The 115,343-nt window shown below is 40.7% G+C and carries 91 protein-coding genes, 2 tRNA genes, 3 rRNA genes and 1 pseudogene (2 of these 97 cut by a window edge); 81 read left to right on the forward strand and 16 right to left on the reverse strand.

What is annotated here, in order from left to right; translation table 11 throughout:
• The 17 genes from ABJL82_RS00420 to ABJL82_RS00500 all read left to right on the forward strand — a co-directional run.
• Nucleotides 1-519, forward strand: partial view of a diguanylate cyclase gene (locus ABJL82_RS00420; protein WP_347272712.1) — the 3' end only. It extends 1,596 nt beyond the left edge of the window; the window shows 519 of its 2,115 coding nt (coding positions 1,597-2,115); its start codon lies beyond the left edge, outside the window; its stop codon occupies nt 517-519.
• Nucleotides 506-3,805, forward strand: coding sequence for a PD-(D/E)XK nuclease family protein (locus tag ABJL82_RS00425; protein ID WP_347272713.1), 3,300 nt, complete (start codon nt 506-508; stop codon nt 3,803-3,805). Before ABJL82_RS00420 ends, ABJL82_RS00425 begins: the two co-directional genes overlap by 14 nt.
• Before the next feature lie 745 nt (nt 3,806-4,550).
• Nucleotides 4,551-6,139: ribosomal RNA gene (locus tag ABJL82_RS00430) — 16S ribosomal RNA — on the forward strand.
• 110 nt (nt 6,140-6,249) lie between these two features.
• Nucleotides 6,250-6,327: transfer RNA gene (locus ABJL82_RS00435), tRNA-Ile, on the forward strand.
• A gap of 26 nt (nt 6,328-6,353) precedes the next feature.
• Nucleotides 6,354-6,429 (forward strand) — tRNA-Ala (locus tag ABJL82_RS00440).
• A 258-nt stretch (nt 6,430-6,687) separates the two neighbouring features.
• Nucleotides 6,688-9,688, forward strand: a 23S ribosomal RNA gene (locus ABJL82_RS00445).
• A 165-nt stretch (nt 9,689-9,853) separates the two neighbouring features.
• Nucleotides 9,854-9,963 (forward strand): 5S ribosomal RNA (gene rrf, locus ABJL82_RS00450).
• The 16S, 23S and 5S rRNA genes sit together here with 2 tRNA genes alongside, the layout of an rRNA operon.
• A gap of 264 nt (nt 9,964-10,227) precedes the next feature.
• Complete coding sequence (locus ABJL82_RS00455) at nt 10,228-10,662, forward strand: Fur family transcriptional regulator (protein WP_347272714.1); 435 nt, start codon at nt 10,228-10,230, stop codon at nt 10,660-10,662.
• 46 nt (nt 10,663-10,708) lie between these two features.
• Complete coding sequence (gene rpmB / locus ABJL82_RS00460; protein WP_347272715.1) at nt 10,709-10,942, forward strand: 50S ribosomal protein L28; 234 nt, start codon at nt 10,709-10,711, stop codon at nt 10,940-10,942.
• A 30-nt stretch (nt 10,943-10,972) separates the two neighbouring features.
• On the forward strand, nt 10,973-11,260 hold the full coding sequence (gene gatC / locus ABJL82_RS00465) for an Asp-tRNA(Asn)/Glu-tRNA(Gln) amidotransferase subunit GatC (protein ID WP_347272716.1): 288 nt from the start codon (nt 10,973-10,975) through the stop codon (nt 11,258-11,260).
• Nucleotides 11,261-11,285: 25 nt separating this feature from the next.
• Nucleotides 11,286-12,746: an Asp-tRNA(Asn)/Glu-tRNA(Gln) amidotransferase subunit GatA gene (gatA, locus tag ABJL82_RS00470; RefSeq protein ID WP_347272717.1), complete on the forward strand. Its 1,461-nt coding sequence runs from the start codon at nt 11,286-11,288 to the stop codon at nt 12,744-12,746.
• Between the two features lie 31 nt (nt 12,747-12,777).
• Complete coding sequence (gatB, locus tag ABJL82_RS00475; protein ID WP_347272718.1) at nt 12,778-14,220, forward strand: Asp-tRNA(Asn)/Glu-tRNA(Gln) amidotransferase subunit GatB; 1,443 nt, start codon at nt 12,778-12,780, stop codon at nt 14,218-14,220.
• Between the two features lie 240 nt (nt 14,221-14,460).
• Nucleotides 14,461-14,727 carry a hypothetical protein gene (locus ABJL82_RS00480; RefSeq protein ID WP_347272719.1) on the forward strand — a complete coding sequence of 89 codons (267 nt, stop codon included), beginning with the start codon at nt 14,461-14,463 and terminating at the stop codon, nt 14,725-14,727.
• 376 nt (nt 14,728-15,103) lie between these two features.
• Nucleotides 15,104-15,877: a hypothetical protein gene (locus ABJL82_RS00485; RefSeq protein WP_347272720.1), complete on the forward strand. Its 774-nt coding sequence runs from the start codon at nt 15,104-15,106 to the stop codon at nt 15,875-15,877.
• Between the two features lie 280 nt (nt 15,878-16,157).
• The gene (gene purE / locus ABJL82_RS00490) at nt 16,158-16,661 is read left to right on the forward strand and encodes a 5-(carboxyamino)imidazole ribonucleotide mutase (protein ID WP_347272926.1); all 504 of its coding nucleotides are present in this window, start codon (nt 16,158-16,160) and stop codon (nt 16,659-16,661) included.
• Nucleotides 16,662-16,795: 134 nt separating this feature from the next.
• On the forward strand, nt 16,796-17,845 hold the full coding sequence (mtnA, locus tag ABJL82_RS00495; RefSeq protein WP_347272721.1) for an S-methyl-5-thioribose-1-phosphate isomerase: 1,050 nt from the start codon (nt 16,796-16,798) through the stop codon (nt 17,843-17,845).
• Nucleotides 17,846-17,954: 109 nt separating this feature from the next.
• Nucleotides 17,955-18,245, forward strand: a complete 291-nt coding sequence (locus ABJL82_RS00500; RefSeq protein ID WP_347272722.1) for a hypothetical protein — start codon at nt 17,955-17,957, stop codon at nt 18,243-18,245.
• Nucleotides 18,246-18,515: 270 nt separating this feature from the next.
• On the opposite strand, the gene ABJL82_RS00505 is transcribed toward ABJL82_RS00500, so the two are convergent.
• The 3 genes from ABJL82_RS00505 to ABJL82_RS00515 form a co-directional block, all read right to left on the reverse strand.
• A complete protein-coding gene (locus tag ABJL82_RS00505; RefSeq protein ID WP_347272723.1) occupies nt 18,516-19,640 on the reverse strand; it encodes a hypothetical protein in 1,125 nt (374 codons plus the stop codon).
• 328 nt (nt 19,641-19,968) lie between these two features.
• Nucleotides 19,969-21,777 (reverse strand): glutamate mutase L, encoded by a 1,809-nt coding sequence (locus tag ABJL82_RS00510; RefSeq protein ID WP_347272724.1) that lies wholly within the window; start codon nt 21,775-21,777, stop codon nt 19,969-19,971.
• Nucleotides 21,778-21,805: 28 nt separating this feature from the next.
• On the reverse strand, nt 21,806-22,189 hold the full coding sequence (locus ABJL82_RS00515) for a hypothetical protein (RefSeq protein ID WP_347272725.1): 384 nt from the start codon (nt 22,187-22,189) through the stop codon (nt 21,806-21,808).
• 358 nt (nt 22,190-22,547) lie between these two features.
• Here ABJL82_RS00515 and thrC point away from each other — a divergent pair, with 358 nt between their 5' ends.
• The 6 genes from thrC (at nt 22,548) to ABJL82_RS00545 (ending at nt 31,214) form a co-directional block, all read left to right on the forward strand.
• A complete protein-coding gene (gene thrC / locus ABJL82_RS00520; RefSeq protein ID WP_347272726.1) occupies nt 22,548-23,885 on the forward strand; it encodes a threonine synthase in 1,338 nt (445 codons plus the stop codon).
• 112 nt (nt 23,886-23,997) lie between these two features.
• Entirely contained in the window at nt 23,998-25,047 is a 1,050-nt protein-coding gene (locus ABJL82_RS00525; protein WP_347272727.1) for a hemolysin family protein, read from the forward strand.
• Nucleotides 25,048-25,334: 287 nt separating this feature from the next.
• Complete coding sequence (locus ABJL82_RS00530; RefSeq protein WP_347272728.1) at nt 25,335-26,099, forward strand: MBL fold metallo-hydrolase; 765 nt, start codon at nt 25,335-25,337, stop codon at nt 26,097-26,099.
• A 323-nt stretch (nt 26,100-26,422) separates the two neighbouring features.
• Nucleotides 26,423-27,280 (forward strand): serine protease, encoded by an 858-nt coding sequence (locus tag ABJL82_RS00535; protein WP_347272729.1) that lies wholly within the window; start codon nt 26,423-26,425, stop codon nt 27,278-27,280.
• Nucleotides 27,281-28,105: 825 nt separating this feature from the next.
• Nucleotides 28,106-29,281 carry an FprA family A-type flavoprotein gene (locus ABJL82_RS00540; protein ID WP_347272730.1) on the forward strand — a complete coding sequence of 392 codons (1,176 nt, stop codon included), beginning with the start codon at nt 28,106-28,108 and terminating at the stop codon, nt 29,279-29,281.
• 163 nt (nt 29,282-29,444) lie between these two features.
• Nucleotides 29,445-31,214, forward strand: a complete 1,770-nt coding sequence (locus ABJL82_RS00545) for a menaquinone biosynthesis decarboxylase (protein ID WP_347272731.1) — start codon at nt 29,445-29,447, stop codon at nt 31,212-31,214.
• A 4-nt stretch (nt 31,215-31,218) separates the two neighbouring features.
• Here ABJL82_RS00545 and ABJL82_RS00550 read toward each other — a convergent pair whose 3' ends face one another.
• Both ABJL82_RS00550 and ABJL82_RS00555 read right to left on the reverse strand, forming a co-directional pair.
• Nucleotides 31,219-31,959 carry a polyprenol monophosphomannose synthase gene (locus tag ABJL82_RS00550; protein WP_347272732.1) on the reverse strand — a complete coding sequence of 247 codons (741 nt, stop codon included), beginning with the start codon at nt 31,957-31,959 and terminating at the stop codon, nt 31,219-31,221.
• A gap of 76 nt (nt 31,960-32,035) precedes the next feature.
• Nucleotides 32,036-33,226 (reverse strand): ArgE/DapE family deacylase, encoded by a 1,191-nt coding sequence (locus ABJL82_RS00555; protein WP_347272733.1) that lies wholly within the window; start codon nt 33,224-33,226, stop codon nt 32,036-32,038.
• A gap of 369 nt (nt 33,227-33,595) precedes the next feature.
• Between ABJL82_RS00555 and ftsH the strand changes: the two genes are divergently transcribed.
• The 7 genes from ftsH (at nt 33,596) to ABJL82_RS00590 (ending at nt 43,844) form a co-directional block, all read left to right on the forward strand.
• The gene (gene ftsH / locus ABJL82_RS00560; protein WP_347272734.1) at nt 33,596-35,473 is read left to right on the forward strand and encodes an ATP-dependent zinc metalloprotease FtsH; all 1,878 of its coding nucleotides are present in this window, start codon (nt 33,596-33,598) and stop codon (nt 35,471-35,473) included.
• Between the two features lie 286 nt (nt 35,474-35,759).
• Nucleotides 35,760-36,257, forward strand: coding sequence for a CBS domain-containing protein (locus tag ABJL82_RS00565; RefSeq protein ID WP_347272735.1), 498 nt, complete (start codon nt 35,760-35,762; stop codon nt 36,255-36,257).
• A 380-nt stretch (nt 36,258-36,637) separates the two neighbouring features.
• A complete protein-coding gene (locus tag ABJL82_RS00570) occupies nt 36,638-36,853 on the forward strand; it encodes a hypothetical protein (RefSeq protein WP_347272736.1) in 216 nt (71 codons plus the stop codon).
• On the forward strand, nt 36,846-37,892 hold the full coding sequence (locus tag ABJL82_RS00575; protein ID WP_347272737.1) for a DUF3326 domain-containing protein: 1,047 nt from the start codon (nt 36,846-36,848) through the stop codon (nt 37,890-37,892). Before ABJL82_RS00570 ends, ABJL82_RS00575 begins: the two co-directional genes overlap by 8 nt.
• Nucleotides 37,893-38,014: 122 nt before the next feature.
• A complete protein-coding gene (locus ABJL82_RS00580; RefSeq protein ID WP_347272738.1) occupies nt 38,015-40,345 on the forward strand; it encodes a hypothetical protein in 2,331 nt (776 codons plus the stop codon).
• Nucleotides 40,346-40,485: 140 nt separating this feature from the next.
• Nucleotides 40,486-42,606: an acetate--CoA ligase alpha subunit gene (acs, locus tag ABJL82_RS00585; protein ID WP_347272739.1), complete on the forward strand. Its 2,121-nt coding sequence runs from the start codon at nt 40,486-40,488 to the stop codon at nt 42,604-42,606.
• A 167-nt stretch (nt 42,607-42,773) separates the two neighbouring features.
• The gene (locus ABJL82_RS00590; protein ID WP_347272740.1) at nt 42,774-43,844 is read left to right on the forward strand and encodes a phosphotransacetylase family protein; all 1,071 of its coding nucleotides are present in this window, start codon (nt 42,774-42,776) and stop codon (nt 43,842-43,844) included.
• Nucleotides 43,845-44,134: 290 nt separating this feature from the next.
• Here the strand turns inward: ABJL82_RS00590 and thiC are convergent, their stop codons facing one another.
• The 5 genes from thiC to truA all read right to left on the reverse strand — a co-directional run bounded on the left by thiC (nt 44,135) and on the right by truA (nt 49,249).
• Nucleotides 44,135-45,406 carry a phosphomethylpyrimidine synthase ThiC gene (gene thiC, locus ABJL82_RS00595; RefSeq protein WP_347272741.1) on the reverse strand — a complete coding sequence of 424 codons (1,272 nt, stop codon included), beginning with the start codon at nt 45,404-45,406 and terminating at the stop codon, nt 44,135-44,137.
• On the reverse strand, nt 45,375-46,157 hold the full coding sequence (locus tag ABJL82_RS00600; RefSeq protein WP_347272742.1) for a pseudouridine synthase: 783 nt from the start codon (nt 46,155-46,157) through the stop codon (nt 45,375-45,377). Before ABJL82_RS00600 ends, thiC begins: the two co-directional genes overlap by 32 nt.
• 34 nt (nt 46,158-46,191) lie before the next feature.
• Nucleotides 46,192-47,919, reverse strand: coding sequence for a DNA repair protein RecN (gene recN, locus ABJL82_RS00605; protein WP_347272743.1), 1,728 nt, complete (start codon nt 47,917-47,919; stop codon nt 46,192-46,194).
• Nucleotides 47,920-47,973: 54 nt separating this feature from the next.
• On the reverse strand, nt 47,974-48,300 hold the full coding sequence (gene metG, locus ABJL82_RS00610) for a methionine--tRNA ligase subunit beta (RefSeq protein ID WP_347272744.1): 327 nt from the start codon (nt 48,298-48,300) through the stop codon (nt 47,974-47,976).
• A 193-nt stretch (nt 48,301-48,493) separates the two neighbouring features.
• Complete coding sequence (gene truA / locus ABJL82_RS00615) at nt 48,494-49,249, reverse strand: tRNA pseudouridine(38-40) synthase TruA (protein ID WP_347272745.1); 756 nt, start codon at nt 49,247-49,249, stop codon at nt 48,494-48,496.
• A 333-nt stretch (nt 49,250-49,582) separates the two neighbouring features.
• Here truA and ABJL82_RS00620 point away from each other — a divergent pair, with 333 nt between their 5' ends.
• From ABJL82_RS00620 to ABJL82_RS00635, 4 genes are all read left to right on the forward strand, one after another.
• Complete coding sequence (locus tag ABJL82_RS00620) at nt 49,583-49,966, forward strand: RidA family protein (protein ID WP_347272746.1); 384 nt, start codon at nt 49,583-49,585, stop codon at nt 49,964-49,966.
• A 112-nt stretch (nt 49,967-50,078) separates the two neighbouring features.
• Nucleotides 50,079-51,824, forward strand: a complete 1,746-nt coding sequence (locus ABJL82_RS00625; RefSeq protein WP_347272747.1) for a dynamin family protein — start codon at nt 50,079-50,081, stop codon at nt 51,822-51,824.
• 32 nt (nt 51,825-51,856) lie between these two features.
• Nucleotides 51,857-52,333 (forward strand): 2-C-methyl-D-erythritol 2,4-cyclodiphosphate synthase, encoded by a 477-nt coding sequence (ispF, locus tag ABJL82_RS00630; protein WP_347272748.1) that lies wholly within the window; start codon nt 51,857-51,859, stop codon nt 52,331-52,333.
• A gap of 23 nt (nt 52,334-52,356) precedes the next feature.
• Nucleotides 52,357-53,049, forward strand: a complete 693-nt coding sequence (locus tag ABJL82_RS00635) for a hypothetical protein (protein ID WP_347272749.1) — start codon at nt 52,357-52,359, stop codon at nt 53,047-53,049.
• Nucleotides 53,050-53,351: 302 nt separating this feature from the next.
• Here ABJL82_RS00635 and serS read toward each other — a convergent pair whose 3' ends face one another.
• Nucleotides 53,352-54,671 carry a serine--tRNA ligase gene (gene serS, locus ABJL82_RS00640; RefSeq protein WP_347272750.1) on the reverse strand — a complete coding sequence of 440 codons (1,320 nt, stop codon included), beginning with the start codon at nt 54,669-54,671 and terminating at the stop codon, nt 53,352-53,354.
• Between the two features lie 500 nt (nt 54,672-55,171).
• Between serS and ABJL82_RS00645 the strand changes: the two genes are divergently transcribed.
• From ABJL82_RS00645 to ABJL82_RS00660, 4 genes are all read left to right on the forward strand, one after another.
• Nucleotides 55,172-58,003 carry a nucleoside-diphosphate sugar epimerase/dehydratase gene (locus tag ABJL82_RS00645; protein WP_347272751.1) on the forward strand — a complete coding sequence of 944 codons (2,832 nt, stop codon included), beginning with the start codon at nt 55,172-55,174 and terminating at the stop codon, nt 58,001-58,003.
• 32 nt (nt 58,004-58,035) lie between these two features.
• The gene (locus ABJL82_RS00650) at nt 58,036-58,338 is read left to right on the forward strand and encodes a PqqD family protein (RefSeq protein WP_347272752.1); all 303 of its coding nucleotides are present in this window, start codon (nt 58,036-58,038) and stop codon (nt 58,336-58,338) included.
• Nucleotides 58,339-58,540: 202 nt separating this feature from the next.
• Entirely contained in the window at nt 58,541-60,367 is a 1,827-nt protein-coding gene (gene glmS, locus ABJL82_RS00655) for a glutamine--fructose-6-phosphate transaminase (isomerizing) (protein WP_347272753.1), read from the forward strand.
• A 200-nt stretch (nt 60,368-60,567) separates the two neighbouring features.
• Nucleotides 60,568-61,137, forward strand: a complete 570-nt coding sequence (locus tag ABJL82_RS00660; protein ID WP_347272754.1) for a polysaccharide biosynthesis/export family protein — start codon at nt 60,568-60,570, stop codon at nt 61,135-61,137.
• Nucleotides 61,138-61,197: 60 nt separating this feature from the next.
• Here the strand turns inward: ABJL82_RS00660 and ABJL82_RS00665 are convergent, their stop codons facing one another.
• Complete coding sequence (locus ABJL82_RS00665; protein WP_347272755.1) at nt 61,198-61,392, reverse strand: hypothetical protein; 195 nt, start codon at nt 61,390-61,392, stop codon at nt 61,198-61,200.
• Nucleotides 61,393-61,830: 438 nt separating this feature from the next.
• Here ABJL82_RS00665 and ABJL82_RS00670 point away from each other — a divergent pair, with 438 nt between their 5' ends.
• The 38 genes and pseudogenes from ABJL82_RS00670 to ABJL82_RS00855 all read left to right on the forward strand — a co-directional run.
• Nucleotides 61,831-64,392, forward strand: coding sequence for a DUF4388 domain-containing protein (locus ABJL82_RS00670; protein ID WP_347272756.1), 2,562 nt, complete (start codon nt 61,831-61,833; stop codon nt 64,390-64,392).
• A 2,629-nt stretch (nt 64,393-67,021) separates the two neighbouring features.
• Nucleotides 67,022-68,326, forward strand: coding sequence for a nucleotide sugar dehydrogenase (locus ABJL82_RS00675; protein WP_347272757.1), 1,305 nt, complete (start codon nt 67,022-67,024; stop codon nt 68,324-68,326).
• Between the two features lie 306 nt (nt 68,327-68,632).
• Nucleotides 68,633-69,775, forward strand: coding sequence for a GDP-mannose 4,6-dehydratase (gene gmd / locus ABJL82_RS00680; protein WP_347272758.1), 1,143 nt, complete (start codon nt 68,633-68,635; stop codon nt 69,773-69,775).
• Nucleotides 69,776-69,937: 162 nt separating this feature from the next.
• On the forward strand, nt 69,938-70,777 hold the full coding sequence (locus ABJL82_RS00685; protein ID WP_347272759.1) for an ABC transporter permease: 840 nt from the start codon (nt 69,938-69,940) through the stop codon (nt 70,775-70,777).
• Nucleotides 70,778-70,870: 93 nt separating this feature from the next.
• A complete protein-coding gene (locus tag ABJL82_RS00690; protein WP_347272760.1) occupies nt 70,871-72,292 on the forward strand; it encodes a mannose-1-phosphate guanylyltransferase/mannose-6-phosphate isomerase in 1,422 nt (473 codons plus the stop codon).
• 68 nt (nt 72,293-72,360) lie between these two features.
• A complete protein-coding gene (locus ABJL82_RS00695) occupies nt 72,361-72,717 on the forward strand; it encodes a four helix bundle protein (RefSeq protein WP_347272761.1) in 357 nt (118 codons plus the stop codon).
• On the forward strand, nt 72,714-72,869 hold the full coding sequence (locus ABJL82_RS00700) for a YgiT-type zinc finger protein (RefSeq protein ID WP_347272927.1): 156 nt from the start codon (nt 72,714-72,716) through the stop codon (nt 72,867-72,869). Before ABJL82_RS00695 ends, ABJL82_RS00700 begins: the two co-directional genes overlap by 4 nt.
• A gap of 114 nt (nt 72,870-72,983) precedes the next feature.
• The gene (locus ABJL82_RS00705) at nt 72,984-74,282 is read left to right on the forward strand and encodes an ABC transporter ATP-binding protein (RefSeq protein WP_347272762.1); all 1,299 of its coding nucleotides are present in this window, start codon (nt 72,984-72,986) and stop codon (nt 74,280-74,282) included.
• Nucleotides 74,282-74,731, forward strand: coding sequence for a hypothetical protein (locus ABJL82_RS00710; protein ID WP_347272763.1), 450 nt, complete (start codon nt 74,282-74,284; stop codon nt 74,729-74,731). Before ABJL82_RS00705 ends, ABJL82_RS00710 begins: the two co-directional genes overlap by 1 nt.
• Before the next feature lie 20 nt (nt 74,732-74,751).
• Nucleotides 74,752-76,023 carry a class I SAM-dependent methyltransferase gene (locus ABJL82_RS00715; RefSeq protein WP_347272764.1) on the forward strand — a complete coding sequence of 424 codons (1,272 nt, stop codon included), beginning with the start codon at nt 74,752-74,754 and terminating at the stop codon, nt 76,021-76,023.
• A 2-nt stretch (nt 76,024-76,025) separates the two neighbouring features.
• Nucleotides 76,026-77,555 (forward strand): class I SAM-dependent methyltransferase, encoded by a 1,530-nt coding sequence (locus tag ABJL82_RS00720; protein ID WP_347272765.1) that lies wholly within the window; start codon nt 76,026-76,028, stop codon nt 77,553-77,555.
• Nucleotides 77,556-77,602: 47 nt separating this feature from the next.
• Nucleotides 77,603-78,475: a GDP-mannose 4,6-dehydratase gene (locus ABJL82_RS00725; protein WP_347272766.1), complete on the forward strand. Its 873-nt coding sequence runs from the start codon at nt 77,603-77,605 to the stop codon at nt 78,473-78,475.
• Between the two features lie 227 nt (nt 78,476-78,702).
• Entirely contained in the window at nt 78,703-79,812 is a 1,110-nt protein-coding gene (locus ABJL82_RS00730; protein WP_347272767.1) for a hypothetical protein, read from the forward strand.
• A gap of 5 nt (nt 79,813-79,817) precedes the next feature.
• Nucleotides 79,818-80,807 (forward strand): glycosyltransferase, encoded by a 990-nt coding sequence (locus ABJL82_RS00735; RefSeq protein WP_347272768.1) that lies wholly within the window; start codon nt 79,818-79,820, stop codon nt 80,805-80,807.
• The gene (locus ABJL82_RS00740; protein WP_347272769.1) at nt 80,788-81,663 is read left to right on the forward strand and encodes a glycosyltransferase family 2 protein; all 876 of its coding nucleotides are present in this window, start codon (nt 80,788-80,790) and stop codon (nt 81,661-81,663) included. Before ABJL82_RS00735 ends, ABJL82_RS00740 begins: the two co-directional genes overlap by 20 nt.
• A 222-nt stretch (nt 81,664-81,885) precedes the next feature.
• Entirely contained in the window at nt 81,886-82,554 is a 669-nt protein-coding gene (locus tag ABJL82_RS00745; RefSeq protein ID WP_347272770.1) for a class I SAM-dependent methyltransferase, read from the forward strand.
• 74 nt (nt 82,555-82,628) lie between these two features.
• Nucleotides 82,629-83,519, forward strand: a complete 891-nt coding sequence (locus ABJL82_RS00750) for a glycosyltransferase family 2 protein (protein WP_347272771.1) — start codon at nt 82,629-82,631, stop codon at nt 83,517-83,519.
• A complete protein-coding gene (gene asnB / locus ABJL82_RS00755) occupies nt 83,468-85,474 on the forward strand; it encodes an asparagine synthase (glutamine-hydrolyzing) (protein WP_347272772.1) in 2,007 nt (668 codons plus the stop codon). Before ABJL82_RS00750 ends, asnB begins: the two co-directional genes overlap by 52 nt.
• A gap of 251 nt (nt 85,475-85,725) precedes the next feature.
• Nucleotides 85,726-86,424 carry a methyltransferase domain-containing protein gene (locus ABJL82_RS00760; RefSeq protein WP_347272773.1) on the forward strand — a complete coding sequence of 233 codons (699 nt, stop codon included), beginning with the start codon at nt 85,726-85,728 and terminating at the stop codon, nt 86,422-86,424.
• Nucleotides 86,425-86,442: 18 nt separating this feature from the next.
• The gene (locus ABJL82_RS00765; RefSeq protein ID WP_347272774.1) at nt 86,443-87,588 is read left to right on the forward strand and encodes a glycosyltransferase family 4 protein; all 1,146 of its coding nucleotides are present in this window, start codon (nt 86,443-86,445) and stop codon (nt 87,586-87,588) included.
• Between the two features lie 1,146 nt (nt 87,589-88,734).
• A complete protein-coding gene (locus tag ABJL82_RS00770; RefSeq protein WP_347272775.1) occupies nt 88,735-89,688 on the forward strand; it encodes an O-antigen ligase family protein in 954 nt (317 codons plus the stop codon).
• 35 nt (nt 89,689-89,723) lie between these two features.
• A complete protein-coding gene (locus ABJL82_RS00775; protein ID WP_347272777.1) occupies nt 89,724-90,518 on the forward strand; it encodes a class I SAM-dependent methyltransferase in 795 nt (264 codons plus the stop codon).
• A complete protein-coding gene (locus tag ABJL82_RS00780; protein ID WP_347272778.1) occupies nt 90,515-91,309 on the forward strand; it encodes a polysaccharide deacetylase family protein in 795 nt (264 codons plus the stop codon). The genes ABJL82_RS00775 and ABJL82_RS00780 overlap by 4 nt, the downstream gene beginning before the upstream one ends.
• A 208-nt stretch (nt 91,310-91,517) precedes the next feature.
• Nucleotides 91,518-92,693 (forward strand): glycosyltransferase, encoded by a 1,176-nt coding sequence (locus ABJL82_RS00785; RefSeq protein WP_347272779.1) that lies wholly within the window; start codon nt 91,518-91,520, stop codon nt 92,691-92,693.
• A gap of 84 nt (nt 92,694-92,777) precedes the next feature.
• On the forward strand, nt 92,778-93,443 hold the full coding sequence (locus ABJL82_RS00790) for a class I SAM-dependent methyltransferase (protein WP_347272780.1): 666 nt from the start codon (nt 92,778-92,780) through the stop codon (nt 93,441-93,443).
• Between the two features lie 1,022 nt (nt 93,444-94,465).
• Nucleotides 94,466-95,044, forward strand: a complete 579-nt coding sequence (locus ABJL82_RS00795; protein WP_347272781.1) for a hypothetical protein — start codon at nt 94,466-94,468, stop codon at nt 95,042-95,044.
• Between the two features lie 46 nt (nt 95,045-95,090).
• Nucleotides 95,091-96,035 (forward strand): glycosyltransferase family 2 protein, encoded by a 945-nt coding sequence (locus tag ABJL82_RS00800; protein ID WP_347272782.1) that lies wholly within the window; start codon nt 95,091-95,093, stop codon nt 96,033-96,035.
• 71 nt (nt 96,036-96,106) lie between these two features.
• A complete protein-coding gene (locus ABJL82_RS00805; protein ID WP_347272783.1) occupies nt 96,107-96,910 on the forward strand; it encodes a class I SAM-dependent methyltransferase in 804 nt (267 codons plus the stop codon).
• 119 nt (nt 96,911-97,029) lie between these two features.
• Nucleotides 97,030-98,151 carry a glycosyltransferase family 1 protein gene (locus tag ABJL82_RS00810; RefSeq protein ID WP_347272784.1) on the forward strand — a complete coding sequence of 374 codons (1,122 nt, stop codon included), beginning with the start codon at nt 97,030-97,032 and terminating at the stop codon, nt 98,149-98,151.
• Between the two features lie 54 nt (nt 98,152-98,205).
• Entirely contained in the window at nt 98,206-99,381 is a 1,176-nt protein-coding gene (locus ABJL82_RS00815) for a glycosyltransferase family 4 protein (protein WP_347272785.1), read from the forward strand.
• Between the two features lie 2 nt (nt 99,382-99,383).
• Complete coding sequence (locus ABJL82_RS00820) at nt 99,384-100,475, forward strand: glycosyltransferase family 2 protein (protein ID WP_347272786.1); 1,092 nt, start codon at nt 99,384-99,386, stop codon at nt 100,473-100,475.
• 33 nt (nt 100,476-100,508) lie between these two features.
• Nucleotides 100,509-100,898, forward strand: coding sequence for a four helix bundle protein (locus ABJL82_RS00825; protein WP_347272787.1), 390 nt, complete (start codon nt 100,509-100,511; stop codon nt 100,896-100,898).
• A gap of 150 nt (nt 100,899-101,048) precedes the next feature.
• A complete protein-coding gene (locus ABJL82_RS00830; RefSeq protein WP_347272788.1) occupies nt 101,049-103,871 on the forward strand; it encodes a hypothetical protein in 2,823 nt (940 codons plus the stop codon).
• A 243-nt stretch (nt 103,872-104,114) separates the two neighbouring features.
• A complete protein-coding gene (locus ABJL82_RS00835) occupies nt 104,115-104,597 on the forward strand; it encodes an aminotransferase class I/II-fold pyridoxal phosphate-dependent enzyme (RefSeq protein WP_347272789.1) in 483 nt (160 codons plus the stop codon).
• A gap of 138 nt (nt 104,598-104,735) precedes the next feature.
• Nucleotides 104,736-104,966 (forward strand): DUF2283 domain-containing protein, encoded by a 231-nt coding sequence (locus ABJL82_RS00840; RefSeq protein WP_347272790.1) that lies wholly within the window; start codon nt 104,736-104,738, stop codon nt 104,964-104,966.
• A 456-nt stretch (nt 104,967-105,422) separates the two neighbouring features.
• Nucleotides 105,423-106,586 carry a DegT/DnrJ/EryC1/StrS family aminotransferase gene (locus ABJL82_RS00845; RefSeq protein WP_347272791.1) on the forward strand — a complete coding sequence of 388 codons (1,164 nt, stop codon included), beginning with the start codon at nt 105,423-105,425 and terminating at the stop codon, nt 106,584-106,586.
• A 491-nt stretch (nt 106,587-107,077) separates the two neighbouring features.
• Entirely contained in the window at nt 107,078-107,668 is a 591-nt protein-coding gene (locus ABJL82_RS00850) for a sugar transferase (RefSeq protein ID WP_347272792.1), read from the forward strand.
• Nucleotides 107,669-107,771: 103 nt separating this feature from the next.
• Nucleotides 107,772-108,035: pseudogene (locus ABJL82_RS00855) on the forward strand (transposase); the annotation flags it as partial.
• 62 nt (nt 108,036-108,097) lie between these two features.
• Here the strand turns inward: ABJL82_RS00855 and ABJL82_RS00860 are convergent.
• Genes ABJL82_RS00860 through ABJL82_RS00870 form a run of 3 tightly spaced genes read right to left on the reverse strand, consistent with a single transcriptional unit; the run spans nt 108,098 to nt 109,393 of the window.
• A complete protein-coding gene (locus tag ABJL82_RS00860; protein ID WP_347272793.1) occupies nt 108,098-108,406 on the reverse strand; it encodes a CopG family antitoxin in 309 nt (102 codons plus the stop codon).
• Nucleotides 108,387-108,752 (reverse strand): hypothetical protein, encoded by a 366-nt coding sequence (locus tag ABJL82_RS00865; RefSeq protein ID WP_347272794.1) that lies wholly within the window; start codon nt 108,750-108,752, stop codon nt 108,387-108,389. The genes ABJL82_RS00860 and ABJL82_RS00865 overlap by 20 nt, the downstream gene beginning before the upstream one ends.
• Nucleotides 108,753-108,781: 29 nt before the next feature.
• Nucleotides 108,782-109,393, reverse strand: coding sequence for an HNH endonuclease signature motif containing protein (locus tag ABJL82_RS00870; RefSeq protein ID WP_347272928.1), 612 nt, complete (start codon nt 109,391-109,393; stop codon nt 108,782-108,784).
• 89 nt (nt 109,394-109,482) lie between these two features.
• Here ABJL82_RS00870 and ABJL82_RS00875 point away from each other — a divergent pair, with 89 nt between their 5' ends.
• The 3 genes from ABJL82_RS00875 to ABJL82_RS00885 are packed head-to-tail and all read left to right on the forward strand — an operon-like array spanning nt 109,483 to nt 110,794.
• The gene (locus ABJL82_RS00875) at nt 109,483-110,148 is read left to right on the forward strand and encodes a hypothetical protein (protein WP_347272795.1); all 666 of its coding nucleotides are present in this window, start codon (nt 109,483-109,485) and stop codon (nt 110,146-110,148) included.
• 2 nt (nt 110,149-110,150) lie between these two features.
• Nucleotides 110,151-110,471, forward strand: coding sequence for a type II toxin-antitoxin system RelE/ParE family toxin (locus ABJL82_RS00880; RefSeq protein ID WP_347272796.1), 321 nt, complete (start codon nt 110,151-110,153; stop codon nt 110,469-110,471).
• A 38-nt stretch (nt 110,472-110,509) separates the two neighbouring features.
• Nucleotides 110,510-110,794, forward strand: a complete 285-nt coding sequence (locus tag ABJL82_RS00885) for a helix-turn-helix transcriptional regulator (RefSeq protein WP_347272797.1) — start codon at nt 110,510-110,512, stop codon at nt 110,792-110,794.
• Between the two features lie 115 nt (nt 110,795-110,909).
• On the opposite strand, the gene cobT is transcribed toward ABJL82_RS00885, so the two are convergent.
• Nucleotides 110,910-111,968 (reverse strand): nicotinate-nucleotide--dimethylbenzimidazole phosphoribosyltransferase, encoded by a 1,059-nt coding sequence (gene cobT / locus ABJL82_RS00890; protein ID WP_347272798.1) that lies wholly within the window; start codon nt 111,966-111,968, stop codon nt 110,910-110,912.
• Nucleotides 111,969-112,391: 423 nt separating this feature from the next.
• Between cobT and ABJL82_RS00895 the strand changes: the two genes are divergently transcribed.
• Both ABJL82_RS00895 and ABJL82_RS00900 read left to right on the forward strand, forming a co-directional pair.
• Nucleotides 112,392-114,107 carry a GspE/PulE family protein gene (locus ABJL82_RS00895; RefSeq protein ID WP_347272799.1) on the forward strand — a complete coding sequence of 572 codons (1,716 nt, stop codon included), beginning with the start codon at nt 112,392-112,394 and terminating at the stop codon, nt 114,105-114,107.
• Between the two features lie 5 nt (nt 114,108-114,112).
• Nucleotides 114,113-115,343 carry the 5' portion of an ATPase, T2SS/T4P/T4SS family gene (locus tag ABJL82_RS00900; protein ID WP_347272929.1) on the forward strand. The gene runs 518 nt beyond the window's last position, so the window shows 1,231 of its 1,749 coding nt (coding positions 1-1,231); it begins with the start codon at nt 114,113-114,115; the stop codon falls past the right edge of the window.

Here is a 115,343-nt window from a genome sequence, read left to right on the forward strand (position 1 = left end):
ACCAAACATGCCGCAATAACAGACGCGCTAACCGGCGTATACAACAGGAGATTTTTTGAAGATATGTTTGAAAAACAACTTGCGTTGGCAAAGAGGAGCAATGAACCCCTGTGTCTCCTCATTGCAGACCTTGACCACTTTAAAAAACTGAATGATACTCATGGCCATATAACCGGAGATAAGGCGTTGCAGCAGGCGGCAAAAGCGATAAAAAAATGCCTGAGGTCGTCAGATATTCTGGCAAGGTACGGAGGAGAAGAATTTGTCATCATAATGCCCGCAACAAATATAACGAATGCCGTTGAAAAAGCAGAGATGTTCCGCCGGCAGATAAAGTCTCTACAAATTGATACAACTACATCAGAACATCCTGTTGCGATGACGATAAGCATCGGGGTTTCCTCTTTTCCGTCGCATGGAACTGAATGCAGTGCTTTGTTGCGATCCGCTGATAAGGCATTGTACAGGGCAAAAGAAAAAGGCAGAGATCGGGTTGAGGTATCGTATGTTATCGATTAAATTCGGACACTACCACTCATCGCTTGAGAACTCGTTTGTAGAAACTTTGCATACCATAAAAAGCGAAGATCCCTTATCTTCCATTGCCGTTATTGCTCCCACAAACTATATGCTTGAAAGGCTTCAGGAACGTTTGGTAAAGAAACATGACGTGTCGTTTCTTAACGTATTTTTTCTCAACTTCTATCTCCTGGCAAAAGAAATATGCAGGAATTCAAAAAATGATATCGGGCATATCCGGCAAGAACCTTTTATTTACGAAAGGATTATCACCAAACTTATCGAACAGGAGAGGTATCATACACCTTCCTTAAAAAATATAATATCGCCCACATCCATTGCCCGCTCAATGTTTCATTCTTTGCAAGACCTCACAGATGCCAATGTTAATGCAGAGGATTTAAGGGCAGTTATTAATGAACAACTTACCGGCGGCGCTGATATTCAAAAACTATCTGATATACCCCTGTTATTTACTCTTTTCCAAAACACGCTGAATTCATCCGGCATATCCCACGATTCAAACCTCTATCGTTCGGCGGCAAAATACGCTGCTGATTCTGAATATCTCGGAAAATTCAAATATATACTGGCATATGGTTTCTATGATTTAACCGGGGTGGAACAGGATTTTTTCTCTGAAATATTCAGATATTATCCGACAATATTGTTTTTGCCCTACAAGAAAAATCATGCCGCTTTTACCTACGTTAAACATTTCTACGAATCCTTTTTGTTGGGGATTGCACGGGACATTGAGGAGCTGCCTCCGGATGATCTACAGGGTTTTTCTTATTTAATGGACGCAGAATCGGGAAAAAAAACCTTTCTGCAGGGAGAATCCATGCATGACGTCCCTTCATTGGATAACCTTAGCATCATCAATGTATCCGGCAAACATGATGAAATATGGGTGATTGCAAAGGAAATACTCAAGCTTGCCAATAAAGGTTACGTAATCGGCGATATGGGCATTGTCGCAAGAGAGCTTGGGCCATATTTAAACATTATCCAGGAGGTTTTTCGGGAAAACGCAATCCCGTTTACCACACTTGACAAGGAACCGATAGAAAAATACCCTTTGTTTACCATTATAAAACAATTGCTCCTGCTGAATCGCGAAAATTTTTATCGTCCTATGGTTATCGATATTCTGGAATCACCCTATTTCAATATCCCTGTTCCTGAATTAAAAGACGTCCATACACGGCAGAATCTCTGGGATATTATCAGCAGGACAATTGGTATCCATAGCGGTATACGCTGCTGGTTGTCAAAACTTGAACAGTTAAAGAACGCAATGGCAGAGCCAGCGGAGGAAGATATTTTGCCTCGCAATATCAATATTCCCTGCGACCAAATTGAGTCGCTGAAAAATATAGTGCAGTTGTTGTCAAATGATTTGTTTTCCCTGCAGGAAAAGGCGACCTGGTCTCTAATGTGTAAAAAAACAAACCTCTTTCTTGATAAATATATACACATTCCTTCTGAAGGCACAGATCAGGAAATTGTAAAAAGGGACCTTTTTATTAAAGAAAGAATATTTTCCCTGTTAGACACATTGCCCATTCTCGATCGTATCGATAAAGAAATTACATACGATCAATTTGCAGATACCTTCATTAACGCCTGCAAACAGGAAGAGATCCTCGTCGGGACAGCTAATAATAAAGGCGTCAGGGTTATGAACGCCATGTCTGCCCGTGGTATACCATTCCGGATACTGTTTCTTGTCGGATTGAACGAAAAGGAGTTTCCACGCGCTATTTTTGAAGAACCCTTTTTGCCGGACCATACCCGAAGAATACTATCTGAAGCGCTTGGGAATCATATTCCTGAAAAACTAAGGGGTTTTGAGGAGGAACGTTTGTTATTTTATTTCCTGCTCAATGCCGCGCAGGAAAGGCTTTATCTTCTTTATGAACGTTCAGATGAGGCGGGAAAACCCAAAACCCCTTCCCACTACATAATGGACATCCTTCAAAATATAAAAGGAATACATTCCCGCAATGAGGATAAAGAAAACAAGTCTCCTGTAAAAATGAACGTTCCCCGCGGCATAAAAAACAAATTATGCAAAGAAGATGTATCACTGCTTACACCCAATGAGGCCGTGATTCGTATGGCGCTGGAGCATATAGACCCCTCACATTGCATTAATGCAATCGGTGGTAACCTGGCAGCCTATACACGTTCCAAATCAGCGCTGCAGGCGATAGAAGGTTTTAGTCCGTATCTCTCAGCATATGATGGTATTGTTTCCGATGGGGAACATTGGTACAAAAATCGTGTACAAAAAGGTTTTAACCCTACGATGCTTGAAACGTTTGGCGCATGCCCATTCCAATTTTTTATGAGAGAAATACTGCAACTGGAACCGTTGGAAGAGCCGGAAAAGAGTGAAACCATATCCTTGCCCAAACTGGGCAATATCTATCATGGCATATTAGATACATTATATTGCCATTTAAAAGAAAAGGGACATTTCAGGGGGAAAGCCGCCAATATAAACTCTGTTGAATACCTGCATAAAATTGCAAATGAATCATTCGTGAAAATGGAAAAACAAATGCCAATTCCCTATCCGCTCCTATGGGAACTCAAAAAGGATGAAATAGTCGCCGCTTTAATACATTTCCTGACATGGGATCTTAAACAAATTGAACACACGGGCTATAGTCCCGCTTTTTTGGAAGAAAGGCTGCGAATAGCATTGCCAAACGATAAATTTGAGGGACATCCGGCAATTTCTTTTAACGGAAAGATTGACAGAATAGATGTAAAGAAAAGCGGACAGGAAATATATTTCCGTCTGGTGGATTACAAAACCGGAAAGGCGGGCACTGAAAATTTGTTAAAAGCCGCCGTGTGCGGGCAAAAACTGCAACTGCCATTTTACATATCAATGGCAGAACAGTTCATGGTAAATACCTATAGAAAGGAGGTCTCCCTTCCCTCTGAAATAATATTCGACGAGGCATCATTCGTTTATATTGCACGCGGCATGAATGATGAAAATGGAGAAAGATGCCCGCAAAAAAATACCATAAATAACAATGACTGGACACAGCATAAAGAACTCTTCTGGACAACCGTCCATGAATTCATGACTATCATTCGCCAGGGATTGTTCCCCGCCACGGGAAAAGAAAAAAACTGTCAGTGGTGTAAATTCTCTACCCTATGCAGAAAAGGACACCAACCCTCCCGCTTCAGGCAGGAAAACGATGAAAGGTTGCTGAACTACAGAAATAATATTACGAATAAAATTACAAAAACCAGATAAATTTGAAGCGGCAAAAATTTCAAAACGCCTGATTCGGGGGCATTTGGCTTGATATCAAATATTATGCGAGTCTTTTTTAAAGCCTGAAATATTTCTTTTAATGGAGATTTGGAAACGCTGCGGGTTTCGCCGTATTCTTTTTGTGGCCTACTAAGCACAAATACATGCCTGAAACGGCTGGTTTCGTTGCTTTCAGGGACGCTACCCAATATTTTAGTTCAACTATTTGTCGCTTATTGTTGAGTTATTTCTTTCATTACAACCCTCTGAGATTATTAATCTTTCTTATGTCCAATCTTGGCAAGATATTACAGTCGTTTTGCTCTATGCAGCATCTGACGGCAAAAAATCACAATAGTGTAAAGATTCGAAGAATATTCTAAATAATATTAATGTATAAGCCTAAGTAGTATTGCATGTTATAAGAATATTTTCAAAATATTATCGAATTTAAAGATTGAAATAATAGTTTTTGATGGTATTATTTCCGAAGTTCAATTTTTCTTGTGAACGCTGCTCGTTGAATACTAATGTTATGTCAGGAAATATAAAACAAAAAATATTTTACTTTTTGCTTGATATCTTGATAATTAAATAGTATATTAAGGAAATGAGTGGTTTTGGTAGTTTTGTTCTTTTACAATTTAGAAGTCAATTGCGTGCGAGTGCAAAAGCCATAACAATTTCTTTTTTTTGAATAGATGTAAAATTAAATAGCCAGTTATTTTGGTTAGCCTTTTATTGTTTTATGAAGGGTATGATCTTGGCTCAGAACGAACGCTGGCGGCGTGGATTAGGCATGCAAGTCGAACGAGGAAGCGCTCCGTAAGGGGCGCAAGCCTAGTGGCGAAAGGGTGAGTAATGCATTGATAACCTGCCTTTGAGATGGGAATAACTGCGTTTCGAGCAATCGGAACTACCGAAAGGGCTGCTAATACCCAATAATACTATAGGTGCAAAAGTGCTTATGGTCAAATGCTAGGAATTCTGTTCCTTGTGCTTAAAGAGGGGTTAATGTCCTATCAGCTAGTTGGTGGGGTAATGGCCTACCAAGGCAAAGACGGGTAGCCGGCTTGAGAGGGTGGTCGGCCACACTGGGACTGAGACACTGCCCAGACTCCTACGGGAGGCTGCAGTCGAGAATCTTTCGCAATGCCCGAAAGGGTGACGAAGCGACGCCGCGTGTGGGAAGAAGGCCTTCGGGTTGTAAACCACTGTCGGGAGTTAGGAAATGCAGGAGCGTTAATAGCGCGCTTGCTTGACTAAGGCTCCAAAGGAAGCCACGGCTAACTCTGTGCCAGCAGCCGCGGTAATACAGAGGCGGCAAGCGTTGTTCGGAATTATTGGGCGTAAAGAGCACGTAGGCGGCCTTGCAAGTCAGTTGTGAAAGCCTTCCGCTTAACGGGAGAACGGCATCTGATACTACAGGGCTTGAGTACGGGAGGGGAGAGTGGAACTTCTGGTGGAGCGGTGAAATGCGTAGATATCAGAAGGAACGCCGGCGGCGAAAGCGACTCTCTGGCCCGAAACTGACGCTGAGTGTGCGAAAGCTAGGGGAGCAAACGGGATTAGATACCCCGGTAGTCCTAGCCGTAAACGATGGGCACTAAGTAGAGGGGTTTTGATTATCTCTCTGCCGGAGCTAACGCATTAAGTGCCCCGCCTGGGGAGTACGGCCGCAAGGCTAAAACTCAAAAGAATTGACGGGGGCTCGCACAAGCGGTGGAGCATGTGGCTTAATTCGATGCAACGCGAAGAACCTTACCGGGGCTTGACATGGTAGAAGTAGAATCCTGAAAGGGTGACGATCGGTATCCAGTCCGAAGCTATCACAGGTGTTGCATGGCTGTCGTCAGCTCGTGTCGTGAGACGTTGGGTTAAGTCCCCTAACGAGCGAAACCCTTGTCTTTAGTTGCTAACAGGTAATGCTGAGCACTTTAAAGAGACTGCCGTCGTTAAGACGGAGGAAGGTGGGGATGACGTCAAGTCATCATGGCCCTTATGTCCCGGGCTGCACACGTGCTACAATGGTCGGTACAAGGGGATGCTAAGTCGTGAGATGGTGCGAAACCTATAAAGCCGATCTCAGTTCAGATTGGAGGCTGAAACTCGCCTCCATGAAGTTGGAATCGCTAGTAATCGCGGATCAGCTACGCCGCGGTGAATATGTTCCCGAGCCTTGTACACACCGCCCGTCAAGCCACCCAAGCAAGATGCACCCAAAATCGCCTGCCTAACCCGCAAGGGAGGGAAGTGCCTAAGGTGTGTTTTGTGAGGAGGACTAAGTCGTAACAAGGTAGTCGTAGGAGAACCTGCGGCTGGATCACCTCCTTTCTAAGGATTGTTGTAACGGTTTTGTCTCGCGCGCAAAAGGCTTCTATTTTTTTTTGTAAGTTATATTGCCTTTGAAAACAGAGTGTGGCCCAAATGTTGCTCGATGGTTTGGGCCTATAGCTCAGTTGGTTTAGAGCATTCCCCTGATAAGGGAAAGGTCAGTGGTTCGAGTCCACTTAGGCCCACCATTTTCTTTTATACGTCCAGTCTGAGGGGGGATGTAGCTCAACTGGGAGAGCGCTGCCCTTGCAAGGCAGAGGTTAGCGGTTCGATCCCGCTCATCTCCACCAGTTTAATTTCTTTATGCAAGGTTTTCTGGTCTTGTTGCAACTGGCCGCCTGTTTTTGATAGCGAATCTTAAGCTTACGTAATTATATGCAGTTTGTTGTGATCATGGATTAGAGTATTTTATTTGATAAATAACAGCGTAGTATATACCTCGGTATTTGTCATCGCTAAAGATTGAAAATACTAAATTTCATGTCATAGTTTGTTCTTTGAAAAGTGAATACTTAACAGGTAGCAATTTGATTCTCGATTTATTAAGATATCAAGCCAATAAGGGTACATGGTGGATGTCTTGGCGCTGAGAGGCGATGAAGGACGTGGAAGACTGCGATAAGCTTCGGGGAGCTGCCAAACAAGCTTTGATCCGGAGATTTCCGAATGGGGCAACCTACTATAGGTTTATGCTATAGTATCTGCATCTGAATATATAGGGTGTAGAGGCGAACGGAGAGAATTGAAACATCTTAGTAACTCCAGGAAAAGAAAGAGAATTCGATTTCCTTAGTAGCGGCGAGCGAAAAGGAAAAAGCCTAAACCAACTATGTGTCAAGCCCTTGTGCGTTGCATAGTTGGGGTCGTGGGTGTTGCGGTGGCAGTACAAGGACTGCCTGTGAAGTTACAAATGTAATTTTTAGCTGAATAATACTGGAAAGAATAACCATAGAAGGTGATAGTCCTGTAAGTAAAAAGAATTACACTTCTAGCGCAACTACCCGAGTAACACCCGTCTCGTGGAAGCGGGTGTGAATTTAGGGAGTCCACTCTCTAAGGCTAAATACTACTCAGCGACCGATAGCGTACAAGTAGCGCGAGCGAAAGATGAAAAGAACCCCTGTTAGGGGAATGAAATAGAACCTGAAACCGTGTACTTACGAGCGGTGGGAGCACTATGATTCTTTAATTAGAATAATGTGTGACCGCGTGCCTTTTGCATAATGAACCGGCGACTTATTGTGTATTGCAGGTTAAGTCTTTATGGGACGAAGCCATAGCGAAAGCGAGTGTGAAAGCGCGAACTATATGTAGTACATAATAGACCCGAAACCATGTGATCTACCCTTGGTCAGGATGAAGCGAATGTAAAAATTCGTGGAGGTCCGAACGCACTTGCGTTGAAAAGCGAGGCGATGAACTGAGGGGAGGAGTAAAAGTCTAATCAAACTTGGTGATAGCTGGTTCTCTCCGAAATAGCTTTAGGGCTAGCCTTATGGTGTGAATATGATGGGGGTAGAGATACTGAATAGATTCTGGGGCCTACCAGGCTACCAAGTCCAATCAAACTCCGAATACCATTATATAAGTCATAGGAGACAGACATTGGGGGATAAGCTTCATTGTCAAAAGGGAAACAGCCCAGACCGACAGCTAAGGTCCCTAAAATAGACTAAGTGATAAAGGAAGTGAGAGTGCAGAGACAGTTAGGATGTTGGCTTAGAAGCAGCAATCATTTAAAAAGTGCGTAATAGCTTACTAACCGAGCATTCTTGCGCCGAAAATATTACGGGACTAAGTTTATTACCGAAGCTTCGGATTGTTTGAATTATTTATAATTTGAGCAGTGGTAGGAGAGCGTTCTATGTTAGGTTGAAGAGAGACTGTAAAGACTCTTGGACGATATAGAAGTGATTATGCCGGTATAAGTAGCGATAATATAAGTGAGAATCTTATTCGCCGTAAGCCTAAGGTTTCCTGGGGAAGGTAAATCCGCCCAGGGTTAGCCGGAGCCTAAGTCGAGGCTGAAAGGCGTAGACGATGGACAACAGGTTAATATTCCTGTGCTACCATAATAGCGTTGAACATGGGGGGACAGAGGTGCAAAGGTTAGCAAGCCTAATAGACACGGTTTGTTCAAGCCGGAGATGTTATTCCAGGAAAATCCGGAATGCTAAAACATCGATGGTGAGTACGTTGGCGTAAGCCTATAAGTAACCGGAGCATCTCTCAAGAAAAGCCTCGATTGTGAGTTATTGTGGTATCCGTACTAAAACTGACACAGGTAGGCAGGGAGAGAATCCTAAGGCGCTCGAGAGAACCCTCGTTAAGGAACTCGGCAAAATTACTCCGTAACTACGGGAGAAGGAGTGCCTCAAGTAAAATTGAGGCCACAGTAAAAAGACCCGGGCGACTGTTTACTAAAAACACAGGTCTCTGCTAAGATTTAAAATCAACGTATAGAGACCGACGCGTGCTCGATGCCAGAAAGTTAAGGGGATGGGTTAGTGTCTGAAAAGATGCGAAGCTCAGAACCGAAGCTCTGGTGAATGGCGGCTCTAACTATGAGAGTCCTAAGGTAGCGAAGTTCCTTGTCGGCTAACTTCCGACGTGCATGAATCGCGTAACGACTTGGGTACTGTCTCAACGAGGGACTCGGCGAAATTGTAGTCGTGGTGAAGATGCCACGTACCCGCGGCAAGACGGAAAGACCCCGTGAACCTTTACTGTAGCCTATTATTGGGTTTTGGTACAATTTGCGTAGGATAGGTGGGAGACTTTGAAGTCTCGGTTTTGGCCGGGATGGAGTCGCCGTTGAAATACCACCCTTGTTATGCTAAAATTCTAACCAAATGCCGTGAATCCGGGTTTGGGACAGTGGTAGGTGGGCAGTTTGACTGGGGCGGTCTCCTCCAAAAGAGTAACGGAGGAGTCCAAAGGCTTCCTCAGTGCGGTTGGCAATCGCACGTAGAGTGTAAGGGTAGAAGGAAGCTTAACTGCGAGACATATAAGTCGAGCAGGTGTGAAAGCAGGGCCTAGTGATCCGGTGGTTGTGTGTGGAAACGCCATCGCTCAACAGATAAAAGGTACTCCGGGGATAACAGGCTTATCGCCCCCGAGCGTCCATAGCGGCGGGGCGGTTTGGCACCTCGATGTCGGCTCGTCGCATCCTGGGGCTGGAGAAGGTCCCAAGGGTTCTGGAGTTCACAGATTAAAGCGGCACGCGAGCTGGGTTTAGACCGTCGTGAGACAGGTCGGTCCCTATCTGTCGTGGGTGTGTGATATTTGAGGAGATCTGTCCTTAGTACGAGAGGACCGGGATGGACGTACCACTGGTGTACCAGTTGTCGTGCTAACGGCATAGCTGGGTAGCTATGTACGGAAAGGATAAATGCTGAAAGCATATAAGCATGAAACCTACTCCAAAACTAGATATCATTTTCTTTTAGAAGAGAGACACCTTGTAGACTACGAGGTTGATAGGCCAGAGGTGTAAGTATAGTAATATATTTAGCTGACTGGTACTAATTTGTCGAAAAGCTTGAATTCTTTATTTAAATCGCGTTTCAATTTGTTACCGTTAAGTTATTCATTATTGTATATTAGTAATTTTCTTGATACGTTTTCAGAAAAAATATCAAACATTGGCAGTTTCGTTTTAAATGTTATTGTTTTGAAAAAGAGTAAAATTTTAAGTTGATTGATTTATAAATTTCCGGTGGGTATAGTAAGAATGAAACACCCGTTTCCATTCCGAACACGGTAGTTAAGCTTCTTACGCTGATGGTACTGGTGAAAGCTGGGAGAGTAAGTTACTGCCGGGAATAAATAATAAAACCCGTCCCGATACATCGGGATGGGTTTTATTATTTGTAGCTTAATTTTTTATAATTTAAATCAGCAGAAAATAATGAAATCTATAATAATGAAAGTGTTAAGCAATTTTTAATTAGTGTCTGAATGAACAATGTATAAATAATAATTCTATTGGTAGTTAAGGCTAATTATTGTAACAAAAAATTCTCTTTCAGGATTTAGGTTGTATTTTCAAGTTTTATAGGTGAAATTTAAATTAAAGGTAGTCCATCATGGATTCAGAGGAAGAGAAGTTCAAGGAATTTCTTTATTCTCGAGGTTTAAAGTATACAACAGAACGGAAGTCTGTTTTTAATCATGTGTTTGAAAGCCATAAACACTTTGAGGCAGATGAGTTGTTAGTGGATTTGAGGCTGAATGGTATTAAAGTGTCAAAAGCGACGATTTATCGTTCTCTTGCTCTGCTTGTCGAAAGTGGGTTGTTAAGAGAAGTTATATCTGGTGAAAGGCACACGCATTATGAACATGTTCATGGACAGGAACATCATGATCATTTAGTATGCGATAACTGCGGTAGAATTATCGAATTTTTTGAAAAAAAAATTGAAAATTTACAAATTGCGGTATGTAAAAAAAATAAATTCGTTCCAAAATCACATCGATTACAAATTCAAGGATTGTGTGAAGATTGTTTTAAAAAAACCTGACAAAAAATTATGTCATTAAGGGAATTTTTGTAGAAAGGGTATTTATATGTCTAGGGTTTGTGAGATATGCAAAAAAAAGACAGTAGCGGGCAATCAGATTGAAACGAGAGGTTTGGCAAAATGGAAAGGTGGCGTAGGGAAAAAAATTACAGGGAAGACAAAACGAAAGTTTAAGCCTAATATACAAAAAGTAAAAGCACTGATTGATAAAAAAACGGTGAAAAGAATAAAAGTTTGTACGAGGTGCATTAGTGCTGGAAAAGTAATAAAAGCATTATGACCTTATGAATTAAAGATAAGTTGAAAAATTATGAGTATTAGTAGTAAAGACATTGAATACGTTGCTTCATTATCAAAATTTGAGCTTAGTGACGAAGAAAAAAAAATATTCGCAAGTCAGTTGCGAGAGGTGCTGTTGTATATTGAAAAATTAAACATGCTTGATACCGAAAATATTGCGCCGTTAATTCATCCGTTCAATATTACCAATATATTTAGAGAAGATAAGTTGGAAGAATCAATCAGGCGGGAAAAAGCTCTCTCCTTGGCACCTGCTACTGAGGGTTTTTTTTTTAAAGTACCAAAAGTACTGGAATAAGTAATTTGTTATAAGAGAAGCGTCTTTGAAACTTTTAAGTTTTACCGCACTTCAAATAAAACGGAAAATATTATCTGGAGAAATTCGGGCAACGGACATAGTTAATATGTTGTTTGAACGGATTTTTAAGATCGATTCAAACATACAGTCATTTCTTACATTAGATGAAGAAAACGCATTTAAAAAGGCGAGGGAAATTGACAAGAAGGTCGCAAACCATGAGAGTGTAGGTTTGCTCGCGGGTATCCCCATTGCCGTTAAAGATAATATTTGTACAAAAGATTTAACTACTACGTGTGCCTCAAAGATTCTCAAAACTTTTATCCCACCGTACGATGCCTTTGTAGTTAAACGGTTAAAAGATGAAGATTCCATTATAATTGGCAAAACCAATTTGGATGAATTCGCAATGGGTTCTTCAACCGAAAACTCCAGCTATAAAATTACCCGCAATCCTTATAATCAAAATTTCGTGCCAGGCGGATCCAGCGGTGGTTCCTCAGCGGCAGTGTCTGCGGATCTTGCATTTATGGCATTGGGTTCTGAAACTGGTGGTTCAATAAGACAGCCTGCGGCTTTGTGTGGAGTAGTTGGATTAAAACCAACTTACGGAAGAGTATCTCGATTTGGTTTAGTTGCATTTAGTTCTTCTCTTGATCAAATTGGCCCTATCACGAAGGATGTAAGTGATGCGGCATTGCTTTTGAGGGTAATTGCAGGTAAAGATAAGAATGATACTACGTGTGCTGATATAAATGTCCCTGATTATCTTAATGGAATTGGTGGTGGTGTAAAAGGCATTAAAATTGGCATTCCGCTTGAATATTTTGCAGAGGGTTTGGATGCTGACGTTCGTACGGCAGTAGATAACTCTTTAAAAATTTACGAAAGACTTGGGGCTAAGCTAGTAGAGGTATCTTTGCCTCATACTGAATATGCTGTTGCCGTTTATTATATTGTGGCAAATGCGGAGGCAAGCTCTAACTTATCGCGATTTGACGGTGTAAGGTATGGCTTTCGTGCAAACAATATAAAAGGCATTGATGAAATGTATTGCCGGTCCCGTTCGGAAGGATTTGGCAATGAAGTGAAACGACGTGTCATGCTCGGCAATTATGCATTAAGTTCCGGTTATTATGAGGCTTATTATTTAAAAGCTTCAAAAGTGAGAAATTTAATAAAAAAAGATTTTGACACGGTCTTTGAAAAAGTTGATTGCATTGTTTGCCCCACCTCTCCTGTTCCTGCATTTAAGATCGCAGAACGTATTGACAATCCTTTAGAGATGTATCTTTCCGACATTTATACCATTCCCGCAAACTTGTCCGGCATTCCAAGCATTTCGATACCTTGTGGATTTTCTAGAGAAGGTTTGCCTATTGGTTTGCAGATACTCACCAATTACTTCGAAGAAGCTAAAATGTTACAAATTGCATATTCTTTTGAAAGAAATACTGACTTTCATTTGATAAAACCCAAATTGTAATTTTACTTTATTAAAGGCAAAAATATTCAAAATGGCTTACGAGGTTGTTATAGGACTAGAGACTCATGCTGAATTGTCTACAGTCACAAAATTATTTTGTGGTTGTAACACAAAATTTGGCGCTGAGCCTAATACACAAATATGTCCCATTTGTTTAGGAATGCCTGGTGTTTTGCCAGTAGTGAACAAAAAAGCCTTTGAGTATGCATTAAAGGCTGCTCTTGCGCTAAATTGTACTATTAACCGGTACACGAATTTTGACCGAAAGAGTTATTATTATCCGGACTTGCCCAAAAACTATCAGGTTTCACAAAATTATTATAATTTAGGAGTTGATGGATTTATCATTATTGAAGTGAACAATGCCATTCAGAAAATCAGGATACATAATGTTCATCTGGAAGAAGAAGCCGGTAAGCTTATACACCCTGAAGAAGCAGGTGCAGATTATAGCCTTATCGATTTTAACAGGGCGGGAGTCCCTTTGTTGGAAATTGTTTCATACCCGGACATGAGAAATATAGCTGAAGTAGAAAGCTATATGCAGACATTAAGAAAAATAATTTTTTATACAGGCATATCTGATTGTAAGATGCAGGAGGGATCACTTAGGTTTGAGGCAAGCATTTCATTGAGAAAAACCGGTAAAAAAAAACTGGGTAATAGGGTGGAAATTAAAAACCTAAACTCAATGAAATCTGTATTAAAGGCGATTGAATATGAAATATCAAGACAGAGCGAATTGCTGAATCGTGGTGAAATGATAGAGCGGGAAACGCGATTATGGGACGAAATACGCGGGAGAAGCGTAAGGATGCGTTCAAAAGAAGAAGCGCAGGATTACCGTTATTTTCCCGAGCCGGATTTATTACCGTTTGTGATTGATGAAAAATGGATGTGTTCGATAAAAGATACTATTCCAGAACTTCCTCTTGAAAGAAAACAGAGGTTTGTAGCGTCTTTTCAATTATCCGATTACGATGCTGATTTGTTGACTGAAGATAAAATGCTTTCGGATTTTTTCGAGGAATGTGTTAAAGTTGTAAATCTCCCTAAAGCATTATGTAATTGGATAATAAATGATTTGTTAAGGGAGGTAAAAGAGAAGCGGTTGGATATTGCTTCGCTGAAAATGAAACCGGAGCAATTAGCATCTCTCGTGGGAATGATTGATGATGGCACAATAAGCAATACAATTGCCAAAGAAGTGTTTTCTGAAATGATTGACACGGGAAAAGAACCAAAAACAATTATCGAAGAAAAAAAACTGTCGCAAATTAGTGATGAGTGGCAGATAATTGAAATAGTAGATAAGGTTATTGTTTCTCATCCAAATGCTATAGAAGACTATAAAAAGGGTAAAAAGAATGCCATTGCCTTTATCATTGGACAAGTTATGAAAGAATCAAAGGGAATGGCAAACCCGAAAATAGTAAATGAAATCTTGAAGAATAAATTGAAAGTTTTGGACTAAACGACGCTGTCATTAACCTCAAATTTTGCCCGTTTTTAAAAACAGTCATCATGTTACATCCATGGAACCATAAGAAACAATGAAGATCTACAATTATTCGAAGAAGTATTAATTGATTTTGAACTTTTGAGCCACTAAATTTGCAAAATAATAAATAGGCATAATTTTTATGTATGATTTGGCAAACCGATATAACACCTTAAAGACAAGAAGAATAAATCATAAAATAAGGGCTTGTTAATGAAAATAGGTGAATTTTTAGTCAAAAATAATTATATTTCACAGGAAACATTAAATGAAGCGCTCAGTTTACAAATGCATGATAAAAATCTGCGCATAGGTGAATTATTGGTAAAAATGGAGGCTATTACAAAAAAGGATTTACTTCAGTATATTAATGAATATATAAAAGTTGCTGCAGATATAGACATGGGAGAAGCAAAAGATTGGCTGAACCAGGATCAGGTAGATAATATGTTTTCGAAATATTTTAATTCTCATAAATAACTCTTCCTTATCTATCTGTTCGGCTCCTTTCAATGTCCTTTATATGTTTTTCCCCGCAACCGCTAAATATTTCCAGCACCTCTTTTCATTCCGCGTGTTGTTTGCTTATAGACGCATTGGTCCGAGATTTACTCCCATATTGACTCTGTTGATTAACTATCATTTTCGACAACATGCCTGATCAGTGTCCTTTGCAATATGATTTTAACGTTGTCGTGGGTTTCCATATCCCACCTTAGATTGTTGATGTAGAGACGCATTGCATGTGTCTCTCTGTTGTTTCAACTTTTTCACTACGTGCAGCAGTTTCCAGACGCATGCAATGCGTCTCTACAAAAATATTGAAATTCCTAAACGTTAAATTAGTGCAAGAACAATGATTGTAATATTTTTCGCTCTAAGCCAGGAAATTGTTTCTATAAAATCAAAAGTAAATATTTTGGGGAAAATACGTTTCGGACATATCATATTTTATCATGCCGAGCTGTACGGTTTTCCGGTAGCACTTATTCAGACTGGAATGGGGCAAAACGTTTCCTCTGTTCTCCAGCACTTATCTCAACAGTTCAGAATACAGTTAGTAATTTCTTCTGGTTTTGCAGGGGCATTGCGGCCGGAAATTGATGTGGGCGATTTGGTCATAGGGGAAAAAGTATTGTATGTAACAGATGAAACATTGGGAAAGGAAGCGCATAGCAGTCAGGCCCTTTCCTGTGAATCATCCATTTTGGATGTGGCGAGGGAATTGCCAGACAGCCACCGTTTTAAAGTACATTATGGAATAATTGCGACAACAAATAAAATAATCCACTTATCTTCAGACAAAAAATTACTTGGAAATACTACTTCTGCAATTGCCGTTGACATGGAATCTTTCCTGATTGTGGAACAAGCGCATATTTTAGGGATCCCATTTATTGTCGTGCGGGCAATTTCCGATAGGGTAGATGAAGATGTAGCTGTCTGCGAAAACCTTGTTAATGAAAAAGGGAATATAAATGTGCCTGCCGTATCATTGTACCTGCTTAAGAAACCGTACAGCATTCTTACCTTAAAAAATCTCCGTAAACAGGCAAAGTCCGCATCGCTCTCGTTATCTGAGTTCCTGCCGGATTTTATTACACAAATATATAACACTTTGTTAAAATGATGGCAATTGTTACCCCAGATGAAGCATTGTAGCGCCCCACCTCTCTTTCATTTTAGTTTGCAGAATGCGGAAATTCAAAATCCAAAATAGCATTGAGCAGGCAGAGGCGCAAGACCTCTACTCTCAATGAGCAAAAGGCTTGATTTACTGTTTCATATTTTCTTTATGAAAGAAGTGTATTCTTATTTTCCTTCTAAAAGAGGGGATAATGTGGGTTGCTATTATTCGTTTTTCTATTGGCGGTCTGAGTATAAATGAATATTTCCTTGTGGAGAATACTATGCATACGAAAATAGGGATTATCATGGGGAGCGAATCGGACTTCGAAACTATGAATGAGGCAGTAAAGGTGTTAAAGGACTTTGGCGTTGCTTTTAATGTAAACGTTATTTCAGCCCACCGCTCGCCTGATCTGGTACATGCATATGCGAGGGATGCCGAAAAAAAATATACGGCTATCATCGTCGGGGCAGGGGGAGCTGCACATTTGGCAGGGGTTGTTGCAAGCCTTACTCCTATTCCGGTTATTGGTGTGCCAATGGCTACGTCAGTATCGGGAGGCCTTGATTCGTTGCTTTCTACCGTACAAATGCCTTCCGGGGTGCCGGTGGCAACCATGGGCATCGGAAAAGCAGGAGCAAACAATGCGGCAATATTGGCTATTCAAATAGCCAGCATTGCAGACCAGGAATTAAGACAGAAAATCATGTTCCATAAAAAGCGGCTTCTTGATGAAGTTGCAAAAAAAGATGAAAATGTAAGGGCGAAATTAGGATTATTGTAACAAGAGTGACATGTTTTTTATAGCTGACATGCGGGGATCATTTTAATATTTGTTTACAAATGCAGGCATTATGACTCAAGCAATCCTGTGACCCGCATAAATAGATGGTATGTATTATTACATAAGGAGATGAAATGCCGTTACCAACCATAGAGTGGGAAGGGAATGTAGAAGGCCGTGTTCGATTGATCGACCAGACCCTGTTGCCTGCTGAACTAAAGTATATATATTGTGAAGACTTAAAGAGTATCTGGCACGCAATTAAAACGCTCACGGTACGAGGAGCGCCGGCAATTGGCATTGCAGCGGTTACCGGCGTGTTGTTGGGAATTAAAGATATTCGTACCGATGATACAGAGGCTTTTTTTAAAGAACTAAAAAATGTGACAAACTATCTTGGTTCCTCACGGCCTACGGCGGTAAATCTTTTCTGGGGGCTTTCCAGAATGGAACGCGTTGCATGGGAAAACCGCAATAAACCGGTTCATACAATCAAAGAGATCCTCTTGCAGGAAGCAATAAATGTTCAAAATGAAGACAAATCTATTTGCAGGCAAATAGGGGAAAACGGAGCGAAGTTTATTAAAGACGGTTACGGTGTTCTTACCCATTGCAATGCGGGAGGACTTGCCACGGCAGATTACGGCACTGCGCTGGCAGTTATGTTTAAGGCAAACGAAAACGGTAAAAAATTTAAGGTCTACGCCGACGAAACCCGCCCCCTTTTGCAAGGCGCACGACTGACGACATGGGAACTCATGCATGCCGGCATAGACGTTACTCTTATGTGCGACAACATGGCTGCTCATGTAATGAAATTAGGCAAGATTCAGTGTGTTATTGTAGGCGCAGACAGGATTGCGGCAAATGGCGACGCCGCAAATAAGATTGGCACATATGGCGTATCAATCCTGGCAAAAGAACATGGCATTCCTTTCTATGTCGCAGCTCCGGTATCTACATTTGACCTGAATACCACATCGGGCGATGAAATTCCCATTGAAGAACGGTCATCAGAGGAAGTTACCTGCGGGTTTGGCAAAAGAACGGCGCCGGAGGGAGTAAAGGTATTCAATCCCGCCTTTGATGTAACGCCGGCGAAAAACATTACCGCGATTATTACCGAGAAAGGCGTAATAGAAAAACCTTCCACGGAAAACGTGCAAAAAATTTTAGCCTTGTAGAGACAAGGCATTGCCTTGTCTCTACGCAAACGCAAACCGATATTGGTAAAAATCGATTTCAAAATCAGGGTTCAAAATCCATTTCATCAATTATCGGAAGGAATACTGCATGAAACTACAAAATTATCTCTTACAGACAATACCAATTCTTGTTATTTTGTTCGTTCTTCCAGGCTGCGGTGACGAAAGGGTATATATAAAATTTAAAACCTCAGAGCAATTTTTTATTGATGACTCGAAAACGGACGCGGATAAACTCAACCGGGAGCTTGAATATGACATAAGGCAGGCAGAAAAAAAACGGAAAGAAAAACAACAGAAAGAAGAAGCTGCTAAAGCCGAAGCCGCTAAGGCCGAAGCTGAAGCTGAAGCTGAAGCAGAAAGATTACCTGCCGAATAAAGCTGGTTAATGGATGCGGGGATGAAGGCTTTGCATCAATGCAAAATAATCTTCAACCAAAAAGAGTTTAACCACAAAGGGCACAAAGAATACAGAACGCAAAGGACACAAAGAAAAACTTATAAAAAAAGAAGTGTTTTGTAGGGTAATACTATAGAGCGCTATTTCCCAAATAAACTATGGGTTTATTTTGCAAACCTGAACCCGCCTGAATATATGGAGATGGAGGAAATTTGCTGCATGTGTATCTTGCGTCCCTAAAAGGCGTAATTAAGTTTCAATCATTTCCACGTTTGTCCGGGGAACAACCGCAGATGTACCGTCTGCAAATGCTACTTCAAGCACGCGTACGGTGGCTTCTGTTTCGATGAGTTGTGGGGAAAAGGGCAGTGCCTTGATGTTTCCGATCCTGCCAAAATAGGGCGCACGAATGACCCTCACCGGATCTCCGATTTCCATACCTCTGTCTGCCGTACCAGTATCTTTCTCTCCGGTTGTCTGAGTTGCAAGCGGTATTATAATTTCAGGACGCACCACCCCTGCACGTATCTGAGTCGCCCCGTTTATGGAAACCTTGGCGCCTGCGCGGGATTTGAGCAATTCGAACGTCCTTTGCGCCATTTGTATGCGCCCAAACCCTTCCGTAATGATAAGCGTTATGCCAATTTCTTCCGAGCCGGTAATCGCCACGCCTAAATCATATCCCAGTAGTTTCTTAAGGTCCTCATCATTAAAACCACCGACAATTATACCTTTAACGCCGATCTTTTTTGCCTTTTCAATAGTATCATATTCAACAAAAGCGCCGCCAACAATAACTTTGTCTTTGTATTCAGAATGGATTTTATCTGCGGTAATTATATCGTCAGGGCCGTCAACGGCGATTGCAAGTTCGCCAACCGTTTCCCCGCCAACACCAAAAATTCCCTGTATGAAGGCGCCAACCGTTTCTACCACCACCCCCTCTTTTTCCATTACTTCCGTAACGATACCATCAATGTGGGAATATACCTCAATCGGTCTTGGAGGTTCGCGCAGAAGAATTTGTCCCGTTACCGTAGAGATTGTTTCAATCGTACCGGTAATAGGCGATTGCAAAACAGACTTCATCATCTTAAGCCATGGCCTTGTCTCTGCAATGGGTTCATTTTTCTGAACGGAGTCCCCCTCTTTTTTCAACATGTAATCCTTAAGGTCTTTTGGTTGAATTCCCAGCCGGTTAACCGCATTCGTGACGTGCACTTTGCCGGGTAAATGGGTGACAGCGACAACGTCCTCAGCCTTCAACGTAGCGCCTTTTTTAACAAGAACGTCACCCAGCAAGGGCAAGGATCTTCGGCTTGCGATTTTTGTTTTTTCAGATATGCGTAAACCAGGTGTATATGCGTGTGTCATGTTTTATCACAAAATCCTGTTTTTAATGTAGAGACGCATTGCATGCGTCTGGAAAGGAAACTGCTGTACGTAAAGAAAATGTTGACATAACAGAGAGACGCATGCAATGAGTCTCTACAAAAATATTGAAATTCCTACGCTAACATAGTCAGAGCCAAACAAGTGCGAAAATAATCCCCAATCTCCAGTCCTCAATCCTCAGCCCTCAATCTGCAATTTGCCGATTGTATATTGCCGACTACAGAAGTGGCCATTAAATATTTTGCCAAAAAGTGCAAAGAAAGTAGTGATAAGGTACTAAGCATAATTTAACGTCCGGGTAAAACCTCTATTGCGGATACGCATCAAGGGCTTGCGTCCATTTCTTTAATTGCTCTACCCGCGAGGTTTTGTCTTTCGCCAAAACAACGGGCCTTCCGCGGGTATCGATCACAATGCCGACAATCCCGCCGTGAACATGTGCGGTGATAGCCTTTCCCTTTCCCTTGCCAACGTCATAATTCTTCGACGGGGATATCTCCATTTCCGCAGTTTCATTAATGTCCAGGGGTATCACTCGCAAATCTCCGAACGGCATCGATTCTTCCCTTGTTTTCCCCCCGGGCAGGGTTATTTTATATGACAGACATGCCTCCCCTGCCTTGCCGGTGCGGCTTTTTGCAAGAGAAACGCAGGTTCCTAGATGAATCAGGCAATCTTTCATAAATACCTCCGTCGCCGCCTTTTCATTTATTGAGGAAAGGACGCCGAGATGCGGCATCATGAAAATACTGTCCACGGCAATCCTCGTTATCCCTTCCGGCTGAAAAGCGTCTATCATCATAAGCATCGATTGCGCCCTTCGCGGCGCATGGGATAATACCCCTCCGCTGCCAACCAGAAGATCTAATTTTAGCAGGTCAACAATCGTTTCTGCCGAAACATCCTGTTGTAACGCTTCGGAAATATCCCTCTCCCTTTGCACACCTCTTAACCCGACTGCCAATGATTTATGCTGATCAAAGGAAAGCCTGAGCGCTTCGCGCGACAATGCCTGCTCTATTTTTAGTTCATCCAGCGTTTGCGGTATGGTCGTAGGGCGGATCATTTTATTCTTAATCCTGTTCCTTAAATCAGATTCCCCGATATCAAAAGGCATCCACCTCAAAATATTCTGAAGTCCCGCCTCTGCCAAAACATTTGACACGCTATAGCTCATTCCCAGATTTGCGCTAACCGTACGGTTGAAGACCTCTCCATAAACGGAAAAAACGTCCGTCGTTGCGCCACCAATATCAACCCCGACTACGTTAATATTGTCCCTCTTTGCTATCGTCTGCATAATGAGGCCGACTGCCGCCGGGGTAGGCATAATCGGAGCGCCTGTCCAGGTCATCAGTGTCTTGTAGCCCGGCGCCTGCGCCATGACATGTTCAAGAAAGAGTTTTTGAATCTCCTGGCGCGCAGGGAAAAGATTTTCCCGCTCCAGTGTCGGACGCAGGTTTTCCGTAATGTGCAACGAAGTTTTTTCCCCCAGTATTTCGATAATTTTTTGACGAACGTCCTTGTTGCCTGCGTACACAATGGGAAGTAGAAATGACATGCCTAGCCTTGGTTTTGGATTCGCTGCCGCGATATATTCTGCCAGTTCCACTACGTGGGTAACCGTCCCCCCGTCCGTACCTCCGGAAAGGAGTATCATATCGGGCCGCAGGTGTCTTATCCGGTCAATTTTTTCATGAGGGAGCCGTTTATCATTTGAGGCAATGACGTCCATGACGATTGCGCCTGCCCCCAATGCCGCTCTTTGGGCGCTTTCTGCTGTCATAGTCTTGACTGCCCCCGCAACCATCATTTGCAATCCCCCGCCTGCGCTGCTCGTGGAGACATAAATATCAACCCCCACATTGCCGCTGGCAGGAGTGATAATTTTTTCTCCGTCTAAAATCTTCCTGCCTGAAAGCTCCTCCACCTCCGCAAATGCGTTGAGTACTCCACGGGTAACGTCTTCAAAAGGGGCTTCCACGGTTGTTGGTGATTCTCCCCTGAATGTTTGCCGGTAGACGCCGTCTTTTTTCTCAATTAAAATGGCTTTTGTAGTGGTACTGCCGCAATCTGTGGCAATGATAACATTCAAATCAGTATATCTTTGTTCCATAATCTATGATCTATTTTAATGTGAGCTATTACAATTTTTCTTCGTTTTTCTTTTTATCTTCTTGCTGATGTGGCGCATTTTCTAATGCTTCAATTATCATCTTCATACCCTTTCTTCTTTCAAGAATGCCTTGGAGCATATCATATTCTTTGGGGAAAAAGAAAAAGGTTAAAAATGGCCTTAAGAATACCATTGCCTGACTTCCAATATAATTAAGCGGCTGCATACACTCCAGAAACATTGTTGCCGGTATGGTAAGCCTTCTTTTGTGAATTATTGCCGCTAATCGGGCAGCGAGGGCCTGTTCGTCTTCTTTAAATACCTCGTCTTCCTGCGCAGCGCCAACACTAAAGGCATGTTTCAGCCCACGTTTGAAAGTTTCTTTATCAAAATCTTTGAATAATGGTAACATTATAAACACTTTCAAAATTTTTATGGTGGTATGGCGTTATACAATAAACAGGCTTGCAGTCCACAGTCCACAGTCCACAATCTGCAATCTGCAATCTGCAATTTGCCGACTGCCGACTGTAGATTGCCGATTGCCGACTCGGATAAGGTACCAAACTGTTACCATCCATGCAATATCCTGTGAGAAGCTTATCAGAACAAGCGTATTTTTGTCAAAACGAAAATAACCGTTTTGCCCTGAAAATGCCTTTTTATTTTACTTGATAATCCAATGTATGTCTGCCTATAATGAGAAAAAAATTTCACTGAAGTAATTGTAGTAAATATTTATTTTACGAGGGAAAAGGGAGAACATCTTCATGCCATACAGGGCGTGGTTTCAATGTATTGCGGGCTGCGATGAAAAATACGAGCTAAACGAAATTATTTATCATTGCAAAAAATGCGGCAACCTTCTTGAAGTAGTGCATGACCTGGATGAATTGCGCAAGCACGATGCAAAACAATGGAAGGATTTGCTGGATACGCGCTATCTTCGCACCCAATGGCCATATGGCAGTTCTGTATGGGGAAAGAAGGAATTTGTATGTCCGCAGGTAGAAAATGAAAATGTAGTCTCCTTGTATGAAGGCGGCAGTAATCTTTTCTGGGCTGAAAGGCTGGGAAAAGAACTCGGCATTGAAAATATCTGGATCAAGCAATGCGGAAATTCCCACACGGGATCTTTTAAAGATCTGGGAATGACCGTACTGGTTTCCATGGTAAAGCAGATGATTTCAGAAGGGAAAAAAATTCCCGCGGTAGCCTGCGCCTCCACCGGGGATACATCTGCCGCCCTTGCCGCATACTGTGCAGCGGCCGGGATTCCTTCAATTGTATTTCTCCCAAAGGACAAGGTATCCAACGCACAGCTTATCCAGCCCATTGCAAATGGCGCCCTTACGTTATCCATCGATACGGATTTTGACGGCTGCATGAAACTGGTCAGGGAGGTATGTCTTAAAAACAATATCTATCTTGCCAATTCCATGAATTCTCTGCGCATTGAAGGACAGAAAACTATCAGCGTCGAAATTGTACAGCAGTTTGATTGGGAAGTCCCCGATGTAATCATCGTCCCCGGAGGGAATCTAGGCAACACCTCCGCCATAGGAAAGGGTTTTCTGATTATGGAAGCAATGGGTATCACAAACAAAAGGCCGCGTATTGTATGCGCTCAGGCAGCCAAGGCAAACCCTTTGTATCTTAGTTATTTGACAGGTTTTAAGGAATTTAAACCAATAAAAGCGCAAAAAACACTCGCCAGCGCCATTCAGATAGGGGATCCCGTCAGTTACCAAAAGGCGATCAATATATTGAAAAAGTTTGATGGGATTGTTGAACAGGCAACGGAAGACGAATTGGCAAATGCGTCGGCACAAGCGGACAAAACGGGACTGTTTAGCTGTCCCCATACAGGCGTTGCGCTTGCCGTCCTGAAAAAATTACTGGAAAAGAAACAGATTAAAGCGCATGAAAAAGTAGTGGTTATTTCAACCGCACACGGGTTGAAGTTTACCGAGTTTAAGATAAATTATCACGAAAATAAACTGAAAGAAGTTACCTCACGGTTTGCAAATCTACCGGTATCAGTCCCGCCATCATACGAAGCAGTTAAAACCGCAATTTTAGAAAAATTTGAGGGTTTTTCTTTATAAATGAATTTTACCCTTTCCCGTCACATTACCATCGTACCGTTAATGAACCACAAAACATATCAAAAGAGTTTTTAGAAGCAAACACCATTTAACCCATACATGAAGATACGTTATGGATTGGATTATAATAGCAATAATGCTTTTGTTTAATGGTTTGTTTTCATGCGTAGAAATGGCATTTGCATCCACCAACGTGCCGCTCATGCGAAGTATGGCGTCCAGGGGGAGTAGCGCAGCAAAGATTTTCCTGCACTTAAAAAGCAAGCCGGAAAGGACATTTGCCGTTATTCAGATAGGCATCACCCTGGTTGGCGTACTCTCTGCTGCAGTGGGTGGTGCGGAAGTCGAAGAAACGATACTTCCGTTTCTTCAAAAATTGCTTAATGTTTCGGATACAACCGCAAAAATTCTTGGCATTGCCCTCTTTGTTATTCCATTTACCTTTTTTTCCGTTGTTATTGGCGAATTGGTGCCAAAGGCAATTGCAATCCGTTACCCTGAAGAGGTGTCTTTAGTATCGGGACGTTTCCTGAGAATAATGATAAAGGTTGCCATGCCTGTTATTCATGCCCTCGAAAAATCGACGATAAAACTCTTATCGCTGTTTGGTATTCGCACAATGGTTTCCAATAAAACAGGAACTCCCGAACTCTCCCTGGAATCATTGCCTCCGTTTCACAAAGACTATATTTTAAACCTATTTGCCTTGAGATTTAAAAAGGCTTCTGAAATAATGCTTCCCATTTCCAAAGCAGTAACCATACCCGCATCAATGAATAAAGAAGAAATACTGAAGGTGGTAATTGCCTGCGGCCATACAAGGATTCCTGTTATTTCGGAAGAAGGAGAGTTAAAGGTTTTTGGCATTTTACACACGAAAGAGTTCATTGCAATGATGGATACAAAAACCCCTTTTTCATTATCAAGCCTGATCCGTGAGCCTTATTTTGTAGATGTAAATGACCACATTTTGAAGATATTAAAAAATCTTCAGACATATCACCTCCAAATGGCAATCGTTTGCAAAAATTTAAAACCCGTTGGAATCGTAACCATGGAGGATATTCTGGAAGAAATTTTGGGCGAAATTTATGATGAAGACGATGATGGGATAGTAAAAAGAATATGGAGCCAGCGTGTCGGCATGCGAAGGCACAAATAGCGTAACAATTTAGTATCTTATTAGTAATTTCATTGCATTTTTGGCAAAATATTTCATGGTGAAACCCGAAATGCTAAATACGAATCCTCCCCCTTACCCCCTCCAAAGGGGGAGAATGTCCCCCGCTGGCAGGGGTGCAGGGGGTGGATTTTGGAATTTGTTTCGGATTTCGTGCTTCGTATTTTTTATCAGGTTGTTCCTCCGGAGCTTATCGGTAATACGTTTTTCAAAAGACTAAGGCGTTACCAAATAATACTAATGTATTCATATCCTTTGAAAGGTTACAAATGATGGAAGTAATATTCCTGGGCACTGGAACATCGCACGGCGTACCGATGATTGCATGCAACTGCAAGGTGTGTACCTCCGATAATCCAAAGAACAAAAGGATGCGCACGTCAGTTCTTGTTTGTGAAAATGGCTGTGATATCCTTATTGACGCCACGCCGGAAATGAGGCTTCAATGTATTAAAAACAACGTTACCAGGCTGGATGCCGTCCTTATAACCCATATCCATGCAGACCATATTTTCGGGCTGGACGATCTCCGGCGGTTTAATATTGTACAGCGTAAAGACATCCCTATTTATGGCACACCGGCTACCCTTGAAGGCATAAAAAGAATTTTTGCCTACGCGTTTGATATTCGGGCAGAAAATGATGGCTATGTGCCCCGCTTTTCTCTTCATGCCATTGATGGCAATGTAAAGATCGGCGGTTTTTCCATTGTGCCGATTGACGCTATTCATGGGAATGGCCCCGTTACGGGCTATCGATTCGAAAGATTCGCCTATATAACAGATGTGAGTGAAATACCCGAGCACTCATTGGCAAAATTAATGAATCTCGACGTCCTTGTCCTGGGCGCACTCCGCTACACGCCTCATGCAAAGCATTTCAATATAGACCAGGCGCTGGATATTGTTTCTAAGGTCATGCCCAAAAAGACCTATTTTACCCACATATGCCATGATATAGAGCATGAGTCAACAAATAGCAGGCTTCCTGAAAACGTGGAACTCGCTTACGATGGATTGCGTATAAAATTGTAATCACAATTCAAGAGCTACCAGTAATAATGCCTCCCTGTTTCCCCCTTCTGAACTTCAGACGCTCATTTCCACTCGATAAGATGCGATAGTATGCCCCTTCAAATTCTATGCATCATTGTCGTGTCATGGCAAATAAAGTAGCAAAATGCCTTTTATTGTCAATAAATTAATCATTAATCAAGGGGGCCTATTTATGCTTGGAATTAAGGTAGTGCGAATTTTATATGTCAATATTTATGACAATTATTCATTGACTAATGCTATACTATTTGTCAAGTTAGAGAGAACTTGTGAATAATATTGTTGGAAGGAAAGGAGGCAAGATGAGATTTATTACAAAGAAGATATGGGTTGTATTTCTGTTGTGTCTGCCGATCGGCGCTTTCGCGGCGGAACTCAATACGATCATGATGGAGGCCACTTGCAAGATACAAGGACCAGGTTCAATGGGAACCGGGTTCATTATTGGGAAACCGGACACCAATAACACGGGCAAGGTGTTTTATACACTAGTCACTGCGGATCATGTCTTGAGTAAGATGCAGGGCGAAACGGCGGTCTTGGTTCTGCGACAGTATAGCGACACCAATGAATGGCGTCGCATTGAATTGCCAATTCGTATTCGCAACGGTGTGACCAATCTTTGGACGAAACATCCTGATGTAGATGTTGCTGGCATTTTCGTCCGCCTGCCGACTAACTCCGTGCGCACGTTACTCACTACTGCCGAGTTGATAAGCGATAAGCAGTTGATCGAGTACGACATTTATCCAGGCATGGAACTCATGTGCCTTGGTTACCCTTTCGGAGTAGAAGCGAATTCCTTGGGTTTCCCGATCTTGCGCAGTGGACGAATTGCCTCATACCCACTCACGCCCACAAAGACAACCAAGACATTCTTGTTTGATTTCACCGTGTTTCGGGGCAACAGCGGCGGTCCGGTCTATTTCATAGAGAAGAATCCTACTTACGGTGGCTGTGTGCACCTTGGAAATACCATTTATGGGATTGCCGGCCTCGTGGTGGAGGAGAGTAATATAACGGAAACAATTCAGGAGTTGTACGAGAAGAAGGAAAAGACAACGCCACTCCAACTTGGTACTGTGATTCATGCATCCTTCATCAAGGAACTTGTCGATTCAATGGGTTACCCAAAACAGGATCTCCCAACCAAACCCTGAACTGTACCGTTGACCCGTCACTGGTCAACGGTACAGTTCAGGGCGCACGTTAGACGTCAGAAAGGAAATGGGTTTTTAGGCAGGCTGCATGGAGGAAATAATTGACCATTACAGAAAAAATCCTTTTAAATGTGAAGGTACTGCCAGAATCTAAGCAAAATGGAAGTTCTTGATTTCGTAGAATACTTACGTTTAAAACCAGAAAAAGAAGAAATTATGAACTGGACAGATTTTTCCCTTTCATAAGCAATTCGTGGAATGGAAAATGAACAATCACATTATTCGCTGAATGGTCTTAAGGAAACTTTTTCATGATTTCTAAAGGTCAAATTGTTCTTTTCAGGTTTCCTTAGACTGATCAAAAAGACAGGAATGGTATTTTGCTGATTGTAGTACATACTTTCCATCAGTTGATGCCGACTATTGCAGAATTAGAATTATTTCTGCCCGCAAGGCCACCAGAAAAGAATCAAAACAGTATCAGGAGGAAAATAAATTAAAAAAGAGTATGATTTTCCCAAAGGTGAGAGAGGTAAGTTTTATCGTCCGGATGCAGAACTGTATCTACCTATTTATATTGAGCCTGACATGATGGAAGTGCTGAGAAAATTCTCAAAGAAAAAAAGGCGTAGAGGTTACAACGATAGTAAATGAATGGATAAAAAAAGACATTTCAATCACTTGATCATTTTACCATTTAACCATGTTGTATTCCGCATACATTTCAAACCGGCTGAAATGTTACTATGATTGCAACACACATACCCAACCGGAGCCGGGATTTGCATTATTCGTTATACTTTTAAACGTTTAGGAGGAATTCGCATGAAACCGATACCACTAAAAGAAGGGATTTATTGGGTTGGGGAAATTGACTGGGATTTAAGGAATTTCCATGGTTATTCGACCAACCGGGGGTCCACATACAATACCTATTTGGTAATAGATGAAAAAATAACTTTAATTGACGGCGTCAGGCCTTATCTCTTCGACAAAATGATGCAGCGCCTTTCCTCTCTTATCGATCCCGCAAGCATTCAGTATGTTATTGCAAACCACGTTGAAATGGACCATTCCGGCAGTTTGCCGCTTATTATGGATATTGCGAAAAATGCCACTATTGTAACCTCCCCTAACGGACAGAAAGGGCTGCTGGCGCATTATAAGAGGAACGACTGGAATATGAAGGTGGTGCAAACGGATGAAGAGGTCAATATTGGAAAAAGGACCTTCAAATTTTTTCTGACCCCAATGATTCATTGGCCGGATAACATGGTAAGTTATCTGGTTGAGGATAAAATCCTTTTTTCGAATGACGCCTTTGGACAACATATCGCTTCTCCCGAAAGATTTGATGATGAGCTTTACCTTGGAACCGTTATTGAAGAGGCGAAAAAATACTATGCGAATATCGTCCTGCCTTATTCCATGCAGGTGAAAAAAACCATTGAAAAACTTTCTTCGATCCCGATTGACATGATTGCCTCCAGCCATGGAATTGTATGGCGTTCACATATAAACAATATTATGGATGAGTACAATAAATGGGCGACCAACCAGACAAGGAATAAATGCCTTATCATTTATGATACTATGTGGAAATCCACCGAAAAAATTGCACATGCCTTACAAAATGCCTTCAACCACAGCGGTATTGGCACAAAGATGATTAATCTCCGGTATAATCACCTGTCAGATGTTGTTATGGACGTATTAGACGCAAGATTTATTTGTGTGGGGTCTCCCACATTAAACAGTAATTTGCTTCCTACCGTGTCGGCATTTCTCACTTATTTAAAAGGGCTTTCGCCGAAAGACAGGATTGGCCTGGCATTTGGTTCTTACGGATGGGGCGGGCAGTCGGTTCGCCACGTGGAAGACGCACTTAAGGAGTGTGGTTTTGATTTGCTGGAAAGCATAAAAATCCAATACATTCCCGACGAAACGCAGCTTCAGGAAATCTATGAAAAAATAAAACAGGAAATTGCAAAGAGGGGATAAATCAGGCCGGGTTTTAAAAGACAAATGCCACAACGATTTTTTACTCTTCCCTGCATGGTAAACCCTGACAGGGTTCCGAACCCTGTCAGGGTTATGCATCGAATTTCACTATTAAATATTTTGCCAGAAAATGCAAAATAAATTACTGATAAGGTACTAATACATGAAAATCTATTCATTACAGGACTTTCTTAAATACTTAGAAAAAAACGGCGAACTGATACGGATCAAAAAAGAGGTAGATGCAAAATTTGAAGCTGCCGAAATCTCTATTCGCGCCCTGCAGCAAGGGCTGCCCGCCTTACTCTTTGAAAACATAAAAGGTTCCCGGTTTCCCCTTGCAATGAACGTACTTGCAAGCGATAAACGGATAGAACTGGCATTGGGAAAACATCCCGATCAACTGGGCGAAGAACTCATCACATTCATGGAAGACGCAATGCCGCCTAAACCGAAAGTGTTTTTCAGGCATCCGGGGATTACAAAACGTCTTATCGGCGCCCTTCCCAAAACAACGTTTTGGCCAACATCGCAGGAGGTAATTCAGGGAACGGACCTTAATGGACTTCCCGTAATCACCTGTTGGCCGGAGGATGGCGGCCCGTTTATCACGCTGCCCCAGGTTTTCACCTACGACCCCCGCAACGGGAAACGGAATGTCGGCATGTATCGCATGCAGGTTTTCGATGGGAAAACAACGGGAATGCACTGGCAGATACAAAAAGGCGGTGGCTTTCATTATTTCCAATCCCAAAAAGCAGGGAAACCATTTGAAGTCGCCGTAGCATTGGGAACAGACCCTACCCTCCTGCTGGCAACGGTTGCAGCCCTGCCGGAGGGAATTGACGAGGTAATGTTCAGCGGTTTTTTACGCGGCAGAAGAACACGGATGGCAAAGGGAAAGACTATTTCAATACCTGTTCCCGCTGATGCAGAGTTTATTCTGGAAGGTACTGTCCATCTCACGGAATTGAGGATGGAAGGTCCCTTTGGCGACCATTTCGGGCATTATTCAAACGCCTCTGAATTTCCTGTTTTTCATATTAGCGCTATTACACACCGCAAAAACCCTGTTTATCCCGCAACCGTTGTCGGCAGGCCGCCAATGGAAGATAAATATCTGGGAAACGCAACGCAGCAAGTGCTTGGCCCCCTCATTCGCCTCATCCATCCTGAAATCAAAAACCTCTGGGCGTATTACGAAGCGGGATTTCATAATCTGCTGGTAGTGTCCGTTGAAGAACGCTACAGGAAAGAGGCAATGAAAACAGCGCTTTCCATCATGGGCGAGGGACAACTCTCTCTGACGAAATGTGTTGTAACTGTGTCCGAAGAAGTTAACCCTCGTGATTTCCATGCAGTCCTCAGGGCAATCCACGAACATTTTGACCCTGCGTATGATTTTATCATGATTCCAAAGGTTCCGCTGGATACCCTTGATTTCACCAGTTATAAAATGAACCTTGGCAGCAAAATGATTATCGATGCGACAAGGGATGACAATACAAAAAAACAGGAAGGCCGAAAAACAACCGGAAATTTCGAAACGCTGCTAAAAGATATTGACAACAGGATAATCCGTTGGAATCTACTGGGGGATGCGCTTCTCGTAGTTTCCGTAAAGGAGAACGGAAGAGACGTGGTGCGTAATCTTACAAAATCGGCTGAAATTACTGGACCTGATATTATCGCTGCGGTAAGCACTGACGTCGATATCTGCAATCTTGAACAAACGATCTGGGGTATATTTACCCGATTCGACGCCGAAAGGGATATTGTATTCACGGAAGAAAAACTGATGGGCATAAGCCCCGTTTTCAGGGGGAAAATGGGCATTGACGCCACATGGAAGACAGGCTACCCCTCACCGCTTGTTATGCCGGATGAGGTTATCGACCGGGTAAATAAAAATTGGGATGCTTACTGGAAATAATCGATTACGTCTCTATATTCCCGGATTTTTTCCCCGAAGCCTTAAACAACAACCCCTTTTTGTGAAGTTGTTTGAATTTCAAAACCATAAGCAATGTTTTCAATAGTACTTTATAATTCAGTTTCGTTTTACCGCGGACTCTGTCTTCAAATGCTATAGGTATTTCCCTTATGGAAAACCCTTTTACATGAGCTTTGTAGAATACTTCAGATACAATGGAAGGGCCTGTCGAAATCATGGAATCCAACTGAATATCCTCCAAGACCTTTCTCCTGAAACATCGATATCCGGAAGAAACATCGTTTATTTTTAGTCCCAGTAAAATCCTGACATAGACTCCAGCGAGGAATGTCACCAGCCTGCGAACAATCCCTCTGTTTACATCCTTGCCCCCGCGTACAAACCTTGACCCGATTACCATATCAGCATTCTGTATGGCATTAAGCATATCAGGAATATATCTCGGATGGTGTGAAAAATCAGCGTCCATTTCCACGACACACTCCGCCCCGTGATCCAGTGCATATTGAAAGCCGGCAACGCCCGCGGAACCTCTCCCCCTATCTGTAGTTCTCAGGAGCAATTCAACCTCCGGATGTATCGTTGCATATTTTTCCACTTTGCCGGAGGTGCCGTCAGGAGAGTTATCGTCAACCACTACAACATGCAAATCAGGAATCTTCAGATGCAATATTTCCTGAATTAATTTCCCGATGTTTTCTCTTTCATTATAAGTTGGTATCATTACGTATGTTTTCATGGTCGTATTATAAAAATATGATTGTAACTATTCAGTTGCCTGAACGGGCCGCGATTGTGCTTTACGTCAACATATCCCATGAAATAAGTGCCATAATCTTTGCGAAATCGATTAATTCCTGAATACTTATCGACTCATTCGCGGCATGGGCCTCGTCATGGTCACCAGGCCCGAACCCCACGGCAGTAATACCCTTCTGTATAAGCTGCTTCGTCACCGTAGAACCCGATTGCCCCATAGGCTTCGGTTTTGTCCCTAAGATTGCCTCGGTATGTTTTGTGATTATTTCTACAAGCGGGTTATCGACAGGAATGTTCGTAGAGGGTTGGTCAGATGTGATTTTTAATTCAAATCTTGCGGAATGCTGACCCTCTACCTCTTTCATAATACTCCTTATGTCATTGATAATATCAGTCGGCGAATCTCCCGGCAAATAGCGCAGGTCTATTTGCGCCTTGCAGATGGCAGGCACCGTATTTGCGACCGTTCCGCCATGGATCGATCCCAGATTCATTGTTGGAGGGGAATGCAATGGATGAAAGGCATGTCTGAATTTGTAATGCCTGATTTGGTTTAAGAAGGTTATCATATTCCACACAGCATTAACGCCTCTGTCCGGAGTGGAACCGTGCGCCTGCTTGCCAAAAGAAGTTATTTCCAGAAACAATGCCCCCTTCTCCGTCACGTCAATCATCTGCATATTATTTGCCACGTCGGGGATAATGGCATAATCGGCATGTATGCCGCATTCATCAAGCAAATACTCCATGCCTAATGCGGAACCCCTTTCCTCGTCTGCAACACCTGCCAGCAAAAAAAGGCCTTTTAGCCCGGATTCATTTTCCTTGAGATACTTTGCCACTGCCATCATAGAAGCCATTTGGCCTTTATTGTCAGAAGAACCCCTGCCAAAAATCCTCCCGTTTTCAACATGTGCGCAAAAGGGGTCGCTCTGCCAGCCATCGCCTGCAGGCACAACGTCCAAATGACATGCCACCAGCAATGAAGGGCGCTCCCTCGATCTTTCTCTTTTGCCAATATATCCAATAATATTCGTTCTGCTCTTTGTTTTTTCAAATATTTCGTAGGGAATCTTTAGCCGCTTGAAATACTCCTCCACTAACGAAACGGCCAAAATTTCATTGCCCGGCGGGTTTTCGGTTTTTGTATTTATTAGTTTACACGCAAAATTTATAATTTCATTTGCTTCGTTTTGCATGTATTTTTCAATGTCTCGTACCATATTGTTCATTTAAAATACTCCACGTATAACAAAAGCTGTTCAAATCCATCTCTTGTCAAAATGAGACGGCAAGATACCACCAGGTAAAAAAACACTTATTTCTGTATCAGTTTGGTATCTTGAAAAAGGAGAAATAATTACGGATTATATGCAAAAAACATATTAAAATTCAATGTAATTGCTGGTAAACTATAGCGAGATTATTTTGCGAAATATATAAAGACATCAGGTTCATTGTTAGATATTTGTTATTCATTACACGGTTAAATTAATTCGTAATTTTAACTTAGCGCTTATGTGTAAAATACCGTCGTTGGGTGAATAATTGCGAAAATTAAATGGTTGACAATATCACATATTCAGATAACATGTAGACTTATGAAAAAAGACCAGAAAGCGAAACCTTTTACGCCGTCTCCGCAATGGAAAGCACTCATCATCTTCGCGCTATTTTTTATCGCTATATATATGCTTCAGCGGTATTCCATTTCTACCTCAGTGCCTGTCCGTCATACCATTGCTTATAGTCAATTCCTCGAACAACTGGACGCGGGCAATATCTCTTCCGTTACCATAAAAAAATTACGCATTGCAGGTCAATTCTACAATGAAGCGCTCATTCCGCTGCACAAAAACCAGGAACCAACTTCCGTAAAAGACTTTCAAACGCAACTGCCCACTTTCCAGGGAGAGGGATTGATAGAAAAACTCAGCAGCAGGCGTGTGGAAATACGCGTCGAATCTTCCGAGGAAGGCTCATTTTTCTGGCAGTTTTTTATTGGCATTCTTCCGTGGGTAATCATCATAGGCGTTTGGATGCTTATAATGAGAAGCGCAAGGCAGGTGGGAGGCGGAGCGGGGGGACTCTTTACTTTTGGGCAGAGTAAGGCGACTCTTTTTGATGTAAAAAAGCCAAAGGTCACATACAGTGAAGTGGCCGGCATGGATAATGTGAAAAAGGAATTGACAGAGGTGATAGAATTCCTTAAAGATCCTGGCAAATTTGAAAAGATCGGGGCAAAAGTGCCAAAGGGCGTACTGCTTATAGGCCCGCCGGGAACGGGGAAAACACTCCTCGCCAGGGCAACCGCAGGAGAGGCAGGCGTGCCATTTTACAGCATCAGCGCCTCGGAATTTATCGAAATGTTTGTAGGCGTGGGGGCAGCGCGCGTCAGGGATATGTTTAAAAAGGCAAAAGACGCGCATCCGAGCATTATCTTTATCGACGAAATCGATGCTGTGGGAAGAACCAGGGGAGCAGGGTTTGGAGGTGGACACGACGAACGGGAACAGACATTAAACCAGCTTTTGTCCGAAATGGACGGCTTTGACCCTCACACGGAAGTCATTGTAATGGCTGCTACAAACCGGCCAGACGTGCTTGACCCGGCGCTTCTCAGGCCAGGCAGATTTGACAGGCAGTTGGTAATTGATAAGCCTGGATGGAAGGAACGTAGAAAAATCCTTGAAGTTCACGTCAGAAACAAGAAACTTGCCGATAAGGTTGATCTTGAGAAGATCGCTAGAGGAACCCCAGGAATGACGGGTGCAGACCTCGAAAACCTCGCAAACGAAGCCGCCCTTATCGCTGTGCGTAAAAAGAAAAAGACCATCAACATCGAAGACTTCGATGACGCGAGAGACAAGATACTTATGGGCACTGTCAGGGAAGAAATAATCAACGATTTGGAAAAGCGCATTACCGCGTATCATGAGGCAGGGCACACGCTTGTATCAACCAAACTTCCCGGAACAGATCCCATACACAAAGTAAGCATCGTCCCAAGGGGGTTGGCAATGGGGGTAACACAACTATTGCCGGAAGAAGACCGTCACTATTATCCGAAACAATACCTTGTAAACAAACTCACCGTTGCACTTGCCGGACGATGTGCGGAAAAGTTGATATTTAACGACGTAAGCACCGGCGCCCAAAACGATCTCAAAGAGGCTACCGCACTTGCCGAGAAAATGGTTGCGCAATGGGGCATGAGCGACAAAATAGGCCCCCTTAGCCTTGGGAGGGGAGAAGATCATCCATTTTTAGGAAGGGAACTCGCATTTCAAAAGCGTTACAGTGAGGATATGGCATGGCTTATGGATCAGGAAATACAAAAGATAATACTGGAAGCAGAGGCAAGTGCGTCGGAAATTCTAAAAAACAACCAATCCGCCCTTGAAAAACTGGCAGAAGCGCTCATTAAAGAAGAAACCCTTGAAAAAGAAGATGTGGAAAAAATACTTAATAATGCATAGCATGGCCACACACCGCATGAAAAACCCCGACTGATTTCAGGGGTAATTTAATACATGCATTCTATATTATTTGTAACAATTTAGTTTTTTGAAAAAGTAGGGGCGAAGCATTTGCTATAAATTGTCATAAATGCGTTCATACCCAAACGGGCAAATGCTTCGCCCCTACAATATGCGGCAAACACCGCTATTATTGGAATTTTTCAAAAAACTAAAGCGTTACTAGAGCAGGTGAAAAATAGTATTTTTATAAAACCTTATTTAATTTCGAAAGGAGACAACTATTATGACTACAAACGTTATTCTGGCAAAGGATGTTATGAGGAAAACGATCACTGCGGCTAAAAAAGAAACCATTGGAAGATCATTGGCAGAAAAGTTATTGACCGGCAATTATAGCGGAATGCCTGTTGTAAATAATAATAATGAGGTTATTGGAATAATAACTGAATTTGATCTTATAAGAGCAATGGATGCGGGAAAAAGTTTGGAACAGGTAACGGCAGAGGATATCATGACCAAAAAGCCTATTTGCGTAGAAGAAGATACTACAATTGAAAAGGTTATTCATATAATGGCAAAGGAAGCTATTATTCGTATTCCTGTTGTCAAAGATATGGTTCCGGTGGGAATAATATCAAGGAGCGACGTTTTAAGATGTGTTTACGGAGTACTCCGGCCTGAATTTGTCAGGATTAGCACCGAACATGGCAAAATGGAGGTTGTCGCAGAATTCAAACAAACGCAATATAAAAGCGAAGACATCATCCATTCAGAGTCGTAGGGAATTTCACCGGTAATTTTCATTTCGTACAAAACGATGTTTTTAACATGGTGTATGGGCGAAACGTTTGAATTAGGCTAACTTTGGCAGCGACTTCATTCTGTAGTTGATGTTAATGTAGAGACGCATTGCATGCGTCTCTGTTATGTCAACATTTTCTTTATGCGCGGCAGTTTCCAGACGCATGCAATGCGTCTCTACAAAAATATTGAAATTCCTAAACGTTTGAAATAACGAAGGTACGTCAAATGCTTCGCCCCTATGCTTTCAAAAAACGACAGAGCACTTCTATCTCCTGAAAAACAACCCCTTTACTCTTTTTACCATAGACTACAGACTACTTTTGTTTTTACAAGGCTTCATTGAAGGATGATATATGTATGGTCGTTTCAAAGAGAATAAAAATCCCCAGGGACGGCGTTGACAGCACGCAACTGCTTGAACACCTTCTGGAGTATTTCAGTAATACACTAACAGGTGAAGTACTGAGATTTGCCATTGTAGAGGTAATCGGGGAAGACCTGATAGTTGACGCCTCAATTATGGTGAAAGATGCACGTACGAAAATAAAAACCGGCGGAGGTATACATGGCTAACCAGTTTGTTGTGGCGCACATTATTCCTACAGGCGTGGGGGCGGATATTGGCGGATACGTCGGAGACGCCACTCCCGCAACCAACATGATTGCATCGATTGCCGATAAGGTGATTTCTCACCCGAATGTCGTCAACGGAGTTGCGCTTAACCTTGCAGGAAGAAACGTTCTCTACGTTGAAGGCTATTCTCTGGATAGATTTTTCAAGGGTGAAGCGGAACTGAAGGAGGTGGAAAAGAATAAGATCGGGGTTGTGTTAGACAAGGGAATAGAGACAGAGGGATATGATCTGGCGGTAAATACAATCAACGCATTGAGGACTGTCGGTGGAGTGGAAATAGTCTGCGTGCTTAAAACAAAAGAAGAGACGATGACGCAGGCGGTAAAAACAAAAAGCAATTCTTTCGTAGGAGAAATTGAACACGAACAGACGCTTATTGAGGCTTGCAGGGAAGCAATAAAGCAGGGCGCTCAGGCGCTGGCGATTTCGCTCAACATTAAAATTGATATGAAGGATTTAAAGGCGTACTTTGATGGAAAAGGGGCAAACCCCTATGGAGGGGCAGAAGCCGTGGTTTCTCATCTGGTCTCCGCCACGTTTGGGTTGCCCGCAGCGCACGCCCCGCTATTGAGCAAATATGAAATTTACCGGGAAACGCATAGCGGAACGGTTGATCCAAGGGCAGCGGCAGAAGCAATAGGCCCTGCATATCTTGGAAGCGTTTTGCGCGGACTGGACAGGGCGCCCAGACTCGTTACGCAGGGCGGAGATGTGAGAGTTGACGACGTCGATGCAATTATTCTTCCCTATACCTGCATGGGCGGTATTCCTGCCCTTGCTGCACAAAAATGGGGGATACCTATAATTGCGGTAAAGGAAAACACGACGGTGATGAAAGCCACTCCGGATATTTTACGAATGAAGAATGTAGTAGTTGCAGAAAATTACTGGGAAACAGGCGGTATCCTCGCTGCAATGAAGGAGGGCATTGACCCACTGGAGTTAAGAAGACCCGTGAAAAAACTTACTATCGCATAACTTGTGCAACCGGCAGTCGGCAAATTGCAGATTGCCGACTGTGGATTGTGGACTGTGGACTGTAGGCTGTAGAAAAACTTATTGCGCATCACATATGTCTATGTGAATAACACATCGCTTTTATGAAAAAAATAGTATTTATCATATTTGTTTGCTTTTCGTTAATCATTGCAGGCGCCGGCATTACCGGATATATTTTCATTAGCAAACTAACCTCGGACGAGGCAATAAAAAGCAGGATATTAGAAGCCTTTCAAAATCTCGGCGATATACATATTGAAAGGGCGCACTTTGATTTTGCAGAAGGCATTCTCATCGAAAATATCTCCCTCTCCGGCAAATCCGGAATAATGCAGAACAAGTTTTTTAAATGCCAGAAGGTCATAATCGAATATGACCTGAAACGTTTGCTTAAGAAAGAATTCAATGTTATTAAAATTACTGCTATCAACCCGGAATTAACTGTAGAAAAACCCACCCGCATATGGAAACTTTTGGATGGTATAAAAGAAGGTTTTGAAAATGCGAATCTGCCCCTTTTTGCTGATGTATTACACAAGGGAATTGAAGCCCGCGGTTTAAAAGTCCACATCAAGGAACACCCTGAATTCCACAACCCGGAAATCAAACTTTCCGGAATCAATATTTCGTTTATGCCGTTTGCCGGTTCCTTCGGAAATATCACCGCAAGAGGAACCATCGCCGATGAACATATGGGGAATTATTCTTTCTCAATGAAAATACGCCCAGACATACCAGACCTGAGCATTACTTTAGACGCGCATAATATGACCCTGAACGAAGAATTTCTCTGCCTGTTCCCTTTTTATGGAAAACATATATGGGATGAGTATCAACCGGAGGGAAAGGCTAATTTCTCCTGCATTGCCAGCTTTAACAATAAAAATAATCAGGAGAAAATTGACTATGACGTTACGATTCATCTCAACTCGCTGGAGGCAATATACAAAGATTTGTCTCTCCCCGCTTCTAATGTGAACGGCGTCCTGAAGATTAACAACAATACACTGCACATTAGTAATATCACCGCACACATCAAAAACGGCGACTATACATCACAGGTTGATCTTAAAGGAACAGTCAATCTTTCCGGTAAAGAAAAAATAATTGTGGCAAATGTTCCCAATCTTTTCATAAATAAACATTTTCTTGAAAATATCCCTCGTTTTGGTAAAGAAGTGTGGACTAAAATCCAACCTACCGGCTTTGCAGACATAACATTTCAGTACAGTGAAGGAGAGGATACAAATGGCAACATTTTTTTAGTGGCCGATTGCAAGGATGTTGCTGTCAATTCTCCGGAAATGCCATTTCCCCTGTCGTATATAAATGGCCCCATTAAATTCTGCAATAATATTATTCTATTAAAAAATACCAGTGGTTTTCTCAAATACAACAATCAGCACGTCTTTATGGAAATAAATGGCATATATAACATAGAAACTGAAAGGAAAATATTGAATGTTAACATCCCTAACGTATTTGTTACCGAAAATTTTTTGAAGATATTAAGCGAAAAAACCGCCATTAAGCAAAAGTTATGGGATATCCTTAGCCCCCGTGGTAAAGCAAGCCTTACGGTTATTTTCCAGGGATTTAAGGAAGCAGAAAGAAACGATTATACGGTGGAAGTTAACTTAAAAGACTTTGAAATCAGAAACGATACGTATAAATTTGCCTTATGGGGAATTGACGGGAGGTTGGATATCAACAAAGAACAACTTTCCAGCAAGCACATCAACGCTAATTGCTGGGGCGGGAGAGTAGAAGGTCCCATTTCCGTTAAAACAAACACTGTGCCTTACGAATATGAAGGCGAATTGACATTTTCAAGAATCGTATTGGAAGAATTCGTAAAAAAATTCAATCTTGAAGGAAAACAGCTTTCAGGTATTCTCGACGGAAGGGTTAAGTACCATGGGTACGGCAGCGACCCGAAGGATTTTTCTGCTGAAGGACAAATTAACATCACCAATGGATATCTTTCAGACATTCCTATAATTCTTCACATTTTCAAATTTTTCAATTTAAGACTACCCCAAAGGGAAACCTTTGATACCGCAAAACTCAATTTTTCCGTCAAAGACAATGTTGTTAATATTATCGAGGGCATTATTTCCAGCGATACTGTAGATCTTGTGGGAAAAGGCGCCATTGGTCTTAATGGAACACTTGGCGTAACCGTTGTCACAGGTTTTGAGAAGGGCTTCTTTTCTCAACTACCCTTAATTGGAAATTTATTCGATTTTGTTGTAGGCGGTGTACGAAAACAATTGACTGTTGTGGAGATTAAAGGCACTATCTCAGATCCTGAAATCCGCCCGGTTCCATTTAAACCATTTCGGAAATCCATTAGAAACATGTTTGAAGTACTGCCCAATACAGAGGATGGTGCAAATAACACAACAACAAAAAACGGAACTTCTCAATAAGTTGAGGGAAACAACCCCTTGCTTACCTTATTAATGGGGAATACTGTACAATCGGCAGTCGGCAATCTACAGTCGGCAAATTGCAGATTGTGGACTGCCGACTGCCGACTGTAGACTGATTATTCTATGGGACTATGACTATGACCACACTGAAACATTTTTTTTCTCCTAAAACGGTAGCCGTCATTGGCGCCTCGCGAGAAAGGGGCAAGGTTGGCCACGATATAGTAAAAAATCTGGTACAATACGGGTATCAGGGGACAATATACCCGGTAAACCCAAAGGCGGAAGATATTGTTGGTCTAAGAACATATGCAAACCTTAAAGATATCCAGGACGCCATAGATATGGCGATTATCGTCGTACCCGCCCAATATGTGGGAAAGGTTGTAGACGAATGCGCTGAAAAGAAAATCGATTCAATTGTGGTTATCAGCGCCGGTTTTAAAGAAAGCGGCATTGAAGGCGCTATCAGAGAAAAGGAACTTTACCAGAAAATAACACGCCACGCTATACGGCTGCTGGGGCCGAATTGTCTTGGAGTAATAGATACACAATCGTGTCTCAATGCCTCATTTGCCGCCGATATGCCGGAAAGGGGAAATATTGCCTTTTTTTCACAATCCGGCGCTTTGTGTACCGCAATTTTGGATTGGGCTGCAGTTGAATGTGTGGGATTTTCAAAGTTTATCAGCATGGGAAACAAAACAGATATTAATGAAGTAGACCTCATTAACGCAATGTATGAAGATGAAAACACGAAGGTGATTCTCGGTTATCTGGAAGGTGTTAAAAACGGCAAAGATTTTATTGCCACCGCCGGAAAAATAACGAAAAAGAAACCTTTAATCGTAGTAAAATCGGGCGGTACTGCCGCCGGGTCGAAAGCGGCTTCTTCCCATACCGGCACATTGGCAGGATCGGAAAGGGCGTTTGATGCGGCATTCAAGCAATCGGGAGTGATTCGCGCCAATACGATCGAGCAGCTTTTTGATTATGCCAGAATGTTTAGTTTTCAACAATTGCCAAAAGGTGCGCGGGTAGCCTTAATTACAAATGCGGGAGGGCCAGGCATTATTGCGGCGGATGCAATAGAGAGGTCCGCATTAAAGATGGCTGAATTTTCCAAAGACACCATAGAAATATTGCGCCATTCCCTGCCGCCAATGGCAAATGTATATAATCCCATAGATGTGCTGGGCGACGCAAAATCGGACCGTTACCGGCTTGTTATAGAAAACGTCATAAAAGATCCGAATGTAGACGCGATTCTTGCAATACTCACTCCTCAGGCAATGACCGAAATAAAAAAAACTGCAGAGGCAATCTGTGAAATCGCAAGTTATGCAGACAAAACCATTGCAACTTCCTTTATGGGCGGCAAAAGAATTGAAAGCGCTCTAAAAATCATGTGTCAGAGGAAAGTGCCTAATTACCCTTTCCCCGAACGCGCAATCTCCGCCATTGAGGCAATGTACCAATACACTTTATGGCAAAGCAAACCCGCGCCGGAAACAAAGAATTTTATTGTCAGAAAGGAACGTGTCCGTGCAATTTTTACACAAATGAAACAGGAGGAGGCCGCCTATCTAAGCGAAGAAGACGCCAAGCAGGTGATTTCCACCTATGGCTTTACTATTCCTAAAAGCATCATCGCTACCTCTGAAACGGACGCGGTAAAGGCGGCAGAAGAAATGGGATATCCGGTGGTGATGAAAATTTCATCCCCCGACATACTTCACAAATCGGACATTGGGGGCGTAATTATTGGGGTCAAAAACGAACAGGAGGTAAGAGGCTGCTTTAGTGACATCATGCAAAAAGCAAGACGCCATATGCCGGAAGCCGATCTAAAAGGCATTATGGTACAGCAGATGATTACCGGCGGCAAGGAACTAGTCCTTGGCGTCTCACATGAACCACAATTTGGCCATTTGATAATGTTTGGGCTTGGCGGCATTTACGTTGAAGCGCTTAAAGATGTAACCTTCAGAATTGCGCCGGTTGGCATAAGCGAAGCGTGGGAAATGATACAGGAAATCCGTTCATTCCCGCTTCTTAAAGGCGTGCGCGGTGAAAAATCCGTTGACATTGATGCAATAGTAGAAAATATACTGCGGCTCTCTCAACTGGTGAAAGATTTCCCGGAAATAATCGAAATGGATATTAATCCGCTGGTGGTGTTCCCCAAAGGGGGCGGCGCCATTGCAATAGATGCACGTATTGCCGTAAATGCTTCGGCAGCGAAAAGGGGAAATTGAAAAATTGCGGTAGGGTGTATTAAGGCGTTTGTTTTTACGCCGAATCCACCAATAATATTTACAGCGGATTCTCTATCGCTTAACGCATCCTTTATAAACATATTTGTTTGACTATACAATCGTTCTTATTTTTCCAACATTTTTATACTTTCAGGTGAGGAGGGTATATGATACCTCTGTTTATCGCATCTCTATCGCCCCTTTCCGGGAAAAATCTCATTTGCGCCGGCCTGGGTCTCAAGTTAAAAAAAGACGGGTATAACATTGGCTATTTTAAGCCTGTCGGATTTTCGCCGGTTTTTGTGAATGATGTGCTTACCGACGAGGATGCCGTTTTCCTCTCCCGGGCGCTTGATGTAAACGAGCCGCTACAGTCCATAAGCCCCGTTATATTTACGGAAGATATGTTACAACGCCTGGTGAAAGGCGAAAACCTTAGTATTCGCGAAAAAACAATGGAGGCGTTTCACATAGCCTCGTCCGGCAAAGACATCATGATTATCAGGGGCATCGGCAGGTTAACCTGCGGCACATGCCTTGGTTTTTCCGAATTGGATTTTATCACCGAAGTAAACGCAAAGGTAATATTTGTTGATAAATTCGAATCATACATTGAAATGCTTGACGGCTTCCTCTATGCTTCAAATGTATTGAAAGAGAAACTGCTTGGCGTTGTTTTTAACCTGGTTCCGTCCGCCAAACTGGAGTATATGAAAAACACCATCCAGCCTTTTTTAAAAAAACATGGCGTCGATACCCTGGGAATTATCCGAAGAGATCCCTTGTTGAGAGCGACTTCAATTCGGGACATTGTGACCGCGCTTAATGGAAAAATCCTTTGTTGCGAAGAAAAAGCCGGCGAACTGATCGAACATTTTGTAATAGGGGCAATGAACCTTGAAAGCGCCATACAGCACTTCAAAAAGATATCAGATAAGGCGGTTATAACGGGAGGCGACCGCAGTGATATTCATGCCGCCGCCCTTGAAACCTCCACGAAATGCCTGATCCTTACGGGGGATCTCTATCCGAGCTATTCTATTTTAGGCCGCGCCCAGGAAACAAACGTACCCGTAATCGTAGTAAGCGCCGACACCGCAACGACCATCGAAACATGCGAAAAACTCGCATACACCACGCAATTAAACAATATGTCTAAAATACAGCACGCGTCGGGAATAATAGAGAAAGAAGTTGATTTTGAAACAATTTACAGAAAATTGGGGCTAACGAAATAACTATTCAGGCATACGTGTAAATAAAGAAACCACAAAGAAACCACAGATTTCACAGATTTCACAGATTAAAAAAGGGGAATTTGATAAGTCCTCTCTATCAAGAGGAGATTATGGGGTGTGGTGTTATAAATTACACTGAATAGTTACAATTATTTATCATTTGCTCTGCTAATAGGAGGCGGGATTGAAGGTATAAAACGTTTGGTTCAGGCTACAAACCTGAACCCGCAAAGTACGATTTGGGATTTTAAATCGTACCTCGCAAATCGTACTTTGTACTTCGTAAATCCCTACGCATCTCCTAATTTGAATACGCAATATTCCGCACACATAGAACAGACATCTTCGTTTTTTGGCCTGCCTTTTTCCCGGATCTTTTTGGCGATGATCGGATCGATACAGGTATTAAACTGGCCTTCCCAATCTCTGTTTTTTCTATAGTGCGACATTTTTTTGTCCCACTCCCAGGCAGATTTAACGCCTTTTACCAAGTCTGCCGCATGGGCGGCTATCCGCGCAGCCATTACGCCGGTTCTGACGTCTTCCGGACCGGGAAGGCTTAAATGTTCCGTCGGTGTTACATAACAGAGAAAATCAGCGCCCGCAGAAGCGGCTATAGCGCCTCCAATGGCGGAAGTAATGTGGTCGTAACCGGGAGCAATATCGGTGACAATGGGACCCAGCACATAAAATGGCGCTCCCTTGCAAAGTTCTTTCTGTAATTGAACGTGCGCTGTTATTTGATTCAGCGGCACATGGCCTGGTCCCTCAACGATTACCTGCACGTCTGCCTCCAATGTTCTTTGCGTAAGCTCGGCGAGTACGTTCAACTCATACACCTGCGCACGGTCAAAGGCGTCCGCCAATGCGCCGGGCCTCATGGCGTCGCCCAGGCTGATGGTTACGTCATATTCTTTTGCGATAGCCAATATTTCATCAAATTCTTCATAGAATGGATTTTCCTTTTTATTGTGTACCATCCATTCCACCAAAAAGGCTCCTCCCCTGCTTACGACGCCGCAAATACGCTTATTTTCGCGCAAATGTTTTAATACCCCCATTGTTGCGCCGCAATGTACGGTTATAAAGTCAACGCCATCCTCGCAATGCAATTGTATGGCTTCGATCATATCCCGTGCGGTCATATCGTAAATCGCCTGCTTTCTTTTAATGGAATTTACAGCCGCCTCATATATTGGCACGCTGCCTACGGAAACAGAAGCAGATGCTATGATTGCTTTTCGAATGGTTCTTAATTCCCCGCCGGTGCTCAGGTCCATTACCGCATCGGCGCCCGCTTCTTCAGCGGCACGCAATTTTTCTAATTCTGTGCCAATATCCGCATAGTCTGCCGATGTGCCTATATTGGCATTTACCTTGGTTTTAAGGCCTGCGCCAATGCCGCATAATTTCCGGGCATTCCGTTTGTGGTTTACGGGGATGACAATCTTCCCTTCGGCAATACGCCCTCTGATATATTCAGGGTCGAGTCCCTCAATTCTTGCCACCTCAGCCATTTCTTTTGTAATATTATTTTTTCTTGCTTGCTGTAACTGTGTCATATCGTTGTTTTCCGCTTTTTTTTTCAATAGGTTTTTTTTCCGTCATTGAGTAAAGACTTTTTATCTCCTGGTCAGTTAATTTCCTGTATTTGCCCACTTTTAAGTCCGGGTCGCATAAGGAGCCGATTTTTATCCTTCTCAGGGTTCTTACTTTGTGCCCGTGATCTGCGAGCATTCTTCGTATTTCTCTGTTCTTCCCTTCACAGAGTATCATTTCAAACCTGCTTTTTTTAAAACTGCGATGCATTTTTTTTATTCTGACGGGTTGTGTTTTGCCAAAAGCCAGCCAAACCCCGGATTGCAATGCCGTAATAGTTTCATTTGATAAATATCCGTCAATCTCAATAAAATATGTTTTGTTCACCTCATATTTTGGATGAGACAGCTTGTTGGAGAGTTCTCCGTCATTTGTGATGATAATCAGCCCTTCACTTTGCTTGTCAAGCCTGCCAATGGTATAAAGCCTTTGTTTGACATTTTTTATTATATCAATTGCCCTTAGGCGGTTTAACTCATCGTAATTTGTGCACAAACAATCTTTCGGTTTATTTAACAGATAATAAATTTTAGATTCAGGCCTGATCGGCATTCCGTCACAATAAATCACGCTTTTCCCGGCGTCTACCGTAGCGCCTAAAGCAGTAACTCTTTCGCCATCAACAGTTACCCTGCCCTCTAAAATAATATTTTCGCATTCACGGCGTGACCCAATGCCCGCTCTTGCTAATACTTTTTGTAAACGTTCCTGCATTTCAGAATTTCTTATAAATGATGCCTTAAATTAATTATTGAGAAGTTAAATTTACTGCCTTAGTTTTTTTCTTTGCATCGCGCAGCATTTCCCTTGCCTGTTTTCTGGTGATGTCCGTTTTTTCAGCGCCCCTGATCATATCGGCAATCTCTTCTATACGATGTTCGCCGGCCATGTTTTCGATGGTGGAGTACGTCTTCCCCGTTTTTACAAATTTACTTACTTTCCAGTGTTCGTCAGCGTAACATGCAATTTGTGGAAGGTGCGTAATGCAGATTACCTGATGTGATTTGGCAATGCTGCTTAATTTTTCTCCAATCACTTCGCCCATCCTCCCCCCGATATTTGCGTCAATTTCGTCAAAAACCAGGACGGGTGTTTTATCGACCTTGGCAAGCTGGTGTTTTAATGCCAGCATCACCCTGGAAATTTCTCCGCCAGAGGCTATTTTTCTTAACGGTTTTAAATTCTCGCCAGGATTTGGAGAAATAAGAAACTCTATGTTGGATATCCCGGAACTGTTTGTTTCTAAAACAGAGACCCCTTCGTTGTCATCCAGGAAGGGAGATTTGATTTCTACCTGAAACCTGCCGTGCGGAATACCTAGATCCCCCAATTCCTTGTCGATCAAAGGTGCAAGTTTTTCCGCCACAGAGATGCGTTTTTTGTTTAATTCGCAGCCCTTTTGTTTCAGCAATGCTGTTGCAGCCGTCAGCTCCTCATCCAGGCTCTCAATGCTTGACCCTTCCTCTGACAGTTGTTTTAGTTTTGCTTCTATTTCATTCCGGTATGATAAAACATCGTCTATCGTGTTCCCGTATTTTGCTGTTAGTTTTCTGATGGTATCCAGCCTTTCTTCCAGAGAAGAAAGTTTTTGTGGATCATAACTGAAGTTTTCCTTGTATTTCCCCAGGGAAAAGGCAATGTCTTCAATCTGGTAAAGCGATTGGTTAAATGATTCGGAGACCTTGACAAGGTCTTCGTCAAATTTTGCAACCGATTGTAATTCGCGGGCAATCGATTTTAGCGTACCATACATGGCATCTGATGTTTCATAGAGTTGGGAATAACATGATGAGACGGCATTGTATATCTTTTCGGCGTTGATGAGAAGGCTTCTTTCCTTTTCAAGCTCTTCCTTTTCTCCAACCCTGAGTTGCGCCTTATCTATTTCGTCGGCCTGGAAGGCATATAATTCGGTTTTTTCTCTTCTTTCACGCTGGTTTTTTTTAAGTCCTTCAAGCAATGCGGCCTTTTCTTTTATCTGTTTATGGAGGGATGAAAACTTTTCCCGGAGAGGGGAGACGCCTCCAAAATCATCAAGTATCTGCAACTGGTTCATTCCCTGCAATAATGTTTCATGTTCCTGCTGACCGTGTATGTTTATTAATGATTCTCCAATCTCTTTGAGAATGGACAATGTGATAGGCGCATTGTTTAAGCGGCATTTGTTCCGTCCGTTGGAATCGATGCTTCTTTTGAGGAGAAGTTCTTCATCAATGCTTGTGTTATCCAAAGTCTTCCTGAAATATTCCAGCAAAGAGCCGTCCTTCACGTAAAATTTGCCAATAACCACTGCCTCATCTTTGCCGTTTCGCACAATGTCCTGCGTAAAACGACCACCGAGAATGAAATGTAAAGCGCCAATTACAAGAGATTTCCCCACCCCTGTCGCCCCGCTGAATACATTTAATCTTTCACTGAGCGTAATGGTTGCTTTATCGATTAATACAAAATTGGAAATATATAATTCTTGCAGCACAGAACACTATACCATATTTCTGCAAAATAGGATTTTAGGATTTATTGTTGTGATTTATTGGATTCCGGAACCGGGTTGAACGTTTTTTTCTGTCGTTAAGATTGCTAATTTTTCTGCGTCTTTTGCGGCAAGCAGCATACCCTGGCTTTCAACGCCCCGAATGACAGAGGGAGCAAGGTTGTTTACGATGACAATTTGTTTTCCGATAAGTTCTTCCGGGGTGTAATAGTTTTTTATCCCGGCAACAATCTGCCTTTCCTGATTTCCATCGCCGGCGTCAACCTTTAATACTAACAATTTGTCCGCGTTTGGGTGCGGTTCCGCATGTTTTATTACCGCAACCCGTAACTCTACCCGTAAAAAATCTTCAATTGATATCATTTGCAAGTCCTTTCAAAAATCTTCATAACTATAGCCCATTTTAAAATTTATGTCAACGTAACATTTTACGAAGTACGATTTACGATTCTTTAATCTGTGTAATCTGTGAAATCTGTGGTTTCTCTTTTATTAATTTACGATTTAAATCGTAAATCGTAATTCGCTTACTTCGTACCGGGTTAGGCGTTACATATTAATATTTTACTTCTTTCATGCATAATCCTTTCGCAGGGACCGTTGGGCCGGCGTCATCTCTGTTCCCGGTCGCAAAGAGTTTTTTTATAAGAGAGACGTCCATTTTTCCGCGTCCTATCTCCAGGAGTGTGCCGACAATAGTTCTTACCATTTTGTATAAAAAGCCGTCTGCTTCAACTACAAAATAAATATATTTCCCTTCTTTCTGAATCTCCAGGTTCTTGATTGTCCGTATCCTGTCCTTATCATCCAAAGCCTTTGTGGTAAATGAAGTAAAATCATGGGCGCCGATAAGGTATTGCGCCGCCGTCATCATTTTAGAAAGATCTAATGGGAAGCCATACACATAACAAAAATTACGATTCAGGGAGGTTCTTAACCAATCATTCAACACGGCGTACCGGTACACCTTAGACGTAGCGCTGTATCGTGCATGAAAACTGTCTTCCATGTCGGCAACATCTTTTATTGTAATATCTTGTGGCAAGTAAAAATTTATTGCCCGCAATAGCTGTTTTGCAGGAATGGCGGAATACGTTTTAAAATTGGCAACCTGGCCAAGGGCATGTACTCCGGCGTCAGTCCTGCCTGCGCCATGTATTTCCACCTCTTCCCGGATAACTGTCCTTACTGCACGGATAAGGGTCTCCTGTACCGAAATGGCGTTTTTTTGCCATTGCCAGCCCGCATAATTAGTACCTTCGTATTCAATAGTAAGGCGTACGTTACGCATGAGATAAAAGGAAATAAACAATCACATTTGCAGAAAAAATACTTTTACCGGTGCATGATAAAAAGCTATACTTATTAAAAATTTGGAAAAATCGTAATGAAATATCCACTAGCCTTCTGCGCACAAAGTTTATGTAAGTTATAAAGGTTGGGTTGAGGCACGAAACCTAACCTTACCGGGCTAAAAATTCAGCAGAATACACAAACCGAGAAGGATTGAAGCAAAAAAGACGGGTGTAATCAATGAAAAAACCGTGTTGTCTGCAAAATCTATTTGAATAAAAAGGGCTTCCCATCCCCCGATTTCAACATCCTTACAGAGTGTATATCTTTCATTAATTAAGAGAGTAAATAAATGAAAAAAATGGTAATCTCAACAAAGGCTGCGCCTGCGGCAATTGGTCCATATTCCCAGGCTATTAAGGCCGGCAATCTGGTATTTGTTTCCGGACAAATTCCTATAATACCTGAAACGGGCGAAACATTACAGGGTGATGCTGCGGTACAAACACGGCAGGTTTTAAATAATTTGAGAAATATATTGGATGCGGCAGGTACTTCTTTGGATAAGGTGGTAAAGACGACTATTTTTATGAAGGATTTAAATGATTATGCAGCGGTGAATGACGTCTATAAGGAATTTTTTCAAAATGAACCGCCAGCCAGAGCTGCGGTGCAGGTATCCAGGCTGCCGAAGGACGTTGCTATCGAGATCGAAGCCATTGCAACTACCGGCTGAAAAGAAATTTGACTTGCATTGCTAAAATTGATAACATCGACTTTCGCAACAATTAACGCAAAAGGGTACTTCTTAATAACCATTTTTCACTTTACAGTATTTAATCCAATCCATGTTAAACATCACATCAAAGACACAGCGAAGAGATATCTATCCGGAAATAGTAAATTTGCTGGATAATTCAAAAAAATTCTTCGAAAGAATTGGTATTACAGAGATGGAGAAACGAGTAGAAGAGATGCGTTCTCAATTGGAAGAACCTTTTTATCTGCTGGTTGCAGGAGAATATAATTCCGGTAAATCCAGTTTTATCAATGCCTTGTGTGGTGAACGTGTCTTAGTGGATGGCCCTACCCCCACCACGAACAGAATTACCTTGCTGACCTATGGGGATAAAGTGGAAGTAAAGGAGGTAGGAGACCATTTATGCCGGGCAACATACCCGATGGAGGTTTTGAAAGATATTACCCTGGTAGACACGCCGGGAACAAATTCAATTATTTTAGAACACTCCGCACTAACGGAAGGTTTTGTACACAGGGCTGAACTCGTACTCTTCATTACCTCTGCCGATCATCCTTTTACCGAAAGCGAACGGCAGTTTTTGCAATTCTTAAAGGGGAAATGGGGACGTAAGGTGCTTTTTATACTGAATAAAATTGATTTAAAGACGCCGAAAGAGCTTATTGATATTATATCGTTTGTGGAAAAAAATTGTTACCGGCTGCTGGGTTTTGAGCCAAAGGTTTTATCCGTTTCCGCAAAAGAGGCATACAAAGCGCGAAGCGAAAATAATGAAGCGCTGCTGAAACAGAGCGGTATTGAAGAAGTTGAGGCGTTTATGTTTGAAAAACTTGACCTTGATACAAAAATAGATTTCAAACTCGTAAGCCCTTTAAAATATCTGTTTAATGTATTCACCGAACTACAACAAAGGCTTGGGGAAAAGGTGAATAAATGCAACACGGATATTAAAAATATTGAAAGATTTGAAACGCGCCTGAAAAACAAAAAACAGGATATGCAGGAGTACACGTTAAAATATAAAGATGAAATCAAGCTGGTATTCTCACGATTAAAAGAAAAACTCGAAAATTTTTTAAACACTTATGTTACTGCCAGATCGGTTCTTATGTCAAAAATAGGAAGAGAAAAACTGAATGACCGATTTAAAAGAGAGGTGTATGGGCTTTTAAATCCGCAAACAGATCTCGACCGCATTATTGATGATGTAGTTGATTATGTGGCGCGAAATAACCGTGCATTGTGGGACATGGCCAGAGATCATGTTGAGAAGGAAGTTGGGTATGACCGCATGGCGGGGAGTATAGTTAACGGGCATATTGAACGCCATTATGATGACCGCAAACATGAAATTGAAGTTGCATTAAAGACCCGTTCCAAAGAGTTTAGGGAATTGGATACGGAACGGGAATCTGAAAAACTCAATGGATTAGTGCAAGCAGGTTTTATCAGTTTTCTGCTCATTGAAACATTTGCCATAGGAATTGGCGTGGGGGGGATAATGATGTTTTCATGGATCGCGCCTCCACCGGTAACGATAGGTATTTCTGTAGCACTGGCTTTTATAGGGTTAGCTATTTTCCCTCAAAAGCGTAAAACATTCAGAAATGAATTTTTAAGGCGGACCGACGCTATCTGTGAACGTTTTGTGGAGTTTATGAAGTTTGAGGTGAATAAGGCTATCGATCGCGTAATTGAAGATATAAGCAACAACATTTCATCTTATCGTGATCTCCGATGGACGGAAAGGGAAGAAACGGCACGGCAAATTTCAGAAGTAGATGCATTATTGGAAAGTGTTAAAAACCTTATGCGGAAGAGCGGTCTTAGCTAAACAAAAAATATGTTAATGGGGAACTATTTTGTATGCTCTTTGGGATTGGATATGATATTCATCGTCTCGTCGAAAACCGGAAGCTTATTTTAGGAGGGGTTTCGTTTGATTACCATCTCGGCTTACTGGGTCATTCCGATGCGGATGTGGTGATTCATGCTATCTGTGACGCATTGTTAGGGGCTGCAGCTCTTGGCGATATTGGAGAACACTTCCCTGATACCGACGAAAAATGGAAAGATGTTTCCAGTTCGGTTATTCTTTCAAAAGTTGTTGATCTTTTAAAAGAAGGCAATTTTAAAATCAATAATATAGACGTCATCATACTTGCGCAAAAACCAAAAATAGGTTTGAGAAAACAGGAAATGAGACAGCATATAGCACAATTGTTACATTTAAATACAAACAGGGTAAACATAAAGGCAACAACAATGGAAGGTGTAGATGCAATTGGCCGCGGGGAAGCGATTGCGGCGCAAGCAATAGCGGGTTTACACGAAAATACTTAATAAAATAATAAGGTTACAGTACTATGGCAATTTGGAAAAGAAAGAAAAAAGAAACAGAAAAAGACGCTGCCGGTTCTGAAATCAAAAGGGAAGGCGTGGAAGAAGACAACCCTACCCTTACCGATCCTGCTGCGGGAAGCGCAACCTCAGAAGAAGTTGCGCAGAAGGAAACAGGCATTGAAGAACCATCTGAAGCTGATGTTCAGCAGAAAGAAAAAGACGCTGACCTTTCGATAGCGAAAAGTGAGGGTGTGGAAGAAACGGACTACACCCTTGCCGTTCCTATTGCAGGAAGCACAACTTCAGAAGAAGTTGCGCTGGAGGAAACAGACATTGAAGAACTCTCCGAAGTTACATTTCTGCCCCGGGAAGATTTAAGAAGCGGGGTTATTTTGCGTGATAAACAAATATCCGGCAAGTTCGGAAGGGTATTTTGGGGATTAATCTCCATCTTTGTCCTGCCTCCTGTTTTAATGTTTGCGTTTGGAATTCTTATCATCGTATTTATGTTGATCTTCCCTATACTGGCGGTAATCCTTGTTACCTCTGTGCCTGTAGTTTTTGTGACACTTTCTGTCCTGATAATTGCCTTTCCGGTAGTATTTCCTTTCCTCGTATTGTTCTTGCTTATTACCGGCAAGGGCCGATTACTGGTTGCTTCTGAGGGAAGATGGATTGGGATAGAAATGTTTGGAAAAAGCTATTCCTTGAAATAAAGTTTATTGTAACACTTTAGTTTCTTGAAAAAACACCGTGAAAAGCTCCATTAGTGCCTTTTTGAAAATTAATATTCAATATTCGTAACTATTCAGCGTAAACATTCCACGCCTCACGGCGGGTTCAGGTTTGCAACCTGAACCTATGAGGAATAGAGGTAAATGAGCAACAATTTGTAGGGACACGCCATGGCGTGTCCTTACAAATTGAGAATTGAATATTGAACATTTGACCCGGTCTGCGGAACTTGGGAAAGAGCATTTTACTTTTTCAAAAGACTAAAATGTTACAGTTTATTGCGTTATAATTGATTTGCAATGATCCTGGTTCCTTTCATATAGGGTTGAAGGACGTCCGGAATCAGGATTGAACCGTCTTCCTGCTGATACGTTTCAAGGATTGCTATTACCGTCCTTGGCAACGCTAATCCAGAACCGTTTAAAGTATGTACATATTGCAGCTTGCCGTCTTCGTCGCGAAAACGCAAGTTAATGCGCCGTGCCTGAAAGTCTTCAAAATTGCTGCAGGAAGAAACTTCAAGATATTTATCTACTCCTGGCGCCCAGACTTCAATATCATAACACTTAGCGGCGGCAAAGCTCATATCCCCCGTACACAATTTCACCACCCGGTATTCCAGTTCAAGCAATTGCAGTATCTTTTCCGCATTGGCGAGCAGCGCTTCCAATTCATCATACGAGGTTTCGGGCCGCACCAGTTTTACCAATTCCACCTTATTGAATTGATGTACCCGCATTATGCCCCGCGTGTCCTTTCCATAAGAACCGGCCTCCCTGCGAAAACAGGGAGTATACGCGGTATAATAAATGGGGAGGTTTTTATACGGAAGGATTTCGTCCCTGTGAATATTGGTTACGGGCACTTCTGCAGTTGGTACAAGAAAGAGATCTTCGGCAACGGCTTTTTTTTCAGACGCGTGCGCGGTGTACATTTGTAATGTCCGATACATGTCGTCTTCCAGTTTCGGCAATTGCCCGGTGCCCGTCATGGACTTCCTGTTTACAAGAAAGGGGGGAAAGATTTCTGTATATCCGTGGTCACGGGTATGTATATCCAGCATAAAATTAAAGAGCGCCCGCTCAAGTTTTGCGCCAGCCCCCTTTAATAAAATAAAACCGGAACCGGTAATTTTCGCTGCCCGTTCAAGGTCTAGAATATCCAGCGTCCTTCCCAGCTCCCAGTGCGGCTGCGGCGTAAAATGAAATGTTTTTCGATCTCCCCAGTATCTCACGATTTCGTTGTCAGAGGCGTCTTTGCCAACAGGTACATCTGCTGCCGGTATGTTGGGGATTCCAAGCAACAGGTCGTTAAGTTGGGATTCCAGATCCCGTAATTCCGCATCAATGGATTTTATATCATCGCCAATCTTTTTTGTTTCCTCAATGATAGCGGAAGCGTCTTGTCCGTTCTTTTTTAGTTCGCTCACCGCCCTTGACTTCTCATTCCGTTGATTTTTCAACTGTTCGCAGAGCTGAATCTTTTTCCTGCGTTGGGCGTCTATTTCTAAAATAGCATCAATGTTTACGGCAATTTCCTGTTTATTGGCAATTGCCTCTTTTACTGCGTTCACATTATTTCTTATGAAATGTATATCAAGCATATGTTTTGTATCTCCTCTGGCTAATTGCTAAATTGAGAAGTGGATTATATGCCATCGCCTGGGAAAAATCCAAGGGTTTTCTGAATGAATGTAATCGAAGGACACTTCCCATATTAGTTTTTGAAATACGGGAAGTGTCCCTCTATTTTTCGGTGTTCAAACTGATTTCGTTCTAATTCAAAATACCCTGTTACTTCGTTATTGCATACGAATAAATCTGCAGAAGCGCAGGTGCATGCTATCCATTAACTCAAAAGAAGACACCCATTTGTATACATACCAAATAGGGTATTTACAGAGGTATTATTTTTAATATGCTATGTGATATGGGTTTTCTTTAAGAAAGGTATGTTTATTCACCTTCCCAAAAGACCTTTCCGGGCGTGGTCACAGCAACGGCAGATGGTGATGCAAGTGAATGGATAAGGTTTTTATGTTTTTAAAATCTGCTTAATCATAATAAAAAGAGTCTGATTAAAACTTAAAAAGGAAATCTCACATTGGCGACAGCGGGAATATCTATAAATAAATTATTCTATCCCACCTATTTTAAGCGTACGATGTTCTTTTGTGCGTGCGATGTAGTTATCATTGCATTTTCACTTTTTGTAGCCTTTCTTTTTCGTTTTGATTTTGAGGTGTCCCCGCAATATAGATGGATGATTTTAAGGGCATTGCCCCTGTTTTTATTTGTCAAAATAGGTATGCTTGCTCTTTTTAAAATATATAAAATCACATGGCGATATGTAAGCATCCCTGATTTCATCTATATCACATTATCACAGTTTGTAGCATTAACTGTTCTTGGGGCGATAATCTGGAATCCATATATATCAAATAACATCATAAATATTTCCGGCCTTTATTCGTTATTTCCCGTTCAGGGTTTTCCACGAAGTATCATTTTTATTGAATGCCTGATTTCTCTCACATTATTTTGCGGATCAAGGATTTCAAAAAGGGTATTTTTGAAATACATTTACGGAAGAATCAACGCAAAACATGGAAAAAGAACCATTATCATCGGCGCCGGGAACACAGGAAGCATGATTCTCAGGGATCTGAAAGAAGGGGACTATAAAGATTATTGCCCTGTTGGATTGCTTGATGACGATGTTGGCAAAGTGGGAAAAAGCATACACGGTATTCCTGTGCTTGGCAAAACTGATATATTGGAAGATATTATAAAAGAAAAGAGAATCAAGGCAATGGTTGTTGCCATTCCATCATTAAACTACAAATCATTGAGGAAATTATACAATATCGCAAACAGGTATGGCGTGGATATAAAGATTATTCCACGCATATATGATAACTGTGAACCTGCAATAAATATTCACAATCTTGAAAATATCAGTATTGAAGACCTTTTAGGCAGGCAGGCGGTAGAGATTGACCATAAAGGGATAGAGCGGTTTATACATAACAAGGTTGTTCTTATTACTGGCGCCGGTGGCTCTATCGGTTCTGAAATAGCTGTGCAGGTTTGTTCCTTTCATCCCGAAAAAGTAATACTCTTCGATATAGACGAAACAGAATTACATTCTTTGAAACTTCATTTGGAAAAACGATTTCCGCATCTGCTTTATAACCAGCGCATCAATTCGCAAATGCTGCAAAAGGTATTATTTATTACCGGCGATATAAGGGACGAAGAGTCCGTTACCAGTGTTTTTAAAAATATGAAACCGCAGATTGTCTTCCATGCCGCTGCTTACAAACATGTGCCCATGATGGAATATAACTCCAAAGAAGCGGTTAAAGTGAATATGTTTGGGACGTACAAAGTAGCAAAGGTGTCAATGGAGAATAAAGCGGAAAAGTTTGTTTTAATCTCTACGGATAAAGCGGTTAGGCCGACTAGTATTATGGGCGCGACAAAGAGGATGGCGGAACATATTTGCAGGGCGTTTGAAGGGATGTCAAATACAGAGTTTTTATCGGTAAGATTTGGAAATGTCTTAGGCAGCCGCGGGAGTGTTTTGCCGTTGTTTTTACAGCAGTTAAAGGAGGAAGGACCCCTTACTGTAACCCATAAAGATGTCGAAAGATATTTCATGACGATTCCGGAGGCGGTGTCACTGGTTCTTCAGGCGGCAATTTTAGGGAAAGGCGGCGATATCCTTGTCCTGGACATGGGAGAACCTGTAAAGCTTTTGACGTTAGCGGAAGACTTAATAAAGATCCATGGTTTGAAGCCCTATCAGGACATAGACATAAAGATTACCGGTTTGAGGCCTGGTGAAAAGCTTTACGAAGAAATACTTACCGCAGAAGAAGGCACAACCGCTAGCAGGCATGAGAAGGTATTTTTTGCAAAGAATAGCGGGATGTTCTCTTTGCACGAAATAAATAAAATACTCAGTGAGTTTGAAACACTCCTGAAGAATCTTTCCGCAATGGATCATTATGAAAAAGTCCGGGACATGCTTAAAAAATATGTATTGCCTCTTGAACGGCGTGGATACCAAAGGCCTGTCGGGAATAATGGCGGATTAACGTTGAACATTGGAAAAAGGTGTCTGACCTTTTCTTTTTTGAATAAAGAACTTGAGGACGAAGCGCAAAAATATTTCCATTTCTCTGAAATGAATGGCCGAAACGACTGCCGGTTTATATTCGGATATCAGGAGAGCAACAGATTGTATAATGATGGGGAAGAAATAAATTATAAGCAGGAAAAATATTATTGTAAAAATTCCTCTGAAGCGGAAAAAAGGGTATTTATCCCTACTGCCGGGAAGCTATCTGTTGTGGAGTATATGTGCCGCTGTATTTATGAGGGATTTTATAAGAAAGGCATACACAACGGAAAGGGTGCAAATGATTTTTTTATCCCTGCGGCAGGCATCGTGACGGATGGAAGAGGATTTCTTCTTGTAGGGAAATCCGGCGATAATAAAACGATTATATCAAGCCTGTTTACTCACGAGGCGGAAATCCTTTCGGATGAATTAATCGTAGTTACGGAAGAAAAAGGCTCATATTACATTTCTCAATTTCCCGTGAAAACAGAGATTACAAAACAAAATAGTAAGATTGCACCGTTAGAGGCAGTTATTTTATTAGGTACAGATGCAAATAATTCATTTAGAAAATTAAGCGGCAAGGAAGTTGTAGTTGCCCTTATGAACAATATCTATCCATGTGATTTAAACGATATTGATAATAAAAACCTTTTCCCGGAAAAATTAAGAATAATAAGCAGAATAGTGGATTGTGCTGCAGTGTACGAAATTAAGTATCGGAATATTAAATACGCCCGTAACAAAATCTTTCAATTGGAATATGCCGGCACAACGGATACCACGCAGTATTCACAAATGAGGTAATCCTTTAGAATGGTTTGTTGATAATAAGGCTTATGGCTAAACTCATGCGCTTCATTTTGGACAATAAAAATAAGGTTCCTTACCGAAACGAAAGCAAGTGCTTTTGGCGGAAGGTAGGTGGTGATACTGTCCTTTTTTCTGAGGATGGCCAATGGCTTCATCAACTGAATGATGTAGGGGCTGAAATATGGGATATGTGTAATGGCGTATTTGCGGTTAGAGAAATAGCGGAAAAATTATGTAATGAGTATCAGGTGGATGCAAATGCCGCGTGTTTTGATGTGTTATGTTTTCTGGAAGACCTTTCTGTTAAAAACTTAATCGTTTATAAATAAGTTTTGCCTTAATAAGTACTAACATGAACACAACAAAAAAAACAAAAAAAGTATACAAAAAACCCGTAGTAAAATCTGAACGGGCGAATTTGAAATGCAATGTTGATATATTTCAACTATTGCCGGTTCCACAAAAACAGTTACGGCAAGTAAGAGTCTTTAATAGATAAAAAAAGTTATTAAACGAAAGGAATAACCCTATATGTGTGGAATTGTAGGATATATTGGAAACAAGGAAGCCGGAAAAGTGCTTTTGGATGGCATTAAACGACTCGAATATCGTGGATACGATTCTTCCGGTATCGCATGTATTGAAAACGGCACATTGCGATACGAGAAAGCCGTAGGAGAGGTTGTCGAGCTTGAGAATAAACTGAATGCGAATCCTATCATTGCAAATATGGGTATTGTCCATACCAGATGGGCAACCCATGGCGCTCCTACGGTTGAAAACGCGCACCCCCACATGGATTGTCGCTGTGAAATTGCTGTTGTGCACAATGGCATTATTGAAAATTACAACTATTTAACCTCTTATTTGGAACAAAGAGGGCACATATTTAAAAGTCAAACAGATACAGAGGTACTGGCACATTTAATCGAAGAAAATCTAAACGACAACCTGGAAGAAGCCGTAATGAGCGCCGTCAAGATGATTGAGGGAACTTACGGCATTGCCGTTATATCCACTAAAGATCCAGGGAAAATAGTGGCCGCAAGAAAAGGTTCCCCATTGATTATTGGAATCGGCGATAATGAATATTTCATCACATCGGACGTCTCGGCTACGCTGGAGCATACGAGAAATGTTATCTATCTGGACGATCTTGAGGTTGCGATTATCACCCGTGATAGCTACGAGATAAAGACCATAGAAAACATCACGTCGTTGAAAAAGATAGAAGAAGTGCTCTGGAACCTGGATATGATCGAAAAATCCGGTTTTCAGCACTTTATGCTGAAGGAGATTTACGAACAACCGCAGGCGCTTCAAAATCTTATGAGGGGAAGGGTAGATGGTGATAAAGTCCCTATAAAACTGGGCGGACTTGCCCATTGTGAAAAAGACCTTCTTGCAGTTAAACGCATTGTGGTTATCGCCTGCGGCACATCATGGCATGCAGGTCTGGTAGGAGAGTACATGCTTGAAGAACTTGCACGAATACCGGTTGAAGTGGAATATGCCTCTGAATTCAGATATCGCAATCCTGTAATCGAAAAAGATACACTGGTAATGGCAATAAGCCAGTCGGGAGAAACCGCCGATACCCTTGCGGCTATGAGAGAGGCGAAAAACAAAGGCGCAAAAGTACTTGCTATTTGTAATGTTGTCGGGAGCAGCATCGCCAGAGAGGCTGATGCCGGCATATATCTCCACATAGGCCCTGAAATCGGAGTCGCCTCTACAAAGGCATTTACTGCTCAGGTAGCCGCCTTCTATTTGTTTGCCCTCCATACGCTTTTGTTAAGGCAGAAGATGGTCCCAAAAGTTTCAGAAATGATATCAGCCATTAATTCCATTCCCGGCAAGATTCAAAAGATTCTTGATAGAGAAGAGGAAATCCGTGAGATGGCGGAAGTGTACAAAGATAAAAATCATGCGTTGTATCTGGGGCGTGGGTTCAACTATCCCGTAGCGCTTGAAGGCGCATTAAAGCTGAAGGAAATATCATATATTCACGCAGAGGGGTATCCGGCAGCGGAGATGAAACACGGGCCTATTGCGTTAATAGACGAAAACATGCCGGTAATAGTTATTGCTACAAAGGATGCCACATACGGAAAAATACTCAATAATATTGAAGAGGTAAAATCCAGGAAAGGGAAGGTCATTGCTATTGCAACAGAAGGCGACGACCAGATCTGGGGAAAAGCAGACCATGTAGTGTATATACCGGATGCGCCGGCAGTACTAACCCCTTTGCTTTCTGTCATTCCCCTTCAATTACTGGCATATCACATGGCAGTAATGCGAGGTTGCAATGTGGATAAACCAAGAAACCTGGCAAAGAGCGTAACGGTTGAATAATATAAGCTGGCATAGCCAGAACCAAACAGGCAAGAAAGAAAACAGTCCTCAGTCCTCAATCTGCAATTTGCCGACGGTAGACTGTATATTGCCGAAAGAACAATTAAATATTTTACCCAAAAAAGCAAAGAAATTACTGATAAGGTGACCAATGACCAATGACCAATGATAACTATTTATTTAAAAGAAAGGAGCCTGATATGAGAAAAAAAAAGTCGAAAACTACATTACAAATAATATGCATTTTTATAGGATTACTGTGCACGACATCCTTTGCCTTCTCAGCCGACAACATTTCAAATAATGAATATGTAGTCGGGCCTGAAGACATCCTTGATATCCGTGTGTGGGACAACGAAGACATGGACAGAATGGTTGAAGTATCACAAAACGGAGCCTTTACCTTTCCCTTAATTGGCAAGGTAGACGCCGAAGGACTTTCGGTCTTTGCTCTGGAAATACTTATGGAGAAGAAATTCCTGGAGGGAGGATATCTTGTCTCTCCACAAGTAACGATAAAGGTAGAAAAGTATCAGAGTAAAAAAGTGTATGTGGTTGGGGAAGTAATAACCCCCGGTGAATATGACTGGAAAAACAGTATGACCGTCCGCCAGGCAATAGCGCAGGCGGGTGGGGTAACGGAAAAGGCGTCGCCTCGCCGCGTAATCGTAGTGAGGACGAAAGATGGAAAAGAAAAGGAGTATAAAGCAAAACTTGATGCACTGGTAAAGCCAAAAGATATCATCAGAGTGCCTGTAAGGTATTTTTAAAAATCGGCGTGAAGTGTGAAGATTTGGTAACACTGTAGTTTTTTGAAAAAGACTAAAGTGTTAAAAGATTGTATAGCCAAACAAATATGATTTTAGAAATATGGCGATAAAATGGCTTTCTAAAAAACTCCCGGCGGGTTCAGGTTTGCAACCTGAACCCATGAGTTTGTGCGTATAATGGGGCAATGTACTCCGGCAAAATTCCAATGCCCAAATCACAAAATCCCTGTTTGGAATCTGGAATTTATTTGTCATTTGTTCTCCTAATAGAAGGCTGGATTGAAAGTATAAAACGTTTGGTTCAGGCTTCGTTGCGAGCTCAGCCGAACGGTTACAAACCTGAACCCGCGAAGTTTTTTGAAAAAATTTACCACGCATATTTAGTCCTGTGTGAGTGGGAAAAGGTTTGCCTTATAACACGCCCCATGCCCCTCTTTTTAGAGGGGAGCGCAGGAGTTCCCTCTATCAAGAGGGGATTGGGGGGTGTTAATACAAAAAAGCTGTAACACTTTAGTTTTTTGAAAAATTCCAACAATCGTAGTGTAGGGGCGAAGCATTTGCTGTAAATTGTCATAAATGCGTTCATACCCAAGCGGGTAAATGCTTCTCCCCTACTTTTTCAAAAAAATAATGTATTACCAAAGAAATTACTGATAAGGAACTATACGTACCTTTTATGAGAGGAGCAAAGCCGTGAATCAAAATAACGAATTTAACAATACATTTGGAGGCAAACCGTTTAATGGTGATGTTCATCTGACGGACTATCTCAACATCATAAGAAAACATATATGGATATTGGTAATATTCTTCACTGCAGTGGTTTCCGTAGTTACTTATCTGTCGTTTACCGTAACGCCTGTCTACAAAGCGACAACACAGATTATCATCGATAACAAAAAGTCGTTTATGGAAGAAATGGCGGATGTTATGCGGATAGACGCCACTGATAAGGAGTATTACCAGACACAATACAAACTTCTTGCCAGCAGGAGTCTTGCGAAACAAGTTATTCAGGAGAATGAGTTATGGGAAGTCTTTTATGATAATGTGCCGGAAAAACGGGTTTCATTTGAGGGAATATCCGATAATAACGATGCTGAATCCTCTTTGACATCATCAAATGATTTGGTGACGTCTGAAATGATCGACTGGTATTTAAAAAACCTTCAGATAGAACCCATTCGCGAAACACATCTGGTAAATATCAGCTTTTCAAACAAATCCCCGGAAACATCCGCACGCGTAGCCAATGCTCACGCCCATGCTTTTATAGAAAGGAATAGCCAGATACAACGCATGTCGTCGCAGCAGGCGCTCGATTGGCTGAAATCACAGATTCAAGGGCAGAAGGCAAAGGTCGGGTCTTCCCAGAGAGCGGCCTGCCAGTATAAATATGAGCAACTCGGGTCATTTTCCCTTGATGACGAAAACATCTTTTTATTTCCCGAGGTAGCACAAAATCCGGTTATCCAGGATCTTCGAGCACAACTGGCAACCCTTAATGCGTGGGTGCTGGAGAAATCAACCAAATACGGCCACAATCATCCCAAAATGATTGAAGCAAATGCGAGTATTAAAAAATTAGAGCAGGGAATGATGGACGAAATTCGGGCGGTACGGAGTTCGGTAAAAACGGAACTTGACCGGATCGTTGCCTTGGAACTGTCAATTCAACAGTATGAGGGAATTAACAGACAAATGTCTGAATACAATCATGGAAAAGCCATAAATTATAATATGGCTAATCTGGAAGCGGAAACTGACCAGGAGATTTATGATATCCTGATCAAACAGGCCAGTGAAATAGGTCTTACCGGAAACATGAAGAAGGACTCAATCCGTGTTGTTGATAAAGCAGAAGCGCCTCTATTTCCATCAAAACCGAGAAAGAAATTAAACGTCCTTCTAGCGGTAGTGGTAGGCTTAACATTTGGAACATGCCTTGTATTTTTCCGTGAATATATGGACAACACAGTCAAAACGCAGGAAGAAATTGTCCAGTGCACGAGTATGCCGGTCCTCGGCACGATACCGTATATGAAATTACTAAAGAAAGAGGGAGTGCGGGCTTTCTCCGGCAACGGAAAACCTCCGGGGCAGAAGAATCAGAAAGGTGGTTATTATTATCGCTCCAATTCCGATTGTATTATCAACCGGTTGCCTTTTATGCAAACAGGAATGAGCGGGCAGACTATGATGGTAGGAAGCGCCACACCGGGGGAGGGCAAGACCACGGTTCTTGCAAAATTGGCAGTAAGTATGGCAAAGGGTGGGTTGCGCGTGATAATGGTGGATGCGGACGTGTACAATCCGAATTTAAGCAATTTGTTTGGATCAATAGATAATGAGAACGCTGAGAACGCCGGAATGTCAAATGCAATGGAAAAAATCCAGTCATGGCAAATACAGGATGGTTCTTTGTGCAATTGCAGTGTGGACGATCTTTTTTCGCTTATTGCATTAAAAAAATTGAGCGGAGAATTGACTATTTCCAACGAATTACAAAAGATTACCACCATCTTTGAAAATGGCAACCTTTTTCATATTGACAATGAGGACACTCCATTTGCCAACAGATTGGGAACGATGCTCCTGCGAGGGGGTTTTATCAATGAGACCCAGTTGAAAGACGCCATGGAACGAAACCAGCGCACGAAATTGCCGTTGGGATATATCCTCATCAATGCGGGTTATATAAATCAGGAACAATTAAAAGGTCCTCTCAAATTGCAGATAGAAGAACATCTCCAGAAACTATTCAGTTGGAAAGAGGGAACATATTCATTCAAACCGGGAAGTATAGAAACGTACGAAGATAAACGGGTATTTTTTCAGGAGGATTTTACTCCGGTGATCAACCGTTTGGGGCGTTTTGGGGGGAGCAGACTATTGGAACGTGAGATATTATCGAACGTGACAACGTTAAATGGCTCAAATATTTCACTCCTGAGATTCGGAACCGGGGAGATTTTTCCGGAAGGAAGGATGTATTTTCAGCTTTTTGAAAAATTTTTGAACCTGTTGAAACAACGGTATGACGTTGTGCTTATAGATACACCTCCCTTGTTAAACGCAACGGGCGGTGTTGCTCCATTACTGCCATTGGCAGATGGTGTGATCCTGGTGGTCAAATCAGGGCACGTCACCGTTGGGGAGGTCGATCAGGCAACAGCTATTATAAAAGAAACAAAAACAAAACTTCTTGGCACTATCATGAATTATACAGAAACCGGCGCGTATTATTATAGATGATTATAAGTAAGGAGTAAGGAGCCGGGTTTAGGCGCTAAATATTATGTATAGGAATTTCGATATTTTTGTAGAGACGCATTGCATGCGTCTGGAAACTGCTACGCGTAAATAAAGTGTTGACACAACAGAGAGGCGAGAGGCGCATTCCAGATTTTTTGTAACCGTTTGTGTGATTGGGGCGAAACAACGCTGCCAGGGGTTAATACTACTGTACGTTTCATTAAAACATGGCAGAAGTCACAAAAAACCGGGAATGAACCAGGATCAACCCCACAAGGGCATAAAAGCAGCAAGGGATGTGGCAAGCCTGTCCCCCGCTGGCGGGGGATTAAGGGGGTGGAATGATCATGGGTGCATTCCCGATTTTTTGTAAATATAGTCAAAAAAATAAGGTTTTTTGGAAGATGAATAATAAAATTTATTGCAAGGGTGGTACAGGCATTCCTGCCTGTATTCCGCACAGGCAAAATGCCTGTGCCATCCCTGGATTGTATATTAAATTTTAGAAAAATAGATACTTTTGGCTATAAACAATTAGTGGGGCTTAAAAATATAGGTCATTGTAGAGACAGGTTTTAAACCTGTCTCTACGATGCTTCCCTGTCTGCGTACGTTTCCGAAGGTAGCCAGACCGTCCCGGTCTGGGCGAGTCTCCGATCTGCGTGCCGGGACGTATAGGTAGGCCGCTTGTGTTATTTTACCCTCAAGCTGGAAGATTGAGTTACTATTCTTCCCCTCTCCCCCCCTGCTAATGGCATTTTTACAAAGAATCTGGAATGCCCCCCACAAATGAGAGGCACATACGATCAACCATAATATAGTTGATCGACGCGCGCGCGCGCGCGCGAGAGAGAGAGAGAGAGAGAGACGCATGCAATGCATCTCTACAGCAAATTCCCCTCTTGGGAGGGGATTGAGGGGCGGGTGAACTGTTACATAACCTCTTTTTGGCCTGTCTACGATGCACAAGCGGAGGGGAGCGCTTCGAGACCTGAAATTCTTTATTATACTGTAGCACTCGGCAAATTACAGACCGAGGACTGCCGACTGAGGATTGAGGATTGAGGATTGCCGACTGAAGACAGCCTGATTCATGCTGTATCCGTTCACAGGTTACATGAATTATTCATGTAACTGAGAGGGACGAAGTCCAGGTAAATTAAATCAGCAGGCTCGACAGCCTGCAGGCAGGTATGTCGGTGAAAATCTAGTAATACTTTACTTTTTTGAAAAAGTAGGGGCGAAGCATTTGCCCATTTGAGTATGAACGCATTTATGACAATTATAGCAAATGCTTCGCCCCTACACTTCCGCCGACTGGCAGGTATAGAGAATTACAAAAAATCGGGAACGCACACAAGCAATTTGTATTTTACTTTATTCGTGATAATCCCAGTTAAAGATAAAAAGCTGTTTAATCTGTGAAATCTGCGGATATAAGTGCCAGTGTTATTCAAACTGAGAACCATATAAATTATTTGTAACACTTTAGTCTTTTGAAAAAGCAAAATGCTCTTTCCCAAATTCCGCAGACAAGGAAAAATGTTCAATATTCAATTTTCAAATTGTTGCTCATGTGCCTCTATTCTTTTACATTGAATATTGAGCATTGAATATTGAATATTAATTTTCAAAAAGGTGCTAATGGAGCTTTTCGCGGTGTTTTTTCAAAAATCTAAAGTGTTACAAAAAGATAAATCTTGTCGTTATGCCTCAATTATACAAATAAATGTAACAGTTTAGCTTCTTGAAAAATAACTGCCTATAGGGGGTATGATTTGTAGTGGCAAGGCACGCCTTGCCACTACAAGGAAAATGTTTTATTCCTGTTATATAACAGGCACGCGTGAATATTTTTTTCAAGAAACTAAAATGTTACGAAAATTGGAATTTGCCCGTTAGTGTCTTAGTGGCAATATTTACAAGAGTTTATGAAAAATGGGAAGTAACCCCAATTCGTGCGCAAATATTGCACCATAATACAATAGAAAAAAGGGGTTCGTTTATCGTGTGCCACTATAATCCCACAAATCACAATGCTTTCAAGCCATGTTTGATTTTCTGCAAATTTTGCAGAGGAAAACAAATATAAAAAAGGCCTATCCTTTTGTTATTTGCCCGGTTTACCATACTCTGAAAAACCTATTATTCCTAAAGTATCGTTAGATAAACAATTACAATAAATCTGAAATTATTAAACCATATTGGTATATCAATTGATCATTCATGGTTTTTGTAAGTTTCTCTTTGTGCCCTTTGTGTCCTGTATTCTTTGCACTGCTATCCATCAACTTGCTGATTGCCGACTGCCTACTGCTGATTGCTGATTGCTGATTGCTGATTGCTGACTTCTGACTTCTGACTGCCGACTGCCTGATTTATGCTGTATCCGTTAACTGGTTACATAAATTATTCATGTAACTGAGAGGGACGAAGTCCCTGTAAATTAAATCAGCAGGCTCGACAGCCTGCTGGCAGGTATGTCGGTGAATGCATATGATCAATAGAGAAATTATTTGGGATTTGTGAGTTATTTTTTATCTGTATTTATCCTTGCCCGCATTGCACAAACCCGCACTGCACTTTTGACTATATCTTTTGTAATCGCGAGGCTAAAACAAAATAACCTATGGAACTAATCGAAAAGATTAAATCAAAAAAGGCGCATATTGGTATCATCGGCCTTGGCTACGTTGGATTGCCTCTGGTCATTGAATTCTGCAAGGCTGGGTTTCAGGTTACAGGCTTCGACATTGATCCAGAAAAGGTAACATTACTGCACCAGGGCAAAAGCTACATCAAACACATTGATAGTTCACGGATCACGGACGCCGGGTCGCTCTTCACCCCCACCACGGATTTCTCGATGTTGTCCGCTATGGACTGCATCATCATCTGCGTCCCGACGCCGCTGAACAAATACCGGGAGCCTGATATGTCATACGTCTTTAACACGACGAAGGCCATTGCAGGCAATCTTCGCAAGGGACAGCTTATTGTCCTTGAATCCACTACATATCCCGGCACAACAGATGAGGACATGAGACCCATGCTTGAGGAATCGGGGTTAAAAGCTGGTGAGGATTTTTATCTTGCGTTTTCACCGGAGCGGGAAGACCCGAATAATAAGGGTTTTTCAACAGGGACAATCCCTAAAGTGGTGGGCGGTTATACGAATAATTGTCTTACCGTTGCGAAGGCCCTTTATGATTCGGTAGTGGCAAAGACTGTCCCTGTTTCTTCAACAAGAGTTGCAGAGGCAACAAAACTCCTTGAGAATATCTACAGAGCGGTAAATATCGCGCTGGTGAACGAACTAAAGATGCTTTTTGACAGGATGGGAATTGATGTATGGGAAGTCATAGAGGCGGCGAAGACAAAACCCTTTGGATTTCAGGTATTTTATCCAGGCCCTGGTCTTGGTGGACATTGCATACCTATCGACCCATTTTATTTGACCTGGAAGGCGCGGGAATACGAGTTTTCCACCCGGTTTATCGAGCTTGCGGGAGAAATAAATACCAACATGCCCTATTATGTGGTACAGAAAACCATTGAGGCGCTCAATGAGAAAGGGAAAAGCATTAAGGGTGCAAAGATTTTAATCCTTGGGCTTTCATATAAAAAAGATATAGACGACACACGTGAATCCCCTTCGCTGAAGATCATGGAGCTTCTTGGGAAGAAAGATGCCCATGTTGACTACAACGACCCGTATATACCGGTTCTCCCGAAAATGAGGAAATACTCATTTAACAATAGTTCAGTCCCTTTACATGCAGAGACGTTTGCGAAATATGATGCGGTTGTTATCGCAACAGAGCATTCCGATTACGACCCTGATTTTATCCTAAAAAATTCAAAACTTATCGTTGATACGAGAAATTTAATTAAGAATCATACGAATCATTCTGATAAGGTAAAAAGGGCATAAGACAGCAAACTAATGAATGACAGAAATATAGAAATATTGTAACACTTTAATTTTTTGAAAAATTCCAATAATCGCAGTGTAGGGGCGAAGCATTTGCTGTAAATTGTCATAAATGCGTTCATACCCAAACGGGCAAATGCTTCGTCCCTGCTTTTTCAAAAAACTAAAGTGTTACAAAAAATTGGAAAACCATTGTAGAGATCGATGGATCAAATCAGATCTGGCGTAATGAAAGAATTATACGTTTTTTACAATATTATTTATGAGAGGGTTAAAGTCCATTATGAGGAGAAATAAAAAAAACATATGAAACGCACCCTTATTACCGGGATTACTGGTCAGGATGGATCATACCTTGCTGAATTCCTCCTGTCAAAGGGTTATGAAGTACATGGTCTCATTCGCAGGGCAAGTAGTTTCAACACAGGGAGGGTCGACCACCTCTATATAGATCCACACATTTCCGGTGCAAAACTATTTCTCCACTATGGCGACCTTTCAGATTCCGGGCAATTTACAAACCTGATATATAACATCCAGCCAGATGAGATATACCATCTGGGGGCACAGAGCCATGTAAGGGTGAGTTTCGATATGCCGGAATATACCGGAGACGTGTCAGCATTAGGGACGACACGGCTGCTTGAGGCAATCAGGAGGAGCGGAATAAAAACAAAGTTCTATCAGGCCTCTTCATCAGAAATGTTTGGCGCCTCTCCTCCTCCACAAAATGAGAATACCCACTTTTATCCCCGAAGCCCCTATGCGGCGGCAAAAGTCTATGCATACTGGATAACGGTCAATTACCGGGAGGCTTACAATCTCTTCGCGTGTAATGGAATACTCTTTAATCATGAATCACCAAGACGGGGAGAAACCTTCGTAACCAGAAAAATTACAAGAGCAGTTGCGAATATCATTGCAGGAAACCAGAAAAAACTCTATCTGGGAAATCTGAATGCAAAAAGAGATTGGGGATTTGCCCCGGAATACGTGGAAATGATGTGGCTTATGCTCCAACAGGATACACCATGTGATTATGTAGTTGGCACAGGCGATAGTTATTCAGTGAGAGAGTTTGTAGAAAATGCCTTCAACTATGCCGGCGTTGAACTAGAATGGCGAGGCAAGGGCGTAAATGAAAAAGGTATAATCATGTCCTCAGCCTCAACCTTATCTATCGGAGATGTCGTTATAGAAATAGATCCAAAATATTTCAGGCCTACAGAGGTCGAATACCTGAAGGCAGATATTACGAAAGCAAGGATAAAACTTGGTTGGGAACCGAGAACAACGTTCGATGAACTTGTCAAGATAATGGTAGATTACGACATGAAGGTTTTGGGATTAGAACCGCCTGGAGAAGGAATGAAGGTGTCAAGGGACAAAGGATTTAGCTATACAAACCACGATTTTTCTTCATATGAGAAAATTAAAGAAGGGTGTTAGTTTAATTATTTTGAAAATACAGGTGTTGAAAATAAAGATCAAAACGGCGAAATTCATTATATTCCCCTCTGGAAAGAGGGGTAAGGGGTGTTGTGTAACTCCTCTCCGGAAAGAGATGGGTAATTTTGATTACGGCTTTGCTACAAACGGCTTTGCTACATTATGAATGAAACTACAGACATAGAATATGACCTTATAATAGAGCCCGGGCGGGGCGTAAAGCATTACTGGCTGGACGTCTGGAAATATCGTGAACTCTTCGCCTTCCTTGCATGGCGCGATGTGCTGGTGAGATATAAGCAGACGGTCATAGGAATAGCATGGAGTATCATCAGGCCATTCCTGACCATGATCGTATTTACCGTCATATTCGGGAAATTGGCCAAATTCCCGTCAGAAGGCGCCCCGTATGCCATTATGGTTTACGCGGCAATGTTACCCTGGCAGTTATTTGCAAACTCTTTATCGGAAAGCAGCAGTTCTCTTATTGGTAACGCAAATTTAATCTCAAAGGTCTATTTCCCCAGGCTCATTATTCCGGCAAGCGCCGTCATTGTGAGCCTCGTGGATTTTCTCATCTCATTTTCTATTCTGTTTGTCCTGATGATATGGTATCAATTTATCCCGGATTGGCGGATCGTAACCATCCCATTGTTTTTATCCCTTGCGCTGCTTGTCGCACTTGGTTGTGGTTTCTGGATTTCTGCCTTGAATGTAAAGTATAGGGATTTCCGGTATGTCATTCCCTTTTTTGTACAATTTGGCCTGTATATCTCACCGGTTGGTTTTAGCAGCACCCTCATTCCCGAAAAGTGGAAGTTGGTTTATTCCATGAACCCGATGGTAGGTGTCATAGATGGATTCAGGTGGGCTATTTTAGGAACGGGTGTAAAGTTTTATTGGCCGGGTTTTATTTTGTCACTTGCGCTGACTGCAACTATATTAATTTCCGGTTTCTGGTATTTCAGGAAGACGGAGAGAACCTTTGCGGATGTGATATAGCAGGGCGCATGGCGCAAAGGGCATAGCGCGGGGGCGCAAAGAGCATAAAGAGAGATTGCATTCTTTATCAATAATACCTGAGGTTATCGTATCATGAAAACATTCATACTTGCCGGTGGCGGAGGGGAAAGGCTTTGGCCTTTATCCAGAAATAATTTCCCGAAACAATTTTTAAAATTGAACGGGAGTATGTCCCTTTTACAGCAAACCGTTGACCGGCTTCTGGGCGCTGTTTCCCCGGAGGACACTATTGTCATAACAAACAAGAACTACCAATTTCATGTTTCTTCGGCGCTGAATTCTCTGCCAGGTTTGAATGGCTCTGTTTCCGGCGCACGCACGATACTTGAGCCTTTGAGCAGGAATACAGCGCCCGCAATAGCGCTCGGAGTGAAATACTGTAAAGAAAAGCTCAAGTGCACGGAGGACGAAATAATATTTTTATCCCCCTCCGATCACATCATAAAACCGCCGGAAGAATTTGCAGAACGGGTGAGGCATGCAGAAGAGATTGCCCAAAAAGGTTATATTGTAACCTTTGGTATAAAACCGGATAAGCCCGAGACTGGTTACGGGTATTTAAAGTTCAGCGATCAATCTTCAGGGAATTGTGCCAAAAAATTCTTTAAAGTGGAAAGATTTGCGGAGAAGCCTGACAGAGACACGGCAAAGCAATATATCCATGAGGGCAACTATTATTGGAATTCAGGCATGTTCGCCTTTAGTATAAGAACAATAATGAGAGAACTTCAGCGCTATGCGCCGGAAATAACTGAAATGTGCCATCTGAGTTATGAAGAAATGCTCTTGCAATTTCAGCACATGCCCAATATCTCCATCGATTATGCAGTTATGGAAAAATCAGACAAGGTTGTAGCATTGCCATTTGATTTATACTGGAACGACGTAGGTTCGTGGGATTCTTTATTTGATATTCTTGATAAGGATGCGAATGGCAACGTTCTCCAGGGGGATGTTATGGCAATAGACACAAAAGACTCCTTTCTCCTGGGCAAAAAAAGACTCATTACCACCGTAGGCCTTGAAAACTGCCTTGTGGTAGAAACGGACGACGCCATACTGATAGCAAAGAAGGGAGAGGCGCAAAAGGTAAAAGACATCGTAAAGAAACTCAATGAAAATTCAAGACCGGAGGCCGTTGAACATGTTACTACATACAGACCATGGGGAAACTATACCGTGCTTGAAAACGGCCCGCGGTATAAAATAAAGCGGATTGTAGTAAACCCGAATGAAAAGCTCAGCCTGCAAATGCATTATCACCGGTCAGAACACTGGGTGGTTGTAAAAGGAAGTGCAAAGGTGACTACCGGCGATAAGGAGAGTTTTATCCATGAAAACGAATCGGCATATATACCGAAATCAACGATGCACCGGCTTGAAAACCCCGGCAAAATACCCCTTGAAATAATTGAAGTGCAGAATGGTGAATATCTTGGGGAAGACGACATTGTCAGGTGTGACGATGTGTATGGCAGGGCGCAAGGAGCATAGCGCATAGAGCAAAGAGCAAAGAGCAAAGAGCACGGCGCAATATATGCTTTGCGCTCCAGGAGAGTGAGATGGTTAGATTCAGATTTCAGGATATGGAAATATGGCAAATGGCAATAGAGATTGCCGGTAAATTATTTGACATTGCTGATGGACTGGAAAAGAAGCGGCTGTATAGATTTGCAGAGCAACTTCGTGCTGCCGGGATGTCTATGTCTAACAACATCGCCGAAGGAAGCGGTTCAAATTCAGACAAGGAATTTTGTCAGTTCCTTAACATTGCTCACCGATCTACTTTCGAAAATGCAAATATCCTGATATTATTACAAAGAAGAAGTTTTATCGATCAAGCAACTACGGATTTATTATTAGAAGACCTGGATCATTTATGCCGAAAAATCACCAACTTTCAAAAATCCTTAAAATGATTTTTATTTTGCCCTGCGCTCTGCCCTCCGCTCCTGCCTGGGTGTGCGCACAATGTGGAGAAGTATACTTTGATGAGGCAGAAGTAGATACAATCCAGCAGATTATTCGTGCTGTAGACGAAAAAACGGAGAAAATGTCTGTCTCTGTGTAAATATATATGCTCTATTCACCTTTAACTTATTAACCTTAACCTGAAAATGCTCTTTGTTCTGAGTTCAAAGCTCAAAGCTCAAAGCTATGAGCTTTGAGCCATGACCTATAAACTATGAATGTCATTAAAGTCGAAAATCTTTCAAAAAAATACACCATCCGCCACCAGCAAAATGGCAGCTACACTGCCCTGCGTGATGTCCTTGCCGACAAGGCGAGAATGGTGGGCAATAGAATGCTCTCTGCCCTGTGCTCTCTGCGCCCTGCGCCCTGCGCCCTGCCCTCTGCGCATAATCCTTCCCGCGAGGACTTCTGGGCGCTCAAAGACGTCTCCTTAGAGGTTAAGCAAGGCGAGGTGGTTGGCATCATCGGCCGTAACGGCGCTGGCAAATCCACGTTATTGAAGATATTAAGCAGAATTACCGAGCCGACGACGGGTAGCGTCAAGATTAAGGGTAGGATAGCGAGTTTGCTTGAGGTGGGTACGGGTTTTCATTCGGAGTTAACGGGCAGAGAAAACGTCTATCTCAATGGCGCCATTCTCGGCATGACAAAGGCAGAAATAAAAAGAAAGTTTGAAGAGATCGTTGCCTTTGCGGAGATAGAAAAATTCCTGGATACGCCCGTCAAGAGATACTCCTCCGGAATGTACGTCCGCCTTGCTTTTGCTGTGGCGGCACATCTTGAGCCTGAGATATTAGTCATTGATGAAGTGTTGGCAGTAGGAGATGCCTCGTTTCAAAAGAAATGCTTGGGGAAGATGGGAGATGTTGCAAAAAAAGGAAGAACGGTTTTGTTTGTGAGCCATCAAATGGGCGCAATAGCCCAATTGTGCAGCAAGGCTTTTCTCTTGAGCAAAGGCAGTATTGCGAAAACAGGAGATACACAGCATGTAATTGACTATTATCTGAGCGAAGCATCATCGGCAAGCCAAAATGGATTTACCGCCAGTGCGAATTCCAGTAAAGAGATGTTCATTGCCAAAGCTCAAACTCTAAATTCTGAAGGGGGAATAACATCTTATTTTACTCATAAAGAAAAAATTATTATAAGTGTCACTTGTCAAATTAATCAATGGATACCTAATACAGTTATGGGCTTTTTTATAAAAGATCAAAGGGGAAGAAAGGTTTTTACCAGCGAAAATGAGGAATGGGAAAAAATAACTCAACAGCAAAAAGAAGTATATACAATAGTTACTATACCTTCTAATTTTCTTGTTCCAGGACAATACATGATTACATTTGCTATTAGTATTCCTAATGTAAGAATTGTTGATTTGGTGGAAGACGCGTTAATAATAACCATAATCGATGGTGGTTCAATTTTTGCCGCACATGAAGGATATGACTATGGATGTGTTTTTGCCGACTGCAAATGGAGTATCAACAATATTAAAGAAGGCGTGTGTTGATGGCTGAAACACTTGGTTCTTTATGCGATAAATTAACAATCGTCAAGCTCAAACAGTGGCACTCCGAAGATTCAGAGCGCCTCAAAAGTCTTGAAGTTCAGGAAAAACAGCTTCAAACGGAGATTGATGGATTCATTTACGCTGCAATTTCAGGACAGATTCCATTGGAAAGGCTGACATTTTCTGCAAATAAAGTTTACAAACAAGAAAGTAACATCGTCACTGAAGTAATAGGGAGTATTGGAGAAATCTTCTCCAAACTTGCCAATGTCAACAACTCATTATGGCATGAGCAGGAAAAAGTTTATGAATTTGAAAAGGTGCCACTAGAAGAAAAGGATTTGGTCGTTAAAAAACTTGCCCTGCTCAATCTTGAACGTAATAGTTGTATTGATCAGATTGATAAGCAGTTTCGCTCTCTTATCAAACAACGAAATAATGCGTTATAATTTGCTATAGGGAGACAAATATGCATCTTATTCACAGAAAAACTTGTCGTGTCTGTGGTTCAAGAGAGCTTACCAAAGTGATTGACCTTGGTGAACAATATCTTCAGGGATCATTTGTGAAGCCTGGCAAAGAAATGCCCCCCATGCGCAAGATTCCAACATCTCTTCTTCGTTGTGATTCCATGAAAGATGAGCTTGCCTGTGGCCTTCTCCAGATGGAGCACACCGTTCCCCCGGAAATTCTTTATTCAGCCTACTGGTACCGCTCCGGCACAAACAATACGATGCGGCAACATCTGCGCGGCATAGTAGAAGAAGCCTGCAACATTTTCAACAAACCCGCTGCTCGCGTTCTTGACATTGGCTGCAATGACGGAACATTGCTTAGTTATTATCCGGATAAATTTGAAAAGTATGGCGTGGACCCTTCGGATGTTGCACAGGAAATAAAGGGCAATGTTACTGTAGTGCAGGACATTTTCCCGTCAAATGAGCTAATGAGCCTATTACAAGAAAAACGGATTGACATCATCACCTGCATTGCCATGTTTTACGACCTTGAGGACCCCATTGCGTTTACTAAAGGGATTAAAAACATTCTTTCACCAGATGGAATCTGGATCTTTGAGATGTCGTATATGCCAACTATGCTTAAGATGACATCCTATGATACTATTTGTCATGAGCATTTGGAATATTATAGTCTGGCAGTCATTGAGTATATCATGAGGCAAGCGGGAATGAAGATAATGAATGTCTCGCTTAATGCTATTAATGGCGGCAGTATTCGCTGCTGTGCCACTCATGCTGAAAACTTTGCTTACAGAAAGGACGGGTTTATTCAGAATATCAAGGCACTGCATCAAGAAGAGTTTGACCTGGAACTGGATACTGACAAGCCGTACAAGCATTTCCAGGACTGTGTCAATGTCCATAAAGAGGAGCTCAACACTCTATTGAAAAAAATAAAAAAAGAGGGCAAGCGGATTCATATCTATGGCGCATCAACCAAGGGAAACACGATTTTGCAATGGTGCGGTATTGACAATCGTATCATTGATGTTGCTGCAGAACGAAATCCGGACAAATATGGAGCCCTCACTATTGGTACAGATATTCCGATTGTTAGTGAAGCGGAATCACGGGCCATGAATCCCGACTATTACCTCGTCTTGCCCTGGCATTTTAAAGAAGAATTTATTGAGCGTGAGCAAGAGACACTTAACAAAGGTATTGGTTTAATTTTCCCTCTACCAACCATAGAAATTATCAAAAAACAGAAGGCAGGCTGATTATGAGGTTTTTTACGCAAATGTGCCATAGAGCAAAAAGGTTGAAGCAATTAATTGGTATTTCAAATAACCCAGAAAAATTGATAATTCCGACTGAGGATAAATTTCAGCACAGACCTCTGAAATTTTATCAAACACCAATTGGTAACTATTATTTACCAGCCGATACCACTAAGGATTGCATTGCAAACGACATGAAGTCTGGAAAAATATTTGAACCAGAAATTGTTGATGCTGTTAGTGAATATATTAAAAAGGATACAATTGTCCTCGATATAGGCGCAAATTTTGGACAAATGTCTTTGTTATTTTCTCAGCTTACCGGCGAGGACGGACAAGTTTTTTCTTTTGAAGCTGATGATTATATATTTTACGTTCTTCAGCAAAATATCATGGCAAACAATTGTCATAATATTAGAGCATTTCTCGGAGCAGTTTATGACCAAACAGAGAAGGTAATGTTTTATCCAGTTCAAGACTTTAAGAAATTTTCTGCCTATGGTTCTTACGGTTTAGAACCGAAGGCAACTAATGGCAGAAAAATTGAAACTATCGCTATTGACGACCTGAAAATTGACAGAGAAATTAGCTTTATGAAAGTTGACGTGCAAGGTAGCGATTTATTTGCCATGCGGGGTGCAATAGAAACTATCAAAAGGCATAAAATGCCGATAATTTTTGAATTTGAACAGCAGTTTCAAAATGAATTTGACACCAGTTTTCAGGATTATTTAGATTTTATTACATCGATTTCTTACAAGGTTGAGAAAATCATTTACAACATCAACTATTTGCTTGTTCCTGACTCTAGAAAAATATTCAGTATGGCAGCAAATATTACTATAACCAAGAATTCAAACACTATAAAATTGCCACGTTGCCAGTCTTTGTGCAAGTTTTTGCAATCTAGATCAGAAATTGATGAATGTACGGCATTTCTTTATCGCAACGGTTTTGTCTCCCATAACATTAAATGTAAAGATTGGGATTTGGCACATATTATTCCGAAGATAGACGATGGAAATTTTCTAGATATAGGGAGTTCCGACTCATACATTTTGAAAAATCTTGCTCTCAAGAAAATTCGCGGTGAACTGTATGGGATAGATTTGCGAGAACCTAATGTTCCGGTTAAAGGGGTGAAATATTTAATAGGGAATTTGATGGATACCAAACTGCCAGACAAGTTTTTTAAAAATATCACTTGTCTCTCCGTTATCGAGCATGAAATAGATTTTACTAAGTTTGCCCACGAAGTAGCGCGTTTGCTAGAAGACAATGGCAGACTGTTCGTTACCTTCGATTACTGGAATCCAAAAATTACCTCAAATGTAAAGCTCTATGGTTTAAGTTGGCAACCGCTTGATGAGCAATCTGTAAAACAATTTATCGCTGAATGCAAAGCAAACGGTCTATATTTAGTTCAAGATATGGACTGGACAATTAACGAGGCGGTGATTCGTGACGGTTATTACTCTCCCGATCCAACCCTGAATTATACATTTGGTATAGTTGTTTTTGAAAAACAATAACAGCCTGTAATTTGTTAATAATTATTGTGACCTAAGCTAATTTATGTATGAATGCCCTCATCTTCGGCGCGAACGGACAGGACGGATATTATCTCACCGGGCTTTGCAAGATCAAGGGTATTAAGCCCATTGGCGTTTCACGATCCGGTAATTGGGTTAAAGGCGATGTGTCCTGCTATAATGAAGTAGAAAAATTAATTAAAGAATATACTCCGACCTATATCTTTCATATCGCCGCTAATTCTACTACACGGCATGATGCATTATTTGAGAACCATGCTACGATTTCGACTGGCACCCTGAACATTCTTGAAGCCGTAAGGCTATTCAGCCCTTCTTCAAAAGTCTTTTTAACTGGAAGTGGTGTTCAGTTTGAAAATAAAGGGATGCCGATATCCGAAACTGACAATTTTGAGGCTAGCAGCCCGTACTCTGTAGCGCGTATTCACTCAGTATATGCAGCACGATACTATCGTTCGCTTGGATTGCGTGTCTATATAGGCTATTTGTTTCATCATGAAAGTCCACAGAGGAAAGAGCACCATGTGAGCAAAATGATAGCCCTTGCGGTAAAGCGTATTGCTGCAGGTGCAATTGAGATAATAAAATTGGGTGACATTTCCGTGAAAAAGGAATGGACATTTGCCGGTGATGTGGCAAGAGGCATTTTTACACTCATTGAGCAAGATACTGTTTTTGAAGCGGTCATTGGTTCTGGTGTAGCTTATTCGATAGAAGATTGGCTGGAGCAGTGTTTTCATCTGATAGGGAAAGATTGGCAAAAGTATGTTAAGTTTAAAAAAGGGTTTATATCTGAATATAAGTGTTTAATTTCTAACCCGGCAACAATGAATGCATTAGGATGGACTCCAACGGTGGAATTCATCGAATTGGCGAAAATGATGATAAAGGGTTCTTAGCGTTTTGAGAATTTGTGATACAAAAATCCCATGAACATACCTTTAGATGTTTTTTCATATTTTTGTGTGTACCAAGTATGGTTTAGGATTTGGCATGAATTACTCACTAAATGGAGCTTTATTGAAATATATAAGCCGATACACCGCGTAAAGATACTGGCAGAAGGTGGGTTTGACAGGGAAATCCTGCAAGGGCTAACCTATGATAAAGGTAAAAGTGCAAAGAATTGAATAAGTGCAAAAGAATACTATTAGGCCAACTTGCTGCAAGAGGGGATTGCCTATATGCCACAACGATTAGTCATCAGATTAAAGTAGACTACCCGAAATGTCATTTAACCTGGGCGATAGGAACAATGTGTAGTTCAATTTTAATTGGGAACCCTTATGTTGATGAGATTTGGGAAATCCCAATTGTAAATCATGAAGATGTTTACGAAGCTTGGCAGCGTTTTGAAACTGAAGCATCAGAACGAAAGAAAAAAGGTGACTTTGATGAAGTATTTTTAACTCAAATTTTCCCGAATAATTTTCAAAATTTTGATGGTTCTGTTAGATCTTCTCTTTTTCGAGGATACCCTAACCCCATAACAGTACCTATTTCTCCTGTATTAAGACTGTTACCTTCTGAAGTTGAAAAAGTTCGTTATTTTTCTGAATCGAATCATATTCAGGCTTACAAAAATGTAATACTATTTGAATATAGCTCAAAAAGTGGTCAATCATTTGTAACTCCTTACTTTGCTCTGGAAGTTGCTCATAGTCTAATTCGTAAATTTCAAGACATGTGCGTAATACTTTCTTCAGACATACCGATTCAATCAAATAATGAAAGAATTATTGATGGAAGCGTGTTATCTTTTCGTGAAAATGCAGAGTTAACAAAGTATTGTACGTTACTAATTGGCTGTTCGAGTGGAATTTCATGGCTTTCAACTTCTGATTGGGCGAAACCACTTAAAATGGTCCAATTATTGAAAAAAGATAAATCCATTTATGGATCATTTATTTATGATTTTAAGTATTACAATATTTCAACCAAAGAAATTATTGAAATTACAGATTGTCCGGTTGAAAGAGTAGTAAATTGCATTGAAACTATTATTACTAAAGGGTTCTCTGAAGCAAGATTATTATTTAGTGAAAATATTCCGCTCACTTTTGAGTCTTATAAACAAATCCACCTGAACTTTATCTTAGGATATAAAATAAAAAAATCTATCATCTTGTTGCTTAGCAATATTGAAAGACATGGTTTCCATTGGCAAATTATAAAAATTACCTTTCGTAATATTATTGCATTTTCTATACATAAATTATCTAAAATAATAAAATGAAAACTATGAATTACGCACAGCTTAATGAACTTCCTCCTTCACCACCTGGCAAAACCGGTTGGCCTTGGACAGAAAAATATGCTCATTTGCCGCCAAAAATGCCAAATGGTAAGCCATGGGCAAAAATCAGTATTGTCACTCCTTCTTATAATCAGGGACAGTTTATAGAAGAAACCATACGCTCTGTACTCTTGCAAGGTTATCCAAATCTTGAATACATTATCATAGATGGTGGTAGTACAGATAATTCAGTTGAGATTATTAAAAAATACGAGCCATGGCTTGCCTATTGGATTTCAGAAAAGGATTGTGGTCAGAGCCATGCAATAAATAAAGGTTTTAAACGGGCAACAGGAGGCATTATGGCATGGTTAAACACTGATGATATCTATGCTAAGAATACTTTAACTAAGATCGCAACAAAATTTGATATTTCCAGACCTCAAATCCTCTGTGGAGGTATTGGTTTTTATGATTCAGACAGTCGTATTCTTCCTCAAACTATGTTTGGAGCTACTACTTATCAAGAAATACTTAAGATGCCAAGGTTTACGCTTCCTCAGCCCGGTGTTTTCTGGACAAAAATACTTTGGGAACTTGTTGGACCACTTGATGAATCATTATATTTTTCAATGGATTATGAGTTGTGGCTTCGAATATTTTTAAAATTACATGAGCGAGACATTATTACCCTTGAAGATGCACTAGCCTATGCGAGAAGGCATGAATTACAAAAAACCCATACAAGCAATCTCCGCAAAATAAGTTTAGAGTTGAATATCGTGAGATTTAGACATGTTACCAGCTTGGGGAAAAGTCCTCTCATCTTCTTATTCAAGTGCTATTTTGATCGTGCGCTGAGGTATTCTCATGAGTCAAAAGGATTTGTTCGGCGATTCATACTGAACTGGTTGCCAAGAAAGCAGGATATTAACCTTCTTGTAGACTATATACACTTCCTAAAATCTTTAAAAAATGCCGGATGCACTAGTTAGTGTTATCATACCAACTTATAACAGGTCTGTGTTGTTGCAAAGGGCTGTCCAAAGCGTTCTGTCTCAGAGCTATTCCAATCTCGAAGTGTTAATAATTGACGATGCTTCTACTCTTGATTATTCTGACGTGCTTAAAGAATTTGATGACACCAGAATACGCTATATCAGGCATGAACAGAACAAAGGACCGGCTGCTTCGAGGAATACAGGCATACGGCTAGCGCAAGGAGCGTATATTGCTTTTAATGATGATGATGACGTTTGGGATAATGAAAAATTAGAAAAGCAAATGCACCGTATGCAGGCATCTGAAGACAATGTAGGATTAGTATTTTCAAAATACAAGAAAATATTGAAAGACGGGTCAGAAAAAGAAATTCTTCCCGCAAATCAAGACATTTCTCATTGCCATAGATTGCTTTTAGAATATTGTTTTATTGGAACGCCTACGGTATTGATTAAAAGAGAGTGTATTGAAAAATCAGGTGCTTTTGATGAGAACCTGCCATGCCTTGAGGATTGGGATCTATGGATCAGGGTATCCAAATATTATTCATTTGCGTATATACCTGAAAACCTGGTCTTTGCCTACGAATCCATAAATAGTGTAAACATAAATAAAGAAAATAATGCGTTAGCACTAGAAGCAATACTGAACAAATATATTGATGAAATCTCATTGGACAAAAAATTGTTAAGCTTGTATTACTGGAGAATTGGTGTTGCCAAAGGAGAAATACATGATTTTAAGAAGAGCCTGTTGTTTTTGAGTAAATCAGCTCTATATGATTTTAGATTATCTACTACGTTTAGAATTTGTTTAATCGTATTAAAGTTATATAAAATAATGCGGTAAGTTGAAAATAATATTGCTATCTACATTCAAAATAAAGGGAAGAAGATGATTTTTATAAAGAGACTAAGATTAATAATCTTTCGTATATCTACTTCTAAATACATATGGAATATTTTTGAGTACATTTATCTTAAATTGTGCTGCGATGAATTTAAATATCCTCCTAGGCATATCCGACGTATTGTGGGTGGTCCATCCATACGCGAGTATGCATCTGTTGGGATGGAATTTACCATTTATCTTAAATTACTTTGTAGTTTAAAACCGTACCACCATGTTCTTGAAATAGGGTGTGGATGCGGTCGTATTGCACAAAATCTAATTGATCATATTGATGAAGGTTCCTACGAGGGGATTGATGTTAATAAGAAAGTAATACAATATGCAAAAAAAAAGATTGAGCAAGAGCATAGAAAATTTAAGTTCCATCACATAAACGTATATAGTGGGAGTTACAATTCTGAGAGTAATGTTATGCCTTCAGACTTTAGATTTCCATACAGGGACAATAACTTTGACATAGTATTTGCGAGTTCAGTTTTTACCCATATGACTCCGCCTGGTTTAAGAAATTATATTTGTGAAATATATAGAGTACTTAAACCAAATGGAATTTTAATGAGTACATTTCATTTAACAAAAGATTTAACTCAATTAGTAACTAATTATGTTGATGTTAGGCCTGATAGCATGGATTCCAAGTATTACAAAGTTGCGGACGTTAATATACCAGAAATAAATGTAGCGTATGATGAAAACTATATACTCAATTTGTTTAAAAACGATAATTTATCATTAATTGGTGCTCCCTATTTTGGCAAATGGAATAATAGGGAAAACCATCTTTCGTGGCAAGATATTTTACTACTAAAAAAAGTTCCATTGAAGTAGAGATTCGGTTTTATTGTTGATGACATTATTATGCGGTATATTTTTCATGATGCAAATAACGGTAAGGGTTATATATGGATCTATCAATCCTCCTGGTTAACTGGAACACAGGAATATTATTAGTGGAATGTATACGGTCTATCTATAAATTTACAACAGAACTAGCATTTGAAATTATTGTTGTAGATAACGCATCCTCAGATGGTTCTGTGCAAATGCTTGAGGTAGAATTTCCAGAAATCAAATTGATTAAGAATACTCAAAATGTGGGTTTTGCCAAGGCCAATAATCAGGCATATTTAGAGTCTAAAGGTAAGTATATATGCTGCCTTAACCCTGATACCGTATTGTTAAACAATGCCCTGGAAGTGATGTATGAATATCTCTTGAATAACCCTGAATGTGGAATCGTTGGTCCAAAATTGTTGAATCCGGATGGAACCATTCAATATGTATGTGCCAGGCGGCTCCCGAATCTGTATACATCATTTGTCTGGATTACCGGGTTGAACCAACGCTGGCCCAATATTTTTGAGGGATTAAATATTGAAAGCTGGGATCACAAGAATAGTAGAGAGGTAGACTGCCTTGCAGGTGCTTGTATTGTCTTCAGAAGAGATTTTTCAAAGGATAATAAAATATTTAATGAGAGCTACTTTATGTTTGGCGAAGATGTGGAGATTTGTCTTTGGGCGAAAAGATGTGGTTACATTATATACTATCTGAGTAATGCAGAAGTACTGCATTATGGGCAGGCAGCGGTAAAAAAACACGATACGGTAGAATTGCATTATTTTATAAGCTTGGAAATTTATTTTAGAAATAACCATGGCATGTTAAAGGCAACACTATTCCGTTTACTGGTAATTATGGTTATGTTATCAAGGATGATGTTGCTAAGAAGAAAAGGAAAATGTGGAAAAATACTTGCCTGGACAATTGGTTTAAAAGTAAGTTTAACTTAAATTGGCGGATTTTTATCATGTGCGGAATTTGTGGTATTTTTGACACAAAAAACAGGGTTGTGGATGAGAAAATAATTACAAGGATGAGAGATATTATGTTTTCTCGTGGTCCTGATGATGCTGGTATTTATGTCTCGAATCATATCGGATTGGGGCACCGCCGTTTGAAGATTATCGACCTTTCATCCAATGCCAGGCAGCCTATGAGTAATGAAGACGGATCAATTTTGACGGTATTTAACGGAGAAATATATAATTACAGGGAGCTTCACGATGAATTAGTTTCCTCGGGTCATATTTTCAAATCCAAAAGCGATACTGAAGTAATTATCCATGGATATGAGCAGTGGGGTATGGATGTGTTAACCAGGTTAAATGGTATGTTTGCCTTCGCTTTATGGAATTCTAATAAGGAAGAGCTTGTATTAGTTAGGGATCGCATAGGGGTTAAACCGCTTTTCTATTCTACAGTAAATGGGAATGTGTATTTTTCATCCGATATAAAATCGATAAAAGAAGCTTTAAATCAAGGGCTTGCCATTAACAATAAAGCAATTGATTCTTACCTTAGATTCGCCTGGATACCACAGGAATTGACAATTTATAATGAGGTCAAAAAAGTATTACCAGCTCATTATATAGTATTTGATAAATCATCGGTAAAAACTTATCAATATTGGCGTTTAGATTTTAATCGTAAACTTCATTATAAAAATGAGTCAGATTATATTGATCAAACAATTGAGTTGCTTGATCGTGCTGTAAAAAAAAGAATGTTGAGCGATGTTCCGGTAGGTGCTTTTTTAAGCGGTGGAATAGATTCTAGTCTCGTTGTTGCCTTCTTGTCAAAAAATAGTTCCATTCCTGTCAAAACCTTTTCAGTGGCTTTTGATGGCGAGGCTTTTAATGAGGCGCATTATGCATCAAGGGTTTCGAGGATTTTCCACACAGATCATGATGAGTTGCTGGCAAATATGGCAATCCCTGAAATCTTACCAAAGATTGTCCTGGCCTTTGGTGAGCCCTATGCCGACGCATCCCAGATTCCTACATATTATTTATCAAAGAAAGTTCGTGAGCATGTTACTGTGGCTTTAAGCGGGGACGGGGGAGACGAATGTTTTGGTGGTTATGATGATGTAAAGATTGTAAAGGCGGCATCTATTTATCGAAATATATTACCCATAACCCTTCGAAACAAAATGCTTCCTCTTTTTTGTAAATGGCTTATGAATCGTTTTCGTAATAAAGCAGTACTACATAAATTTCATACACTAATCGAGTATGGAAGACAATCTTTTATAGATAGCGTAAGATTAAGTTCTACTTTTAACCTAACTGACTACGCTAAACTTTATACGCCATGGTTTAAAGAGCAAATAGCAGATCATAATCCATACGGTATATATTCAGACTATTTATCCTCAGCAAATACCATCGATGATATTGATAAGGCCCTCTATATAGATATAATGACTCAATTGCCTGACGGTTATCTGGTAAAGGTAGACGTAGCGTCGATGATGAATTCTCTGGAAGTAAGGTCGCCTTTCCTGGACTATAAAATGATGGAATACGCAGCGAGCATACCATCAAACATAAAGGTAAAGTATGGTATGCAAAAACATCTCTTAAAAAAGGTTGCAGCAAGATATTTGCCCAAAGAAGTCATTTACCGACGTAAAATGGGATTTAGTTTCAATCTTGCATTGATGTTAAGAACCAATTTAAAATCATTTGCAAAAGATATTTTACTGAATTCGCGTTTTAAACAGAGAGGTTATTTTAATTATCAATGGATGGAAAGCATGGTAGAAGAGCATTTCAACGGAATAAGAAATCATACAAATGCTATATGGAGTTTGTTGTGTCTTGAATTGTGGCATTTAATATTCCAAGACAAAATAATGAACATAGACGATTCAAATAAAGATCGTAAGGGGGGTTTGGAGTGATACAATGTTTGTGCCCGGAGTGTAAAAAAGAAATTGATTTTCAATCAAAAAGGTCAGCCTTGGAATGTACGAACTGCAAATTGCAATTTAAAAAGATCAAAGGTGTTCTTAAATTCACAGAGAAAGCCCAATATGCAGATTCATTCAGTACGGAGTGGACTCATTTCCGGAAAACACAATTAGATTCATATACGGGCACTCGGATAAGCGAAGGACTTTTTTATGAATATACGGGATGGCAGCCGTCCGATATGAAAGGCAAGAATGTATTGGATGTTGGATGCGGGACAGGTCGTTACCTTGAAGTTGTACTCAAAGCAGAGCCAGAAGCGCTTGTTGGAATTGATTTGAGTGAAGCCGTATATGTTGCTGCTGAAAATTTATTGCCGAATAATAACCGGCTCATGTTACTTCAATGTGACGCAAATCATTTACCATTGCCCGATCAAGTATTTGACTTTGTTTATTCAATAGGTGTCATCCATCATACTCCAGACCCTTACAAAACATGGAAGAACCTTGTTCGTCTGGTAAAGCCAGGGGGAAGATTTGCGATCTGGGTTTATGGAAAAGGTCGTGGTAATCGCTTGCCCTCCTGGATACCTCGTCCCATATATTTATACAAGTTCCTTGCAAACAGGATTATTCCATCAGGCACTATGTTAAAGATAGTATTATCCTATGTGCCGTGGGCGATTAAGTTAAATCGTCTGCCACTGATCGGCCTTGTTACTCGACAATTGTTTCCCGTTATTGATTATAAAGGGAGGTTTTCACTCACGGACGAAATGCTTATTGAATGGGCTTGTCTGGATACTTTTGATTGCTTTACTCCAAAGTATGCCCGTACTTACTCAGTTGATGAAATTATTGGCTGGTACAAGAACAATGGCTTTGTTGATATCAAAGTTGGAAAACATCTGGTATCTGTTTCCGGAAGAAAATTATAAGGATAGATTGTGGCTTTAATGAAAGTATCAGATGTGTTTTATGAAGATTGTACAGACGAAAAGGCGGTAGGTATTGCTATATATATTCGCACTTTTATCAAAAATGCAACAGGAATTGATTTTGACTGTTGGTCATTGATGGAGAAGAAAAAGACGATTACACTGGGTAAAAATGTAGTGCAAACCAATGTCCTGGTCCCCATGAAAAAAAAATACAAATTTATACCCGAAACAATAAGAACGATTTATTATATTTGGTTAAAACTAAAAGAGATATCCTATCAAAAGGATGCAATAATTTATCATTCAACCACCTATTTTTGGCCATATCTCTTTAAAAAGAAAACCACTCCGTTAGTATTGATCATTCACGGTACAAACATGCCAATAACCACTATAGCCGTTGGTAAATGCAAGGCATTATTTGTTGCTAAATCTGATTCCTATGCTATTAAAAAAGCTGATAGAGTAATATTGGTGAGTCAGGAGGGTCTTAATTATTATCAAAATAAATATCCAAATTATGCTGGTAAGATGCGGTTTTATCCTACCTTTGTCGATAGCTCCATCTTCTATTCAGAGGATATGGAGGAATCGAAAGAAGTATTGGGATTGAAGGGTAAAACAGTCCTTTGTTATGTTGGCAGATTGGCAACTCAGAAAAAGGTTGCATTATTAATTAAAATCTTCAAAAGGATTCTTATAAAACGAAGAGATTGTTTCTTGTGTATTGTCGGGGATGGGCCAGATAGGGAAAAGCTATTACACCTGGTTGAGGAACTTAAAATAAAGGATAGTGTTCATTTTCATGGAAATGTTCCCAATCAAATAGTGAGAACCTTTTTTAATGCTTCAGTTGTGTCATTTACGTTGTCGTATTGGGAGGGAACGGCCAAAACAATATTAGAAAGTTTAGCATGTGGTACACCAGCAATTGTTTCAGATGTAGCCGACAATCGACAGATTATTACAAATGGCAAAGATGGTTTTGTACTTGATTCTGATGATGAGGAAAAAGGTGCAGCGTATGCCATTAAGATCATGGATAATTATGATCAGTTCTCCAAAAACGCACTGGATAAAGGGAAAGGATATTACGCTTCTGCGATTGTTCCCAAGATTATTCAGGAAATTAAAAGTGTCATAGAAAAACAGCATCTATAAGTTCCGATATCCGATAGAAATTATTTTGTCAATTATCTTTTGATCTTTCTTTTGAAAATGTTTTATGAAAATCCATGGAATGAGAGAACGGGGTAAGAAAGCATATACCTGGTTGCCAGAATCTAATCATATCCTGTTAGATATAGGGTGTGGGGTAGCTGGGTTTACAGGTTATTTCCGGGGTGATGAAAGAAGAGGCTGCCATGTGTTTAAGCGTGCCTTATAAAGGTTCATTTTGGTTTTTAGATGTTGAAAATTTTCGATACTACATAAATGAACTTATAACCTCCCCTTTATCCCCTCCTTCGCAAGGAGGGGATAAAGGGGAGGCCTTCCGATCAATTAAAAAAAGGTGAAATCCGGGTTGCCTCATAAACATTTTACGTTTGCCGAACTAAAGGAATTAGTCCACAGTTTCACAATTTTAAAATATTCCAGAACTGGTTGCTTCATTTATCCAACTTGTCTGATTGCTTATAGGGTAACCAAAAGGTTAAGAATTACTTTTTTGGATAGATTCGTGAGATTTCTTGCTGATGCTGACTATTCAATAGCATATGGAATTCATGCGTTTAATATAATGTTGTTAGTTAAAAAACCGAAAAAGAAATGATGACCTCGGTATTCAATAGAACCTCTTATATACTTAAGTGATAAATAGTGTTTTACAAAAACAACCTATATAAATTTCAATATTTAATCGTTATTTTTCTACCACTTATCTTTTGGTATCTTTGTGGAGAAATTTTTCTTTACAGGACGCCGTTCATCCTTCCGGTTTTTTTTATTCTTCCGTTTTTAGCTTTCCTGCTTATCAAGAAAAATATATTGGGATTATATATCATTATCGGGGCTATGTGCCTCTCCGGCGGGATTATCAGCATTGGAAGCGGTGGGCAGGTTATCGAATTTTTTTCTGATTTATCACTTCCCCTTAATCTTAATTTATTCGAGCTACTATCCTTGGGGACAATGGCGATATTGTATGCTTCAATTTGTTTAAAAAGAGACCTCAGGCTTTTTGAAGAAACGAGACTCAGTCATAGTATGTACATATTTTCCCTCGCCATAGTAATAAATTGGTTGTTTTCCTCGATCAGGACATATAATTTTGAGGGTTTATATGAGTTAAGAAGATTCATAAGCATGCCGCTCGTTTTTGTACTCATGATTAATCTTATTAAAAATGAAGAACAATTAAAATTTATTATCAAACTATTTATAGTTTGTATTGGTATAAAAAGCATTACTGGATTAATCACCATTTTTATTTCCCGCAGTTTTGTTTTGCTTTATCCAGGATGGTCGGAAACAACGGTTTTTTTAACTGTGATCTTTTTTTATCTTGGTTTTAGAGATAATTGCCCAGGTGATCCTCTTGTTAAAACAATGCGTATTTTTTTAATTCCGATGTGTTTGTGTATTCTTTTTTCTACCCGTCGCACCTTGTGGGGCTCTTTTATAATCACTATCTGTCTGTATTTCTTATTCATGAAGAAGACTGGTAAGATAAAGTTTATTGGATTACTGATTCCCGCAGGGGTGATATTTGTAACTCTAGTATCTTTGAGTGATAGTTCTCCTACTGCATCGAATGGTGAATTTTCATTATCAAGTGAAATTGAGTCCATGAAAAATCCTTTTGAGGCACACACCTTTATTCTTAGACAGTGGGAATGGAAGAATGCCTGGGAATATATTAAATTGAATCCTTTATTTGGAAATGGACTGGGGACTGTGTTGGAACCAATAGTTGATTTCAAGTATGTTAAGAGAAATGCCTTTGCAAGCATGGTCTTTCATAACAACTATTTGTGGATTTGGGCAAAGATGGGATTGGTTGTTTTTGTCCCATTTTTGTTACTTATATATCTTTCTATTAAAAATACTTATCAATTATATGTGGAATTAGAAGACCCATATTATAGAAGTGTATTGTTAGGAATATTCTTAAGCCTCATGAATTTTATTATTGCTGGCTTTATCTCTCCCTCAATGGCTGAAATCAAAATCAATGTGTGGCTTGGGTTTACTTTCGGGCTCATTGTGCTTATCAGGCGGTTTAAGAGATCAGAAATAATTTCACAAATAAATATTTGAAGAATACGGCGCCTTCATGGAGATAATCAAAAATAATGTTTGATTCACATTTTAAAGCAAAGAAATATTTTGATAAAAACGTTGAAAACTATTGGAAGAGATCTGAGGCTCAAGTTAAGAACTTCAGTTCAATGATCTTTCAGAGACGAATAGATATCGTAGAAAACTTTCTTCGTCGTGTTCGAAAAGGAACGGTTTTGGATTTTGGTATGGGACCGGCAGTTTTCGGTTCTTCTTGTATTTCTCAAGGATTGCGCTATATCGGGATTGATATTTCACCTGAAATGGTTCAAAAAGCAAAAAGTCTGAATTTGCAAAATGCTGAATTTATGGTAGGAGATATCGACTTGCTTGGTGTTTTTCGAAATAAAATGGATGCAGTATTATGTATAGGTTTGCTTGATTATCTTGAAGATCCGGAACAAGGGATTTTGGCACTTGCTGATTGTGTCAAACCCGATGGTTACTTAATTCTTTCTTTCAGGAATCGTTTTTCGCTTCCTCGATACTTACGCGATGTGTTAAAAATTTCCTTTAGCGTATTTCATCAATGCAAATTGAGCTGGCAAAAGAAGGCGTTTTTTTCGGAAGTACATGAAAAGGCATTTGATTACTCTACGCAATTATACCCAAAACTTGTCCATCTCGGATTTCGTGATTTCGAGGTTAATTATTTTAATTGTTCGCTTTTTTTCTTTAATTTTCCACTTCCCTCCTGGATTTGGAGGAAATGGCGTTGCTGGGATTCCCAATTGGCAAGTCAACGAACACGATTCTTGTGTTCAGGTGGTGTCATTGTCGCAAAAAGACGGCAAGACGACAGCCCATGAAATCGGTTTGGTTAATGTATCATGATGTTTATCGGGAAGAACCTTTACAAGGCATACCACGATCTGCCTCAATGTATCATGTGTCAGAAAAGATTTTCAAACAACATCTTTCGGTTATTATAGCGTCAGGTCGTAAGGTAATTACGATTACTGAGTTTCTTAAAGGCAATTTTGAAGATTCTGTGGTTTTAACTTTTGATGATGGATGGAGAGGGTCCTTTGAAATAGCAATGCCACTGTTACAGAAGTTTAATTTAAAAGCAACCTTTTTTATTACAAAAGATTTTGTGGGACGTAAAGGTTTTTGCAACCGGGAAAATATTCTCCGTGCTGTAAGCGCTGGTATGGAGATTGGACTGCACGGTACAACACATCGTATGTTGGCTTCATGTTCCAGGGAAGAAATTTTATGGGAATTTTGTACCTGCAAACAGTTTCTTGAATCGCTTTTGGGGCAAAAAATAGACTCTGCTTCTTTGCCCGGAGGTGATTTGAGCAGAATAATTATTGCATGCGCTAAAGAGGCCGGTCTTAAATCGTTATGTGCTTCAAGACCGGGTATTAATAAGATCGGGACATCCCTTTTCAACTTAAAAAGAGTTGCAATCAGAGAAAGTACATCTGCTTCAGAAGTTCAAAGATATTGTAATTATAATCTTAACAAAGAGTTGGTACGATGGGCTATATTCCGAGTTCCTTATTTGTTGATGGGAATGAAAAATTATGCCCATCTTCGCAGATGGCTACTAGGCGAAAGAAGAGGCGAAGGAGATATACTTTTCAAACCTTAATCCTTCCTTCTGTCATGCAACACATAAACCCGATAAATATTAAAGAAATGCCCTTGCTTTTAAATGAAAATGGGTTTGTGATTAACGATATAAAATATAATGTAACAAAAAAATATCAAAAACTATTTCCCAAGGGGTGGTTTGGCTATTGTGTTGCTCTTTTTGCTGTTAAAGGTGAATGATTTTATAGTCAGTGAAACTAATAACGATGAATATATTAATGCTATCACATTCAAGCGTCAATAACGCTTATCAAAAAAGATTAACAACTATTGCTAATCACGATTCTATAAAACTCACAGTGATTGTTCCTAAATCATATTATGAAGGTCGATTGCTTAAATCAAAAAAAGTTTCCGATTATTATAACTTTATAAGATTACATGCTTTTTTTTCAAAGACAGGCAGGCAGCATTTACATTTTTATTCTCCTTTCTCTTTATACAAAATTATTAAAATGACTAAAGCGGAAATAATACACTTGGATGAAGAACCGCAAAGTTTTATTTCATTTCTTACTATATTTCTTGCAAGATTAATTTCGAAAAATACAAAATTTATTTTGTACACAGCAGTTAATATCTTTAAAACACATAAAGAGTGGAGTTATTTTAGTTTGCAAAGATATTTGTATCCATTATGGGAAAAATATTCGTTAGACCATAGTGACGCTATTTTGGCGTGCAATCATGAGGCAATTGACATTTTTAATAAAAAGGGTTTTAAAAGAAAAATATACTATGTGCCATTAACAATAGATGAAAACGTTTTTAAGAAAAAAGATTGTTATTACCTTAAAGCGAAGCTTAAATTAAACTATTTTACCATAGGTTTTGTAGGAAAAATAGAGATAAAGAAAGGTCTTGCTACACTATTTAAAGCTCTTCGTCTAATTTATAAGAAATATACTTTAATAATCATTGGTGAGGGTCCGGATAAAGAACTTCTTGTCAATTTGTCAAAACAGTTGAATATGCAAGAGAATATCTTATGGCTAGGATTTGTTAATATGCCTCAGCTTCCTGATTATTATAGCTGTATGGATGTGTTAATTGTGCCATCTGAAACAACAACTGAATGGAAAGAGCAATTTGGCAGGGTGATAATTGAGGCTATGGCATGTGAAATACCAGTTATTGGTTCTTCGTCAGGAGAAATACCAAATGTAATTGGTGATACAGGTTTAATTTTTGAGGAAGGCAATGAAAAAGATCTTGCCGGGAAAATTTCAATTTTAATGGACAATAGTGAACTTAGGCAAAAACTGAGTGAAGCTGGAAGGAAAAGAGTATTGGAAAATTTTACGAATAAGAGAATCTCTGAAATGTTTTTTTCCGTCTATAATGAAATACTTAGTAATAATGAAAATAAAGTTAATGATTAATAATGTTTTACTTAGAAAATAGAATCTTATGCGACTTTTAACGAATTTGTTGTTAACGGATATTTCCCGGAGGGAGTAATAAAGATGGGATTTAAAAGGTTCTATAATAAAATATTAGGAACTCCCTGGGTGTATGACAATGTTCGACCTTTTGTACTGGGATATTTCAATGAGGCTTATAGGTATGTTTATTCTGTTCCATGCTTCGAAGAGAAAGATATAATTATTGACGTAGGATGCGGAACTGGTAATGCTTTGGATTACATAGAGACTTACAAAGAATACCATGGGTTTGATGTCGATGATAGGGCTTTAAATTCACTAAAAAGTAAACATAGAGATAAATTAGGAACCAAGGTTTTTACTTATATGAAAAATCTTTCACCATCGGATATTCAAAAGATATCTCCCACAAAAGTTCTTTTAATAGGCGTCTTGCACCATCTGTCTTCTGAAGAAATACATAATATTTTTATGGCATTTAAATTAGCTCCGATAGTACGAATCGTTACCTTTGATGTCCTTTACATCAAAGGGCGATTTATTAACAACATTTTAGCTGCCAGAGATAGAGGTCAATATGTCAGACAACGACATGAATACGAAGAAGAGATAATAAATACAGGTTATCGGATAAACGATAGCAGGATTCTGCAGTCAGGGAATGGTCTGGCAAAATATTTGTTAATGGATATTAAACCATGGCGTGTTATTAATAATTTTATTTCTATAATAGGTAGTTCTAAATAAATTGTGAGTCCTTGGACACGGAGGTATCGGTGCAGGAGGCTAATATTAAAAATTATCAACAAAGCAGAGCACTTACAAGTACAACATTCGTAATCATTTTAATAGCCATTTTTTATTTGATTAGCGGTTTATTTCTCACTAAATATCCAACTGCATATATGGATGAGGCCTGGAATGATAGTGTATTTATATCATTATTAAAGAATCGAGAGTTTAAATTTTCTGTATTTAGAGAGTCTCCAGGTTATTATCCTATGGGTCTTTTTTACCTCCTAACGCACTATATATCCTTCAAGTTCTTTGGATATACCCTGTTTGCGGCAAGGCTACCCTCCCTCTTGTGTATAGGGGGATCAACCCTTTTCATTTATCTTATCATCCAAAGGCTCACTTCTGATAACAGATTAGGTTTCTTTGCTGCTCTTCTCTTTTCGGTAACAGAGACGGCTGTTTATGCTTCGCATCTGGCAAGGCAAGAAGCCCTTTTTTTATTATGGTCTTTGTTATGCGTGTATCTATTTTTGAAGATGGTAAAATCGGATCTCCTTTATAAACATTTTCTATTTGGGTTGTTATGTGGTGTTGCATTTGAAATACATCTCAATGCCTTTGTATTATGTTTGTGTTTTACCCTCTTGTATTGTTTTTATGAAAACCGGAACTGGAGTGAAAAAATAAAAAGAGTAATAGCCTGGGGTATTGGTTCAGCCTCTATGTTATTATTATGGTTTCTGGTTAGATATTTAATGGACCCTCTTATTTTTAAAAATGTTTTCTCTTTGGGTGCAAGTCATGGATTATTTTCAGACCTTACTGCACGCATGGAAAAAAATATTATATTCTTTGCCAACAACTTCTGGGAGCCAAGATACCATAGAAAAATGTTGGAATTTACCATTCTCTGTATTTCTGTTATTGGATCGTGCTATTTATTAAAATCAAAGACGTACGACATCCGATACAAATCGGCATTAAAATTATTTCTGATTTGTTTGTTCTCATATAATATCGGTTTTTTGATAATGAATATTTTTGATACGAATTTCATTATTCTTGTCTATCCTTTTTTTATGGTGCTATTTTGCATGGTATTGTTTGGGTTACAAGATCTTTTTAAAAAAGTAAAAGTAAGCGCGCAAAAAATTATTGTTATTTTAATCCTGATTTTTGCAGGGCAAAATATGTATGCATTCTATAAATTCTCTCCCTCTGATTATGAGGCCTATCTGGCACAAGTTAAAGCATTTATACCTCCCGGAAGTATTGTAATTGGAGATGTTCGCTTTGGATATGGGTTCTTTGAGAATTATGATTATATAGCCCTCAGAGATTTATCTTATGCAATAAATGTAAAAAATATGTCTTCTGAAGAATATTTTAAAAAGTTCCAGATCCAATATGTTCTCTATACCGAATACTGGGATTATATGATTAATCATGATACTGATTACGGAAAAATTGATAGAGAAATCGATAAAATCAAATTTAAACAATTTATAGATAACGATACAGAACTAACCGGGGTCGTGCATGATTATGTATACGGTATGGCAAATCAGAAATTTGGTAATTGTTGGACAAAGATTTATAGAATCAAATAAATGTTTTAAATAGTAAGACATGCGGGATGAATGCAGGAGGAAAAAGATGGATGAACCGAAATACTCATTTGTAATACCTATTTACAATGAGGAAGAAACTCTTCCGGAGCTTAAGAAGCGTCTTGGTGCTCTTCTGGAAAGACTTGATGGCAGTTCTGAGGTAATTCTTGTGGATGACGGCAGTGACGATAAAAGTTACTCAATTATGTTCGATATACATCAACAAGATCCTCGTTTTAAGATTGTGCGCTTGTCGAGAAATTTTGGACACCAGATAGCGATTACCACAGGAATGGATTTTTCTATAGGTCAGGCTGTTATCATATTAGATGCTGATCTGCAGGATCCACCAGAAGTAATATTGAAGATGATAGAACGATGGGAAGAGGGTTTTGAGATTGTATATGCAATTCGTGAAAACCGTGAAGGTGAAACATGGTTTAAGCGGATTACAGCAAGCGTTTTCTATCGTTGCTTACGTAAGTTGACGGAAATAGATATACCAACTAATGTCGGTGATTTCCGTCTCGTTGACCGTAAAGCAATAAATGTATTTAAAACTATGCGCGAGTGTAATAGATATGTACGTGGGATGTTTAGTTGGGTAGGCTTTAAGCAGACAGGTATACGTTACATGCGTGAGAAACGTTTCGCTGGTTATACCAAATATTCTCTTAAGAAGATGCTTAAGCTTGCCGTTGATGCTATAATCAATTTTTCAACCATTCCTTTACGATTGGTACTGGGTTTTGGATTTGTTATTGCCGGACTCTCATTTTTTACCGGGATTACCGCTATTTATTTAAGATTATCAGGTGTTTATACGATTAGAGGTTGGACATCCCTCGTGGTTTTGGTTTCTTTTTTTAGTGGTATACAACTTATCGTGGTAGGAATGCTTGGCGAGTATGTTAGCCGAATATACCTGGAAGTTAAAAACCGTCCTCTTTATATAGTGAGCAATTTACATGGGTTTAAAAAGGATGAATAGTGGAAAATGTTTAAGATTGTCCATGAGAATATATTTCCTATAACTAAGTAATTACGATTGCAAATAGTTCAGTGCAGCGAAGCCACAACCAAGTCCCCTTTGAAAAGGGGGACAAAGGGGGCCGTAAAAAACTTGCCAAAAAGAGAAGTTTTGCAAGGCAATACTATATAACATACATAAATAAGACTATGAGTATAGATTTCAATGCCTATAAAGATAATTATCTGGAGGAAGTCCAAAGATCTATCGCCTTCATAGGAAAGAGTGCCGATTATTTTATAAAAATGAAAGCGCAATTTCTTGTAAATCTTGCTCAGAGATATTTAGATGATACTAGCATACTAAATGCTCTCGATGTAGGTTGCGGGATAGGGTTGACGGACAGTTATGTTATCTCTAGTTTTGGTGAACTTCACGCTATTGACATTGCCGAAGATCTTTTAAGAAAAGCTGCGCAGAATAACTCTTCAGCCCATTATCATATCTATAATGGTAATGTATTCCCTTTCCCGGATAATACATTCGACCTTGTATTTACAATAGGTGTTATGCACCATATACCACCTGTTGATTGGGAGAACTTTGTACAAGAGATGTATCGGGTGACAAAAAAAGGTGGAATAGCTATCGTGTTTGAGCATAATCCGTATAATCCGCTGACACGTCTTGCTGTTAAACGGTGTAAGTTTGATGCTGATGCTGTGTTGCTTAGGAAGAATACGGTAAAAAAGTTATTTAACAGGAGATTGCTTTTACTTGAACAGGGTTACCTATTCTTTTTCCCCTTTTGTAATACAATGATCTCTTGCCTTGAGAATAAATTGAAATGGCTTCCTCTAGGCGCTCAGTATTATGTTGCTGGGAAAAAAATGTAGCGATAGGGTGGGTTACGTGGAGCGAACTCACCATATACAAAGGCGGTGAAGGTGAATTTGGCGTAAAAATTAACGCCTTAATCGCTCGACATGCCTAATTTATCAAATACCCGGTCAATATGAATATTGGTATAAATGCATTATCGATAAGAAATCAATATGCGGGAATCGGTGTTTATACCAAATATTTGATTCATGCTCTGTCACAAATAGATCAGAAGAACCGGTATGTTCTGTTCTTAAACCCGGAAAATTATAACGATCTCAAGGTCGGGCAGGATAATTTCGAAAATGTAATTGTGCAGGCACCTCTTCGAAAATACTACCTCTGGGAACAGGTCTATCTGCCGTTCGTGCTCAAGAAGAAACAGATTGATATTTTCCATGGGCCGAGAAATGTTTTACCCTTGCTTTGTAAGGTTAAGTCGGTGGTAACCATCCATGACCTTGCCTTTCTCCTTTTCCCTGAAGTTATGAAGTTCAATCCATTTAATTACTGGTCTGTCTTTGTGAAACGAAGCGCCGTTAAGGCCGACCATATCATCTCTGTTTCTGAAAGTACGAAGAAGGATATTGTTCGATTGTATAATATCTCAGAGGATAAAATAACCGTAACTCATGAGGCCTGTAATAATAGTTTTAAACGGATTGAGGATGAATCTGCGTTGAAAAGGATTTCGCAAAAGTACGAGCTTCCTGAGAGATTTATTCTTTATGTTGGTACGATTGAACCAAGAAAAAATCTAACGGTACTTCTCGAGGCAATGGATATTTTGAAGAAAAAATACAGCCTTACTATTCCATTAATCATGGCGGGGAAGAAGGGCTGGCTTTACGCCGGCTTTTTTGACACCCTTCAGCGACTGGGACTTGAAAATCAGGTGATTTTTACCGGCTATGTTCCTGATGAAGATTTGCCCGGAATTTACAACCTCGCGGAGGTATTTGTTTATCCATCCAAATACGAGGGGTTTGGGTTACCTCTTTTGGAAGCTATGTCGTGCGGAGTGCCGGTGATAGCAAGTAACGTATCTTCGATTCCTGGAGTGTTAGGCGATGCAGGTATGCTCGTAAGACCTGATGAGCCGAAAGAATTTGCACGTAAGATGTATGAATTACTTACGGATAAAGAAATAAGGGTAAAAATGAGTTCTAAAGGATTTGAAAGGACAAAATCGTTTTCATGGGAAAAGGTTGCTCAAAAAACCTTGACGGTTTATGAAAATATTAATACAAAATAATGAAAAACAACTTGAGAAATCTTGAGGTAATCGAGAGGCTAAAAATATAAAGTAATGAAAGTAGCTCTTGTTGATCCGGTAAATAGTACCATTTTTTATAACTACTGCTTAATTGATGAACTCGCAAGGCAAGGGTGTTCTGTAGAATTTTTCACTGCAAATTTTATCTATGAAGAAGTATTTCCACCTGCTAACATTACATTTTGTGATACGTTCTTTCGGTATTCAAATAAGATAAAGATGCTTGCAAAGTATCATAAAGTTCGCCAAATGTTTAGGGCATTAGAATATCCTTTTAACTTATTAACCCTTATAAGATCTCTCGTTAAAGGAAAAGCGAATATTATCCATTTTCTGTGGTTGATAAACCCAACGGTCGAATACCTCATTATCAGGCTTTTGAGGCAGAAAGGTTTCCCGATTGTTTACACAGCACACAATGCCCTACCTCATGAATCAAGCGCTCGCCATGTTAATCAGTATAAAAGAATCTATAATGTTGTAGACCATATTATCTGCCTGACACAGTCGGTAAAGGACGAACTTGTTAATAAACTTCATGTCAGGAAGGAGAAAATGTCTGTCATTGCCCATGGTGATTTTGATTTTATTCTAAATCAGGTTAAATCTAACCAGGTATTTCATGCTGATATATTTAAAAAGAAAAACAGCAATTTTACCGTAACATTCTTTGGGCATATTAGGCCCTATAAGGGATTGGAGTATTTTATCAAGGCAATACCATACGTGATAGAGAAGCATCCTGCATGTAAATTCCTGATAGCGGGAAAAGATTCAGGGGGGAACAAAGAGTATTACCTGAAGATGATCTGTGAAATGAATTTGGAGAGTCATGTCAGTTGTGACTTTCGATATATACCCTTATCAGATTTGATAACTTATCTTAGGCAAACAGATATCGTTGTACTACCGTATATCGCGTCCTCACAAAGCGGGAACATTCCCATGCTTTCCAAGATGGGAATTCCTGTTATTGCGACTCGGGTGGGCGGTTTGCCTGAAATGATTGAAGAAGGCCGGAATGGTTTCCTTGTTCCACCTAAAGATGAAAAGGCTATAGCAGACGCAATATGTAAGCTTTTGAGTAATCCACCTTTATTGGAAAAAATGAAAGAAGACTCTGTAAATTATGCGAAAGAAGCTTTCTCGTGGAATAATATTGTAAAGAAAACAATAGAAGTTTATGAGAAGGTAGCAGGTGTTTCTTAACCATGAATACACATTTGTCGGATAACACTATATTCGATAATGCTTTCGTTACTATTATAATGCCAATCCGCAACGAAGCCTCATTCATTAATCGAAGCTTGGGGTCGGTATTGGCACAAGACTATCCACATAATCTGGTAGAAGTAATTATCGTTGATGGTATGTCAGATGACGGGACAATGGAAATTGTGCAAAGTATCATCAACAATTATTCACAAACAAAGGACAACAATGTGCCATCTCCCATTCATTCGCCAATTACCTTGCTTGACAACCCAAGTCGGATTGTACCCACGGGCTTAAATTCCGCCATCCGACATGCCAGGGGCGATATCATTATACGGGTGGATGGGCATGCAATAATAGAAACAGATTATGTGCAGCAATGTGTAAAGGTGCTTAAGGATACCGATGCGGAATGTGTAGGTGGAACTATGGTAACAGTAGGCGAAACCTGGTTGGCTCGTGCCATTTCACTGGCACAAAGTTCGTTTTTCGGTGTGGGGGGGGTTGCCTTCCGCACTGGGCGCAGACAGGGATGTTATGTGGATACGGTAGCCTTTGGCGCATACCGACGCAATGTGTTTAATCGTATCGGTGGTTTTGATGAGGAATTGGTGCGCAACCAGGACGATGAGTTCAATTTTCGTCTCACACAGTCTGGTGGTAAAATCTGGATGGATCCCTCTATTCGGTCTGTATATTACAGTCGGTCCAGCCTGCGTGGTCTTTGGAAACAGTATTTCCAGTACGGATTTTACAAGGTGCGTGTCATTCAAAAGCGGGGTGCTGTGCCATCCTGGCGTCACCTGATACCCGCGGTATTTGTATTGAGCTTGTTTTTGACCATTTTCATGGCGTTGTTTACCTTCAAACCTTTATGGGGAATTGTAGTAATCGGACCTTATACAGGTGCTAATCTTATCGCATGTTTGTGGGTAGGACGGAGGAATTTGCGAGTCTTAACTATATTGCCCGTGGCATTCCTCATTCTGCATCTATCTTACGGTCTGGGTTTCCTGTGGGGAATTTGGTATTGGCGGCGTAGGAGGGTTGGGGAGAGTAGAGTAAGCAGAGTAAGCAGAGTAAGTTAAGTATGTTAAATATGTTGGGGAGAGTAGAGTAAGATGAGTGAGTTAAATGAGACAAAATCGACATTTGAAACTTTGGAGGTCTGGAAGAAAGCAAGAGAGTTAAGAAAGGAAATTTCAAAACTAACGAAGGCATTGCCATCTGATGAAAGGTTTCGGTTAGCTGACCAAATGATAAGGGCTTCAAGGTCTGTAACAGCCAATATTGCTGAAGGACATGGGAGGTACCATTTTCAAGAAAATATTCAATTTTGCCGTCAGGCCAGAGGTTCTCTTTATGAAGTGCTGGATCATCTGACAGTCGCTTTAGATGAAAATTACATTTCTGAAGAGGAATTCAATATATTGAAGACAAAAATATTTGTTGTTATTAAGATATTAAATGGCTATATCAGCTATCTGAAGAAACGGAAGGGAATGGAGTAAGTTGGGTAAGTTGAGTGGGTAGAGTGAGTTAAGTAGGTTGCGCTAGTTGCGCGATGTATAAGAAAAACCATCTTTACTTACTTACTTACTTACTTACTTACTTACTTAACAAACTTAACTCACTCTACCTTTATTCTGATGAATAAGACTATGATAAGAAGACTAATTATTGGTACATTGTTTATAATGAATTTCATAGTACTGGGTTGCCATGGGTCTCTTCAAAAGACCAACCCATCAACACCGTCGATCGAGTTCAATGAAAACAATATTCCACAGAAGGTTAACGCCCCTGACGATCAGTCCACAGGGAACGAGCAGGAAAGATTTCGAAAGGATAATCCGTGGACGGGTAAGGTAACAATACGAAAGGACAAGGCAATTCTTGTGGATGGTGAACCGTTTTTCCCTTTTGGTTTTTATGCCGCTGACGAGCTTGGCAAACTGGAGATGATGAGCAGGTATGGGTTCAATAGTGCCATATGTGCAGGGGACGTATACGCAGAGCCGGCAAAAATGGAACGCTATCTCAATGCTGGGCATTCTCTTGATATGAAGGCAATGCCTGGTGCTTATGACAGGGATATGCACCATAAAACAAAAAGCACTTCCCCTGGGGCTGAGGAACTAATAAGGGAAAGGATTACAACACTGAAAAATAATCCAGGAATATTCTCCTGGTACATTGCAGATGAACCGGATGGTAATCAAATACCATTTACGACGATTGATCGGCTGGCAAATATCGTCCGAAGCTGCGATGCGAACCATCCTGTATCTCTGGTTACCCTTTCCTCAAGCTGTGATCCATACGCAAAAGCAAGCGATATTCACATGAATGATCCGTATTATCCCATGTGGCGTCCCAACCTCTCTACGGTGAGGGCATATATTGATTCCGGCATTGGATCGGCAGATGGCAGGAAACCGTATATCGCTGTGTTGCTCGGCGCCTTTCATGATGAAAAAGGCAAAGATCTCCGATGCCAATCCTACCTTGCCATAGTCCGGGGGGCAAAAGGAATTCTCTTTTTCTCGCTCCAATACGTTTTGAATCATCCGGATGTTTGGAGGGAATTTCGACATTTGGGGAGGGAGATTGATGATTTTAGTCCTGTTATATTCTCCCCTGATGCCGCCGAGAGGATAACGGTGGATGCCGATCCGATTAATCCTGATATAGTACTAAAAAAATATCAGGGGAGATATTACCTTATTGCAGTGAATTACCAGCGTGCCGGGCTTACGGCAAAATTTGACCTTTCAGGTCTTTCTGTGAAGCCGGAGATCGAGGTACTTTATGAGGATAGAAAAATAACCCTTGAGAATAACCAATTTTCAGACACCTTTGCCGGCTACGATGTGCATATATATCGTATTTACCCTGCTATAGAAGACCATGGAAAAACAGGAAGTAAACCGCCGGAAATTGCTGGTCTCAGGCCCAGACCAGGCGAAACAATCACCCTTGCTGCCCCAATGATCAAGGCCTTATTTCGTGAGGGAGATGACGGGACTGGTATTGACCCGGATTCGGTTACGGTAGAGGTTGACGGCAAAGTAGTTGGACCTGACAACGGACTTGTGATCAACATGAAAGGTGTTAAGAATGGGATCTCCTATATTCCCAAAGTCGATCTGGCCAGGGGTCGTCATACCGTTGTGGTCAGGGGAAAAGACCTTTCCGGAAGGGTCGCCTCCAGAAGCTGGTCTTTTACTACTACGAACTACCCTATCCCCTTTATTGAAAAATTTGACAAGCCGAGTCGTGCCTGGTCTCCTGCAAGTGGGGACTGGGAAGTAAAAGATGGCGCTTATATGGTTGATGCTACAGGCACAGAGGCTTTGTCTTATGTACATGATATCAATCTCATAGGAAACTATTCATTGTCCTTTTCTGCAAAAGCCTCTTCATTTAACGAAGATTCGGCAATCCTCCTATGGTTGAACGAGTGTTTCTATCCGGCGCTCTTTAAGATATGGTTTGACCGGATGAATGGATACCTGTCAAGAATAAATGATAACCCGCATGCCAGCGGATCTGTTGGTTCTCTGCAATCCGGAAGCTGGTACCAGTTTACCGTGTTAAGAAAAGGGAGAAACATCAACTGCCTTGTCGATGGAAAACACGTCTTCAGCTACTATGTACCATACTCTGGTAACGGTGGTGGGTTTGCCATTGGTGCACGAAATGCCCGGGTTGCTTTTCGTGATGTCGTGGTGAAAAGATTAATAGATCCCATTGCCGAAGAGGATGAGTCTGCGATGCCGGTACAGAAAGCGAGCAGCCAGAAGGAAGACAGTTATACCATAGTGCAAAATGAAACTTATCTGGAAGAAGATAAGGATACTGCACTGCACCTTGTTTTTACCAGTCCTGAAGTGGTGGAAAGGGCTGGCGGCATGATAAGGGGGAAGGGGGCGTTTGTTACAACCAGAGCAGGCAAGGCGTATCAGCCACTGGAACAAAATGCCTGTCTTATGTTTCCTGACAAACATGGTTTCCCAATTGAAAAGGGGACGCTGGAGCTTATTGTCAGTGATGCAGGTATTGCCGCTTCTTGCGATGCAGATCCTATCCTTGTCCATTTCTTTCAGGAAGAAAACAGACAGGTATTCTTACGCATAAACGGAGGGAGGCTTCAGTTTATTGTCTATGCCTGGGCAGGATCCTGGATTTGCACGAAGCAACGAATACCCGTTTGGCCGTTGAGGTCAATGCATCATATTACTATCACCTGGGAAGGAACCAGGGCCAGGGCCTTTATCGATGGTAAAGAGATGGAGGTGGAAAGCCGTGAAAGGCCCGGAATAATTGCAGCTATCCCTTTGACGGGTAAATCGACTATTTTTCTCGGCAATAATGAGAAAGGGAATGCCCCTTCTCCTCTCGCAGTGCTTGAAATGCGGCTATCCCGCGGAGTTCGTTACGAAAAACCTGAAGATTTTAAGGATTTGGGGTTTTTACAATAAGAGAGAACCCATATTTATTACTGATGCAGATCGTATCCTGTTTCTCGATATATTAAAAAAGACACTCGAAGACTTTGAAAAAATGGGGGATGAATTTTGTTGAATTTGAAAGGAATTTAAATACAGGAACACTTGAAAAGGAGGATGGATAAAGGTGGTAAATAAAAATGGAATGAATTATATGCGGCGGAAGCCTACATTCAGAAATTTAAGTTTGTACTGGTATAAAGTCAATGGTGATGTATGGAAAATTTAATCTCTGACGTCCTCTTTTTCTTTAAAGGACGTGTTGCTCTTTATGCTTTGTTAAAAGCAATAGGGATAAAGATTGGGGATGAAGTTATACTTCCTGGTTTTACCTGCGTTGTTGTCCCCAATGTTATTATTTATCTTGGAGCAAAACCTGTTTATGTTGATATTGATCCGAAGACTTTTAATATTGACACATCAAAAATCGAGAGCAAAATTACCGATAAAACGACTGCAATTATCGCACAAAATACCTTTGGCTTATCTTCAGATTTATATCCAATACTTGATATCGCAAAAAGATATAATCTTAAAGTGATTGAAGATTGTGCTCATGGTTACGGTGGAAGCTATAAAGGTAAAGCAAATGGAACGGTTGCAGATGCAGCATTCTTCAGTACTCAATGGTCAAAGCCATTTTCTACTGGTTTGGGGGTATTGCAGCCACTAACAACCCTGAAATTGCCTCAAAATTAAGAATAGAATCCGATCTTACTCTTACCCAGATATAAAGGAAAAACTTGAAAAGCCATACAAGCCAGAATATGCCCTTCATACTTTTTTGAGGTATTCATTTAAAAAAGAAATCGTTAATAGAAGGAAGGAGAAAGGAAGATGGGTAAAGATCAAGTAAAGGTAAGGTACGACCAAGAAGGTGATATACTTTATATCCTTGTTAGAGGAGGCAGAGTAAAGGATACTTTAGAGGTAGGAGAAGATTTTTTTGTTGAGGTTGATGAAGTGGGTAAGATTATTGGTTTCGAAGTATGGAGGGCACGGACTAATATTTTTAGTGAACTTCTTAAGTATATGGACAGTCTCAAAGAGGAAAGAGTTGGTATTTAATATGAAAGTCCTGACGTAAGAGGTGTAAAGAAACATGAAATCTTCGAACTCTTTCCGCATTGCAAAATCGATCTCAAATGCATCGCCCTTGCCCCGCCGGTTACAAGGCTCATAGCTCATAGGTCATGGCTTGTATGTTATTTGCTGGAAAAATCAAGAGTTTTTAATACGCATTATCTGGGGATAATTAAAAAGTTGTAAGTCATACGTCGTATGTCATAGTACTGTAAGGCACATTGAGTTATCGAAAAGATGATAGAAGTTTATAAGGTATTGCTAATCTCTTCCGACCTGCTTGCCGGTAGACAGGTACGTTTGGGCTGGGATGTTTCTTGTTTGTTTCGTTGTGTTTCAATAAAAAGCTTCTTGTACTTCCAAAACGATAAACATCGTCGATTAAAAACAAAGATATTCATAGATTCAATGTAAAAGATTAGATTGAGAGGAGTTGTTTTCATGACTGATTTTTTGCCTTTTGCCCTGCCTGATATTGGTGAAGATGAGATCACTGAAGTGGTCGACTCACTTCGCTCCGGATGGCTCACGACCGGACCTAAAACGAAACGCTTTGAAGAGGATTTTGCTGCTTTTATTGGTGATGGGGTTGAGGCAATTGCCGTAAATTCTGCTACGGCAGGGTTGCACTTAGCATTAGAGGCATTGGGAATTGGCGCCGGAGATGAGGTAATTACAACCCCACACACCTTTACGGCAACAGCAGAGGTGATCCGCTATTTAGGCGCCCACCCAGTCTTTGTTGATATTGACCAAAATACCCTTAACATTGATTCATTAAGAATAGAGAGCGCGATTACGCCACGTACTAAAGCGATTATTCCGGTACATTTTGCCGGACTGGCTTGCGATATGGATCCGATTATGGCAATTGCCAAAAAATACGGATTGAAGATAGTTGAAGACGCTGCGCATTCGTTGCCGACTACGTATCATGGGAAATTGGTTGGTACGCTTGAAACTGATGCTACGGTGTATAGTTTTTATGTGACTAAGACTATTGCAACTGGTGAAGGGGGAATGATTGTAATTCGTAATGCTGATATTGCAAAACGGTGTCGTGTAATGCGATTGCACGGAATTAATCGTGATGTGTTTAATAGATACACTACAACAAAACCTTCCTGGCATTATGAGGTGGTTGCCCCTGGCTTTAAATATAACATGACCGATGTTGCCGCAAGTCTGGGGATTCATCAACTGAAAAAGGCACGGGCATTTCAAAAACGACGCACTGAGATGGCAGCTTATTATGATGAAGCATTTAGTGATTTGCCTGTTACCTTACCTCCTAAGGCGCCGGAGTATGATCTGCACGCATGGCATTTGTATATAGTGCGTTTAAAACCAGAGGTCTCTATTTCGCGCGACCGGTTTATTGAGTTGATGGCAGAAAGGGGTATTGGTTGTAGTGTTCATTTTATCCCACTCCATTTACATCCTTATTGGCGCGATACGTATAATCTTAAACCGCAGGATTTCCCTAATGCCTTAGCTGTGTATGAAAGGGCAGTTAGTTTGCCTCTGTATACAAAAATGACTGAGAAAGACCAGGTCAGGGTTGTGGTAGCAGTGAGAGAGATAGTTTTGGGCGGCGGAAGTTAGGTGCGGCGTGTTGGGTTAAAGGTGTTAGGTGGTAGGTGATAGGCGGAAAATTGAAAGTTATGAGGATTTGGAGGTATATCAAAAACTGTGTGATTTGCATATAGAGGTGAATGATCTCACGTTTACATTTCCAAAGTTTGATCTGTTTGAACTTGGGTCACAAGTAAGACGCTCTTCTAATTCCGCTCCTGCAAATGTTGCATAAGGTTGGAATAATAAGCATGTGAATATGTATCTTGAAGGAAGAAACAGGGCTTTGGGAGAAACCAGAGAAACCAAACACTGTCTTAAAATGGCTTTTGAAAAGGCTATGTTGAAGAGATAAAACTTACAGATTTGATATATAGATATGATGAATGCAGTCGAATGTTAAAATCCCTAATCTCTTGGAAAACAAAAAATAAATAAAAATGAACTACATTCACCCATAACCCATAACCCATAACCTACTACCTAACACCTACTACATAAATCTATATTCCAGCAAAAGAATGAAGCGTCTATTCGATATTTTTTCTTCCCTTTTCATTCTGCTTATCCTTCTTCCGCTTTTCCTTCTGATTGCAATCCTTATTAGACTTGACAGCGCCGGTCCTGTTTTTTTTATACAAAAAAGGGTTGGACAAAATTTTATGCCGTTTGATTTATATAAATTCAGGACAATGGTTGTTGACGCATCACAACGCGGTCCGCAGATTACCTCTGCCGGCGACTCACGTATAACGAAGATAGGAAGGTTTTTAAGAAAAACAAAGATTGATGAACTTCCGCAAATTATTAATGTGCTCAAGGGTGATATGAGCGTTGTAGGCCCCAGGCCTGAGGTATTAAAATATGTTGAGATGTTTAAAGATGATTACAAAAATATATTGAAAGTAAAGCCAGGTATAACAGATTATGCTGCTATTGAGTTCAGAGACGAGGAGTGTGTATTGAAAAAATTCAAAGACCCTGAAGGCGGTTATATAAAAGAAGTCCTTCCGTTAAAGATAAAACTGTATAACAAATATGTTAAGGAAAGAAGCCTTTCCACAGATATGAAATTGATTTTTCTAACATTATGGAAGATTGTTAAAGGTTGAAGGTCTCTGGCGAATGCAAGACTGAAACCTTTTTAGAAGGAGAAGTGGGGGGAATTGGGGTCACCTTGAGTATAGAATGCTTTTATAAAAGAGAGTACACGTGGAACGATTGAGGAAGTATGAGGGTGATGTGCAGAGGTTTATGGACAATAAAAATGTCCCCTTTACGAACAATTTGGCAGAAAACGATATCAGGATGACGAAGGTTCTGCAGAAGATATCGGGCTGTTTTCGTTCTTTGGATGGAGCGAAAATTTTCTGCCGCATTCGGAGTTATCTCTCGACCTGTCGAAAACAAGGGGTAAATTTGAGCCGGGCATTACAGATGCTATTCCGTGGTGAATTGCCTGCTTTTGCCAGCTCGTAACGACAGTGGGTGAAAATACGCTGAATAGATACACAGCAAGTATTGTTCAAACTGCCTCGCATTTAGCCGTCTGAGTTTAGTGCTTTGTTCGGTCTTTGCTTATCAACGAGACTACCATGGACATAGCGATGAAGGATACTTGTCATTAAAGTTTGGTATGGGATACCATTTTCTACTGCAAGTACCTGAATCTCCTCTAAGTCTTTTGATGAAATTCTAATATTTACTCTTTTATCCTTTTTTAAGGTATTTTTAGCGTATTTCTGATGTTTCTTAAGTTCATCCTTAAAATTTTTAACTCGTTTCCACTCACCGCGCTCGAATGACTCAAGAATATCTTTTTCTTCTTTGTCAAGTTTTATCTTGCTCATTTTTTCCTCCTAAATAATCCCGTGTGACCTTCCGACTTGGGATAATTGTCTTTAAAAATTTGCCTTCTGAAGATTCTACAAAAGGAACAAGATAAGCATATTCATTTATTTCAACGACAATAATCTGCTGACCAGGATATTTTTCCTGGTTAGGATGAGCTACTAAATCCAATACATCACCTTGCTCAATATGTATCACAATTTGTTCAGGATTTTCTTGAGAAAAAATAAACTCCTCTATACCTGAACGCCATTGTGACCAGTCACGAACTTCTTTAGCATGGCTTTCAAGAGATTCAACGGTTGCACCAACAGCAATAGCCTCTTTTAGTAACTGCAATGCCATGTTCTCATTACAGTAACTTAACCGATTCCTTAATATGCCACGTATATAGTAAATTCGGGATAATGCAGGATTGTCCTTTTCTTGTCTTTTTGTGCTACATATCCCCCCGACGCATTTCCACGCCAACTCAACCGATTCATGAGTTGGTTTTCCATTTCATATTCCACGTACTGCTCGGCCGCAACCTTCATCGCTTCCATAATCTCGCCGATCTCAAAGCGACGTTTAAGGCTCTTAAGTCCCTTTAAACCACTATCGTTTAAGCTAAATCCGGGGATTTGTTCTGCCCAATATTCAGCTAATTGTGTCGTTACGTCATCATCAAGATCCAGTAAGCCTTTTTGCCACTGGAACATTAATTCGATTTGCTCTTTTCGTTCTTGAAGGTCTTCCAGTTGTTGGCGTTGTTTATCAATAACCGTACTGTCTGATAGCTGGCGATCCGATTTTCCTGAATTGCAGTCAACACACGATGTAATCAGGTTCAATAAATCGTTTGTACCACCTTTTGCTACCGGCTCAATATGATCAATATGCAGCAATACGTCCGGCGCCTTTCTGCCGCAGTACTGACACGTAAACGAGTTACGTTTGAATACTTCAAAACGTACTTTCTTTTGATTTTTCTTCGAAAAACAGATAGCTTTTTATAGATAATTCATTATTTTTGTGTATTATCTGTAACAAGTTGAAAAAATAACATTTTTGTTGATATTCCGCAAGGGGGTTTTTGCATATTCCACAAAATATTACGATTAAGTTTGATCCTATGCTCATTCGTAAGGGAATTCCAAGGAGCGAGCATCATAACTTTAGAAAATGGCTTTGTTATTACCTGGACTTATGTAAAAAATATGGTTTTCCTGAATCGAAAAAGGAGAGTCTTCCGCAGTTTATAAAAAAATTGCAGGAAAAACACCAGTCTTCTCAACAACAGAAACAGGCAGCCTTTGCCATATCTTTTTACTACTCCATAGTCAGGTCCTATCCTGAAGACAATCTTTTAGAGAGTGAAAATGCGCAGGAAAAGTTGCAGCCTTCGCATAAGCAAAAACAAACCGCCCAACCTTTTTCTCGCCACGATTCCATAAGGCAGCCCGAAACTCATGATTTCATTAATGATGGTAAGAAAAGCTATCCGGATTTTCATAAAGAATTGCAGGGGGAAGATCAACCGGTAAGTCTGCAAAAACAAAGCACTCAATCCGTCCCCAACAATCATTTTATTGTGCCTCCTGTTTCTGTTAATTCAAAAAAGGCGATTGCTTTTGAAAATGCCAAAGGATGGACGGAGGCAATACATGATAGAATTCCGGTTGTTCCACGTAATTCTGGCAAAAAGAAAAAAGGCTTGACGGACTGTACCTTGTGGGGTACACTTTGTTTTGTGAGGTGAATATGGAAAAAGGTCTTAAACGGGTTGTGGCCAGGTTCTATCGCACAGATTCAGGGAATGAACCTGTACGGAAATGGCTCAAAAGCCTTCCGCCTGAAGACCGTAAAGATATTGGCGCCGATTTACAAACCCTTGAGTTTGGCTGGCCTGTCGGTATGCCTCTATGTCGTCTTTTAAGCTCTCACAAAGGATTGTGGGAAATAAGGTGCAATTTAACCGATGGCAGAATCGCAAGGGTTTTGTTCTGGGTCAGAAAAAAAAGAGTTAATTTTATTGCATGGATTTATCAGGAAAACGCAGAAAACACCGGAACCGGAACATGAAATTTCTATAGCTGTTAAACGCAAGAAAGGAGAAGATCGTGGTTAAAGGGAAAAATATTGGGCCTACTCTTGAAAGTTTTCTTAAGGAAGAAGGAAATTATGAGAAGTCGCAGGCAATAGCAATAAAACGTGTTATCTCATGGCAACTTCAGGAAACTATGAAAAAACAACATATCAGCAAATCAGAAATGGCGCGCAGGATGAATACCAGCCGTGCCCATCTTGACCGATTGCTTGACCCTGAAAATGAAAAAGTACAGCTCGACACGCTCTACAAAGCTGCTACTGCTGTTGGAAAACAACTCCATCTGGAACTGGTATAATTTTAAGGGAAAACAGGGACTTCCATTTTTAAAAGGCGATGTTACTATTCAGCGTAAACATTAGACGATTCCAGGCAGGCGGGGTGTATATTACATGCTGAATAGTTACTATTAATCAGGAATAAGGGTCTGATACACTGGCGTCCTGAAAGGTTGCCATTTCATTTAATAATTTTACGCCGGCTTCTACAAGATTAATCCCTAGCGCAGCGCCGGTTCCTTCTCCCAGGCGCATATTTAAATTCAATATTGGTTCTTTTCCTAAAAACTTTAACATGTGTTTGTGGCCTTGTTCCCCGGAAACATGGGATGCGATAAAATAATTGCCTGTCTTTGGTTCTAAGGCATGAGCAATTATTGCACCTGCCGTGGAGATAAATCCGTCGAGAACGATGGGGATGCGATGGCGGGCAGCGCCAAGACATAAACCGGCAATACCGCCTATTTCGTAACCTCCCACTTTTGCCAGGACATCAATCGGGTCGTTAGGGTCTGGCCGGTTAATGGCGATTGCTTTTTCTATGACGGCGATTTTTTTCTGTACCGCTTGATCATTTAGTCCGGTTCCGCGTCCGGTTGCCACGGAAACATCAACATTCCCTAAAATGGAAAAGATGGCGCTGCTGGGAGTCGTGTTGGCAATGCCCATATCGCCCAGTCCAATAATGTCCAATCCGTCCTGAAGTTCTTCTTCGATGAGTTCTATGCCCATTTCAATGGATTTAACAGCGTCTTGCCTTGACATTGCCGGCCCAGACGCCATATTATTTGTGCCGTGTTTCAGTTTTTTTATTTTGAGACCCGGAGAGGGGGGAATGTTTGAGGCGACGCCGCAATCCACCACAATTACCTTTGCGTCTATGTGTCTTGCCAGGACGTTGATAGCCGCCCCTTCACGAATAAAATTTTGCACCATTTCGCGGGTAACTTGTTGAGGGAATGCGCTTACTCCTTCCGCAACAACACCATGATCCCCTGCAAGTGTAAATATCTTTTTATGCCTTATTCCGCAAGAGAGGCTTCCTTTTATTGAGTAATATATGGTTGCCAGTTCTTCCAGCCTTCCCAAACTGCCCCTTGGTATGGCAAGGGTATCAAATTTGGCCTTAATATGCCCCTGTGGGTCAATTAGGACGGTTTCTATGTTTTCGATAGTTTGTTTTAGATATGGCATTTGCGGGTATATATGTTGCATTCGGTTGTAAGTTTTTTTATAGTAGCGGCAAGTCATGCCTTGCCGCTACTTGGGAACGAGAACGAAAAATTCATGTAGTGCGACGAGGTTCGTCGTACTATTTGAGTAGACCCTATTCCTTCTCACACAATTTTTTTTGGTGCGACGAACCTCGTCGCACTACAAATGACAATTTCCAGTTTCAAAAGACTAAAGTGTTACAAAAATATTGAAATTCCTGAACGTTACATTATGCTGCCTGCAGCGGAGGCTTTTATCATATACTTGTTCTCAAACCATTTGCTGAATAGTTACGGTTTTTCTTCGTTTACCCGGTGTGCTTTGTGTTTAAAATCTTATCTGATGCGGCATTGCTGAGCTATGTTAATATATATCAATAAATAAATTCAAGTCATATTTGCCATGAAGAATTCTACCCATTTGATAGAGCAGGTCTTACTCAACAAGATAATAGATAAAGACCAGTTAAAAAAGGCGAAAGAAATACAGGCTAAAAAACTAATTGGGCTGGAAGATGCACTGGTGGAACTTGGCTATACCACCCATCAGGAGATAATTGAATGTTTATCAGGGCATTATGATTTGCCGGTGCTTGATCTTGTGAATCTGGAGATACCTGACGAAATAATTAATTTACTGCCCATGCACATTATTAAAAAAAACGGTATTTTGCCCATATCAAAAAAAAGCGGCGTGATAACCATAGCAACGAGCCGGCCTCCCGACCTTGGATTTATGGATAATTTGCGGTTTATGTTGGGTTCGGATATTAAATTTATCCTTGCCACCGCTGAACAGATTGCATATGCCTTTCGCAAAAACTGTCATAATGAATCAACTGAAATGGTAGGTTCGTTGCTGAAAGAAATAAGGATGGGCGACGTCACCATAGTTCAAACGGAGAGTGAATCTGACGGGGCATATCGTAGTGAAGCCAAGTCCGCAGAAGACGATAGCCCTATTATACAATTGGTTTCGCTTATAATAAATAAAGCCATTGTTGCCCGTGCGAGCGATATTCATGTTGAGCCGCTTTTAAGCAAGCTGCGTATCCGATACCGCATTGACGGCGTATGCCAGGAGGCAGACGTCTTACCAAAAAATCTTCAGGATTCAATTCTTTCCCGCTTAAAAATACTTGCCAATATGGATATTTCTGAAAAAAGGAGGCCGCAGGACGGAAGGATAAGCCTTCATTTTTCAGGGAAGGATATGGATATCCGGGTATCGTGTCTGCCTTCCATTTACGGTGAAAGCATTGTTATGCGTTTACTCGAAAAATCACAAATGCTGATGTGCATTAAAAATCTTGGACTTTGCACAAGTGATTTTCAGCGTTTTCAATCGATTATTAAAATGCCAAACGGTATATTTCTCATTACAGGCCCGACAGGTAGCGGGAAAACGACAACGCTCTACGCAATTATTAACGAACTTAACCAGACAGGCGTAAAAATTGTTACGGCGGAAGACCCCGTTGAATACACAATAAAAGGCGTTAATCAAAGCGAGGTGCATGATAAAATTGGTTTTTCTTTCCCAAAGATTTTAAGGACCATGCTTCGCCAGGACCCGAATGTTATACTTGTCGGGGAAATCCGTGATACAGAAACTGCGGATATTGCAATTGCTTCCGCCCTGACAGGACACCTTGTCCTCAGCACCCTTCATACGAACGATGCGCCCTCCGCCATTACCAGGCTCATCGATATGAACATTAAACCGTTTCTTGTTTCGACCTCTTTGCAGGGAATCATGGCGCAACGGCTGGTGAGGGCTATATGCAACGATTGCAGAGAACAGACGCATTATACGCCGGAGCAAATTATGCAAATGGGTTTCGATCCAGGCATGTTTACGGAATATTATTTCTACAAGGGAAAAGGGTGCAAGAAGTGCAATAATATTGGTTTTAAAGGCAGGATCGGCATATACGAACTTCTGGAGATGAATGAGACCATGCGCGATATGGCTTACAACGCAGCTTCTACCGATGAAATGAGAAATGCGGCAAAAGCAGCGGGAATGACAACACTGAAAGAGGACGGCATCAGGAAGGCAAAAGAAGGCAAGACTACCCTGGAAGAGATATTCAGGGTGACCGGAACGGAAGAGTGAAAACGATGCAGGCAAAAGGTAAATCAAAACCGGATGTAAAAAGCGATGCACGAAGAAGACTCTTTGGGCAGTTGCTGAAAGAAAAGGGGTTTGTCACTGAAGATCAAATCCAGGAAGCCCTGGCAGTGCAAAAGCAGAAGGGAGGGCTGCTGGGAGATATTTTTATCAGCATGAACTATGTGACGGATCAGCAAATAATGCAGGTGTTGAGCGAATACCTGGGAGTGGAAATTGTAAATATAGAAGAGAGAGAAGTGCCGGGAGATGTGATTAATTTAGTGCCCGCTGCCATTGCGCAATTGTATAGAATTATCCCTATAAGTTATGAACAGGAGAAACAGGTTATTACGATTGCCCAGGCGGACGCCCTTGCAATTGAAACATTGGATGACTTACGATTGGTGCTGAAACTCAACGTGAAGCCGGTGCTTTGCCACAAAGATTCCGTAGCCCGCGCCCTGGAAAAGTATTATCCCAAAAAACACGAATCTGTGGAGCAGTTGCTACTGGAGTTTAAGGAGGATAAGTCTTATGCACAATCTGTTTCAGGGAATTATATAGATATTGAAGAACTAAAGAAAATGGCGTCTACTGCGCCGGTGAAGAAATGGGTAGGCCTTATGTTTTTATATGCTGTTATGGACAAAGCAAGCGATATTCATTATGAGGCTTTTGAGGACGGCTTCCGGGTGCGGTACCGTATAGACGGCGTATTGTATGAAAGGGTGTCTCCCCCCAGAGAGCTTGGCATTCCTATTAATTCCAGGATAAAGGTAATGGCGGGAATGGATATCTCGGAAAGAAGACTGCCGCAGGATGGAAGGATAAAACTGAATGTTGGCGGTGCGTCTATAGATTTGCGTGTTTCTACGCTTCCGACAAAATTCGGGGAAAGCATTGTAATGCGCCTGCTCGATAAGTCGGCGGTATCGCTTAGTCTGGACAAGCTGGGGTTCAGGGCTGAAGAATTGAAAAATATCTATCAATTGCTGAATATCCCGAATGGCATAATCCTGGTTACAGGCCCTACAGGGTCCGGCAAGACGACTACATTATACGCCGCATTAAACTATTTGAACGAAATAACCACTAAGATAATAACCACTGAAGACCCTGTAGAATATGATGTTGACGGGCTTATTCAGGTGCAGGTAAATCCATCAATAGGCGTTGACTTTGCAAGTTGCCTGCGGTCTATTTTGCGCCAGGATCCTGACATTATACTTATTGGTGAAA

This window comes from Candidatus Kuenenia sp. (assembly GCF_039794105.1).
Lineage (GTDB): Bacteria > Planctomycetota > Brocadiia > Brocadiales > Brocadiaceae > Kuenenia.

Coding starts and splice junctions, on each gene's coding strand:
- ABJL82_RS00425 (WP_347272713.1), top strand. CDS start 506: ATGTTATCGATTAAATTCGGACACTACCACTCATCGCTTGAGAACTCG.
- ABJL82_RS00455 (WP_347272714.1), top strand. CDS start 10,228: ATGGATTCAGAGGAAGAGAAGTTCAAGGAATTTCTTTATTCTCGAGGT.
- rpmB (WP_347272715.1), top strand. CDS start 10,709: ATGTCTAGGGTTTGTGAGATATGCAAAAAAAAGACAGTAGCGGGCAAT.
- gatC (WP_347272716.1), top strand. CDS start 10,973: ATGAGTATTAGTAGTAAAGACATTGAATACGTTGCTTCATTATCAAAA.
- gatB (WP_347272718.1), top strand. CDS start 12,778: ATGGCTTACGAGGTTGTTATAGGACTAGAGACTCATGCTGAATTGTCT.
- ABJL82_RS00480 (WP_347272719.1), top strand. CDS start 14,461: ATGAAAATAGGTGAATTTTTAGTCAAAAATAATTATATTTCACAGGAA.
- ABJL82_RS00485 (WP_347272720.1), top strand. CDS start 15,104: ATGATTGTAATATTTTTCGCTCTAAGCCAGGAAATTGTTTCTATAAAA.
- purE (WP_347272926.1), top strand. CDS start 16,158: ATGCATACGAAAATAGGGATTATCATGGGGAGCGAATCGGACTTCGAA.
- mtnA (WP_347272721.1), top strand. CDS start 16,796: ATGCCGTTACCAACCATAGAGTGGGAAGGGAATGTAGAAGGCCGTGTT.
- ABJL82_RS00500 (WP_347272722.1), top strand. CDS start 17,955: ATGAAACTACAAAATTATCTCTTACAGACAATACCAATTCTTGTTATT.
- ABJL82_RS00505 (WP_347272723.1), bottom strand. CDS start 19,640: ATGACACACGCATATACACCTGGTTTACGCATATCTGAAAAAACAAAA.
- ABJL82_RS00510 (WP_347272724.1), bottom strand. CDS start 21,777: ATGGAACAAAGATATACTGATTTGAATGTTATCATTGCCACAGATTGC.
- ABJL82_RS00515 (WP_347272725.1), bottom strand. CDS start 22,189: ATGTTACCATTATTCAAAGATTTTGATAAAGAAACTTTCAAACGTGGG.
- thrC (WP_347272726.1), top strand. CDS start 22,548: ATGCCATACAGGGCGTGGTTTCAATGTATTGCGGGCTGCGATGAAAAA.
- ABJL82_RS00525 (WP_347272727.1), top strand. CDS start 23,998: ATGGATTGGATTATAATAGCAATAATGCTTTTGTTTAATGGTTTGTTT.
- ABJL82_RS00530 (WP_347272728.1), top strand. CDS start 25,335: ATGATGGAAGTAATATTCCTGGGCACTGGAACATCGCACGGCGTACCG.
- ABJL82_RS00535 (WP_347272729.1), top strand. CDS start 26,423: ATGAGATTTATTACAAAGAAGATATGGGTTGTATTTCTGTTGTGTCTG.
- ABJL82_RS00540 (WP_347272730.1), top strand. CDS start 28,106: ATGAAACCGATACCACTAAAAGAAGGGATTTATTGGGTTGGGGAAATT.
- ABJL82_RS00545 (WP_347272731.1), top strand. CDS start 29,445: ATGAAAATCTATTCATTACAGGACTTTCTTAAATACTTAGAAAAAAAC.
- ABJL82_RS00550 (WP_347272732.1), bottom strand. CDS start 31,959: ATGATACCAACTTATAATGAAAGAGAAAACATCGGGAAATTAATTCAG.
- ABJL82_RS00555 (WP_347272733.1), bottom strand. CDS start 33,226: ATGAACAATATGGTACGAGACATTGAAAAATACATGCAAAACGAAGCA.
- ftsH (WP_347272734.1), top strand. CDS start 33,596: ATGAAAAAAGACCAGAAAGCGAAACCTTTTACGCCGTCTCCGCAATGG.
- ABJL82_RS00565 (WP_347272735.1), top strand. CDS start 35,760: ATGACTACAAACGTTATTCTGGCAAAGGATGTTATGAGGAAAACGATC.
- ABJL82_RS00570 (WP_347272736.1), top strand. CDS start 36,638: ATGGTCGTTTCAAAGAGAATAAAAATCCCCAGGGACGGCGTTGACAGC.
- ABJL82_RS00575 (WP_347272737.1), top strand. CDS start 36,846: ATGGCTAACCAGTTTGTTGTGGCGCACATTATTCCTACAGGCGTGGGG.
- ABJL82_RS00580 (WP_347272738.1), top strand. CDS start 38,015: ATGAAAAAAATAGTATTTATCATATTTGTTTGCTTTTCGTTAATCATT.
- acs (WP_347272739.1), top strand. CDS start 40,486: ATGACCACACTGAAACATTTTTTTTCTCCTAAAACGGTAGCCGTCATT.
- ABJL82_RS00590 (WP_347272740.1), top strand. CDS start 42,774: ATGATACCTCTGTTTATCGCATCTCTATCGCCCCTTTCCGGGAAAAAT.
- thiC (WP_347272741.1), bottom strand. CDS start 45,406: ATGACACAGTTACAGCAAGCAAGAAAAAATAATATTACAAAAGAAATG.
- ABJL82_RS00600 (WP_347272742.1), bottom strand. CDS start 46,157: ATGCAGGAACGTTTACAAAAAGTATTAGCAAGAGCGGGCATTGGGTCA.
- metG (WP_347272744.1), bottom strand. CDS start 48,300: ATGATATCAATTGAAGATTTTTTACGGGTAGAGTTACGGGTTGCGGTA.
- ABJL82_RS00620 (WP_347272746.1), top strand. CDS start 49,583: ATGAAAAAAATGGTAATCTCAACAAAGGCTGCGCCTGCGGCAATTGGT.
- ABJL82_RS00625 (WP_347272747.1), top strand. CDS start 50,079: ATGTTAAACATCACATCAAAGACACAGCGAAGAGATATCTATCCGGAA.
- ispF (WP_347272748.1), top strand. CDS start 51,857: ATGCTCTTTGGGATTGGATATGATATTCATCGTCTCGTCGAAAACCGG.
- ABJL82_RS00635 (WP_347272749.1), top strand. CDS start 52,357: ATGGCAATTTGGAAAAGAAAGAAAAAAGAAACAGAAAAAGACGCTGCC.
- serS (WP_347272750.1), bottom strand. CDS start 54,671: ATGCTTGATATACATTTCATAAGAAATAATGTGAACGCAGTAAAAGAG.
- ABJL82_RS00650 (WP_347272752.1), top strand. CDS start 58,036: ATGGCTAAACTCATGCGCTTCATTTTGGACAATAAAAATAAGGTTCCT.
- glmS (WP_347272753.1), top strand. CDS start 58,541: ATGTGTGGAATTGTAGGATATATTGGAAACAAGGAAGCCGGAAAAGTG.
- ABJL82_RS00660 (WP_347272754.1), top strand. CDS start 60,568: ATGAGAAAAAAAAAGTCGAAAACTACATTACAAATAATATGCATTTTT.
- ABJL82_RS00665 (WP_347272755.1), bottom strand. CDS start 61,392: ATGACAAATAAATTCCAGATTCCAAACAGGGATTTTGTGATTTGGGCA.
- ABJL82_RS00675 (WP_347272757.1), top strand. CDS start 67,022: ATGGAACTAATCGAAAAGATTAAATCAAAAAAGGCGCATATTGGTATC.
- gmd (WP_347272758.1), top strand. CDS start 68,633: ATGAAACGCACCCTTATTACCGGGATTACTGGTCAGGATGGATCATAC.
- ABJL82_RS00685 (WP_347272759.1), top strand. CDS start 69,938: ATGAATGAAACTACAGACATAGAATATGACCTTATAATAGAGCCCGGG.
- ABJL82_RS00690 (WP_347272760.1), top strand. CDS start 70,871: ATGAAAACATTCATACTTGCCGGTGGCGGAGGGGAAAGGCTTTGGCCT.
- ABJL82_RS00695 (WP_347272761.1), top strand. CDS start 72,361: ATGGTTAGATTCAGATTTCAGGATATGGAAATATGGCAAATGGCAATA.
- ABJL82_RS00700 (WP_347272927.1), top strand. CDS start 72,714: ATGATTTTTATTTTGCCCTGCGCTCTGCCCTCCGCTCCTGCCTGGGTG.
- ABJL82_RS00705 (WP_347272762.1), top strand. CDS start 72,984: ATGAATGTCATTAAAGTCGAAAATCTTTCAAAAAAATACACCATCCGC.
- ABJL82_RS00710 (WP_347272763.1), top strand. CDS start 74,282: ATGGCTGAAACACTTGGTTCTTTATGCGATAAATTAACAATCGTCAAG.
- ABJL82_RS00715 (WP_347272764.1), top strand. CDS start 74,752: ATGCATCTTATTCACAGAAAAACTTGTCGTGTCTGTGGTTCAAGAGAG.
- ABJL82_RS00720 (WP_347272765.1), top strand. CDS start 76,026: ATGAGGTTTTTTACGCAAATGTGCCATAGAGCAAAAAGGTTGAAGCAA.
- ABJL82_RS00725 (WP_347272766.1), top strand. CDS start 77,603: ATGAATGCCCTCATCTTCGGCGCGAACGGACAGGACGGATATTATCTC.
- ABJL82_RS00735 (WP_347272768.1), top strand. CDS start 79,818: ATGAATTACGCACAGCTTAATGAACTTCCTCCTTCACCACCTGGCAAA.
- ABJL82_RS00740 (WP_347272769.1), top strand. CDS start 80,788: ATGCCGGATGCACTAGTTAGTGTTATCATACCAACTTATAACAGGTCT.
- ABJL82_RS00745 (WP_347272770.1), top strand. CDS start 81,886: ATGGAATTTACCATTTATCTTAAATTACTTTGTAGTTTAAAACCGTAC.
- ABJL82_RS00750 (WP_347272771.1), top strand. CDS start 82,629: ATGGATCTATCAATCCTCCTGGTTAACTGGAACACAGGAATATTATTA.
- asnB (WP_347272772.1), top strand. CDS start 83,468: ATGTGGAAAAATACTTGCCTGGACAATTGGTTTAAAAGTAAGTTTAAC.
- ABJL82_RS00760 (WP_347272773.1), top strand. CDS start 85,726: ATGAAAGGCAAGAATGTATTGGATGTTGGATGCGGGACAGGTCGTTAC.
- ABJL82_RS00765 (WP_347272774.1), top strand. CDS start 86,443: ATGAAAGTATCAGATGTGTTTTATGAAGATTGTACAGACGAAAAGGCG.
- ABJL82_RS00770 (WP_347272775.1), top strand. CDS start 88,735: ATGCCGCTCGTTTTTGTACTCATGATTAATCTTATTAAAAATGAAGAA.
- ABJL82_RS00775 (WP_347272777.1), top strand. CDS start 89,724: ATGTTTGATTCACATTTTAAAGCAAAGAAATATTTTGATAAAAACGTT.
- ABJL82_RS00780 (WP_347272778.1), top strand. CDS start 90,515: ATGAAATCGGTTTGGTTAATGTATCATGATGTTTATCGGGAAGAACCT.
- ABJL82_RS00785 (WP_347272779.1), top strand. CDS start 91,518: ATGAATATATTAATGCTATCACATTCAAGCGTCAATAACGCTTATCAA.
- ABJL82_RS00790 (WP_347272780.1), top strand. CDS start 92,778: ATGGGATTTAAAAGGTTCTATAATAAAATATTAGGAACTCCCTGGGTG.
- ABJL82_RS00795 (WP_347272781.1), top strand. CDS start 94,466: ATGAATATTTTTGATACGAATTTCATTATTCTTGTCTATCCTTTTTTT.
- ABJL82_RS00800 (WP_347272782.1), top strand. CDS start 95,091: ATGGATGAACCGAAATACTCATTTGTAATACCTATTTACAATGAGGAA.
- ABJL82_RS00810 (WP_347272784.1), top strand. CDS start 97,030: ATGAATATTGGTATAAATGCATTATCGATAAGAAATCAATATGCGGGA.
- ABJL82_RS00815 (WP_347272785.1), top strand. CDS start 98,206: ATGAAAGTAGCTCTTGTTGATCCGGTAAATAGTACCATTTTTTATAAC.
- ABJL82_RS00820 (WP_347272786.1), top strand. CDS start 99,384: ATGAATACACATTTGTCGGATAACACTATATTCGATAATGCTTTCGTT.
- ABJL82_RS00825 (WP_347272787.1), top strand. CDS start 100,509: ATGAGTGAGTTAAATGAGACAAAATCGACATTTGAAACTTTGGAGGTC.
- ABJL82_RS00830 (WP_347272788.1), top strand. CDS start 101,049: ATGATAAGAAGACTAATTATTGGTACATTGTTTATAATGAATTTCATA.
- ABJL82_RS00835 (WP_347272789.1), top strand. CDS start 104,115: ATGGAAAATTTAATCTCTGACGTCCTCTTTTTCTTTAAAGGACGTGTT.
- ABJL82_RS00840 (WP_347272790.1), top strand. CDS start 104,736: ATGGGTAAAGATCAAGTAAAGGTAAGGTACGACCAAGAAGGTGATATA.
- ABJL82_RS00845 (WP_347272791.1), top strand. CDS start 105,423: ATGACTGATTTTTTGCCTTTTGCCCTGCCTGATATTGGTGAAGATGAG.
- ABJL82_RS00850 (WP_347272792.1), top strand. CDS start 107,078: ATGAAGCGTCTATTCGATATTTTTTCTTCCCTTTTCATTCTGCTTATC.
- ABJL82_RS00860 (WP_347272793.1), bottom strand. CDS start 108,406: ATGAGCAAGATAAAACTTGACAAAGAAGAAAAAGATATTCTTGAGTCA.
- ABJL82_RS00865 (WP_347272794.1), bottom strand. CDS start 108,752: ATGGCATTGCAGTTACTAAAAGAGGCTATTGCTGTTGGTGCAACCGTT.
- ABJL82_RS00880 (WP_347272796.1), top strand. CDS start 110,151: ATGGAAAAAGGTCTTAAACGGGTTGTGGCCAGGTTCTATCGCACAGAT.
- cobT (WP_347272798.1), bottom strand. CDS start 111,968: ATGCCATATCTAAAACAAACTATCGAAAACATAGAAACCGTCCTAATT.
- ABJL82_RS00895 (WP_347272799.1), top strand. CDS start 112,392: ATGAAGAATTCTACCCATTTGATAGAGCAGGTCTTACTCAACAAGATA.